Origin of the sequence: Pseudomonas sp. NY15364 (assembly GCF_048068235.1) — a bacterium.
GTDB classification, from domain to species: Bacteria; Pseudomonadota; Gammaproteobacteria; order Pseudomonadales; family Pseudomonadaceae; genus Aquipseudomonas; species Aquipseudomonas mendocina_D.
Window position 1 is genome coordinate 1 of sequence record NZ_JBLUPX010000010.1, and the last position, 111912, is coordinate 111912.

112 protein-coding genes, 4 tRNA genes and 1 pseudogene (1 of these 117 only partly in view) are annotated in these 111912 nt (G+C 62.7%); 45 read left to right on the forward strand and 72 right to left on the reverse strand.

The window, feature by feature from the left end:
* Positions 1-135: 135 nt before the first annotated feature.
* The 6 genes from queF to ACNFCJ_RS10665 all read right to left on the reverse strand — a co-directional run bounded on the left by queF (position 136) and on the right by ACNFCJ_RS10665 (position 7909).
* Entirely contained in the window at positions 136-966 is an 831-nt protein-coding gene (queF, locus tag ACNFCJ_RS10640) for an NADPH-dependent 7-cyano-7-deazaguanine reductase QueF (RefSeq protein WP_416771251.1), read from the reverse strand.
* Between the two features lie 158 nt (positions 967-1124).
* Complete coding sequence (locus ACNFCJ_RS10645) at positions 1125-4193, reverse strand: efflux RND transporter permease subunit (RefSeq protein WP_416771253.1); 3069 nt, start codon at positions 4191-4193, stop codon at positions 1125-1127.
* Positions 4190-5212 carry an efflux RND transporter periplasmic adaptor subunit gene (locus ACNFCJ_RS10650; RefSeq protein ID WP_416771255.1) on the reverse strand — a complete coding sequence of 341 codons (1023 nt, stop codon included), beginning with the start codon at positions 5210-5212 and terminating at the stop codon, positions 4190-4192. The genes ACNFCJ_RS10645 and ACNFCJ_RS10650 overlap by 4 nt, the downstream gene beginning before the upstream one ends.
* Before the next feature lie 156 nt (positions 5213-5368).
* Positions 5369-6163, reverse strand: coding sequence for an ABC transporter permease (locus tag ACNFCJ_RS10655; RefSeq protein WP_416771256.1), 795 nt, complete (start codon positions 6161-6163; stop codon positions 5369-5371).
* Positions 6160-7092: an ABC transporter ATP-binding protein gene (locus ACNFCJ_RS10660; protein ID WP_099523047.1), complete on the reverse strand. Its 933-nt coding sequence runs from the start codon at positions 7090-7092 to the stop codon at positions 6160-6162. Before ACNFCJ_RS10660 ends, ACNFCJ_RS10655 begins: the two co-directional genes overlap by 4 nt.
* A gap of 154 nt (positions 7093-7246) precedes the next feature.
* Positions 7247-7909 carry a transglutaminase-like domain-containing protein gene (locus ACNFCJ_RS10665; protein WP_416771258.1) on the reverse strand — a complete coding sequence of 221 codons (663 nt, stop codon included), beginning with the start codon at positions 7907-7909 and terminating at the stop codon, positions 7247-7249.
* 140 nt (positions 7910-8049) lie between these two features.
* Between ACNFCJ_RS10665 and ACNFCJ_RS10670 the strand changes: the two genes are divergently transcribed.
* The 12 genes from ACNFCJ_RS10670 to ACNFCJ_RS10725 all read left to right on the forward strand — a co-directional run bounded on the left by ACNFCJ_RS10670 (position 8050) and on the right by ACNFCJ_RS10725 (position 18741).
* Positions 8050-10497 carry an acyl-CoA dehydrogenase gene (locus tag ACNFCJ_RS10670; protein ID WP_416771260.1) on the forward strand — a complete coding sequence of 816 codons (2448 nt, stop codon included), beginning with the start codon at positions 8050-8052 and terminating at the stop codon, positions 10495-10497.
* 192 nt (positions 10498-10689) lie between these two features.
* Positions 10690-11097 carry a PA2817 family protein gene (locus ACNFCJ_RS10675; protein ID WP_003460917.1) on the forward strand — a complete coding sequence of 136 codons (408 nt, stop codon included), beginning with the start codon at positions 10690-10692 and terminating at the stop codon, positions 11095-11097.
* A gap of 102 nt (positions 11098-11199) precedes the next feature.
* A complete protein-coding gene (locus ACNFCJ_RS10680; RefSeq protein ID WP_416771262.1) occupies positions 11200-11748 on the forward strand; it encodes a Tll0287-like domain-containing protein in 549 nt (182 codons plus the stop codon).
* A complete protein-coding gene (locus ACNFCJ_RS10685) occupies positions 11745-12029 on the forward strand; it encodes a metal-sensing transcriptional repressor (RefSeq protein ID WP_003460913.1) in 285 nt (94 codons plus the stop codon). The genes ACNFCJ_RS10680 and ACNFCJ_RS10685 overlap by 4 nt, the downstream gene beginning before the upstream one ends.
* Before the next feature lie 200 nt (positions 12030-12229).
* On the forward strand, positions 12230-13093 hold the full coding sequence (locus ACNFCJ_RS10690) for an MBL fold metallo-hydrolase (protein WP_074860871.1): 864 nt from the start codon (positions 12230-12232) through the stop codon (positions 13091-13093).
* Between the two features lie 16 nt (positions 13094-13109).
* A complete protein-coding gene (locus ACNFCJ_RS10695) occupies positions 13110-14879 on the forward strand; it encodes a SulP family inorganic anion transporter (RefSeq protein WP_416771264.1) in 1770 nt (589 codons plus the stop codon).
* On the forward strand, positions 14863-15243 hold the full coding sequence (locus ACNFCJ_RS10700) for a rhodanese-like domain-containing protein (RefSeq protein ID WP_003460910.1): 381 nt from the start codon (positions 14863-14865) through the stop codon (positions 15241-15243). Before ACNFCJ_RS10695 ends, ACNFCJ_RS10700 begins: the two co-directional genes overlap by 17 nt.
* Positions 15244-15408: 165 nt before the next feature.
* Positions 15409-15621, forward strand: a complete 213-nt coding sequence (gene cydP, locus ACNFCJ_RS10705) for a cytochrome oxidase putative small subunit CydP (RefSeq protein WP_143504148.1) — start codon at positions 15409-15411, stop codon at positions 15619-15621.
* Positions 15618-17183 carry a cytochrome ubiquinol oxidase subunit I gene (locus tag ACNFCJ_RS10710; RefSeq protein WP_416771266.1) on the forward strand — a complete coding sequence of 522 codons (1566 nt, stop codon included), beginning with the start codon at positions 15618-15620 and terminating at the stop codon, positions 17181-17183. The genes cydP and ACNFCJ_RS10710 overlap by 4 nt, the downstream gene beginning before the upstream one ends.
* Positions 17184-17193: 10 nt before the next feature.
* Positions 17194-18333: a cytochrome d ubiquinol oxidase subunit II gene (gene cydB / locus ACNFCJ_RS10715; RefSeq protein ID WP_416771267.1), complete on the forward strand. Its 1140-nt coding sequence runs from the start codon at positions 17194-17196 to the stop codon at positions 18331-18333.
* Between the two features lie 11 nt (positions 18334-18344).
* Positions 18345-18458 (forward strand): cytochrome bd-I oxidase subunit CydX, encoded by a 114-nt coding sequence (gene cydX / locus ACNFCJ_RS10720; protein WP_037051820.1) that lies wholly within the window; start codon positions 18345-18347, stop codon positions 18456-18458.
* The gene (locus tag ACNFCJ_RS10725; protein ID WP_343350348.1) at positions 18451-18741 is read left to right on the forward strand and encodes a cyd operon YbgE family protein; all 291 of its coding nucleotides are present in this window, start codon (positions 18451-18453) and stop codon (positions 18739-18741) included. The genes cydX and ACNFCJ_RS10725 overlap by 8 nt, the downstream gene beginning before the upstream one ends.
* A 54-nt stretch (positions 18742-18795) precedes the next feature.
* Here ACNFCJ_RS10725 and ACNFCJ_RS10730 read toward each other — a convergent pair.
* From ACNFCJ_RS10730 to ACNFCJ_RS10745, 4 genes are all read right to left on the reverse strand, one after another.
* Positions 18796-18871 (reverse strand) — tRNA-Gly (locus ACNFCJ_RS10730).
* Positions 18872-18885: 14 nt separating this feature from the next.
* Positions 18886-18961 (reverse strand) — tRNA-Glu (locus ACNFCJ_RS10735).
* Positions 18962-19007: 46 nt separating this feature from the next.
* Positions 19008-19083 (reverse strand) — tRNA-Gly (locus ACNFCJ_RS10740).
* 15 nt (positions 19084-19098) lie between these two features.
* A tRNA-Glu gene (locus ACNFCJ_RS10745) sits at positions 19099-19174 on the reverse strand.
* A gap of 222 nt (positions 19175-19396) precedes the next feature.
* On the opposite strand from ACNFCJ_RS10745, the gene ACNFCJ_RS10750 reads away from it, so the two are divergent.
* Both ACNFCJ_RS10750 and ACNFCJ_RS10755 read left to right on the forward strand, forming a co-directional pair.
* Complete coding sequence (locus ACNFCJ_RS10750; RefSeq protein WP_416771268.1) at positions 19397-20161, forward strand: hypothetical protein; 765 nt, start codon at positions 19397-19399, stop codon at positions 20159-20161.
* A gap of 58 nt (positions 20162-20219) precedes the next feature.
* The gene (locus ACNFCJ_RS10755; protein ID WP_416771270.1) at positions 20220-20882 is read left to right on the forward strand and encodes a glutathione S-transferase family protein; all 663 of its coding nucleotides are present in this window, start codon (positions 20220-20222) and stop codon (positions 20880-20882) included.
* Positions 20883-21008: 126 nt separating this feature from the next.
* Here the strand turns inward: ACNFCJ_RS10755 and ACNFCJ_RS10760 are convergent, their stop codons facing one another.
* Both ACNFCJ_RS10760 and ACNFCJ_RS10765 read right to left on the reverse strand, forming a co-directional pair.
* Complete coding sequence (locus ACNFCJ_RS10760; protein WP_143504156.1) at positions 21009-21491, reverse strand: GAF domain-containing protein; 483 nt, start codon at positions 21489-21491, stop codon at positions 21009-21011.
* Positions 21488-22378, reverse strand: a complete 891-nt coding sequence (locus ACNFCJ_RS10765; RefSeq protein WP_125880132.1) for an ATP-binding protein — start codon at positions 22376-22378, stop codon at positions 21488-21490. The genes ACNFCJ_RS10760 and ACNFCJ_RS10765 overlap by 4 nt, the downstream gene beginning before the upstream one ends.
* A gap of 110 nt (positions 22379-22488) precedes the next feature.
* Between ACNFCJ_RS10765 and ACNFCJ_RS10770 the strand changes: the two genes are divergently transcribed.
* Entirely contained in the window at positions 22489-24810 is a 2322-nt protein-coding gene (locus ACNFCJ_RS10770; RefSeq protein WP_416771273.1) for a response regulator, read from the forward strand.
* Here ACNFCJ_RS10770 and ACNFCJ_RS10775 read toward each other — a convergent pair.
* The 3 genes from ACNFCJ_RS10775 to pdxB form a co-directional block, all read right to left on the reverse strand.
* Positions 24800-25258: a MarR family winged helix-turn-helix transcriptional regulator gene (locus ACNFCJ_RS10775; protein WP_416771274.1), complete on the reverse strand. Its 459-nt coding sequence runs from the start codon at positions 25256-25258 to the stop codon at positions 24800-24802. The genes ACNFCJ_RS10770 and ACNFCJ_RS10775 overlap by 11 nt on opposite strands.
* The gene (locus ACNFCJ_RS10780) at positions 25255-25740 is read right to left on the reverse strand and encodes a glutathione peroxidase (protein WP_037002727.1); all 486 of its coding nucleotides are present in this window, start codon (positions 25738-25740) and stop codon (positions 25255-25257) included. Before ACNFCJ_RS10780 ends, ACNFCJ_RS10775 begins: the two co-directional genes overlap by 4 nt.
* A 180-nt stretch (positions 25741-25920) precedes the next feature.
* Positions 25921-27051: a 4-phosphoerythronate dehydrogenase PdxB gene (pdxB, locus tag ACNFCJ_RS10785; RefSeq protein WP_416771277.1), complete on the reverse strand. Its 1131-nt coding sequence runs from the start codon at positions 27049-27051 to the stop codon at positions 25921-25923.
* Between the two features lie 289 nt (positions 27052-27340).
* Here pdxB and ACNFCJ_RS10790 point away from each other — a divergent pair, with 289 nt between their 5' ends.
* Together ACNFCJ_RS10790 and ACNFCJ_RS10795 are read left to right on the forward strand one after the other, a co-directional pair.
* Positions 27341-28714: an MATE family efflux transporter gene (locus ACNFCJ_RS10790; RefSeq protein ID WP_416771279.1), complete on the forward strand. Its 1374-nt coding sequence runs from the start codon at positions 27341-27343 to the stop codon at positions 28712-28714.
* A 39-nt stretch (positions 28715-28753) separates the two neighbouring features.
* Positions 28754-29812 (forward strand): DUF3080 domain-containing protein, encoded by a 1059-nt coding sequence (locus tag ACNFCJ_RS10795; protein WP_416771281.1) that lies wholly within the window; start codon positions 28754-28756, stop codon positions 29810-29812.
* 229 nt (positions 29813-30041) lie between these two features.
* On the opposite strand, the gene tusA is transcribed toward ACNFCJ_RS10795, so the two are convergent.
* Together tusA and rlmM are read right to left on the reverse strand one after the other, a co-directional pair.
* A complete protein-coding gene (gene tusA / locus ACNFCJ_RS10800; RefSeq protein WP_003460892.1) occupies positions 30042-30293 on the reverse strand; it encodes a sulfurtransferase TusA in 252 nt (83 codons plus the stop codon).
* A gap of 68 nt (positions 30294-30361) precedes the next feature.
* Positions 30362-31417, reverse strand: a complete 1056-nt coding sequence (gene rlmM / locus ACNFCJ_RS10805) for a 23S rRNA (cytidine(2498)-2'-O)-methyltransferase RlmM (protein ID WP_416771282.1) — start codon at positions 31415-31417, stop codon at positions 30362-30364.
* Between the two features lie 235 nt (positions 31418-31652).
* Between rlmM and acnA the strand changes: the two genes are divergently transcribed.
* The 4 genes and pseudogenes from acnA to ACNFCJ_RS10825 all read left to right on the forward strand — a co-directional run bounded on the left by acnA (position 31653) and on the right by ACNFCJ_RS10825 (position 37087).
* Positions 31653-34394 (forward strand): aconitate hydratase AcnA, encoded by a 2742-nt coding sequence (acnA, locus tag ACNFCJ_RS10810; protein ID WP_416771284.1) that lies wholly within the window; start codon positions 31653-31655, stop codon positions 34392-34394.
* A gap of 182 nt (positions 34395-34576) precedes the next feature.
* On the forward strand, positions 34577-36142 hold the full coding sequence (locus ACNFCJ_RS10815; protein ID WP_416771285.1) for a PAS domain-containing methyl-accepting chemotaxis protein: 1566 nt from the start codon (positions 34577-34579) through the stop codon (positions 36140-36142).
* A gap of 247 nt (positions 36143-36389) precedes the next feature.
* Positions 36390-36527, forward strand: a pseudogene (locus tag ACNFCJ_RS10820) (SDR family NAD(P)-dependent oxidoreductase); the annotation flags it as partial.
* A 23-nt stretch (positions 36528-36550) separates the two neighbouring features.
* A complete protein-coding gene (locus ACNFCJ_RS10825) occupies positions 36551-37087 on the forward strand; it encodes a DinB family protein (RefSeq protein WP_416771286.1) in 537 nt (178 codons plus the stop codon).
* A 40-nt stretch (positions 37088-37127) separates the two neighbouring features.
* Here the strand turns inward: ACNFCJ_RS10825 and ACNFCJ_RS10830 are convergent, their stop codons facing one another.
* The 5 genes from ACNFCJ_RS10830 to ACNFCJ_RS10850 form a co-directional block, all read right to left on the reverse strand.
* Entirely contained in the window at positions 37128-37835 is a 708-nt protein-coding gene (locus ACNFCJ_RS10830) for a type 1 glutamine amidotransferase (protein ID WP_416771288.1), read from the reverse strand.
* A gap of 237 nt (positions 37836-38072) precedes the next feature.
* Positions 38073-38417 (reverse strand): ribonuclease E inhibitor RraB, encoded by a 345-nt coding sequence (locus ACNFCJ_RS10835; RefSeq protein ID WP_017679242.1) that lies wholly within the window; start codon positions 38415-38417, stop codon positions 38073-38075.
* 319 nt (positions 38418-38736) lie between these two features.
* On the reverse strand, positions 38737-39498 hold the full coding sequence (locus ACNFCJ_RS10840; RefSeq protein WP_416771289.1) for an SDR family oxidoreductase: 762 nt from the start codon (positions 39496-39498) through the stop codon (positions 38737-38739).
* A complete protein-coding gene (locus ACNFCJ_RS10845) occupies positions 39498-40427 on the reverse strand; it encodes an alpha/beta hydrolase (protein ID WP_416771291.1) in 930 nt (309 codons plus the stop codon). The genes ACNFCJ_RS10840 and ACNFCJ_RS10845 overlap by 1 nt, the downstream gene beginning before the upstream one ends.
* Positions 40411-41886, reverse strand: coding sequence for a flavin-containing monooxygenase (locus ACNFCJ_RS10850; RefSeq protein WP_416771293.1), 1476 nt, complete (start codon positions 41884-41886; stop codon positions 40411-40413). The genes ACNFCJ_RS10845 and ACNFCJ_RS10850 overlap by 17 nt, the downstream gene beginning before the upstream one ends.
* Before the next feature lie 98 nt (positions 41887-41984).
* Between ACNFCJ_RS10850 and ACNFCJ_RS10855 the strand changes: the two genes are divergently transcribed.
* The 3 genes from ACNFCJ_RS10855 (at position 41985) to ACNFCJ_RS10865 (ending at position 44554) form a co-directional block, all read left to right on the forward strand.
* Positions 41985-42998 carry an AraC family transcriptional regulator gene (locus ACNFCJ_RS10855; RefSeq protein ID WP_416771295.1) on the forward strand — a complete coding sequence of 338 codons (1014 nt, stop codon included), beginning with the start codon at positions 41985-41987 and terminating at the stop codon, positions 42996-42998.
* A 176-nt stretch (positions 42999-43174) separates the two neighbouring features.
* Positions 43175-44053 (forward strand): DNA-3-methyladenine glycosylase family protein, encoded by an 879-nt coding sequence (locus ACNFCJ_RS10860; RefSeq protein WP_416771296.1) that lies wholly within the window; start codon positions 43175-43177, stop codon positions 44051-44053.
* 3 nt (positions 44054-44056) lie between these two features.
* Positions 44057-44554, forward strand: coding sequence for a methylated-DNA--[protein]-cysteine S-methyltransferase (locus ACNFCJ_RS10865; protein WP_416771297.1), 498 nt, complete (start codon positions 44057-44059; stop codon positions 44552-44554).
* A gap of 11 nt (positions 44555-44565) precedes the next feature.
* Here the strand turns inward: ACNFCJ_RS10865 and ACNFCJ_RS10870 are convergent, their stop codons facing one another.
* The 4 genes from ACNFCJ_RS10870 to aroC form a co-directional block, all read right to left on the reverse strand.
* On the reverse strand, positions 44566-44757 hold the full coding sequence (locus tag ACNFCJ_RS10870) for a PLDc N-terminal domain-containing protein (RefSeq protein ID WP_416771298.1): 192 nt from the start codon (positions 44755-44757) through the stop codon (positions 44566-44568).
* 61 nt (positions 44758-44818) lie between these two features.
* Complete coding sequence (locus ACNFCJ_RS10875) at positions 44819-45358, reverse strand: acireductone dioxygenase (protein WP_416771299.1); 540 nt, start codon at positions 45356-45358, stop codon at positions 44819-44821.
* A 16-nt stretch (positions 45359-45374) separates the two neighbouring features.
* Positions 45375-46526, reverse strand: a complete 1152-nt coding sequence (locus tag ACNFCJ_RS10880; protein WP_416771301.1) for an MFS transporter — start codon at positions 46524-46526, stop codon at positions 45375-45377.
* 13 nt (positions 46527-46539) lie between these two features.
* The gene (aroC, locus tag ACNFCJ_RS10885; protein ID WP_416771302.1) at positions 46540-47631 is read right to left on the reverse strand and encodes a chorismate synthase; all 1092 of its coding nucleotides are present in this window, start codon (positions 47629-47631) and stop codon (positions 46540-46542) included.
* A 154-nt stretch (positions 47632-47785) separates the two neighbouring features.
* Between aroC and ACNFCJ_RS10890 the strand changes: the two genes are divergently transcribed.
* Complete coding sequence (locus ACNFCJ_RS10890) at positions 47786-48748, forward strand: alpha/beta hydrolase (RefSeq protein WP_416771304.1); 963 nt, start codon at positions 47786-47788, stop codon at positions 48746-48748.
* Between the two features lie 36 nt (positions 48749-48784).
* Complete coding sequence (locus ACNFCJ_RS10895; protein WP_416771306.1) at positions 48785-49579, forward strand: hypothetical protein; 795 nt, start codon at positions 48785-48787, stop codon at positions 49577-49579.
* Between the two features lie 197 nt (positions 49580-49776).
* On the opposite strand, the gene uraH is transcribed toward ACNFCJ_RS10895, so the two are convergent.
* Positions 49777-50130 carry a hydroxyisourate hydrolase gene (uraH, locus tag ACNFCJ_RS10900; RefSeq protein ID WP_416771307.1) on the reverse strand — a complete coding sequence of 118 codons (354 nt, stop codon included), beginning with the start codon at positions 50128-50130 and terminating at the stop codon, positions 49777-49779.
* A 402-nt stretch (positions 50131-50532) separates the two neighbouring features.
* Between uraH and puuE the strand changes: the two genes are divergently transcribed.
* The 7 genes from puuE to ACNFCJ_RS10935 all read left to right on the forward strand — a co-directional run bounded on the left by puuE (position 50533) and on the right by ACNFCJ_RS10935 (position 58597).
* Complete coding sequence (puuE, locus tag ACNFCJ_RS10905; protein WP_416771309.1) at positions 50533-51474, forward strand: allantoinase PuuE; 942 nt, start codon at positions 50533-50535, stop codon at positions 51472-51474.
* A complete protein-coding gene (gene uraD / locus ACNFCJ_RS10910; RefSeq protein WP_416771311.1) occupies positions 51471-51986 on the forward strand; it encodes a 2-oxo-4-hydroxy-4-carboxy-5-ureidoimidazoline decarboxylase in 516 nt (171 codons plus the stop codon). Before puuE ends, uraD begins: the two co-directional genes overlap by 4 nt.
* A gap of 42 nt (positions 51987-52028) precedes the next feature.
* Entirely contained in the window at positions 52029-52532 is a 504-nt protein-coding gene (locus ACNFCJ_RS10915) for an ureidoglycolate lyase (protein WP_013715046.1), read from the forward strand.
* A 46-nt stretch (positions 52533-52578) separates the two neighbouring features.
* Complete coding sequence (locus tag ACNFCJ_RS10920; protein ID WP_416771312.1) at positions 52579-53916, forward strand: urate hydroxylase PuuD; 1338 nt, start codon at positions 52579-52581, stop codon at positions 53914-53916.
* Between the two features lie 249 nt (positions 53917-54165).
* On the forward strand, positions 54166-55668 hold the full coding sequence (locus tag ACNFCJ_RS10925; protein ID WP_416771314.1) for a nucleobase:cation symporter-2 family protein: 1503 nt from the start codon (positions 54166-54168) through the stop codon (positions 55666-55668).
* Between the two features lie 76 nt (positions 55669-55744).
* Positions 55745-56605 carry an outer membrane protein OmpK gene (locus ACNFCJ_RS10930; protein WP_416771315.1) on the forward strand — a complete coding sequence of 287 codons (861 nt, stop codon included), beginning with the start codon at positions 55745-55747 and terminating at the stop codon, positions 56603-56605.
* 525 nt (positions 56606-57130) lie between these two features.
* Positions 57131-58597: an NCS1 family nucleobase:cation symporter-1 gene (locus tag ACNFCJ_RS10935; protein WP_416771317.1), complete on the forward strand. Its 1467-nt coding sequence runs from the start codon at positions 57131-57133 to the stop codon at positions 58595-58597.
* Between the two features lie 4 nt (positions 58598-58601).
* On the opposite strand, the gene ACNFCJ_RS10940 is transcribed toward ACNFCJ_RS10935, so the two are convergent.
* The gene (locus ACNFCJ_RS10940; protein ID WP_416771318.1) at positions 58602-59441 is read right to left on the reverse strand and encodes a substrate-binding periplasmic protein; all 840 of its coding nucleotides are present in this window, start codon (positions 59439-59441) and stop codon (positions 58602-58604) included.
* Between the two features lie 43 nt (positions 59442-59484).
* Positions 59485-60480 (reverse strand): GTP 3',8-cyclase MoaA, encoded by a 996-nt coding sequence (gene moaA, locus ACNFCJ_RS10945; RefSeq protein ID WP_416771319.1) that lies wholly within the window; start codon positions 60478-60480, stop codon positions 59485-59487.
* 213 nt (positions 60481-60693) lie between these two features.
* Between moaA and ACNFCJ_RS10950 the strand changes: the two genes are divergently transcribed.
* Entirely contained in the window at positions 60694-61338 is a 645-nt protein-coding gene (locus ACNFCJ_RS10950; RefSeq protein ID WP_416771320.1) for a TetR/AcrR family transcriptional regulator, read from the forward strand.
* A 276-nt stretch (positions 61339-61614) separates the two neighbouring features.
* On the opposite strand, the gene ACNFCJ_RS10955 is transcribed toward ACNFCJ_RS10950, so the two are convergent.
* A complete protein-coding gene (locus ACNFCJ_RS10955) occupies positions 61615-62049 on the reverse strand; it encodes a GlcG/HbpS family heme-binding protein (protein ID WP_099523090.1) in 435 nt (144 codons plus the stop codon).
* A 176-nt stretch (positions 62050-62225) separates the two neighbouring features.
* Positions 62226-63140 (reverse strand): LysR family transcriptional regulator, encoded by a 915-nt coding sequence (locus tag ACNFCJ_RS10960; RefSeq protein WP_416771321.1) that lies wholly within the window; start codon positions 63138-63140, stop codon positions 62226-62228.
* A gap of 109 nt (positions 63141-63249) precedes the next feature.
* Here ACNFCJ_RS10960 and gcl point away from each other — a divergent pair, with 109 nt between their 5' ends.
* The 9 genes from gcl to ACNFCJ_RS11005 all read left to right on the forward strand — a co-directional run bounded on the left by gcl (position 63250) and on the right by ACNFCJ_RS11005 (position 74015).
* Positions 63250-65025 (forward strand): glyoxylate carboligase, encoded by a 1776-nt coding sequence (gene gcl, locus ACNFCJ_RS10965; RefSeq protein ID WP_416771322.1) that lies wholly within the window; start codon positions 63250-63252, stop codon positions 65023-65025.
* A 95-nt stretch (positions 65026-65120) separates the two neighbouring features.
* On the forward strand, positions 65121-65903 hold the full coding sequence (gene hyi / locus ACNFCJ_RS10970; RefSeq protein ID WP_416771323.1) for a hydroxypyruvate isomerase: 783 nt from the start codon (positions 65121-65123) through the stop codon (positions 65901-65903).
* A gap of 26 nt (positions 65904-65929) precedes the next feature.
* Positions 65930-66820 (forward strand): 2-hydroxy-3-oxopropionate reductase, encoded by an 891-nt coding sequence (locus tag ACNFCJ_RS10975; protein WP_416771325.1) that lies wholly within the window; start codon positions 65930-65932, stop codon positions 66818-66820.
* A gap of 410 nt (positions 66821-67230) precedes the next feature.
* Positions 67231-68535 carry a glycerate kinase type-2 family protein gene (locus ACNFCJ_RS10980; protein WP_416771327.1) on the forward strand — a complete coding sequence of 435 codons (1305 nt, stop codon included), beginning with the start codon at positions 67231-67233 and terminating at the stop codon, positions 68533-68535.
* Positions 68536-68624: 89 nt separating this feature from the next.
* Positions 68625-70040, forward strand: coding sequence for a pyruvate kinase (pyk, locus tag ACNFCJ_RS10985; protein ID WP_416771329.1), 1416 nt, complete (start codon positions 68625-68627; stop codon positions 70038-70040).
* Positions 70041-70185: 145 nt separating this feature from the next.
* Positions 70186-71100 carry an urea transporter gene (locus ACNFCJ_RS10990; RefSeq protein WP_416771331.1) on the forward strand — a complete coding sequence of 305 codons (915 nt, stop codon included), beginning with the start codon at positions 70186-70188 and terminating at the stop codon, positions 71098-71100.
* Between the two features lie 36 nt (positions 71101-71136).
* Positions 71137-71520 (forward strand): hypothetical protein, encoded by a 384-nt coding sequence (locus ACNFCJ_RS10995; protein WP_416771332.1) that lies wholly within the window; start codon positions 71137-71139, stop codon positions 71518-71520.
* An 87-nt stretch (positions 71521-71607) separates the two neighbouring features.
* On the forward strand, positions 71608-72474 hold the full coding sequence (locus tag ACNFCJ_RS11000) for an ion transporter (protein WP_416771334.1): 867 nt from the start codon (positions 71608-71610) through the stop codon (positions 72472-72474).
* Positions 72475-72557: 83 nt separating this feature from the next.
* Positions 72558-74015: an SLC13 family permease gene (locus ACNFCJ_RS11005; RefSeq protein ID WP_416771335.1), complete on the forward strand. Its 1458-nt coding sequence runs from the start codon at positions 72558-72560 to the stop codon at positions 74013-74015.
* 84 nt (positions 74016-74099) lie between these two features.
* Here the strand turns inward: ACNFCJ_RS11005 and ACNFCJ_RS11010 are convergent, their stop codons facing one another.
* The 10 genes from ACNFCJ_RS11010 to ccmA are packed head-to-tail and all read right to left on the reverse strand — an operon-like array spanning position 74100 to position 81407.
* The gene (locus ACNFCJ_RS11010; RefSeq protein WP_416771337.1) at positions 74100-74426 is read right to left on the reverse strand and encodes a hypothetical protein; all 327 of its coding nucleotides are present in this window, start codon (positions 74424-74426) and stop codon (positions 74100-74102) included.
* Complete coding sequence (gene ccmI, locus ACNFCJ_RS11015) at positions 74423-75634, reverse strand: c-type cytochrome biogenesis protein CcmI (RefSeq protein ID WP_416771338.1); 1212 nt, start codon at positions 75632-75634, stop codon at positions 74423-74425. Before ccmI ends, ACNFCJ_RS11010 begins: the two co-directional genes overlap by 4 nt.
* The gene (locus tag ACNFCJ_RS11020) at positions 75631-76119 is read right to left on the reverse strand and encodes a cytochrome c-type biogenesis protein (RefSeq protein ID WP_013715017.1); all 489 of its coding nucleotides are present in this window, start codon (positions 76117-76119) and stop codon (positions 75631-75633) included. Before ACNFCJ_RS11020 ends, ccmI begins: the two co-directional genes overlap by 4 nt.
* Positions 76116-76655: a DsbE family thiol:disulfide interchange protein gene (locus ACNFCJ_RS11025; protein WP_013715016.1), complete on the reverse strand. Its 540-nt coding sequence runs from the start codon at positions 76653-76655 to the stop codon at positions 76116-76118. Before ACNFCJ_RS11025 ends, ACNFCJ_RS11020 begins: the two co-directional genes overlap by 4 nt.
* Complete coding sequence (locus tag ACNFCJ_RS11030) at positions 76652-78625, reverse strand: heme lyase CcmF/NrfE family subunit (RefSeq protein WP_416771341.1); 1974 nt, start codon at positions 78623-78625, stop codon at positions 76652-76654. Before ACNFCJ_RS11030 ends, ACNFCJ_RS11025 begins: the two co-directional genes overlap by 4 nt.
* Positions 78622-79110: a cytochrome c maturation protein CcmE gene (gene ccmE / locus ACNFCJ_RS11035; RefSeq protein WP_013715014.1), complete on the reverse strand. Its 489-nt coding sequence runs from the start codon at positions 79108-79110 to the stop codon at positions 78622-78624. The genes ACNFCJ_RS11030 and ccmE overlap by 4 nt, the downstream gene beginning before the upstream one ends.
* A complete protein-coding gene (gene ccmD, locus ACNFCJ_RS11040; RefSeq protein WP_013715013.1) occupies positions 79107-79283 on the reverse strand; it encodes a heme exporter protein CcmD in 177 nt (58 codons plus the stop codon). The genes ccmE and ccmD overlap by 4 nt, the downstream gene beginning before the upstream one ends.
* On the reverse strand, positions 79280-80035 hold the full coding sequence (locus tag ACNFCJ_RS11045; protein WP_041978373.1) for a heme ABC transporter permease: 756 nt from the start codon (positions 80033-80035) through the stop codon (positions 79280-79282). The genes ccmD and ACNFCJ_RS11045 overlap by 4 nt, the downstream gene beginning before the upstream one ends.
* Before the next feature lie 59 nt (positions 80036-80094).
* On the reverse strand, positions 80095-80766 hold the full coding sequence (ccmB, locus tag ACNFCJ_RS11050; protein WP_037002833.1) for a heme exporter protein CcmB: 672 nt from the start codon (positions 80764-80766) through the stop codon (positions 80095-80097).
* Complete coding sequence (ccmA, locus tag ACNFCJ_RS11055; protein WP_416771344.1) at positions 80763-81407, reverse strand: cytochrome c biogenesis heme-transporting ATPase CcmA; 645 nt, start codon at positions 81405-81407, stop codon at positions 80763-80765. Before ccmA ends, ccmB begins: the two co-directional genes overlap by 4 nt.
* 204 nt (positions 81408-81611) lie before the next feature.
* Between ccmA and ACNFCJ_RS11060 the strand changes: the two genes are divergently transcribed.
* Positions 81612-83141, forward strand: a complete 1530-nt coding sequence (locus ACNFCJ_RS11060; protein ID WP_416771346.1) for a flagellar hook-length control protein FliK — start codon at positions 81612-81614, stop codon at positions 83139-83141.
* Positions 83138-83488 carry an EscU/YscU/HrcU family type III secretion system export apparatus switch protein gene (locus ACNFCJ_RS11065; protein WP_416771347.1) on the forward strand — a complete coding sequence of 117 codons (351 nt, stop codon included), beginning with the start codon at positions 83138-83140 and terminating at the stop codon, positions 83486-83488. The genes ACNFCJ_RS11060 and ACNFCJ_RS11065 overlap by 4 nt, the downstream gene beginning before the upstream one ends.
* A 63-nt stretch (positions 83489-83551) precedes the next feature.
* On the opposite strand, the gene ACNFCJ_RS11070 is transcribed toward ACNFCJ_RS11065, so the two are convergent.
* The 31 genes from ACNFCJ_RS11070 to fliF form a co-directional block, all read right to left on the reverse strand.
* Positions 83552-83965, reverse strand: coding sequence for a DUF2802 domain-containing protein (locus ACNFCJ_RS11070; protein ID WP_416771349.1), 414 nt, complete (start codon positions 83963-83965; stop codon positions 83552-83554).
* Positions 83966-83968: 3 nt separating this feature from the next.
* Complete coding sequence (locus ACNFCJ_RS11075; RefSeq protein ID WP_003243242.1) at positions 83969-84448, reverse strand: chemotaxis protein CheW; 480 nt, start codon at positions 84446-84448, stop codon at positions 83969-83971.
* Positions 84449-84543: 95 nt separating this feature from the next.
* On the reverse strand, positions 84544-85368 hold the full coding sequence (locus tag ACNFCJ_RS11080; protein ID WP_416771350.1) for a chemotaxis protein CheW: 825 nt from the start codon (positions 85366-85368) through the stop codon (positions 84544-84546).
* Between the two features lie 86 nt (positions 85369-85454).
* Positions 85455-86243, reverse strand: coding sequence for a ParA family protein (locus tag ACNFCJ_RS11085; protein WP_343349802.1), 789 nt, complete (start codon positions 86241-86243; stop codon positions 85455-85457).
* A gap of 82 nt (positions 86244-86325) precedes the next feature.
* Entirely contained in the window at positions 86326-87135 is an 810-nt protein-coding gene (gene motD / locus ACNFCJ_RS11090) for a flagellar motor protein MotD (RefSeq protein ID WP_416771352.1), read from the reverse strand.
* 12 nt (positions 87136-87147) lie between these two features.
* Complete coding sequence (locus tag ACNFCJ_RS11095; RefSeq protein WP_143506654.1) at positions 87148-87888, reverse strand: flagellar motor protein; 741 nt, start codon at positions 87886-87888, stop codon at positions 87148-87150.
* Positions 87889-87913: 25 nt separating this feature from the next.
* Positions 87914-89050 carry a protein-glutamate methylesterase/protein-glutamine glutaminase gene (locus ACNFCJ_RS11100; RefSeq protein ID WP_179576864.1) on the reverse strand — a complete coding sequence of 379 codons (1137 nt, stop codon included), beginning with the start codon at positions 89048-89050 and terminating at the stop codon, positions 87914-87916.
* Between the two features lie 45 nt (positions 89051-89095).
* Entirely contained in the window at positions 89096-91324 is a 2229-nt protein-coding gene (locus tag ACNFCJ_RS11105) for a chemotaxis protein CheA (protein WP_416771355.1), read from the reverse strand.
* 12 nt (positions 91325-91336) lie between these two features.
* On the reverse strand, positions 91337-92125 hold the full coding sequence (locus ACNFCJ_RS11110; RefSeq protein WP_416771356.1) for a protein phosphatase CheZ: 789 nt from the start codon (positions 92123-92125) through the stop codon (positions 91337-91339).
* 19 nt (positions 92126-92144) lie between these two features.
* Positions 92145-92519 (reverse strand): chemotaxis response regulator CheY, encoded by a 375-nt coding sequence (locus ACNFCJ_RS11115; RefSeq protein WP_169968482.1) that lies wholly within the window; start codon positions 92517-92519, stop codon positions 92145-92147.
* 99 nt (positions 92520-92618) lie between these two features.
* Complete coding sequence (gene fliA, locus ACNFCJ_RS11120; protein ID WP_416771358.1) at positions 92619-93365, reverse strand: RNA polymerase sigma factor FliA; 747 nt, start codon at positions 93363-93365, stop codon at positions 92619-92621.
* Entirely contained in the window at positions 93362-94192 is an 831-nt protein-coding gene (gene fleN, locus ACNFCJ_RS11125; protein WP_162843938.1) for a flagellar synthesis regulator FleN, read from the reverse strand. The genes fliA and fleN overlap by 4 nt, the downstream gene beginning before the upstream one ends.
* A 91-nt stretch (positions 94193-94283) precedes the next feature.
* Positions 94284-95594, reverse strand: coding sequence for a flagellar biosynthesis protein FlhF (gene flhF / locus ACNFCJ_RS11130; protein WP_416771360.1), 1311 nt, complete (start codon positions 95592-95594; stop codon positions 94284-94286).
* An 11-nt stretch (positions 95595-95605) separates the two neighbouring features.
* Positions 95606-97753 (reverse strand): flagellar biosynthesis protein FlhA, encoded by a 2148-nt coding sequence (flhA, locus tag ACNFCJ_RS11135; RefSeq protein WP_416771362.1) that lies wholly within the window; start codon positions 97751-97753, stop codon positions 95606-95608.
* 83 nt (positions 97754-97836) lie between these two features.
* A complete protein-coding gene (flhB, locus tag ACNFCJ_RS11140; protein WP_416771363.1) occupies positions 97837-98973 on the reverse strand; it encodes a flagellar biosynthesis protein FlhB in 1137 nt (378 codons plus the stop codon).
* 2 nt (positions 98974-98975) lie between these two features.
* Positions 98976-99752, reverse strand: a complete 777-nt coding sequence (gene fliR, locus ACNFCJ_RS11145) for a flagellar biosynthetic protein FliR (RefSeq protein WP_416771365.1) — start codon at positions 99750-99752, stop codon at positions 98976-98978.
* 153 nt (positions 99753-99905) lie between these two features.
* Positions 99906-100175 (reverse strand): flagellar biosynthesis protein FliQ, encoded by a 270-nt coding sequence (gene fliQ, locus ACNFCJ_RS11150; protein ID WP_416771367.1) that lies wholly within the window; start codon positions 100173-100175, stop codon positions 99906-99908.
* A gap of 11 nt (positions 100176-100186) precedes the next feature.
* Positions 100187-100972 carry a flagellar type III secretion system pore protein FliP gene (fliP, locus tag ACNFCJ_RS11155; protein ID WP_416771369.1) on the reverse strand — a complete coding sequence of 262 codons (786 nt, stop codon included), beginning with the start codon at positions 100970-100972 and terminating at the stop codon, positions 100187-100189.
* A complete protein-coding gene (gene fliO / locus ACNFCJ_RS11160; RefSeq protein ID WP_416771371.1) occupies positions 100972-101403 on the reverse strand; it encodes a flagellar biosynthetic protein FliO in 432 nt (143 codons plus the stop codon). Before fliO ends, fliP begins: the two co-directional genes overlap by 1 nt.
* Before the next feature lie 2 nt (positions 101404-101405).
* Positions 101406-101873 carry a flagellar motor switch protein FliN gene (gene fliN, locus ACNFCJ_RS11165; RefSeq protein WP_416771373.1) on the reverse strand — a complete coding sequence of 156 codons (468 nt, stop codon included), beginning with the start codon at positions 101871-101873 and terminating at the stop codon, positions 101406-101408.
* Between the two features lie 71 nt (positions 101874-101944).
* The gene (gene fliM, locus ACNFCJ_RS11170) at positions 101945-102916 is read right to left on the reverse strand and encodes a flagellar motor switch protein FliM (RefSeq protein ID WP_416771375.1); all 972 of its coding nucleotides are present in this window, start codon (positions 102914-102916) and stop codon (positions 101945-101947) included.
* A gap of 12 nt (positions 102917-102928) precedes the next feature.
* On the reverse strand, positions 102929-103447 hold the full coding sequence (fliL, locus tag ACNFCJ_RS11175) for a flagellar basal body-associated protein FliL (protein ID WP_416771377.1): 519 nt from the start codon (positions 103445-103447) through the stop codon (positions 102929-102931).
* A 229-nt stretch (positions 103448-103676) separates the two neighbouring features.
* The gene (locus ACNFCJ_RS11180; RefSeq protein WP_416771378.1) at positions 103677-104903 is read right to left on the reverse strand and encodes a flagellar hook-length control protein FliK; all 1227 of its coding nucleotides are present in this window, start codon (positions 104901-104903) and stop codon (positions 103677-103679) included.
* Positions 104904-104970: 67 nt separating this feature from the next.
* Complete coding sequence (locus ACNFCJ_RS11185; RefSeq protein WP_099523130.1) at positions 104971-105324, reverse strand: Hpt domain-containing protein; 354 nt, start codon at positions 105322-105324, stop codon at positions 104971-104973.
* Positions 105325-105354: 30 nt separating this feature from the next.
* On the reverse strand, positions 105355-107043 hold the full coding sequence (locus ACNFCJ_RS11190) for an ATP-binding SpoIIE family protein phosphatase (protein ID WP_416771379.1): 1689 nt from the start codon (positions 107041-107043) through the stop codon (positions 105355-105357).
* A gap of 2 nt (positions 107044-107045) precedes the next feature.
* On the reverse strand, positions 107046-107351 hold the full coding sequence (locus ACNFCJ_RS11195; RefSeq protein ID WP_416771381.1) for an STAS domain-containing protein: 306 nt from the start codon (positions 107349-107351) through the stop codon (positions 107046-107048).
* Positions 107352-107436: 85 nt separating this feature from the next.
* The gene (fliJ, locus tag ACNFCJ_RS11200) at positions 107437-107886 is read right to left on the reverse strand and encodes a flagellar export protein FliJ (RefSeq protein ID WP_021489636.1); all 450 of its coding nucleotides are present in this window, start codon (positions 107884-107886) and stop codon (positions 107437-107439) included.
* Between the two features lie 70 nt (positions 107887-107956).
* Positions 107957-109303, reverse strand: a complete 1347-nt coding sequence (fliI, locus tag ACNFCJ_RS11205; RefSeq protein WP_416771383.1) for a flagellar protein export ATPase FliI — start codon at positions 109301-109303, stop codon at positions 107957-107959.
* Entirely contained in the window at positions 109293-110081 is a 789-nt protein-coding gene (fliH, locus tag ACNFCJ_RS11210; RefSeq protein WP_416771385.1) for a flagellar assembly protein FliH, read from the reverse strand. The genes fliI and fliH overlap by 11 nt, the downstream gene beginning before the upstream one ends.
* Before the next feature lie 3 nt (positions 110082-110084).
* Positions 110085-111101, reverse strand: coding sequence for a flagellar motor switch protein FliG (fliG, locus tag ACNFCJ_RS11215; protein WP_143506669.1), 1017 nt, complete (start codon positions 111099-111101; stop codon positions 110085-110087).
* Positions 111094-111912: the 3' end of a flagellar basal-body MS-ring/collar protein FliF gene (gene fliF / locus ACNFCJ_RS11220; RefSeq protein WP_416771386.1), read on the reverse strand. The gene runs 966 nt beyond the window's last position; only the last 819 of its 1785 coding nucleotides appear in the window; its start codon lies off the right edge, out of view; the stop codon is at positions 111094-111096. The genes fliG and fliF overlap by 8 nt, the downstream gene beginning before the upstream one ends.

Sequence of the window (111912 nt, forward strand, 5' to 3'; positions counted from 1 at the left end):
TTGTTGCCGATCTTCACCTTGGATATAGCCCATAAACGACAATGCCCCTATCGACCGATAGAGGCATTGTCTTCACCTTGCACTCAGACTGCTAGGTTTTCACACAGTCTGTGGTTTGGCGGCATTTTTCATGGATTACTGCCGCGCCAGGCGACCATTTTCCGGCTTGATCGCCTCGGTGCTGCGGTAGGGGTTGATGTCCAGCCCGCCACGGCGCACGTAGCGTGCATAGACAGTCAGCGACTGCGGCTGCAGCAGGCGCTGCAGATCTAGGAAGATGCGTTCGACGCACTGCTCGTGAAAATCCGCGTGCTGACGGAAGCTCACCAGATAGGCCAGCAGGCTGGCATGATCCAGCGCGGCACCGCGATACTCGACGACCAGGCTGCCCCAATCCGGCTGACCGGTAACCGGGCAGTTGGATTTGAGCAGATGACTGTGCAGGCTCTCCTCCACCACGTGACCGGCGTCGCAGCGCAGCAGCTCGGGTTGCGGGTGATCGTACTGGCTGACGCTGATATCCAGCTCATCGATGCACTGACCGGGCAGCGTCGCCACGCCTTCTTCAGCAACCTCAGTCAGCGAGCGCAAACGCACCGCCACTGGCTTGCCAGCCACCGCCGACAGATCGCGCACCAGCGTCGCTTGCAGCTCATCCCAACTGGCGAAAGCAGACTGGTTCAGGGAATTGAGGTACAGCTTGAAGGATTTCGACTCGATGATGTTCGGCGAGTCTGCAGGGATGGCGAACTCACCGATGGCCACCACCGGCTTGCCGGAGGGCAGCAGCCAGGACAGCTCGTAGCAGTTCCAGTAGTCCACGCCCTGATACGGCAGGCTGGCGCCATCCAGACCCAGCTCCGCCCATTTGGTGGTACGCGAGATGGGAAACAGCAGCTCGGGGCTGTACTCGGCGATGTACTGGCTGGACTTGCCCAGCGGGGAATGTTCGGCGGGGTGCTGCATGGCAGGCAATCCAGGGTGGCGAAAACCGCGCGAGTTTAGCGGGTTGAGCGCCAAGTCGCACCCGCGAAGCACCACGCAAACCACGACAATCAGTCGCTCAATGCAGTCGTCGCTGCGACAGTTTCAAAAGCTCGCCGCTAAAGCGCCTCCTACAGAACTCAGACCGCCACTGGCTCCTCCTCGATCCTGCGCAATGGTGCCCAACGGCGCAGCAGCAGGTACAGCGTCGGAATCACGTAGAGGGTGAAGAAGGTCCCCACCAGCAATCCGCCAACAATCACCAGGCCTATCTGCTGACGGCTTTCGGCACCCGCACCCGTGGCGATGGCCAACGGCAGCGAACCCAGCACCATGGCGCCGGTGGTCATCAGGATCGGCCGCAGGCGCTGCACCGACGCCTCGATCACCGCCTCACGTAGCGCCTTGCCCTCGCGCAGCAGGTGGTTGGCGAACTCGACGATAAGGATGCCGTGCTTGGTGATCAGGCCGATGAGAGTCACCAGGCCGATCTGCGAATAAATGTTCCAGGTCCCTCCGAACAGCTTCAGTGCCAGCAAGGCACCGGCCATCGACAAGGGCACGCTGAACAGAATGATCAGCGGGTCGCTGAAGCTCTCGAACTGCGCCGCCAGCACCAGGAAGATGAACGCCAGGGCCAGGGCGAAGATCAGCAGAATGCCCGAGCTGGATTCCTTGAAATCACGCGAAGTGCCGGTGTAGTCGTACTGCGTCTCGGGCGGGAACACCTCACGCGCAGCGGTCTCCAGGTTGTTGAGCGCCTCGCCCAGGGTGTATCCGGTGCCGACGTTGGCACTGATGGTCACCGCACGCAGCTGGTTGAAGTGATTGAGCTCACGCGGCGCGACCGTCTCGCGCACCTCGATCAGGTTGGACAACTGCACCATGCCGCCATCGCGATCACGCACGTACACCCGATCCAGGTCCTGCGGGTTGCTGCGGTCGATATCCTGCAGCTGCACCATGACGTCGTACTGCTCGCCGTTCTGCTTGAAGCGGGTCACCTGGCGGCTGCCAAACAGGCTTTCCAGGCTGCGGCCGATCACCGATACATCGGTGCCAACCGCCGTTGCCTGCTCACGATTGACGGTGATCTTGAGCTGCGGCGAATTGAGCTTGAGGTCGCTATCCAGCCCCTCCAGGCCCGGATAATCACGCATGCGCTCCATCAGTTGATCGACATAAACCTGCAGCTCGGCGTATTCCATGGACGAGCGCACGACGAAGTTGATCGGCTGGTTGCGCGCGCTCTGCCCCAGCGGCGGGCGGTTGACCGGGGTCACGCGCATACCGGCGATGTCCTGCAACTGCGGTAGCAGTTCATTGCGAATCTCGAACTGGGTACGCGAGCGGTCGCCCCAGTCCTCCAGTTTCATGAAGGAGATGCCCTGCGCCACCGTGGGGAAACCAGCGATCATCAGATAGCGATTGGTCTCCGGAATGCTCGCGTAAGCAGCTTCGACCTCACGGCCGTAGCGCGCCGTGTAATCGATGGTGGCGCCGTCCGGGCCATTGAACACGCCGACGATGGTGCCGGTGTCCTCGGTAGGCGCCAGCTCCGAACGCAAGCCGCCGAACAACCAGGCGCACATCACAAAGGCACCGAGCAGCACGCCAAGCACCAGCGGCCAGGCACGCAGCGCACGGTCCAGGCTGTGTTTGTAGCTATAGGTCAGGCCGTTGAGGAAGCCTTCGATCAGGTTGTACACGCGGCCATGGCGCTGCTCGTGCTGATGCGGTTTGAGCATCACCGCGCACATCATCGGCGTCAGCGTCAGCGCCACGAAACCGGAAACCAGCACGGCGCCGGCCAGGGTCCAGGCGAACTCGGTAAACAGCTTGCCGGTGGTGCCCTGCATAAAGCCGATGGGGGCGAACACCGCAGCCAGGGTCAAGGTCATGGCGATCACCGCGAAGGCAATCTCGCGACTGCCCTTGAAGGCCGCCTGCATCGGCTTCATCCCGGCCTCGATGTGGCGATGGATGTTCTCCAGCATGACGATGGCGTCGTCCACCACCAGGCCGATGGCCAGAACCATCGCCAGCAATGTCAGGGTGTTGATGGTGAAGCCCATCAGCGACATCAGAGCGAAGGCGCCGATCAACGAGACCGGGATGGTCACCAGCGGAATCAGCGTCGCACGCAGCGAGCGCAGGAAAATGAAGATGATCAGGATGACCAGCGCCACGGCTTCCCAGATGGTGGTAAAGACGTTATCGATGGACTCGCGGATGAACTGCGAGTTGTCGTTGGCCACAGTCATGTTCATGCCGTCGGGCAGCAATGCCTGAACGTCATCCCAGGCCGCTTCGAGGCCATCGGAGATATCCAGCGGGTTGGCCGTGGCTTGCTTGACCAGGCCCAGGGTCACCGCTGGCAAACCGTTGAAACGCACGACGGTGCGCTCGTCGCGAGGCCCCACCTCGGCGCGGCCAACATCGGACAGACGCAGCAGGTAGCCTTGCGAATCGTCGAGAATCAGCTCGCTGAACTGCTCCGGGGTACGCAGATCGGTTTCCGACAGCACGCTGAACTCACGCTCGCGCGACTCGATGCGTCCGGCCGGAATCTCCACGTTCTGCCGACGCAGGGCGTCTTCCACGTCCTGCACGGTCAGGTTGTGCGCAGCGAGCTTTTCCGGGTCGAGCCAGATGCGCATGGAGAAGGTACGCGCCCCACGCACCTGCACTTCGGACACACCGGGAATAGTCTGCAGGCGATCCTTGACTACCCGCTCCAGCAGATCGGTGATCTCCATGGCACTGTGCTGCTGGCTGTGAAAGGCGATCCACACCACCGGCTGAGCATCGGCCTCGACCTTCTGCACGATGGGCTCGTCCACTTCGTCCGGCAGCAGGTTGCGCACCCGCCCGAGACGGTCACGTACGTCGTTGGCCGCCTCATCTGCGCTGCGCCCGAGGCGAAACTGTGCGGTGATCTGGGTGTTTTCCGCGCGACTGATGGAGGTGACAAAGTCCAGGCCCTCGATACCGGAGAGCACGTCCTCCACCGGCTGCGCCACCTGCGACTCCATGATTTCCGGACTGGCGCCGGGATAGGTGACCTGCACGGTGACGATGGGCACGTCGATATTGGGGTATTCGCGCACGTTGAGGCGGTCGTAGGCCATCAGCCCCAGCAGCACCACGATCAGCGACAAAACAGTGGCGAATACCGGCCGGCGAATGCAGACGTCGGAAAGCGTCACGGCTGACGCTCCCCGCTCTTGGTACGCACGACCAGCCCTTCACGCACACGCTGCCAACCGGCGCTGATGATAGTTTCGTCACCCTGCAGGCCTTCACGCACCTCGACCAGGCCGTCGAAACGCTTGCCCAGGGTCACCTCACGGCGCTCGACCTTGCCATCGACCACCAGGTTGACCAGCAACTTGTCGCCCTGCGGCATCACCGCCTCTTCAGGGATCACCAGCGCCTGCGGCCGCTCTTCGAGAATCACCGAAACACGGACGAACTGACCTGGACGCAGGCGCCGATCATCGTTGCCGATATGCGCGCGGATAGCCTGGCTGCGCCCCGCTTCATCCAGGCGCGGGTTGATGGCGTAGATCTCCCCTCGAAAACGTTCGCCCGGGTAGGTATCGAGGGTAATTTCCACGGTCTGACCGAGGCGCACCTGGGCCACGGCCTTCTGTGGAATACGGAAGTCGACCTTGAGCGGGTCGAGCACCTCCAGATTGACGATGTTTTGCCCGGAACTGAGGTAGTCACCGGCGCTGGCCTGACGCAGGCCCAGCGTGCCGTCGTGAGGGGCCTTGATCTGAGTCTTGTCGAGCCGTGCCTGGGCCAGGGCCTGGCTGGCGCGCGCAGCCTGCAGCTGGCTCTGCGCCTCATCCAGTGCCTGGGCGTTGCTGGCACCGCGCTGGAACAGCATCTGCGCCCGCTGATGGTTCTTCTCGGCGAGATCGAGATTGGCCCGGGCCTGGGCGAATTCGGCGCGCGCAATGGCGTCGTCAAGGCTGATCAGTAGATCGCCGGCGGTTACCGCCTGGCCCTCGCGAAAATGCAGGGTGGCCAGGCGCCCTTCCACTTCCGGACGGATCATCACCGATTCGTCGGAGCGCAGCGAACCGAAGGTGATCAGCTCGTCACGCACCTCCATCTGCCGCACCGGCACGGTCTCGACCATTGGCCCTTCTGCAGCAACCGCAGGCAGCGCAAATACACCCAGCCACAGCAATGGAAGAGCACGCAACAGCACGGTCATGATCAGCCCCTTCTTCTTGGTAGAGGCGGAGTCTAACCGGCTGCTGCGTTACTGACAGGTGCGCAAGTTATTTCGCTATGTTTTTTCTCTCGCCACCACGCCTGTAGGAGCGACTTTAGCCGCGAGATCGCGGATGAATCCGCTCCCACAAAAGCGTCACTGACGCATGCCGCGACCGCTGATCAGCAGGCGGATGCACAGGGTGTAGAGCGCAGCTGTGGCCAGCAGCATGAAGCCGATGGCTACGCCAATACGGATGTCGGATACCCCGAGAATGCCGTAACGGAAGGCGTTGACCATGTGCAGGATGGGGTTGCCCAGCGACACCGTCTGCCAGAACGGCGGCAACAGCGTGATGGAATAGAACACGCCACCCAGGTAGGTCAGCGGCGTCAGCACGAAGGTCGGGATGATCGAAATGTCGTCGAAGTTGCGCGCATACACCGCGTTGACGAAGCCGCCCAGGGAGAAGATGGTCGCTGTCAGCAGCACCACCAGCACGGTCACGCCCAGGTGATGTACCTGCAGGTGGGTGAAGAACAACGACAGTAGCGTGACGATGAAGCCCACCGCCAACCCACGCAGCACGCCACCGACGACGAAACCGATGAGGATGGTGTGCGGCGAGACCGGCGAGACCAGCAGTTCCTCGACGTTGCGCTGGAACTTGCTACCGAAGAAGCTCGACACCACGTTGCCGTAGCTGTTGGTGATCACCGACATCATGATCAGCCCCGGCACGATGTATTCCATGTAGCTGAAGCCGCCCATGTCGCCGATCTGCCGGCCGATCAGGTTACCGAAGATAACGAAGTACAGGACCATGGTGATCGCTGGCGGTAGCAGGGTTTGCGGCCAGATACGCACGAAGCGACGGACCTCACGGTGAACGATGGTACGCAGGGCCACCAGGTTGGCGGCGAATTCGCTGCTGAGGTACTGAGAGGTCATTGCGCCACCTTGGCCAGGTTCTTTTCCACCAGGGAGACGAACAGCTCCTCCAGGCGATTGCTCTTGTTACGCAGGCTGAGCACCTCGACCTGCTGCTGGGCCAGTTGCTGGAACAGCGCGTTGAGGCCCTGACTCTTCTCCACCTGCACTTCCAGGGTGTGATGATCGACCAGGCGCGCCGGATAGCCCTGCAGCAGCGGCACTGAGCTGTAGGAGTCCTTGAGGTCGAAGAGAAAGGTCTCCACATGCAGCTTCTTCAGCAGATCCTTCATGCTGCTCAGCTCCACGATACGGCCGTGGTCGATGATGCCGATGTTGCGGCAGAGCTGCTCGGCCTCTTCCAGGTAGTGGGTCGTCAGGATGATGGTGGTGCCCTGCTTGTTCAGCTCGGTGAGGAAGCTCCACATCGAACGGCGCAGCTCGATATCCACCCCGGCAGTCGGTTCATCGAGGATCAGCAGGCGCGGCTGGTGCACCAGAGCGCGGGCGATCATCAGGCGGCGCTTCATGCCGCCGGACAGTTCGCGGGAGGCGACGTCGCGCTTGTCCCAAAGGCCGAGCTGGGTCAGGTACTGCTCGGCGCGCTCCTTGGCGACGGAACGCGGAATACCGTAGTAGCCGGCCTGGGTGACGACGATGTCGAACACCTTCTCGAATTGGTTGAAGTTGAATTCCTGCGGCACAACACCGAGGCAGCGCTTGAGCGCGTAGGGTTCGCGGTCAAGGTCATGGCCGAACACGCTGACCGTGCCGCTGCTCTTGTTCACCAGCGTGGAAAGCACGCCGATGGTGGTGGATTTGCCGGCGCCATTGGGGCCAAGCAAGGCGAAGAAGTCACCTTCGGCAACGTCCAGATCGATGCCGTGCAGGGCCTGGAAGCCGTTTCCGTAGGTCTTGGTCAACTGGCGAATGGTCAGGGCGGAGCTCATGAAGATGGGGTTTCCCGCGCGAGAGTGAGGTCGTTATAGATGGGTACGAAGGGCCCCGATTGCAACCGGGTGTTTCGCCCATTTCTTTCTGGCATGCACCCTACCGACCCCGGCGCGCAGATAAAAGACCGTCATGCCAATCTTGATTATCGACTCAGTCGATAACACTGGCCTCACGTTGCATATCGCCGCTCAATTCCAGCGCACCGGCCTCGAACAGATGCGGATAACACCCGCGCAGATGGTCGAAGAACAGTTGCTCGGGCAGATCCTCGAACTGACCGTGATCGTGCAGGTATTCCATGTAGCGCTCCCCCTGGTCGTTGTAAGGGTGGAAGACGCTGTCATGCACGCCGTCGAATTCCAGCGGCGCCACCTTGAATACCCGGCACAGCGCCTCGTTGAACGCCGGCGTGGCCTTGACCCAGCGCCCATCCAGATACAGTTCGGTATAGCCGTGCATGGCGAACACCTCGCTACGCAGCAGCTCCAGCAGACGCGGCGTCGACAGGTGATTGCGCACGTCGGCCAGGCCGATACGCGCGGGAATCCCGCAATGCCGGGCACAGGCAGCGAGCAGATTGGCCTTGGGCACACAGTAGGACTCACCTGCCGCCAGCGCGTGACTGGCCTTCAATGTCTGCGCGTCGAGGCTGAAGGCATAGGGGTTGTAGCGAACCTCGTCACGTACCGCCAGATACAAGGCCACGGCCTGACTGGTCGGTTCTCGTGACGCACCACGCCAACGTTCAGCGAACTCGACTACCGCGCAATGGTCACTGTCAATGAAGCGGCCGGGACGTAGATAGGTCTGCATGGCGAGGGCTCCTGAAGTTTGCTTCAGTCTAATCCCGTCAATTGCGCCACGTTCACGACGATCCGGCCAAGCTCACCGCCCCTGCCGCCATTTATGGCTATGCTCGGGGCGTCGCCCGCTCGAATCATGGAGGAATGCACATGCACGTCATCTGGTTGCTGGTTCTGCTGCTCGGGGTCGCCTACCTGGCCCATAGCCGTACCGCCGCCCTACCCGCCCTCGGCATCACCGCAGCCTATCTGGTGGCCATGGCATTGTTCAGCCCGGTACCGGGGTGGTTGCAACTGCTGCTGTGGATCGTCACCGGCGCCGTCGCCGCGTTCATCCTGCTCGGTGATCTGCGCCGGCAATTGTTCACCAGCCCGCTGTTCGCCTGGTTCCAGCGCGTACTGCCGCCAATGTCGGCCACCGAGCGCGACGCTATCGAAGCCGGCACGGTGTGGTGGGATGGCGAGCTGTTCAGCGGCAAGCCTGACTGGGACAAGCTGCTGGCCTACCCCAAGGCCAAGCTGACCGACGAAGAACAAGCGTTCATCGACGGCCCTACCGAAGAACTCTGCGCCATGATCAGCGACTGGCAGGTTGGCCAGCAGATGGATCTGCCAGAGAAAGCCTGGGAGCACATCAAGCAGCATGGTTTCTTCGCCCTGATCATTCCCAAGGAGTACGGCGGCAAGGGCTTCTCGGCCTACGCCCACTCGCAGGTGGCGATGAAGCTGGCGACCCGCAGCGGCGACCTGGCCTCCACCGTGATGGTGCCCAACTCCCTCGGCCCGGCCGAGCTGCTGCTGCACTACGGCACCGATGAGCAGCGCCAGCACTACCTGCCGCGCCTGGCGCGCGGTGATGACATTCCCTGCTTCGCCCTCACCGGCCCGCTGGCCGGCTCCGACGCCGGCGCCATGCCGGACACCGGGATCATCTGCAAGGGCCAGTACAACGGCGAAGAAGTGATCGGCCTGCGCCTGAATTGGGAGAAGCGTTACATCACCCTCGGCCCGGTGGCGACCCTGCTCGGCCTGGCCTTCAAGGCCTACGACCCGGATCACCTGCTGGGCGACAAGGAAGACCTCGGCATCAGCCTGGCGCTGATTCCCACCGATACCCCCGGCGTGGAAATCGGCCGTCGTCACCTGCCTCTCGGCGCTGCTTTCATGAATGGTCCGAACTCCGGCAAGGACGTGTTCATTCCGCTGGAGTACCTGATCGGCGGTCAGGAGTACCTCGGCAAGGGCTGGATGATGTTGATGAACTGCCTGTCGGTCGGCCGCTCCATCTCCCTGCCGGCAGTCGGCACCGGCGCGGCCAAGTTCACCAGCCTCGCCACCGGCCAGTACGCCCAGCTGCGTGAGCAGTTCAACGTGCCGCTGGCGGCCTTCGAGGGCATTCAGGAGGCCTTGGCGCGCATCGGCGGCAATGCCTGGCTGATGGACAGCGCGCGCATCCTCACTGCCAACGCCGTCGATCTGGGCGAGAAGCCCTCGGTACTGTCGGCGATTCTCAAGTACCACCTGACCGAGCGCGGCCGCGAGTGCATCGGCCACGCCATGGACGTGCACGGCGGCAAGGGCATCATCATGGGCCCGAACAACTACCTGGCCCGCTCCTGGCAGGGCGCGCCGATCTTCATAACCGTCGAGGGTGCCAACATCCTCTCGCGCAACCTGATGATCTTCGGTCAGGGTGCCATCCGCTGCCATCCGTACGTGCTCAAGGAAATGTCCCTGGCCGACCGCGAGGACAAGGACCAGGCACTGATCGAGTTCGACTCGCTGCTGATGAGCCATATCGGCTTCGCCGTCGGCAACGCTGCCAGCAGCTTCCTTCTCGGCCTGACACTGAACCGCCTGGGCACTGTGCCGGGTGACGAACTCAGCCAGCCCTACTACCGCGCCCTCAATCGCCTGGCAGCAGCCTTCGCCCTATGCGCCGACAGCAGCATGATGCTGCTCGGCGGTGACCTGAAACGCCGCGAGCGTCTGTCCGCGCGCCTCGGCGACGTGCTCAGCCACCTCTACCTGGGTTCGGCCGCGCTCAAGCGCTACCACGACCTGGACTACCCGGAAGCGATTCGTCCGCTGCTGCGCTGGGCCATGGAGGAAAACCTCTACCACGCCGAACAAGCGCTGGATGACCTGCTGAGCAACTTCCCCAACCGCCTGTTCGGCTGCCTGCTCAAAGCGCTGGTGTTCCCGCTGGGCCGCCGCCACCAGGGTCCGAGCGACGCCCTGGACGCCGAAGTGGCGGCGATCATCGGCCGCCAAGCCGGCGATCCTGCTCTGGAGTCGGTGCTGGAAGGTTGCTACCGCCCACAGGCCGATCAGGATTCGGTTGGCGCCCTGCAGCATGCGCTGAACCTGGTGCAGGCCAGCCAGGACGCGCGCAAGCGCCTGCATCAGGCACTCAAGGACGGCAGTCTGCAACCAGCGCCGGGCCAGGACGCCATCGAAGCGGCGATCGCTGCCGGCATCCTCGACGGCGAACAGGGCCAGCGCCTGCAAGCGGCCGAAGCGGCTCGGCGTCGAGTGATCGACGTCGACGACTTCGCCAAGGAAGAGCTCATGTTGGAGAGCGGCAAGGTGCGTTGACTCGAGCCACCTGTGGGAGGGGCTTTAGCTGCGAGCTTCATGCGTCGCGACTACGACTGCAGGGATGCAGGAGGTAGAGCGAAGCAGGATGCCCGAGCCGAAAGCTCCTCTCACGAAAGCCAGCCATGCAGGACAGCGGGCGTCAGGAACTCTATACTCCTGCGCCCGTTTTACCCTTCAGGAACCTGCACCATGGCCAGCCATATCGAACACCACCTCGCCCTGCTCAATCACCTGCGCGGCATCCTCGTCGCCCTGGGCGAAGCCGAACAGGTGCTCGACGACAGCCACGCCCTGTTCCTCGAGCGCTACGACGAACTGCTCGCCGAATTGCCGCGCGACCCGGTTTCCAGCCAATACCTGGGCCAGGATCTGATCAGCCAGGTGTTCCACCGCTACCCACAGATCGCCCACCTGGTACCCCGTGATCTGCTGTGGTTCTTCGGTGGCGACTGCCTGCACTTCATGCCCGACGAAGAAATCACCCTGTACCAGGCTCTCGACGAGCGCCGTTTCGAAGCCGAAGAGAACGACGAGCCCTTCGACTGGAACCTGGAAAAACAGCTGCTGGCCCTGCCCACTGACGGCGCCAAGCACTGATCCACCGCTAACCCCTATTGGTCAGAATGTCGCAGATGACGGCGGTGACAGCCGTCATCTTTCATGCATAAATACCCCCACCAGTATTTATGAGGTTCGACCATGCGCCCATTTCTGCTCGCTACCCTGCTCGTTAGCACCGCCGCACAAGCAACCGCCCCCTGGCAAGACGAGGCGGCGGCGCAGATCCCACCATTCGCCGAGCACTTGCTGGGTACGGTACGCCAGGCCGTCACCGATGGCGGGCCAATTGCAGCAGTACAGGCCTGCCAGGCATTGGCGCCACAGATCGCCAGCGAGCATAGCCAGCAAGCGTGGCAACTGGGCCGCACATCGCTCAAGGTACGCAACCCGGGCAACACCCCCGATGCCTGGGAGCGCAGCGTACTGGAACGTTTTGCGGAAGCCGCGATAGCCGGAACGCCGGTCAAGGAATTACGCTACGGCGAAGAGGTCGACGGCGAATATCGCTACATGCAGGCCATTGCCGTAGGCGAGCCTTGCATGGCCTGTCACGGCACCGCGATCAAAGCAGAGGTACAAGAGGCCATTGATCAGTACTATCCGCATGATCAGGCCCGCGGCTATCAGATCGGCGAACTGCGCGGCGCCTTTACCCTGACTCGCCCCCTCGCACAGGAAACGCCATGACCGAGACTACCGACCTGCATTTACGCATGCTCGAACAGCAGCAAGCGATGCTCAAGCGCCTGGCCCGTGTCGAAGGCCAGATCCGTGGCATCCAGGCGATGATCAAGCGTGGCGAGGATTGCGCCGCCATCGCCCAGCAGTTCTCGGCAGCCCGTAGCGCCCTGGACAAATCCTACCGCCTGATGCTCACCTGCCTGATCGAAGAAGCCATGCTCGACCCCGAGCAGGATACCGAGGCCTCACTGCAGCGAGTGCGCGAGATTTTCACCAAGTACACCTGACACACGCCCCCTCTGGCGCGCCGCTCGCGCGCGCCTGCCTCTGCCAGTGCCCGGCACCTCAAAAAACGCACAAACCGGTTATGGCCGACCTGAACAAGGTTGCGACATCTTATTACTTAACAATCTATGCATAGAACCAAAACACAGTTAAGCTAAATCTTAATTAAATACTCCCATGGGTATATGAGAGGAGCCTGACCATGCGCCCTGATGTCGTCGAATTCTTTGATCCTGTCACCTATACCTACAGCTACGTGATCATCGATCCTGCCACGCAACACTGCGCCATCGTCGACTCGGTGCTGGACTACGACCCGGCCTCCGGGCGCACCTCACACGCCAGCGCAGACCGCATCATCGCCTTCGTCAAGGAGCGCGATCTGCACGTTGAGTGGTTGCTGGAAACCCATGTGCACGCCGACCACCTGTCCGCCGCGCCTTACCTCAAGCGCGAACTGGGCGGCAAGCTGGCCATCGGTGAGCACATCACCGTAGTGCAGAACACTTTCGGCAAGCTGTTCAACGCCGGCACCGAGTTCGCCACCGATGGCAGCCAGTTCGACCGGCTGCTCCACGATGGCGATACCTTCCATATTGGCGAGCTGCACGGTAGAGCCATCCACACTCCTGGCCATACCCCGGCCTGTATGACCTACCTGATCGGTGACGCTGGTTTCGTTGGCGACACTCTGTTCATGCCCGACTACGGCACTGCGCGCTGCGACTTCCCCGGCGGCGACGCGCACATCCTCTACCAGTCGATCCAGCGACTCTTCACCCTGCCCGACGAAACCCGCCTGTTCATGTGCCATGACTACAAAGCGCCGGGGCGCGAGGATTTTCGCTTCCAGACCACCATCGCCGAAGAACGTGCGCACAACGTCCACGTTCATCAGGGCATCGCCGAAGCCGACTTCGTCGCCATGCGCCGCCAGCGCGACGCCACCCTGGACATGCCCACCCTGATTCTGCCGTCGGTGCAGGTCAACATGCGTGCAGGGCAACTGCCACCGGCCGAAGCCAATGGCACCCGCTATCTGAAAATCCCTTTGGATGTGCTGTAGAGCGGCAGGAAAAGAAATGAAACTGAGCCACTGGCTGCCCTGCCTGGACTGGGGCAGACGCTACGACCGAGGCAGCGCAACGCAGGATGGACTCGCCGCACTGATCGTCACCCTGATGCTGATTCCGCAGAGCCTGGCCTATGCCATGCTCGCGGGTCTGCCACCGGTGACCGGCCTCTACGCCAGCATCCTGCCGCTGCTGGCCTACGCCCTGTTCGGCTCCAGCCGCACTCTGGCGGTTGGTCCGGTGGCCGTGGTTTCATTGATGACCGCCGCCACCCTGGCGCCACTGTTTCCGGCCGGTAGCGCCGAATACGTCGGCGCCGCCATGCTCCTGGCCCTGCTCTCGGGACTGCTGCTGGCAGCCATGGCCATGCTGCGCCTGGGCTTTATCGCCAACTTTCTCAGCCATCCGGTGGTGTCCGGCTTTATCAGCGCCTCGGGCATTCTCATCGCTCTCGGCCAGCTCAAGCACCTGCTCGGCGTCTCGGCGTCCGGCGAAAATCTGCCGCAGTTGCTGCCACAACTGATCCAGGCGCTACCTGGCACACACGGACCGACGCTGCTGATCGGCGTGCTCAGCCTGGCATGGCTGTGGTGGGCCAGAAGCCGACTGAAGCAACTACTGCAAGGCCTTGGCCTGTCGCCGCAACTGGCCAGTAACCTGGCCAAGGCCGGGCCGGTACTGGCGATCATCGTCGCCATTGCCGCTGTCGCACTGCTGCAACTGGAGCAAGCCGGGGTCAAGGTGGTTGGCCTGGTGCCGCAAGGGCTGCCAGGGCTGACGCTGCCGACAATGGATCTCGACCTGGCCATACAACTGCTGCCAGCGGCGCTGCTGATCAGCCTGGTGGGCTTCGTCGAATCGGTCTCGGTCGGCCAGACCCTGGCGGCCAAACGCCGCCAGCGCATCCAGCCGGACAACGAGCTGCTCGGCCTTGGCGCGGCGAACATCGCCGCATCCTTCAGTGGCGGCTTCCCCGTCACCGGCGGTTTCGCCCGCTCGGTGGTCAATTACGATGCCGGCGCCCGCACGCCCATGGCCGGCGTATTCACCGCCCTCGGTATCGGCCTCAGCGTGATGCTGCTGACGCCTCTGCTGCACGACCTGCCACAAGCCGTGCTGGCGGCGACCATCATCGTCGCAGTGCTCAGCCTGGTCGACCTCAAGTCGCTGCAGCACACCTGGCGTTATTCGCGCCAGGACGGCGCCGCGCAGATTGCCACCCTCCTCGGTGTGCTGCTGATCGGCGTCGAGGCCGGTATCCTGCTTGGCGTCGGCCTGTCGCTGCTGCTGTTTCTCTGGCGCACCAGCCAGCCACATATCGCCGTGGTCGGCCAGGTACCGGGTAGCGAGCATTTTCGCAACGTCGAACGCTTCGCCGTGATCGAGAGACCCAGCGTGTTGTCGCTGCGTGTCGACGAGAGCCTGTATTTCCCCAATGCCCGCTATCTGGAAGACCGCATCGGCGAGCTGATCGCCAGTCGGCCGCAGGTACGTCACCTGGTGCTGATGTGCTCGGGAGTCAACCTGATAGACGCCAGCGCCCTGGATTCGCTGCACGCCATCGTCGAGCGCCTGCATACCGCCGGTGTGCAACTGCACCTGTCCGAGGTCAAGGGGCCAGTAATGGATCAGCTACGCCGCTCCGACTTCCTGGAGCGCTTCGGCGGCCAGGTATTCATCAGTCAGTTCGAGGCGCTCAAGCAGCTCGCCCCCGCGCCTCCATCGCCAACTTCTCAGCCACTTTCCATGCAAGGAAATACTCATGAAAAGCGCTCATGATCTGGTCCTCGCCGCCAAGACTCGCATCACTGAAGTCGATCTGTCGCAGGCCGAAGCAGCCATCCGCGATGCCGACCTGCTGATCGACGTGCGCGAGGCGGATGAATACAGCGCCGCACACATTCCCGGCGCCATCAACATTCCACGCGGTCTGCTGGAGTTCAAGCTGAGCAACGATGCGCAACTGGCCGAGCGCACGCTCAAGCTGGTTCTCTATTGCAAGAACAGCGGTCGCTCGGCGCTGGCTGCCGACGCGCTGCGGGAGATGGGCTATCGCAATGTGCTGTCTCTGGCCGGCGGTATCGAGGCCTGGCAAGCGGCCGGTCGAGAACTGCTGACGCCCACCCTGCCGGCGTTCGACTGAGTTATTGGCGGCTGCCACTGCAGGCATTGGTCCGCTAATCGACATTCCCCTGACCTGCATCAATCTCCATCGCTACACACCCCCACGAGTACTCTGTAACATTAGGACACATCCACTCTGCCGGTGCGGCCTCACCGCCCGCACCGGCACACGCGGAGCATCGAGATGCCCGAACGCGAACCTTCCTCCCCCTGGCGCATTCCGCTAGTACGCGAAATCGCCGTGATCTTGCTGATCAAGCTGACCCTGCTGCTGAGTATCAAGGCCATCTGGTTCAACGAACCGACAGTCCCCGAGGACGGCCAGCAGCGCGTCGAGCATCACCTGTTTGGTCAGCCTGCCCCACTTTCTATAAACACCGAGGAGACACCGAGATGATCTCGGAATCAGTCGTCGACCTTTCACGCCTGCAGTTCGCCATGACAGCGATGTATCACTTCATCTTCGTCCCCCTGACCCTGGGCCTGGCCTTCCTGCTGGCGATCATGGAGTCGGTCTACGTGATGACCGGCAAACAGGTCTACAAGGACATGGTCAAGTTCTGGGGCAAGCTGTTCGGCATCAACTTCGCCCTGGGCGTCACCACCGGGCTGACCATGGAGTTCCAGTTCGGCACCAACTGGGCCTACTACAGCCACTATGTCGGTGACATCTTCGGTGCGCCGCTGGCCATCGAAGGACTGATGGCCTTCTTCCTCGAATCCACCTTCATCGGCCTGTTCTTCTTCGGCTGGGACCGCCTAAGCAAGCTGCAGCACCTGACCGTGACCTGGCTGGTGGCAATTGGCTCGAACCTTTCGGCGCTGTGGATCCTCATCGCCAACGGCTGGATGCAGAACCCGGTGGGTGCCGAGTTCAACTTCGAGACCATGCGCATGGAACTGACCGATTTCGGTGCCCTGCTGTTCAACCCGGTGGCGCAGGTCAAGTTCGTGCATACCGTGGCGGCGGGCTATGTCACCGGTTCGATCTTCGTCCTGGCCATCTCCAGCTATTACCTGCTGAAGAAACGCGATCAGGGTTTCGCCCGTCGCTCCTTCGCCATCGCCTCGGCCTTCGGTCTGGCCTCGATTCTCTCGGTGATCGTCCTCGGTGACGAGTCTGGCTACGAGATCGGCGATGTGCAGAAGACCAAGCTGGCGGCCATCGAGGCCGAGTGGGAAACCCACCCAGCACCGGCGGGCTTCACCCTGTTCGGCCTGCCCAACCAGGACGAGCAGCGCACCGACTACGCGGTGAAGATCCCCTACGCCCTGGGGCTGATAGCCACCCGCTCGCTGGATAAGGAGGTAAAGGGCATCAAGGACCTGCTCATCGAGCACGAGGCGCGCATCCGCACCGGCATGACCGCCTACGGGCTGCTGGAGCGCCTGCGTAACGGCGACAAGTCGGCCGAAACCGTCGCTGCCTTCAACGAAGTGAAGAATGACCTGGGCTATGGCCTGCTGCTGAAGAAATACACCACCAATGTGGTCGATGCCAGCGAGGCACAGATCAAGCAGGCCGCGCTGGACACCATTCCCAACGTGTTCAGCCTGTTCTGGAGCTTCCGCATCATGGTCGCCAGCGGCTTCCTCATGCTGGCGCTGTTCGCCTGCGCCTTCTGGGCCTCGGCGAAGAAGAACGAAGAAAGCAAACCCTGGCTGCTCAAGTGGGCGCTGTGGAGTCTGCCACTGCCCTGGATCGCCGCACAGACCGGCTGGTACGTCGCTGAACACGGACGCCAGCCCTGGTCCATCGGTGAAGTGCTGCCGACCCATCTTTCCGCCTCCAGCCTGTCGGCCGGTGACGTCTGGGGCTCATTGATTGCGTTGATCGCCTTCTACAGCCTGCTGCTGGTGGTGGAGATGTACCTGATGATCAAGTTCGCCCGCCTCGGCCCGTCGAGCCTGCACAGCGGACGCTACCACTTCGAGCAACAGCAGCCTGCCCACGCCTGAGGACTTCACCATGTTCGACTACGAAACCCTGAAACTCGTCTGGTGGGTGCTGATCGGCGTGCTGCTGATTGGCTTCGCCCTCACCGATGGCTTCGACATGGGCGCCATGGCGCTGATGCCCTTCGTCGGCAGGACCGACAACGAGCGCCGCGTCGCCATCAACACCATCGCCCCGCACTGGGACGGCAACCAGGTGTGGTTCATCACTGCCGGCGGCGCGCTGTTCGCCGCCTGGCCGATGGTCTACGCGGTGGCCTTCTCCGGGCTGTACTGGGCCATGTTACTGGTGCTGTTCGCCCTGTTCTGCCGCCCGGTGGGTTTCGACTACCGCAGCAAACTGGAAAACACCCGCTGGCGCAACGCCTGGGACTGGGCCCTGTTCGTTGGCGGCGCGGTACCGGCGCTGGTTTTCGGCGTGGCCTTCGGCAACCTGTTCCTCGGCCTGCCGTTCCAGCTCGATGACATGATGCGCTCGAGCTACCACGGCTCCTTCTTCGCCCTGCTCAACCCCTTCGCCCTGCTCTGCGGCGTGGTCAGCCTGAGCATGCTCTGCGCCCACGGCGGCGCCTGGCTGATGATGCGCACCGAAGGTGACCTGGCCGCACGCTCGCGCACGGCCACTTACCTCAGTGCGCTGGTATTCCTGATCGGTTTCCTGCTGGCCGGCAGTTGGCTGGCACTGGGTATCAAGGGCATGAGTCTGGCGGGTGCGTTCGATGCTGGCGCGGCACTGAACCCGCTGCACAAGCAGGTGCTCGCCGACAATGCCGGCTGGCTCGGCAATTACAGTCGCTACCCACTGACAATGGGCGCCCCCGTGCTGGGTGTGGTCGGAGCACTGCTGGCCATCCTCGCCAGCACCTGGCGTCGCGCCGGCCTGACCTTCATCGGCAGTAGCCTGATGATCGTCGGCACCATCTGCACCGCCGGCTTCGCCCTATTCCCCTTCGTCTTCCCGTCGAGCCTTGATGCGGCCTCCAGCCTGACGGTGTGGGACGCGGTATCGAGCCAAAAGACCCTCGGGATCATGTTCGTCGTCGCCTGCATCTTCGTACCGATCATCCTCATCTACACCCTTTGGGGCTACGTGAAGATGTGGGGCAAGCTCAACGACCGCAGCATCGAAGCCAACCCCCACGGCCTGTATTGAGGAGAAACGCGATGTGGTACTTCACCTGGATTCTTGGCGTGCTGCTGGCCTGCAGCTTCGGCATCATCAACGCACTATGGCTGGAAACCACGCAGGATCTCGACACCGAGAGCGAGCATGAGTGACACCACCCTGAGCGAGCGCGCGCCGTTGCGCGTGCTCTCCTGGCTGCTGGCCACGCCCCTGGCGCTGCTGCTGCTGATCCACCCCGGCGCCATGCTCGACAGCCAGGGCCGCTACAGCCATTCGCTGCTGATGCTGGTGATGTGGGGCGTATCCAACGCCTTCATCCACGGCGTCGGCTTCGCCCCGCGCCACTGGCTGTGGCGCGCCATATTCTCACCCTGGTTGGGCTGGGGATTGTGCGGGCTGGGCTATACCCTGCTGTATCTGGCACGAACGGCCTGAACGCAAACGACAGAAACGAAAACGCCGCTCGATTGAGCGGCGTTTTCGTTTATTTGGAGCGGGAAACGAGACTCGAACTCGCGACCCCGACCTTGGCAAGGTCGTGCTCTACCAACTGAGCTATTCCCGCAGTACAACTTGAAATGGCGTCCCCTAGGGGACTCGAACCCCTGTTACCGCCGTGAAAGGGCGGTGTCCTAGGCCACTAGACGAAGGGGACCTTGGAACTTCGTTTGAAACCCTGCCGAAGCAGCATTTCCAAAATTTGGAGCGGGAAACGAGACTCGAACTCGCGACCCCGACCTTGGCAAGGTCGTGCTCTACCAACTGAGCTATTCCCGCATTACAGCTTGAAAGTGGCGTCCCCTAGGGGACTCGAACCCCTGTTACCGCCGTGAAAGGGCGGTGTCCTAGGCCACTAGACGAAGGGGACACACCCCGGAACATCAAGCAACTTTCCGGCTTCCTTCGCTTCGCTTTGGGCTTTGCGCTGGAAGTGGCGCGCATTCTATGGAGGCTTTTAAAGGTCGTCAACCACTCTCTAAAAAATTTTTAAAATCAAAGACTTCAGCCCAGAAATCGATATGCCACTAGGAGCCATGCGAGCAAGCCACTACACTCGGTCGAAAAGTCGATTCTCGAGAGGTCCCAAGCAGTGTCCGCACTCGTGATAACCATGCTGATCGTCGGCGGCATCGCCCTGTTGATGGTGATTGCTTACATCAACCACGCCGTCGAGAACAGCAAGCTGGAGAAAGCGCGCCAGCGCGCCGACCTGCTCGACCGAATTCGTCGCTGTCAGGACATCTCCGAGCGTATACCTGGCCAATTGATGACGCCGCAGCTGAAGCTACTGCTGAGCCAGTTACAGTTGCAGGCCAGCGAACGTTTACTGCCACTGGAGAAACAGAACGCCAGCCTTCGGGCCGATATCGACACGCTAAAAGCGCAGGTCGCTCAGGGCGAATCCATTGCCGTGAAGAATCCGCCTCAACCCATCGCCAACGAAGCCAAAGCCAAGGACGTGCGTTTCCTGCTGGAAAATCTGCATGCCCTGATCACCGGTTCGGTTCAGGCCGGCCTGCTACCCGCGGGCGACGGCAAGCATTGGCTCAAGCAGATTCGGCAGATGCTGGTGCTGGTGCATATCGAGTTCTTCAGCACCCTGGGCCAGGCGGCCATGCAGCAGAAACAACCCGGCCAGGCCCGCCTGGCCTTCGAGCGCGGTGTTCAGTACCTGCGCAAGCAGCCAGATCCCGCGCCCTACCAGGCGCAGCTCAAACGATTCGAGGAGCAGTTGGCACGTGCCAATGCCATGGTGCTCAACAACAATGCTCCAAGGGCGGAAGAACCGAGTCAGTTGACCGAAGGTCTGAAGGACCTGGAAGACGACTGGAAGAAGAAGAACATCTACGACTGAGCAACCCGTTCGCGCGCCCTCGCTCAGTCGAGCACGCGGACCGCCGCTAGGAGTTGCAATGAGCCTGACCGTTTACGGGGCACCGCTATCTCCCTTCGTCCGCAAACTCTGCCTGTGCCTGATCGAAAAGGGCCTGGATTACGAGCTCGAGGTGGTCATGCCCTTCGGCCAGCCCGATTGGTTTCGCGAACTCGACCCGCTAGGCCGAATTCCCGCCTTTCGCGACGGCGACCTCAAGCTGGCTGACTCCAGCGTCATCTGCCAGTACCTGGAAGAACGCTACCCCGAGCACACACCGCTGTATGGCGCCGATGCAGAGCAACGCGCCAAGGTGCGCTGGCTGGAAAAATACGCCGACTACGAGCTGGCGCCACTGTGCACCTTCACCGTGTTCCGCAACCGCGTGCTGAAAGCCACCATGGGTCAGCCCTGCGACGAGGAAAAGGTGCAGCAGACGCTCAGGGACAAACTGCCCAAGCACCTCGACTACTTCGAGACCACGCTGGGTGATGCGCCCTATTTCCTCGGTGAGCAGCTTTCCATGGCCGACCTGGCGCTGGCCAGCCAGCTGATCAACATGGAGCATGGCGGGGAAACCCTGGATGCCAGTCGCTGGCCGAACCTGATGGCGCACTACGAGCGCATCAAGAACCGTGCATCCACACAGCAACTGCTACCGCGTGAACTGCGTACGCTGGAGAAGATCGGCGCTAAGCGCTGAGCCCGCCTCGTAGGGTGCGCAGTGCGCACCAATTCCGACATAAGCTTGCGTGACACCTCAACCGGCGGTGCGCGTGGCACACCCTACCGGATCGAGCTCAAACCGCCGTAGGCACCATGGGCGTATTCAGCAGTCGCTGGCAGCCAGAAATACCGCTGCCAGCGCTTCGATGCCAGCCTGATCCACCTCGGTGAAACGCCCTACCGACGGGCTGTCCAGATCCAGCACGCCGATCAGGCGCCCTTCCTTGACCAGAGGCACCACCAGTTCACTGTTCGATGCACTGTCGCAGGCAATGTGCCCTGGGAAGGCATGCACATCCTCGACTCGTTGCGTCTGCAGGCTGGCCGCCGCCGCGCCACAGACGCCACGACCGAAGGCAATACGCACACAGGCCACCTTGCCCTGAAACGGGCCAAGCACCAGCTCGCCATCCTTGACCAGATAGAAGCCAGCCCAGTTCAGGTCGGCCAGCTCGTGAAACAGGAAGGCGGAAAACTGCGCGGCATTGGCAATGAAATCACGTTCGCCGCTAAGCAATGCCTGCAATTGTGCACTCAGCAGCGGGTAACCGTTGAGATCGCCACCAGTCTGAGAAAGATCGATCATGCCTGTTGCTCCAGCAGTTGCAGCCCGACCCAGTGGCGGGCGAATTGATAGGCGCAGCGGCCATTGCGGTTACCGCGACCCAGCGCCCAGCGGATGGCAGCCTTTTCCAGCGCCTCGTCCCAGCTCCAGTTCAGCCCAACCTGACGCGCCTGCACGTCCACCCAGTGGCGCACGACGATCAGGAAGTGATCCTGAGTGAAGGGATAGAACGACAGCCACAGGCCAAAACGGTCGGACAGCGCGATCTTGTCCTCTACTGCCTCGTTGGGGTGCAGCTCGCCGTCGACCCTCTTCCAGTTCTCGTTGTCGCTCTGATGCTCGGGCACCAGATGGCGGCGGTTGGACGTGGCGTACAGCAGCACGTTGTCCGGCGCCTGTTCCAGCGAGCCATCGAGCACGCTCTTGAGCACACGGTAGTCGCCCTCACCCGCCTCGAACGACAGGTCATCACAGAACAACACGAAACGTTGCGGCAAGCCGGCCAGCAACTCGACCACGCGCGGCAGATCGGCCAGGTGATCGCGTTCGATCTCGATCAGGCGCAGGCCGGCCTTGGCGTGCTCGGCGAGCAAGGCACGCACCAGGGAAGATTTGCCTGTACCGCGCGCGCCCCAGAGCAGCGCATGGTTGGCCGGCATGCCGCTGACGAACTGGCGGGTATTGCGTGCCAGTTGCTCGCGCTGGACGTCCACGCCCAGCAGGTCGCTCAACGACAGGTCGAGGCTGACCTCCAGCGGCATCAGGTAGCCACTGCGGCCATCACGCACCCAGCGCGCGGCCACGCATTTATTCCAGTCCACCTGCGGGCGCAGCGCAGGCAGCAAGGGCTCGAGACGCTCCAGCACCTGCTCGGCGCGGGCGAGAAAATCCAGCAATCGGGAATCCACGGTCTAGTACTCCTTTTGCGCAGAGCAGCACGTTGCAGGCTCTGCCGGTACAAGGTCGCTATCAGCTATGCTTGGCAAGGCGCCAAGGATCAGAGACGACGCACGCATTTATGGATATTTCGCTCACCAATCGTCTGTCGTTCAAACAGGCCGGTCTAACTGTGCTGGTGGCGTTTATCCTTGGCACGCTGCTCAGCGTCACCCAGGTGGCGATCGATTATGCCAGCGAAGAGGCCTCCATCAACCGCGAGATTCGTGCTCTGCTGGAAATCAGCCACAATCCCGCCGCCCGTATCGCCTACAACATCGACGCCGAACTAGCGCAGGAACTGGTACTCGGCCTGCTGCGCTCCCCTGCGGTGACCCGCGCTGAACTGATCGACAACAGCGGCCTGGTGCTTGCCAGCGTCAGCCGTCCACGCAGCGAGAGTCGCTACCGTTTCCTGAGTGACAGCCTGTTTGGTGCCGAACGTGCATTTCAGGACCCGCTGTTCGTATCCCATGCACCCCACGAGCCCCTGGGCTTCCTGCGTCTGGAGATCGATACCTACGCGTTCGGCAGTCACTTCCTGCGGCGCTCGCTACTGACCTTGCTCACCGGGTTCGCGCGCAGCCTGCTGCTATCGCTGATCCTGCTGGTGCTGTTCTACTTCATGCTGACCAAACCCCTGACCGGCGTGATTCGCGCACTCAGCCAACGTAATCCGCAAGCGCCGCAGCACCGACCGGTGCCCTGCCCCAAGGGCCATGAGCGCGATGAAATCGGCATCCTGGTCGAGGTCACCAACCGCCAGCTGTCGAGCATCGCCCAGGAGATCGAGCAAAGACGCAACGCCGAAGACCGGCTGACCCAGTACCTGAGTGAACTGGAAAACATCGTCTCGGCCCGTACCGCCGAACTCAAGGCGACCAACGTGCGCCTCAGCCAGTCCAACGCCGAGCTGGAAACGGCGCGCACCACCGCCCTGAACATGGCGCAGGCGCGCTCGGCCTTCCTGGCCAACATGAGCCATGAGATCCGCACCCCGCTCAACGGCCTGCTGGGCATGCTCGCCCTGGCCCTGGACGGCCCGCTCAGCGCCGAACAGCGTCAGCAGCTGGGTATCGCACACGACTCCGGCAAGGTGTTGGTGGAGCTGCTCAACGACATTCTCGACCTGTCCAAATTCGAAGCTGGTCAGCTCGAACTGGAGGAAATCCCCTTCGACCTCGGCGCCCTGGCCGAAGAAACCGCCAGCTTGCTGTCGCAGAACGCCGCCAACGCCGTGGAGCTGACCTGCCTGATCGATCCGGCACTGCCGGCGCAGGTGCTGGGCGACCCAACGCGGGTTCGCCAGATCGTCAGCAACCTGCTGTCCAATGCGCTCAAATTCACCCGCTTCGGTCGCGTCGACCTGATCGTCGCCTGCGCTGTGGACGGCATCAGCATTCGCGTGCGCGATACCGGCATCGGCATCGCCGAAGACGCCCAGGCGCGTATCTTCCAGCCCTTCGCCCAGGCAGAAGTGGGCATCACCCGTGAGTACGGCGGCACCGGGCTCGGCCTGGCACTGACGCGGCGCCTGTGCGAGGCAATGCACGGCAAGCTGAGCCTGAAATCGAAAGAAGGCTTCGGCAGTGAGTTCTGCGCCGAGCTACCGCTGCCTGCCCATGTATACGCCAGCTCACAACCGGCGCTTGAGGGCCGCATCGTCGCGCTGACCCCGGCCAGCAGCGGCCTGCAACAGATGCTCAGCCAGTGGCTGCCCGCCTGGGGCCTGAGTTATCAGCGCCTGGATACCGATGCCAACCTACACGGCGTGGAGGCCGACCTGCTGATCAGCGATTGCCCGGAATGTCTGTTCGGCATTCGTCCGGCGATGAGCACACCGGTGTTGCTGGTCACCGCCTACGGCAACTTCCTGCCGCATGAGCAGGCACAACGCCTTATGCCGCTGCTGCAGATCGCCCGCCCACTCTCGCGCAATGGCCTGCTACAGGTGCTGCGGCACGTCCTGCACAGCCACGACGGCGACGTTCACAGCAGCGCCCAGGCTCAGCCTGTGCGGGAAAGCAGTGCACGCGTACTGCTGGTCGAGGACAACCCGGTCAACCAGATGGTCGCCAAGGGCATGCTGGCCAAGCTCGGCTATCAGGTGCTGGTAGCCGGCCATGGTGGTGAAGCGCTGGAGGTTCTGGAGCAGGAACCTGTCGACCTGATCCTGATGGACTGCAATATGCCGGTGATGGATGGCTACGAGGCCAGCCGGCGCATTCGCAGCAACGGGCGCTGGCCGGAGTTGCCCATTGTCGCCCTGACCGCCAATGCGCTGTCCGACGAACGCGAACGCTGCCGCGCCGCCGGCATGAACGACTACCTGGCCAAACCCTTCCGCCGCGAGGAACTGGCAGCCATTCTGGATACTTGGCTGCCCGCCGACCTCACTCGCTGAGCCTGGCCAACAGGCGATCCAGGCTGCGTCGCAGCCCCTCCATATCCAACAGGTCCTGATCGTCGAACTGGCAAAGCAACTGCGCCTTCAGCGGCAAGACCTGCGCCTGAAGCGCCCTGCCAGCATCGCTCAGCGCCAGATGCACCTCGCGTTCGTCCACCTGCGCGCGACGGCGCTGCACCAGCCCCATCTGCTCCAAACGCTTGAGCAGCGGCGTCAGGGTCCCGGAGTCCAGTTGCAGGCGTCGCCCGAGCGCCTTGAGCGTCGGCTGCTCGGGCGCCCGCTCCTGCCACTCCCACAGCACCAGCATCACCAGATATTGCGGGTAGGTCAGGCCGAGGCCGTCGAGCATCGGTTTGTAGGCGCGGATCACCGCGCGTGAAGCGGCGTAGAGCTTGAAGCACAGCTGGTTGTCCAACTGCAGCCCAGCGGTATCGAAAGCACTCATTTCAGCAGAGCTTCGATCTCGCTGCTCAGCTCTTCGGGCTTGGTGGTCGGGGCGAAACGCTTGACCACCTGGCCATCCTCGCCAATCAGGAACTTGGTGAAATTCCACTTGATGCCCTGGCTGCCCAGCAGGCCCGGTGCGCGCTTCTTCAACTGCACGAACAACGGATGAGCATCGCTGCCATTGACGTCGACTTTCTTGAACAGCGGGAAGCTGACGCCGAAGTTCAGCTCACAGAACTCGGAAATCGCGCCCTCGTCACCCGGCTCCTGCTTGCCGAACTGGTTGCAGGGAAAGCCCAGCACCACCAGGCCCTTGTCCTTGTATTGCTGCCAGACGTTTTCCAGGCCCTTGTACTGCGGGGTGAAGCCGCACTTGCTGGCGGTGTTGACCACCAGCACGGCTTTGCCGCCGAAGTCAGCCAGGGTCTTCTGCTCGCCCTTGATGGTGGTGACCGGGATATCGAAAAGCGCGTTGCTCATGGGGAATCGTCCTGAATGGGCTGAAAGTGACGAACAAGTTAGCGAGCAATTAAATTGCATACAATTCAATTAATGCAAAATAAGGCGCATGGATAGCGCCTTATCGTAGGGTGTCGCGGGACCACCTAGGCTTTGCGCACCTCGGGGCTCTGCGATATCAGCCGGTGCGCACAGCGCACCCTACACAAGGGTCGCGCCCAGGGCTCGCACCAGCGCGGCCAGTGGTAATGAGTCACCCTGGATGCGCACATGCAGACCATCGATTTCGCGGCGCATGGGGTAATGCTTGCGCAGGCGGTCGAAGCCGGCGCGACGGGCATCGGCACCGCCGACCAGACTACGGCGAAAATCCGCATCGTCGCGGCGTGGGTCGTACACCGAGCGGCAAATACTGGCCAGCGCCCAGGCAGGATCGGCGCTGCCGTCGATGCTCAGCTCACTCAACCAGGGCGCCGGCAGCAGATCGGCCAGACTCACCTGCTCAGCCACGCCCAACGCCCGACAGCAGGCCTGGTAGATCTGCGCTGTACCGCGCAACTTGCCGTCCAGGCTGTAGCCGGCAATATGCGGCGTCGCCAATTGGCACAGGGCGGCCAGCTCGATATCGGCCTGCGGCTCGCCTTCCCAGACGTCCAGTACCGCCTTCAGATCAGGCCGCTGTGGCAGCAAGCTGCGTAGCGCGGCGTTATCGACCACGGCGCCACGACTGGCGTTGATCAACCAGGTGCCGGGTTTGAGTGCGGCCAGCCGCGTCGTATCGAACAGATGGCGCGTCGAAGCGTCCAGCGGCGTGTGCAGGCTGATCACATCGCATTCGTCGATGATCTGCTCCAGGCTGACGAAGTCGCCTCCCTCTGCGGCCTGGCGCGGCGGGTCGCATACCCGTACCTGCCAACCGAGACCATGCAGCAAATTGACCAGACGCCCGCCAACCTGCCCCGCCCCGACCACGCCATAAATCCGCGCCGCCGGATCGACGCCCTCACGCTCGGCAAGAGTCAGCACGCTGCCCAGCACGTAATCCACCACGCCACGGGCATTGCAACCAGGCGCACTGCTCCAGGCGATGCCAGCCTCGGCGAAGTAATCGAGATCCAGATGGTCGGTGCCGATGGTGCAGGTGCCGACGAAGCGCACCCGGCTGCCTTCGAGCAAGGCGCGATTCACCTGCGTCACCGAACGCACCAGCAACAAATCGGCATCACGCACATCGGTCGCTGTGATGCCGCGCCCCGACAGGCGACGGATGCTGCCGAACGCGGCGAAGAACTCATCGAGCAGGGGAATGTTTTCGTCGGCGACTATGTGCATGTTGGGCTCCATCAGGTAGGTCGCCATTCTAACAGTCCGTTGAAAAACTACCTGCGTTGCCATTGCTACGTTAAAAACAGCCTCAAAATGCTCATTTACAGCACGTAAACTGCGCTTTTTCGACTGTTTTTGCCTTGCACTGGCTGCCTCGCCTACGCTTTTCAACAGCCTGCTAAATCAGCCGGCACTTTAGGCCCACAGGCCGCCAGACAGAAGGGCAAATCGAACTTTCCTGACCGCTACGTCAAGGCGTAGACTACGCGGTTTCCTGTTATCCCGAAGAGTCGAAATGTCCACCGACAGCCGTCTTGGCCGCGTGCGCACGGAGCTGCGCAGCCTCTTGCTCCTGGCCACCCCCATCATCATCGCTCAGTTAGCGCACACCGCCATGGGCTTCGTCGACACGCTGATGGCCGGGCGCGTCAGCCCGCAGGATCTGGCAGCCGTGGCACTGGGCAACTCGATCTGGGTGCCGGTGTTCCTGCTGATGACCGGCATCCTGCTGGCCACCACCCCCAAGGTGGCGCAGCGCTTCGGCGCCGGCGAGGAAGCCGCCATCGGCCCACTGGTGCGTCAGGCGCTGTGGCTGGCGCTGGCAGTCGGTGGCGGTGCCGCCGCCCTGCTGTGGAACGCCGAATTCATCCTGCGCATCATGAATGTCGACCCGGCGCTGATCACTCCGGCGATGGGCTATTTGCGCGCTGTGGCCCTGGGTTTCCCGGCGGTGGCGCTGTATCACGTGCTGCGCTGTTTCAGCGACGGCCTTGGTCACACCCGCCCGGCCATGGTTCTGGGCATTATCGGCCTGCTGCTGAACATTCCTGCCAACTACATCTTCATCTACGGCAAGTTCGGCCTGCCGGCCATGGGTGGCGTTGGCTGCGGCTGGGCAACCGCGCTGGTGATGGGCTTCATGCTGATCGGCATGCTGGTCTGGGTGAAGTGGGCGCCCTACTACCGCAGCAGCGCGCTGTTCACCTACTTCGAATGGCCGCAGTGGACGGTGATCAAACGCCTGCTGAGCATTGGCGTCCCGATCGGCATCGCGGTGTTCGCCGAGTCGAGCATCTTCGCGGTGATCGCTCTGCTGATCGGCGGCCTTGGCGCTACCGTGGTGGCCGGGCACCAGATCGCGCTCAACTTCAGCTCCATGGTGTTCATGATCCCCTACTCGCTGGCCATGGCCGCCACCGTGCGCGTCGGCCAGGCGCTGGGCCGTGGTCAGCCGCGCGAGGCGCGCTTCGCCGCCGGGGTGAGCATGGCGGCAGCGCTGGGCTATGCCTGCGTATCGGCCAGCCTGATGTTCCTGCTGCGCGAACAGATCGCGCAGATCTACACGCCGGACCAAACGGTGATCGCCGTGGCGGCAACACTGATCGTCTATGCGGCGCTGTTCCAGTTCTCCGATGCCATTCAGGTGACCGCGGCCGGCGCGCTGCGCGGCTACCAGGACACGCGCATCACCATGCTGCTGACCCTGTTCGCCTACTGGGGCATAGGCCTGCCGGTGGGGTATGCGCTGGGGCTGTCCGACCTGTTCGGCGAACCCAGCGGCCCCAGTGGCCTGTGGCAGGGGCTGGTGGTCGGGCTGACCTGCGCTGCCGCGATGCTCACCGTGCGCCTGGCGCGCAGCGCACGCAAGCGCATTCGCCGGGCCGCCTGAGGCATTGGATAGGCAGGAGATCAGCTCTAGACTGAGCGCATGATTCGACCAGCCCTGCTCCTCTGCCTGCTTCTGCTCGCTGCATGCAGCCCGGCCAACGACGGCCTGGCCCTGCAGAGCGATTACCTGCAACGCCTGCAACGCTCACTCGATACTGCTGACGTCAACGCCTTCGACAATCGCAGTGTCAGCCAGTACCGCCTGCCGGCGCGGCGTGAGCGGCTTAGCGAGATTCCCGAGCTGCGTATCGGCCTGCTCGATCTGGTGATCGATGCGCGGCGCTGTCCTCATTTGCAGCAGTTGATCAGCCAACGCAACAGCAGCCTGGGCAAACAGTTGATGCCCAGCCAGCGCCTGGGCTACGAAGGCGATCTGCTGCGAGCCATCGATGCCTGCCTGCCCCATCTGCAGGAAGATTCCAGACTGAAGGCCACGCTGCAACGCCTGGCCAGCGACAAGCGCCAGCAACTGCAAGCGGTGTTTTGGAATGCCCTGAACGGCAGCCCGGAGTTCGAGAACTATCTGCGTTTTGCCGATCAGGCCTTGCCGGTGGATACGCTGGAAGACAGCGCCGCACTGGACGCATTGCAGCGACTGGCCAGCATCGGCGCCGGTTTGCCTGCACAGCTGCCGCCGAGTACTGACGAGCTGGAGCCGCTGTTCTTCGCCCTCTATGCCAGCGAACAGGGCAGCCAGTTGATCACCAGCCTGGCCAGCCTGCGCCACAACCTCGACGCTGGCAGCGAGATGCTGGAGCAACGCCAGCAGGACCGCCCCCTTTGCCCACTGGGCCAGGCGACGCCGCGCGGGCGCATCCTGCAGAACATCTTCGTCAAGTTCTACGCCGGCGGCCTGCAGCCTTATCTGGCACAGGTCGACCAGCGCGGCCAGCAGTGGCAGGCGGCGCTGCTGCAATTGCAGCGCATCGACGGCATTCCCTCCGCCACCCGCGAGCACCTGCAGCGGCTGGCCGGCGAGCAGGATTCGTTATGGCAGGATTTCCGCGCCGCCACGGCGCGTCACGTCAAGGCTTGGCAAACACTACTGAACAGCTGCGACCTGGCGCCAGGGCAGGCGGGATGGAGCAGCGAAAGCTAGCAAACCGCAGGGCGGGTGTAACCCGCCATCGCGACCAACAGCATCCGCTATTTGGCGGGTTGCACCCGCCCTACGAGATAACTGTCTAGCAGGCCGTTGAAAAACGTAGGCGAGGCAGCCAGTGCAAGGCAAAAACAGGCGAAAAAGCGCAGTTTACGAGTTGTAAATGAGCATTTTGAGCCTGTTTTTAACGCAGCAATGGCAACGCAGGTAGTTTTTCAACAGCCTGCTAGTCGGCCTTCTTGCGAATCCAGTACAGGTAGGTGCCGTCTTCTTCGGCCTGACCGAGCAGCTCGTGACCGAGAAACACGCAAAACTTGGGAATATCACGGCGGGTGGAGGGATCGGTGGCGATCACCTTGAGCAGGCCGCCCGGCGAAAGATCGCGCACCTTGTTGTGCAGCATCATCACCGGCTCAGGGCAATTCAGGCCGCTGGCGTCGAGCAGGTCATCGTGATTGAGGGTCAGGGCTTCGGACATAAGGGGCTCCACAGACAGGCACACATTGTCGCGCAAAGCTGACCTTCAGGTCACCTACGCGCAGACCATCACTTGCCGTGCCGACGCAGATGGCAGGTCACTTCTTCACGGTCGTGATACAGCTGCTTGCAGCCAATGCTGACCTTCAGACCGCGCTCGGCCAACCCGGATTCGATGCGATCGAGCAGGCGCCGCACTTCGGCATAGCGCTGCTTCATCGGCAGCTTAAGATTGACCACCGCCTCGCGGCACAGCCCTTCGCCCAGCCAGGTCTCGATCATCGCCGCCGTGCGCGCCGGCTTCTCGACGATATCGCAAACCATCCAGTGCACCGGATGGCGCGGGCGGAAGGTGAAGCCATCGGCGCGCTGGTGCACGACGAAACCGGAATACATCAGGCTTTCGGCCATCGGCCCGTTGTCCACGGCGGTGACGCGAATTTCCCGATTGACCAGCTGCCAGGTCCAGCCACCGGGGGCCGCGCCCAGGTCGACGGCGGTCATGCCCGGCGCCAGGCGCTGATCCCACTGCTCGCGCGGGATGAAATGGTGCCAAGCCTCTTCCAGCTTGAGCGTGGAGCGGCTCGGCGCCTCGCGCGGGAACTTCAGACGCGGAATGCCCATGGGCCACATCGCCTGGTTGTCCGCCTCGGCGACGCCGGCGAACACCTCGCGGCCGCTCTTGAAGGTCAGCAGCAGGCGCGGCTTTTTCGCGTCGTCCACCAGCTTGCCGGCCTTGAGCAGCGCCTTGCGCAGCGGCGCTTCGAACTTCTTGCAGAAGGTCGAGACTTCCTTGCCCCCGTTGGTATCCACCACTTCCAACCACAGGCTGCCGCATACTGGGTAATCGGCCAGCGCCTCCAGCAACACGCTGATACGGTCGCTTTCCGGAAGGCTGACGAAAGCACCACGCGCCCACTGCCGCGGGAAGATCAGCTGATTGAAACGCACGCTGCGCATCAGCCGCTCGCAGTCCGCCGCCTCGCCGCAGACGAACTCGGCGCAGGCGCTGCCGGGCTTGGCCCTGGAGTAGCCCGGCACATCCAGGCGCGCCGCAAGGTCGGTGATCTCGGCGCAAACCTCCCCCTCGAAACCGGGGCGGCAATGCAGAAACAGGGTATTCATCAAAGGGTCTCCTCGAGGCGCGCATGATACCCGAGACCGGAACCCCGAGCCGCTAAACCTGTCCAGCTACATATGCGCTGTCTATAGCTACGGACCGCCCCGCGTCGTCGCAACAGACAGGCAGCGCATAACAACCGAAAGGATATGCGCTAGCCAGACTGCCCAAGCCGAACTAGCTTGAAGGTCTGCCGCCATCAGACACAGCCCGAACCGTGCGGGCCCAAGGAGATGTGCAATGCCCTCCCTCGATAGCCTGAACTGCCGCCGCGAACTGCACGTCGGCGACACCACCTACCACTATTTCAGCCTGCCAGAAGCCGCCCAACGCCTCGGCAACAACGACCGCTTGCCCAAGTCGCTCAAGGTGCTGCTGGAAAACCTGCTGCGCAACGAAGACGGCAAGACCGTACAGCCGCAGGACCTGCAAGCCATGGTCGACTGGCTGGACAAGCGCGCCTCCGACCGCGAGATTCAGTACCGCCCGGCGCGCGTGCTGATGCAGGACTTCACTGGCGTGCCGGCGGTGGTGGACCTGGCCGCCATGCGCGACGCCATGGCCAAGACCGGTGGCGATCCGCAGCGGATCAACCCGCTGTCACCGGTGGACCTGGTCATCGACCACTCGGTGATGGTCGATCGCTACGCCTCCTCCAGCGCCTTCCACGACAACGTCGAGCTGGAAATGCAGCGCAACGGCGAGCGCTACGCCTTCCTCCGCTGGGGCCAGCACGCCTTCGACAATTTCAGCGTGGTACCGCCGGGCACCGGCATCTGCCACCAGGTCAACCTCGAGTACCTGGCGCGCACCGTGTGGACCAAGGAGGAAGACGGCGTCACCCTCGCCTACCCCGACACCCTGGTCGGCACCGACTCGCACACCACCATGATCAACGGCCTCGGCGTGCTCGGCTGGGGCGTCGGCGGCATCGAGGCGGAGGCGGCAATGCTCGGCCAGCCGGTGTCGATGCTGATTCCCGAGGTCATCGGCTTCAAGCTCACCGGCAAGCTGAAAGAAGGCATCACCGCCACCGACCTGGTACTAACCGTCACCCAGATGCTGCGCAAGAAAGGCGTGGTGGGCAAATTCGTCGAGTTCTACGGCGACGGCCTGGCCGACCTGCCCCTGGCCGACCGCGCCACCATCGCCAACATGGCGCCGGAATACGGCGCCACCTGCGGTTTCTTCCCGGTGGACGAGATCACCCTTGGCTACCTGCGCCTGTCCGGCCGCCCGGATGCCACCGTGCAACTGGTCGAGGCCTACAGCAAGGCCCAGAGCCTGTGGCGCGAACCAGGCGACGAGCCGCTGTTCACCGACAGCCTGAGCCTGGACATGGGCAGTGTAGAAGCCAGCCTGGCCGGACCCAAGCGCCCGCAGGACCGCGTCTCGCTGGGCCAGGTCAGCCAGGCCTTCGACGACTTCATCGGCCTGCAGCTCAAGCCCACCGCCAAGGAAGAGGGTCGCCTGCTCAGCGAAGGCGGCGGCGGAACCGCCGTCGGTGGCGACAAGCAGAGCGGCGAAATCGACTATGAGGACGACGGCCATACCCATCGCCTGAAAGACGGCGCCGTGGTGATCGCCGCCATCACCTCCTGCACTAACACCTCCAACCCCAGCGTGATGATGGCCGCCGGCCTGCTGGCCAAGAAGGCCGTGGAGAAAGGCCTGCAGCGCCAGCCCTGGGTGAAGAGCTCGCTGGCCCCCGGCTCCAAGGTGGTCACCGAGTACTTCAATGCCGCAGGCCTGACGCCCTACCTGGAGAAACTCGGCTTCGACCTGGTGGGCTACGGCTGCACCACCTGCATCGGCAACTCCGGGCCGCTGCGCGAGCCGATCGAGAAAGCCATCACCCAGGCCGACCTGACCGTCGCCTCGGTGCTCTCCGGCAACCGCAACTTCGAAGGCCGCGTGCATCCGCTGGTGAAAACCAACTGGCTGGCCTCGCCGCCCCTGGTGGTGGCCTACGCGCTGGCCGGCAGCGTGCGCATCGACCTGACCCGCGACGCTCTCGGCACCGGCAAGGACGGCCAACCGGTCTACCTCAAGGACATCTGGCCGACCCAAAGCGAGATCGCCCAGGCCATCGCTCAGGTCGACACCGCCATGTTCCGCAAGGAATACGCCGAGGTTTTCGCCGGCGACGAGAAATGGCAGGCGATAGACGTGCCCAAGGCCGACACCTATGCCTGGCAGGGCGACTCCACCTATATCCAGCATCCGCCGTTCTTCGAGGACATCGCCGGCGACCCGCCACGTATCACCGATATCCGCAAGGCACGCATCCTCGCCCTGCTCGGCGACTCGGTGACCACCGACCACATCTCGCCGGCCGGCAACATCAAGGCCGACAGCCCGGCCGGACGCTACCTGCGCGAGCATGGCGTGGACAAGGCCGACTTCAACTCCTACGGTTCACGCCGCGGCAACCACGAAGTGATGATGCGCGGCACCTTCGCCAATATCCGCATCCGCAACGAAATGCTCGGCGGCGAAGAAGGCGGCAACACCCTGCACATTCCCAGCGGCGAGAAGCTGGCGATCTATGACGCCGCCATGCGCTACCAGGCCGAAGGCACGCCGCTGGTGATCATCGCCGGCAAGGAATACGGCACCGGTTCCAGCCGCGACTGGGCGGCCAAGGGCACCAACCTGCTGGGGGTCAAGGCGGTGATCGCCGAGAGCTTCGAGCGCATCCACCGCTCCAACCTGGTGGGCATGGGCGTGCTGCCGCTGCAGTTCAATCCCGGTACCGACCGCAACAGCCTTAAACTCACCGGCAAGGAAGTGCTGGCCATCGAAGGGCTGGAAGGCGTGGAGCTACGCCCGCAGATGCCACTGACGCTGATCATCACCCGCGAAGACGGCCAGCACGAGGAAGTCGAAGTGCTCTGCCGCATCGACACCCTCAACGAAGTCGAGTACTTCAAGGCCGGTGGCATCCTGCATTACGTGCTCCGGCAGATGATCGCCAGCTGACACACCCGCCCGGCTACCGCGGTAGCCGGGCATGCCAACTTCCGTCTGGCCAGGGATGGCCGACGTCGCGACAAAAATGTGACGTCATTCAAAAAGTGATTACACTCGCGAAAACGGATTCAGCCCTCAACTTTGCCGCTCGGCGGCCGATGACAGGGGCATTACAACGACGGATACCTGCCATGCGTAACAACCAGCCGGTCACTCAGCGTGAGCGCACCTTTCCTGCACAACAACGCCTGATATCCACCACCGACCTCAAAGGACAAATCAGCTACTGCAACGACGCCTTCGTCGAAGTCAGCGGCTTCACGCGCGAAGAACTGCTGCGCGCGCCACACAACATCGTGCGTCACCCTGACGTGCCGTCCGCCGTGTTCGAGCACATGTGGACGACCCTGAAGAAGGGCCGCCCGTGGATGGGCATCGTCAAGAACCGCTGCAAGAACGGCGACCACTACTGGGTCAACGCCTACGTCACGCCCGTGACCGAAAACAACCAGGTTGTCGGCTACGAATCCGTCCGTATCAAACCGACAGCCGAGCAGGTGCGCCGCGCCGAAACGCTGTACGCCCGCCTCAACGCCGGCAAATCGGCCGTACCGGCCAGCAATCACTGGCTGCCCATCGTGCAGGCGTGGATGCCCTTCATCCTGGTCAGCCAGATCGGCTTCATGATCGGCCACTGGATGGGCAGCAACTGGGGTTTCATCCTCGCTGCCGTGCTCTCCGTGCCGCTGGGTCTGGCTGGCATCGCCTGGCAGACGCGCGGTGTCAAACGTCTGCTGCGCCTCGCCGAGCAAACCACCTCCGACCCGCTGATCGCGCAGATGTACACCGACAGCCGCGGCGCCGAAGCACGCCTGGAAATGGCCATGCTCAGCCAGGAAGCGCGCCTGAAAACCTGCCTCACCCGCCTGCAGGACACCGCCGAACAACTAACCCAGCAGGCGCGTGAAGCCGACAAGCTGGCGCACAACAGCTCGGCCGGTCTCGAGCGCCAGCGCCAGGAGACCGAACAGGTCGCCACGGCAGTCAACGAAATGGCTGCCACCACCCTGGAAGTGGCCAGCAACGTAGCCCGTACCGCCATCGCCACCCAGGAGGCCAACCGCCTGACTGGCGAAGGCCGCACCATCGCCGCAGAAACCCGCGAAGCCATCCAGCGCCTGTCGCAATCGGTGGGTGATACCGGCGAAACCGTGACCCGCCTGGCCCAGGACAGCAACGAAATCGGCGGTGTGGTCGACGTGATCAAGGGCATTGCCGATCAGACCAACCTGCTCGCCCTCAACGCCGCCATCGAAGCCGCACGCGCCGGTGAAATGGGCCGCGGCTTCGCCGTGGTGGCCGACGAGGTTCGTTCCCTCGCCCAGCGCACCGCCGAATCCACAGAACAGATTCACGGCCTGATCGCCAAACTGCAACGTACTGCCGAAGAGGCCGTACTGACCATGGAAATCGGCCGCAAACAGGCCGACGAAGGCGTCGAACGCGTTCTCAAAGCCGATCAGGCGCTGTCCGGTATCAGTGACTCGGTCGCCAACATCGCCGACATGGCCAACCAGATCGCCGCGGCAGCCGAAGAACAAAGCGCCGTGGCCGACGAGATCAACCAGAACATCACCACCATCGCCCAACTGGCCGACCAGACCGCAGGCGAAGCGCAAAGCACCGCCAAACTCAGCGAAGCCCTGACCAAAACCGCACAGGGTCAATACGCACTGGTCGAACGCTTCAACCGTTGAAACAAAAGGCGCAGCGGCTCACCGCTGCGCCTCCTCTCCTCCCCGCCCCGTTTTTTGTAGGAGCGAGCTTGCTCGCGATCTCCCTACGCCCTTCCCAAGAGTCCCCCGCTTTCGCGTAACTGCCACTTGCCGAGACGCTTTCACTTCGTCGAACCGGGCGGCAACCAGTTTGCCGTATGGTCGGAGCCGGACGGCCAGTAGTCGGCCCTCGAATCCGTAGCCCCCTGCTGCAACCGTCATTCCCGTACAGGCGGCACAAAATGGCGAAGGTCAGCTGATTCCACTGCACGATGTCGTCGCTCTGGTTCGAACGCTAGTGAGTCTGTCCGATGCCAGTTACGTGCGTGAGCTGGTGCTACCGGCTATTGCCGATGAGCATTTCTGAAAGAACAAGAACAGGTACTGGCCATGCAGAGAATCGACCATATCCGCCTGATGGCACGCTACAACAGCTGGATGAACGAACGGCTCTACGCTGCTGCTTCCACTCTGCCCGACGAAGCGCTGAGTGCCGAGCGTGGTGCGTTCTTCGGCTCGATCCTCGGCACGCTCAATCATCTGTTGGTAGCCGACCGGATCTGGCTGGGGCGCTACACCGCGCATCCGGCGAACTTCCGAGCATTGCAGGCGCTCGCAAAGCTGGAAATGCCGACGCGCCTGGATCAGCTGATAGCGGCAAACATCCGCGAACTGACTGCGCTACGCAAGCAGCTGGACAGTTACATCGAAGCCCTGGCCGCCGAGAGGGGCGAAGAGCAGCTGGATCAGCCGCTGAGCTACCGCAACATGAAGGGTGTGGCCGCGCAAAAGCACTTCTTCGCCCTGCTGATACACCTGTTCAACCACCAGACGCATCACCGCGGTCAGGCTACGACGCTGTTGACCCAGGCGGGCGTGGATGTGGGTGTGACCGATCTGCTGGCGTTGATCCCTGACGAGCTTTGAGCTGCGGCCAAGTGCCGATGGCACCTCGCCCTCTCCTGGCTCAAAGGCCAGCCAGTTTCAGCCAGTATGCGTAGAAACCTTCGGCAACCCGGTTCAATGCCCTGACCTTCCCACTCAGGTCGTCACGCATCTCGGCGATGCTCTGCTGGCTGGGCTGGCCGGCATCGAGCAGATGCGCCCAGTCGTCTAGCCAGAGTGCGATCAGATCTTCGGTCATCTCCGGGTGGCCCTGCAGCGCCAGCACCTTGTCACCCCAGGCAAAGGCCTGATTGTCGCACCAGCGGCTGCTCAGCAGAGGCTGGGCGCCGTCAGGCAGAGAGAAGGTGTCGCCGTGCCACTGGAAGATGCTGAACGCTGCAGGCAAATGCGCCAGCCAGGGGCTATCGACAGCTTCTGCACGACGTTGCATGTGCTGCCAGCCCGCTTCGGTGTAGGGCATGCGACGGATGTTGGCACCCAGTGCCTTGGCCAGCAGCTGGCCGCCCAGGCAGTGACCAATGATGGGAATGTCGCGCTCGATAAAGCGCTGCAACGCAGCCACTTCGTCGGCGATCCAGGGCAGCGGGTCATTGACGCTCATCGGCCCGCCCATCACGGCGACCGCCTTGGGCCGCTCTAGGTCGTAACCGTGCAGTTCACCCAGATCGACGCGCAGCACGTCGAAACTGCAGCCACGCGCCTGCAGCACCTGCGCCAGATGGGCTGGCGGGCAATAATCGATATGAGTCAGGATCAGAACATCGGCCATAGCTACCTCCGCCGCGCAGTCTGCGCGAGAAGGATTGGCAAGTCGAGGTGGGCTGGGAGTTGAAGCCATCGGCCGGACAGCCGGCCGATAGTCTGAGCTGATGGACGCCGCTGCATCCACATTTGAGGATGTCCTGAAAAAGCCAGCTATCGTCACTCCCGCGAAGGCGGGAGCCCAGATAATTCGCTGGTTCTGGATGCCCGCCCGCGCGGGCATGACAACTTTTTCAGTGTTTCCCTAACGCATGGCTGACGCTTTCACCTCCTGGGTAACGCCCCAACCATCCATCTTGCCGCCCAGCGGGACGACGATGGACTCCAGGTCATGTTCGAACTCGCCGATACCGGCATGGGTGGCATACATCACTTTGCTGATTTGCAGGTGCCAGATGCCGTCCTCACGGGCGGATATCTGAGCGTTGAGCGACTCGCCGCGAAAGTTTCTGGCCGCCGTTCTGGCCCGTTCTTCGTCGGGAAAGATGGCGTAGAACTCGATCGGGTGAAACTGGGCGAAGTCGAATCCCCCTTCTTTCATCCGACGCAGCACCGATGTGCTGGAGTCTTCGTGGAAGGCTGTGCTCATAAACGACCCCCTCTCAGGCTATGGATGGATTAACCGCTTTCCCAATGCGACCGTCCTACAGACGGTGTCGCGGCCTCTACCGGAAACCTCTGAAAACGCCCTGCGTTTACAGAAGCACCCAAGTGGTGCCGCCCCGAGAATCGAGCTGGTGCTCGATGTGTCTACTGCAAGCGTATCGACGACTGCCCGACAGAACGCCGGGCTGAAAACCGTCACCTCAAGAGTAGCCGCTAAACGCAAGATTGGCGTCGCCCAGAAAGCCTTTGTGACAAAGCCGACGACCGACGGCAATTGGCCAGCCTGAACGCCTTGCCGGAACTCATGAACGACTGAGCCAGGCCATCAATAGCCTGTTGATCCAGCCGGGCGTGATCTGCCCAAGATTGAACAACACACCGAACTGCAACCCCACCGGGCGATGCACGGCGCTGGCGTGAGCCTGCTTCCAAGCCGCTGCGGCGATCTGCTCGGCCTCCAGGCGTACGCCCAGACGCTGCATCACCGCTGGACGCTGCGCCTGGCTGCGCACCATCGGCGTGTCGACGAACGGCGGCATGAGGTCACCGACGCGAATGCCGTGCTCGCGCCACTCCAGCTCCAGCGCCTCGGTCAGTCCGCGTACAGCGAACTTGCTGGCCGAGTAGCTGGCCAGCTGCGGTACGCCGTAGAGTGCCGAGGCCGACCCCATGTTGATCACCTGCGCCCCTGGCGTAGCCTTGAGGTAGGCAAAGGCCGCATGGCAGAGGTTGAGCACGCCGAGCACATTGATCTGAACCAGGCGCGTGTGCTGCTCCAGTTCGATGTCGACAAAGGCGCCGGTACGCAAGACGCCGGCACCATTGAACAGCAGGCGCAACTGGCCGCCACCTTGCGTGCAGAATTCGGCCACAGCTGCCTGTACTGCCGCGGCATCGACCACATCCAGCGGGGCGTGCCATGCACCACCCAGCTCAGCGGCCAATGCGGCCAGCGCCCCTTCATCGACATCGAGCAAACCGACGCGCCAGCCCCGTGCGTGAAACAGCCGCGCTGTGGCGGCGCCAATCCCGGATGCAGCGCCGCTGATGAGCATGTTGTTCATCACACACCCCGCTCACGAAGAAAGGCCACCACACGGTCGATGGCGTAATCCGCAGCGCGCAACATGCCGACATGCGCCTGAAAGACGTGCCACAGCCCCGGATAACGCTCCAGACGCACATCCACTCCGGCCGCCTCGGCGCGCTTGGCCAGGCGCAGACTGTCGTTCAGCAGCAACTCGTCTTCGCCCACCTGGATCAGCGTCGGCGGCAGTTGACTGAGGTCAGCGAACAGCGTCGACAGGCGCGGATCATTGCGCGGCAGGTCGGCCGGGCAATACAGCTGCGCAGCCTGTTCGATCCAGCTGGGGTGGAGCAGCGGATCTCCGGCCGGCGGTTCGTGCATCTGCTCACCGGTGAAGTCGGTGACCGGCGAGAAACACACCAGGGCGGCAGGCGCCGGCAGACCGAGTTCGATGATGCGCAGGCAGCCGACCAGACTCAGGTTGCCGCCGGCCGAGTCGCCGCCAATGGCGATCTGTTCGGGTCTATAACCGGCGTCCAGCAGCGCCTGGTAAGCCGCCACCACGTCTTCGCGCGCTGCGGGATAGGGCTGCTCCGGTGCCAGGCGATAATCCAGCGCACAGACCTCCAGAGCAGCGCGTTTGGCCAGGCTGGCGCAGATGCCCCGGTGCGTGTCCGGCCCACCGATCATGAAGGCGCCACCGTGCAGATAGAGCAGCACGCTGCCACTGCTGGCTGGCGGTCGATGCCATTCACAGCGGCGTCCGGCCAGGGTCGCGACGCTGCGGCTGACTCCACGCGGCGTCAGGGTGATGGCGGTGAGTGCGCGCAATATGCGGCGCTGCGCCGGCACGGGCATCGGTGGCCGCACCAGACCGCGAAAGAACAGACGCAGAAAACCGCGCAACAGGCCGCGCAGCAACATCTGCTCGGCGGCTGGGGCTTTGAAATCAGCGGACGCAGTCATAGTCGGCAAGCTCCGGAGTACGGGTCATGAGGCGATAGGTGAAGGTGAAACCCGGCCAGTTGTTGGTGTTCTTGCCGGTAGCGGTCTTGTACCAGCTGTCACAGCCCTGTTCCCATATCGTTCGATGGGTCGCCTGTTGCAACTCCGCGTTGTAGTGCCGTTGCACCGTCGGGCGCAGATCGAGATAACGCAGCTGCTGCTCGCGCAGCACCTGCAGGCAGCCCAGCACGTAGGCGTACTGGCTTTCGAGCATATACAGAATGGAGTTGTGGCCGAGGTTGGTGTTCGGCCCGTAGAGCAGGAACAGGTTGGGGAAACCGCTGACGCTGATGCCCTTGTAGGCCTCGGCGCCCTCCTTCCAGGCCTGATTGAGCTCCAGCCCGTCGAGGCCGCGAATGCGCATCGGCGCGAGGAAGTCGGTGGCGGTGAAACCGGTGCCGTAGATCAGCACATCGCAGGGATGCTCACGACCATCGGCCGTCACCAGGGAATGCTCGCGCACCTCCCGAATCGCCGCGTCGACGATCTCGACATTGGCCTGCGCCAGCGCCGGGAAGTAGTCGTTGCTGATCAGGATACGTTTACAACCCATGGGGTAGTTCGGCTGCAACCGCTCACGCTTGCCAGCATCGGGCATCTGCCGCTGCATATGACGGGTGAAGCTGTGGCGAAACAGGCGCATCAGCCAGGGAAAACGGATGAAGGCCAGCGCCCGGCCCTCGTGATGCAGGTATTGCAGGAGGCGGTCGGCGCGCTGCCACAACGGCAAACGGCGCTTCAGGGTCATCTCCCAAGTGCGGTAGGGACGATCCGGCTTGGCCAGCACATAGGCAGCCGAGCGTTGGAACAGGCTCAGGCTGGCCACCTTGGGCTGGATCTGTGGCACGAACTGGATCGCCGAAGCGCCGGTGCCGATCACCGCCACGCGCTTGCCGGTCAGATCGACGTCGTGCCGCCAGCGCGCCGAGTGAAAGGCCTCGCCGCGGAAATGTTCCAGCCCGGGCAGTTTCGGGTAAGCCGGCCGATTGAGCTGGCCGCAGGCACTGATCAGCGCCTGCGCCTCGATCACTTCGCCCCCTGCCAGCTCGACACGCCAGATACCGCGCGCGGCATCGAACTCGGCGCCGAGCACTTCGCTGTTCAGGCGGATGTGCGGACGCAGCCGGTATTTCTCCACGCATTGCAGGATGTAGGCGTGGATTTCCGCCTGCGGCGCGAACTTGCGCGACCAGTTGTACTTGGGCTCGAAGGAAAAGGAATACAGGTGCGAAGGCACATCGCAGGCGGCGCCCGGGTAGCTATTGTCGCGCCAGGTACCGCCGACCTCACCAGCCTTCTCGAGCAACAGGAAATCGTCCTCGCCGGCCTTGCGCAACTGCATGACCAAACCCAGACCGGCAAAGCCGCTGCCGATGATCAACACGCGCCAAGGTGCGTTCGTACGGGGATTGTTATTCATTGTGATGACCCGTGTATGACGATGAGCTGATGCTACTTGCCTCGCCCTGCCCGGGTTATGGCATAGTCGGCCAGGATATTGTGATTTTCGGACAATCTATGTCATCTCCCTGGCCTGCACGCCGCAGTATCACCAGCATTCAGCTGCTTACCCAGCTGGGGCTCGATCTGGGTCTGAGCCTGGACAGGTGCCTGCATCAAACAGGGCTCAGCCCGGTGCAGTTGGCCAGCCTGAACGGGGAGATCGAGGCGCAGCGTGAGCTGCAGTTGATTGCCAACCTGATCGAGGCACTACCCGCAGTCGAAGATCTCGGCCTGCAGGCCGGTAGGCGCTACCACCTGACCACCTACGGGGCCTGGGGTTACGCCATTCTCAGCAGCGCCACGGTGCGCCAGGCGGCCGAGCTGGGCCTGCGCTATCACGGCCTGACGTACGCCTTCACCCGCATCAGCCTGATCGTGGAGGATGCCGTCGCCAGCCTGAGTTTCGACGACAGCGCCCTGCCCCCGGCGCTGCATGATTTCATCGTGCAGCGCGACATGGTCGGCGCCCTGGTGGTCGTGCGTGAATTGCTCGGCAGCACGCTGCGGCTGCTGGACGTGGAACTGCGCCAAGCCGCACCGGCCGATACAGCGCCGTTCATCACAGCCTTCGGCCAGGTGCCACGCTTTGGCGCGGCGTACAATCGCATGGGCTTCGCCGCCGAGTTGCTGGACAACCCACTGCCACGGGCCAACCCGCAACTGGTCAGCGCCTGCGAGCAGCAATGCCAGGCATTGCTGGCGCGCCATCAATGGCATCAGGGTGTGGCCGGACGCGTGCGCCAGTTGCTGTTGCAGTCGCCGGGGCAGATCGCCGATATGGAACAGGTCGCAGAGCGCCTGCACCTGAGCAGCCGCACCCTGCGCCGGCGCCTGATCGAAGAAGGAACCAGCTTCCGCGCCCTGCAGGACGAGGTGCGCCAGGCGCTGGCCGAAGAGCTGCTGGCCGCCGGCGGTCTGAGTCTGGAAGAGATTGCCGAACGACTTGGGTATGGCGAGCTGTCGAACTTCATCCACGCCTTCAAGCGCTGGAAAGGCATTACACCGGGGCGTTATCAACGTGGCACCTAAGGGTTTGCGGTGTCCCTGGTGCGCGCGGCGCACCCTACCAAAAGCTCATCCGTCCGAACCTTGGCCCTCCGATACGCGCTTCATGTAGGGTGCGCCATACGCACCGGCCAGGCCTTCAGAGTTTGAAAGTCATCTTCGCGCTGACAAGCCGCAAACGCCGCGCTAGGGTGCCAGCCATGAACATCATCACGCTGCTTCTGCCCTACCAACCGCCCTGGGACTGGCAACAGTTCCATAGCCACTTTGCCTTGCGTGCGATTCCTGGGCTGGAGTCACTGAGCGCGGACAGCTACAGCCGCGGCTTTAGCATGGACGGAACCCCCGGCTGGTTTCGAGTTGCCCCGTTGCCAGGGCAGAACGCGCTGGAACTGCGCTGTCGCCTGGCCTCGCCCGCGCATCTGGATCAACTCGAACAGCGCGTGCGGCGCATGTTCGATCTCGATAGCGAGCCCGAGGCGATTGCCCTGCATCTGAGCGCTGACGAACTGCTCGCGCCGCTGTTACTGCGCAATCCCGGCCTGCGTCTTCCGGTGGCGTTCGATCCGTTCGAACAGGCGGTGCGCGCCATCGTCGGCCAGCAGGTCACGGTCAAGGCGGCGGTCACCATCGTCGGGCGTCTGGTACAGCGTGTCGGCACGTCGATCGAGACGCCGGAAACGCTGGGCATCAGCCATCTGTTCCCGTCGCCGCAGGCGCTTGCCGAGGCCGATCTGACCGGCATCGGCATGCCCGGCAAGCGTGTGCAATGCCTGCAGCACTTCGCCGCGCGCATCGCCGATGGCAGCCTGAAGCTTGATCTGGAAGAAGGCAGCCTGGCACTGATCGAGCGATTGTGCGCCCTGCCTGGCATTGGCCCGTGGACAGCGGAGTACATCGCCCTGCGCGCGTTCGGTGAGGCCGACGCTTTTCCCGCGAGTGACCTGGGGTTGCTCAAGGCGCCAGTGTGGGGAGCGGAAGGTATCGACGCACGGCGCCTCAAGGCTCACGCCGAGGCCTGGCGTCCGTGGCGCGCTTATGCGGCGGCGCATCTTTGGCACAACTATTCGGGAGGCTGAACCATGCATTACCGCCATCACGACAGCCCTGTTGGCCCACTGCTTCTCGCGGCCGATGAAAACGGCCTGCAACTACTCCTGATGGAACTGGACAGCCGCCCCTGGCGTATCGAGGAAGACTGGCAGCCCGCCGGTCGCGAACTGGATGCCGTATGCAGCCAGCTCGATGAGTACTTTACCGGTAAGCGCCGTCAGTTCGAACTGCGTCTTACGCCGAAGGGCACGGCATTCCAGCAATCGGTCTGGCAGGCGCTGCAAGCCATTCCCTATGGCCGCACCTGCAGCTACTCGGAGCTGGCCAATGTCATCGGCAAACCACAGGCAGTACGCGCGGTGGGAACCGCCAATGGCGCCAACCCGATCTCCATCATCGTGCCCTGCCACCGGGTGATCGGCCGTGACGGCAGCCTCACCGGTTACGCCGGCGGGCTGCCGCGCAAGCAGCAATTGCTGGAGTTGGAAGGCGTATTGCAGCCAGCGCAGGCGCAGTTGGCGCTATAAGCCAGCGCCGCTCAGAGCCTGACGTTGCCGCGCGGCCCCATCAGCGCCCAGATGATCAGGCCGATTACCGGCAACAGCACGATCAGCAGAATCCACAGGATCTTGATCCCGGTCTCGGCGCTGCTCTTGATCACGTTGATGATGGCCCAGATATCCAGGGCGAGGATGACCAGGCCAATCAGGCCATTGAAGGTAGAACCCATGACGACACTCCTGTCTGAAAGGTTACCTTCATAGGATAGCTGGCCACCGGCGCGGGTTCCCTTAGTCACCGAGCCTGGCAAATCGGCTGGCGATATCGTCGTCGGTGCGCACAGGTGCGTCCTCGCTGGCGCTCAGGCGTACCACCAGCGCATGCGGTTCCTCCCCTAGGTCGAACCAGTAGCGGGTACCCGCTGGCAGCGACAGCAGGTCGCCCTTCTCGCCCTGCAGCATGTAGACGTGATCGTCGAGGTGCAGGCTAAGCTGGGCGAAGCCACCGAGGAACAACCAGGCACTGGCCGTCGATTGCGACTGCTCATCCAGATGACGCGCACGCAACTCCAGTTTCTGCGGATGGTTGCGCTGCAGGTTGAACAGCTCCTGCTGCACATAGCCTTCCTTGCCCATGAACGCCTGCAGCCACAGACCATAGGCCGCGTCGAACTCGGCCTGCTCACAGCCGGGGCGCAACGCAGCCGGCAGCTCCACCTGGCAATAATCGATGCCTACCGCCGCCAGGGTGCTGGCAATGTCGTCGGCGTGGTTCAGTATCTTGTTCGGCAGTTCCGGGGAGGTGTGCTGGTAGACGGCGAGGCTGCTCATGAAGGGTTCACTCGATTCAGGGCCGCTCGGGCGGCAGACGGGTGGCAATGATGAAGGCGGCTAGCAAGGCTACCAGACTGGCGATGGCGAAGGTCCAGGCCGGGCCCAGGCTCTTCCAGCTGTAACCGGCATACAGCGCGCCCAATGCACCGCCGATGCCGGCCAGGCTGACATACAGCGCCTGGGCCTGGCCCTGCTGGCGATCGGCGAAACTACGCTGTACGAAGTGAATGCAGGCGGCATGGAAAGCACCAAAAGTGGCGGCGTGCATGCACTGCGCCAGCAACAGCACCGGCAGGTACTGGGCCAGGTTGCCCAGCAGCAGCCAGCGCACGGCGGTGATCAGGAAGCTCGCCAGCAACACGGTGCGCAGCGAGTAACGCTGCAGCAGCCGCGCCATGACCAGGAACAGCAGAATCTCCGCCACCACGCCCAACGCCCAGAACAGGCCGATGGCGCCGCGGCTGTAGCCGACGCCCTCCAGGTGCAGGGTGAGGAAGGTATAGTACGGGCCATTGCTCAACTGCATCAACCCAACACTGACGTAGAACGCGAGGATGCCGGGGCGGCGCAACTGGCGCAGAAAACCATCCGACTCCAGCGTGCTCGGACGCAGCACAGGCTGTGCATTGGGCACCCACAAACTGCTGGCGACGATGCCGGCCATGATCACCAGCAGCGCTGCCGGGTAAGCGTCCAGGCTCAGCCATTCGAACAGCAGGCCGAGGCCGACCACGGCGACGATGAAACCGATGCTGCCCCACAGGCGAATCTGGCTGTAACGCGCCGCCTGCTCGCGCAGATGAGCCAGGGTGATGACCTCGAACTGCGGCAGCACCGCGTGCCAGAAAAAGGCGTGAGTGGCCATGATCAACGCCAGCCAGGCGTAGCTTTGACTGAAGAAGATGCCGGCGAAGCAGACCAGAGTGCACAGCGCGCCGAAACGCACGATCAACAGGCGCTGACCGGTGTGGTCACCCAGCCAGCCCCACAGGTTCGGTGCCAGGCAGCGCATCAGCATGGGAATGGCGATCAGCTCGCCGATCCGCGCCGGGGAAAAGCCCAGATGGTCGAAGTACAGCGCCAGGAACGGTGCCGTACCCCCAAGCAGAGCGAAGTAGAAGAAGTAAAAGCCGGACAGCCGCCAGTACGGCAGTGCCCCGCTCATGCCGCCGCCCGGATCACAGCTGCGGCAGCACCGGCGTGGTGACGCGCACGTCGGCATTCTGCCCACGATGGCGCAGCAGATGATCCATCAGCACGATGGCCATCATGGCCTCGGCAATCGGTGTGGCACGAATGCCCACGCAGGGGTCGTGACGGCCCTTGGTGATCACGTCCACCGGGTTGCCATCGACATCAATGGAGCGCCCCGGCGTGGTGATGCTGGAGGTAGGTTTAAGCGCCAGGTGAGCGACGATCGGCTGGCCGCTGGAGATGCCGCCGAGGATGCCGCCAGCGTTGTTGGAGAGGAAACCCTCCGGGGTCAGCTCGTCGCGGTGCTCAGTGCCGCGTTGGGCGACGCAGGCGAAGCCGGCGCCGATCTCCACGCCCTTGACCGCGTTGATGCTCATCAGCGCATGGGCCAGTTCGGCATCGAGGCGGTCGAAGATTGGCTCGCCCAGACCCGGCATCACACCTTCGGCGACCACGGTGATCTTCGCGCCGACCGAATCCTGGTCACGGCGCAGTTGATCCATGTAGGCCTCCAGCTCCGGCACCTTGTCCGGGTCGGGGCTGAAGAAGGCGTTCTCTTCCACCGAATCCCAGGTCTTGAACGGAATTTCGATGGGGCCGAGCTGGCTCATGTAGCCACGGATGACGATGCCCTGGCTGACCAGGAACTTCTTGGCGATGGCACCGGCTGCCACACGCATGGCGGTTTCGCGCGCCGAGCTGCGGCCACCGCCACGGTAATCGCGCAGGCCGTATTTGTGGTAGTAGGTGTAGTCGGCATGGGCTGGGCGGAACAGGTCCTTGATCGCCGAGTAGTCCTTGGACTTCTGGTCAGTGTTGCGGATCAGCAGGCCGATGGAGCAGCCGGTGGTCTTGCCCTCGAACACGCCGGAGAGAATCTCCACCTCGTCGGCTTCCTGACGCTGCGTGGTGTGGCGGCTGGTGCCCGGCTTGCGGCGATCGAGGTCACGCTGCAGGTCTTCCAGAGAAATCTCGACACCCGGCGGGCAACCGTCGACGATGGCGACCAGCGCCGGGCCATGGCTTTCGCCAGCGGTGGTGACGGTGAACAGCTTGCCGTAGGTATTGCCGGACATGGGAAGACACTCCGCGAGATTCAGCATCGGCCTGCCACTGCGCAGGCCCGATTCACAAGGTGGGCGAGTATACCTGCCACCTACTTGCAGTTCACCCCGAACCTTGTCCAACCGAACGCGTCCAATACCAGTCTGCCACTACCCTACCCTCATCATGCTACGAGCCCTGCTCTTGTCCCTCACCCTGATCACCGGCCTGGCCCAGGCCAACACCACCCGACAACTGCCCATCAGCTTCGACACCGACCAGGGCACCCTGTACGGCAGCCTGCTGGTGCCGCAAAGCGACAAACCGGTGCCGGTGGCGCTGCTGATCGCCGGCTCCGGCCCCACCGACCGCGACGGCAACAACCCAGAGGGTGGCCATAACGATGCATTGAAAAAGCTGGCCCAGGTCCTGGCGCGCAATGGCATCGCCAGCCTGCGCTATGACAAACGCGGCGTGGCCGCCAGCCGCGCCGCCACACCGGATGAGAAAGACCTCAGCGTCGAGCGCTACGTCGCCGATGTCGAAGGCTGGGCCAGTCTGCTAAGGGACGATCCGCGTTTTGATCGACTGATTCTTATCGGTCACAGCGAGGGCGCGCTGATCGCCAGCCTGGCCGCACCTGGCAGCCAGGCCAGTGCTCTGGTATCCATCGCCGGCCCCGCCTACCCGATCGGCCAGGTGCTGGACATGCAACTGGCCATGCGCCTGCCACCGCCGTTGCTGGACGAGAGCCGGCACATCCTCGCCAACCTGATCCGCGGCAAGCTGCAGCCCAAGGTGCCCAAGGAACTACAAGCGATCTATCGCCCCAGCGTGCAGCCCTACCTGATCAGCCTGCTGCGCCAGGACCCGGCGGAAAACTTCGCCGCGCTGCAGATACCCGCCTTGATCGTGCAGGGCACCCACGACGCCCAGGTCAGCCCGGACAACGCCGAGGTACTCAAGCAGGCCAAGCCCGATGCCAAGCTGGCGTTGATTCCCAGCATGAACCACGTGATGCGCATCACCCCGGCGCCCTGGAACGAACAGCTAGCGTCCTACGACGATCCGCAGCTACCCTTGGCCCGTGCGCTGGGCGAACGGATCGTGTCCTTTATTCGCTCCAGTGCTGAGGAAAATGGCCGATAACGCATCGAAGGCCACCAAACAGTACACAGGACGCCCATGAGCGAAAACCCAGCCCCGGAGGCGCAAGCCGCCGACGCAGTCGCAGGCGAGACGCCCGCCGCGCCGCATCCCTGGACTGACCTGCCAGCCGAGCAGTTCAGCCTGCTGCGCCTGGCGCCACTGCCGGTCGACCGGGAGACCGGGCCGCGACCGCTACGCTTCGTTCAGCTCGGCCGCGTGGAGCGCCACGCCAAGGACACCAGCCTGCTGCGCCTAACCATCCAGGTGCCAGGCCAACGCCTGCATCGGCAGACCAACCTGCTGGAAGTCTGGGCCGACCATCAGCGCAAGGAGGTTCGCTTCGGCCCGGACAAGGGCCTCAGCGTGGAGCCCGCCAACCGCGGCCTGGGGCGTTTTCTCATGGCCCAAGGCATCGCCTGGGCGCGCAAGCAATACGCGCACTACCAGGTCGAGGGCGGCGCCCTGCCGACCAAGGACAACTTCAACGAAGCGGCCCGCGCCCGGCGTGACCACGCGCTGAAAGCGCAGGGTTTCACCATCGAGTACAGCGACCCGTTGCAGCTCAAGCCGTTCTACAGCGCGCCACGGGTCAGCTCTCTGCACGGCGACTGGCATGCCGAGAAGGTGCAGATCATCGAGTTACTGGATGCTGCCGCGATGCTGCAGCAGGCCGACCAGACGCTGCAGGAGCAGGACGTCAAACTGCGCAAACTGGAAGATCGGCTCGAACGCCTAAAGCGCGAGGACAGCGGCCTGCGCTTCACCATCACCTGCCTGGTGGCGTTCAGCCTGTTTCAGGCCGGCCTGCTGATCTGGATCGCCACACGCTAGTGGCCCTTGGCGCACCCTACGCCGCCCATCACGCCGTTCTTAATAGGCGCCCCATCGATGGGCCGTGTGATGGCTAACCCAGCAACAGCCCCCCGAAATACAGGCGAAAAAAGCCCGCAGTGTGAGCGGGCGTAAGGACTCAAACGAGTCTGAGGGTGACAAGCATTCGTCTGGCAGGCAGCAGGCCTGCCAGTCACTCAGCTACCGCGGTAGGTGGAGTAGCTGTAAGGGGAAATCAGCAGCGGCACGTGGTAATGCTCCTGGCCGGCATCGATGCCGAAACGCAGGACGACCACGTCGAGGAAGGCCGTATCAGGCAGTTTCACGCCACGGGCGCGGTAGTAGTCGCCGGCGTGGAAGTGCAGCTGGTAGACGCCCGTGCGGTAGTCATCACCCTGCAAAACCGGCACATCGCAACGGCCGTCGTGGTTGGTGGTAACGCTGTTGATCAGCTCCAGCTGCGCGCCTTCGACGCGATACAGCTCGACCTTGATGTCACTCCCCGGGCAGCCGTGTGCGGCATCCAGTACATGTGTAGTCAAACGTCCCATGGGTCTCGGATGCCCGCGGCGCCTGGCGCCCTACGAACACCACACCTCCTCTACTCTGTTGAAATCGGCTCGTCGCAATGCTCCGACGCAATCGCAGGATAGCATGCAGGTCGAATATAAAACACTTTACGCATAAATTGTACACAATAGTTCCAATGCAGGCGCTGTCGGCGCACCAAACAGGCTCATCGCCCACATCGACGCACACCAGCAACTACGCCATCGGCCGCATGAATTACTGACCAGTGCGGCAATTTTCCAGGCGAGACGCACACTGAATAAAATGATGAAAAGTCGATTTACAAATGGCAACTAACTTTGTATACAATTAGTCATCCCGGTCGCGTAGCCGTCGATTTCCCGGCACGCAGTGACCGCAACGCTCCAGATAGGAAGACTGCAGTGAACGCTGATTACCCACGCGATTTGATCGGCTACGGCGCCAACCCGCCTCACCCGCACTGGCCAGGTGAGGCCCGTATTGCCCTGTCCTTCGTGCTCAATTACGAAGAGGGCGGCGAGCGCAACATTCTTCACGGGGACAAGGAATCCGAGGCCTTCCTCTCCGAGATGGTCGCCGCTCAGCCGCTGCAGGGCCAGCGCAACCTGTGCATGGAGTCGCTCTACGAGTACGGCAGCCGCACCGGTGTCTGGCGCCTGCTCAACCTGTTCAAGCAACACGACATTCCACTGACCATCTTCGCCGTGGCCATGGCCGCCCAGCGTCACCCGGACGTGATTCGCGAAATGGTCGCTGCCGGGCATGAGATCTGCAGCCACGGCTATCGCTGGATCGACTACCAGAACATGGACGAAGCCACCGAGCGCGAGCACATGCTCGAGGCCATTCGCATCCTCACCGAGCTGAGCGGCGAACGTCCGCTGGGCTGGTACACCGGTCGCCTGGGGCCGAATACCCGACGCCTCGTGCGCGAGGAAGGTGGTTTCCTCTATGACTCCGACACCTACGACGACGACCTGCCCTACTGGGACCCGGCCAGCACCGCAGAGAGGCCGCACCTGGTAATCCCTTACACCCTCGACACCAACGACATGCGCTTCACCCAGGTGCAAGGCTTCAACAAGGGCGACGACTTCTTCGAATACCTCAAGGATGCCTTCGACGTGCTCTACGCCGAAGGCGAAGCCGGTGCGCCGAAGATGCTGTCGATCGGCATGCATTGCCGCCTGCTCGGTCGCCCGGCCCGCTTGGCCTCGCTGGCACGCTTCATCGAGTACGTGAAGCGCCACGACAAGGTCTGGTGCGCCCGCCGCGTCGACATCGCCAAGCACTGGCATGCCACTCACCCCTTCCGCGCGACCGAACAAGAGAGCCGCCCATGAGCCGTTTCCAGACCCTGACCCCTTCCAAGCTGAGCCGCGACGAGTTCATCAAAGCCTTCGCCGACATCTACGAGCACTCGCCCTGGGTCGCCGAGAAAGCCTACGACCTCGGTCTGGACCAAAGCGTGGACGATATCGACGGGCTGCAGCAACGCATGGCCGACATCTTGCTATCGGCCAGTCATGAAGCGCAGCTGGCCCTGATCAACGCCCACCCGGACCTGGCCGGAAAGGCTGCCGTGCGCGGCGAGCTGACTGCCTCCAGCACAGCCGAACAATCCGGCGCCGGTATTCATAAATGCACCGCCGAGGAATTCGCACGTTTCACCGAGCTCAACGACACCTACAAGGCGAAGTTCGGCTTCCCGTTCATCAAGGCCGTCAAAGGCAGCAACCGCCACCAGATCCTGGCGGCCTTCGAGGAGCGCATTCACAACACGCCAGAGCAGGAATTCGCCACCGCCCTGGCCGAGATCAACAAGATCGCCCTCTTCCGCCTGCAGCAGCTGTAAGCGCTGCAGACTCCCCACCCGAACAGAACAAGTAGAACAGCCATGCGTAGCCTGACCATCGAGCCCCTGAGCAAAGAAGCCTTCGCCCCTTTCGGTGACGTGATCGAAACCGACGGCAGCGACTTCTTCATGATCAACAACGGTTCCACCCGCCGCTATCACAAGCTGGCCACCGTGGAGACCGCACAGCCGGAGGACAAGGCCATCATCAGCATCTTCAGTGCCGAGGCGCTGGAAATGCCGTTGACCATCCGCATGCTGGAACGCCATCCGTTGGGCAGCCAGGCTTTCATCCCGCTGCTCGGCAACCCCTTTCTGATCGTGGTCGCGCCACTTGGCGATGTACCTGTATCAGGGTCCGTCCGTGCCTTCCTCAGCAATGGCAGGCAGGGCGTCAATTACCATCGCGGCGTCTGGCACCACCCGGTGCTGACGATCGAAAAGCGGGATGACTTCCTGGTGGTTGATCGCAGTGGTTCCGGTAACAACTGCGATGAGCATTTCTTCAATGAGGACGAGCTCCTTCTCCTCGAACCCCACCAATAAGAGAAGCCCGGGGCTGGCGTGCCTCCCCCGGGAAGAGGTACGAATCGTGGAAGCACATTTCACCGAATGGCTAAACCTGGGCATCCGCTGGATCCATATGATCACCGGTATCGCCTGGATTGGCGCATCCTTCTATTTCGTCTGGCTGGAGAACAACCTCAACCGTAGCAACCCACGCGAGGGCCTGTCGGGCGACCTCTGGGCCATTCACGGCGGCGGTATCTATCACCTGGAAAAGTACAAGTTGGCTCCGCCGAAAATGCCGGAGAACCTGCACTGGTTCAAATGGGAGGCCTACTTCACCTGGCTCTCGGGCGTCGCCCTGCTGCTGGTGGTGTACTACCTCAATCCGACCCTATATCTGGTCAAGCCAGGTGTCGACCTGGCGCCAGCCGCGGCCATCGCCATCGGCCTCGGCTCCATGGCACTGAGCTATGTGATCTACCACTTCCTGTGCGATTCGCCGCTGGGCAAACGTCCGGCCCTGCTCGGCGCCGTACTGTTCGTTCTGATCATCGCAGCCGCCTACGGCTTCAGCCAGATTTTCAGCGGCCGCGCCGCGTACATCCATGTCGGCGCCATCATCGGCACCATCATGGTCGGCAACGTGTTCTTCACCATCATGCCGGCCCAGCGTGCACTGGTTAAGGCCATCGAAACCAACACCACGCCCGATCCGCTGCTGCCGGCCAAAGGTCTGCTGCGCTCGCGCCACAACAACTACTTCACCCTGCCGGTGCTGTTCATCATGATCAGCAACCACTTCCCGAGCACTTACGGCAGCCAGTACAACTGGGCGATCCTGGCCGGGATTGCGATCCTGGCGGTGCTGGTGCGTCACTACTTCAACACCCGCCACGACAGCAGCAAGTACGTCTGGACCCTGCCGGCCGCAGCGCTGGGCATGATCTGCCTGGCTTACGTCACCGGCCCGCAAACGAAGGCGGTCAGCGCACCGGCAACGGCCCAAGCGCCGGCAATCAAGTACGCTCCCGTTCCGGCTACCGGTCGCCCTGGCAACCCCGTCACCACCAACGAGCCTGCTGTCGAGGAAACCCAAGCCAAAGCCGATGCAAGCGAGGAGCCGTCCACTGCCGCTGACAGTACGACACCTGCCGCCAGCACCGATTTCGCCCAAGTCGAAAGCGTGATCCATGAGCGTTGTACCGTGTGCCATTCATCCAGCCCCACCAGCCCGATGTTCAGCACCGCACCGGCTGGCTTCATGCTCGATACCCCCGAGCAGATGAAGACGCAGGCAGCGAAGATCCACGCGCAGACCGTGGCCACGCAGATCATGCCCCTGGGCAATATCACCCAGATGACGCAGGACGAACGCGACCTGATCGGTAGCTGGATCGCCGAAGGCGCGCAGATCAACTGATTGCCACACATGCCACGCCCGTGACTCGGCGCGGCATCTTTTTACATCCATGAACCGCCGGCAGCGCGAGCTGACCGGCGGTTCATTTTTGTGCACAATCTAAAAATAAATTGTTTTTAACAGTGTCCACAAGTTGCTATAGTCGACGACATCCTGACCAGTCGGACAATTTTCGACTGATCGGAACAGAGGTGCCGTGAAGCCTCGTGTAAGCCCATGACCATATAAGAACAACTGGCAGGCTATGACATGACCACAGACAGCAACGCCCAAGCCCAAGCTACGCCCGTCGGCAACAGCGACCTGATCTATCAGCTGGACGACACGCCAGCTTTCGCACCGGCCATCTTCGCGGCGCTACAGCACGTACTGGCCAGTTTCGTTGGCATCATCACCCCCACCCTGATCGTCGGCAGTGCTCTGGGCCTGGGTGCCCACGTGCCCTACCTGGTCAGCATGGCGCTGTTCGTCTCCGGCCTCGGTACCTTCGTCCAGGCCAAACGCATCGGCCCGATCGGCTCTGGCCTGCTGTGTTTGCAGGGCACCAGCTTCGGCTTCCTCAGCGTGATTCTCAGCGCCGGCTTCATCGTCAAGGGGCGTGGCGCCAGTGAGGAGGAAATACTCGCTACGCTGTTCGGCATCTGCTTCTGCGCCGCCTTCGTCGAGATTGCCTTCAGCCAATTCATCAACAAACTGCGCAAAGTCATCACCCCGGTGGTCACCGGCACCATCATCTGCCTGATGGGCTTGTCACTGATCAAGGTGGGCATGACCGATCTGGCCGGCGGCTATGGCGCGCCAGACCTCGGCGCCCTGCACCATCTAGCCCTCGGTGGCCTGGTGCTGGGCACCATCGTCCTGCTCAACCGCGCCTCGTCACAGCTGCTGCGCCTTTCTGCAGTGATCATCGGCCTGACCCTGGGCTTCGCCGTTGCCTGGTTCACCGGCCGAGTGGACTTCGCCAACATGGCCGAGGTACCGCTGATCAGCGTGCCGCAGCCATACAAGTACGGCTTCGGCTTCGACTGGATCGCCTTTGTGCCCATCGCCGTGATCTTCCTGATCACTCCACTGGAGACAGCAGGCGACCTGACCGCCAACTCGATCATCTCCAAGCAGCCGGTCAAAGGGCCGGTGTACATGCGCCGGATCAAATCCGGGGTGCTGGCCGACGGCTGCAACTCGGCAGTCGCCGCTATGTTCAACAGCTTGCCGATGACCACCTTCAGCCAGAACAACGGGGTGATTCAGCTCACGGGCGTAGCCAGCCGCCATGTGGGCTTCTACATCGCCGGCATCCTGGTGCTGCTGGGCCTGTTCCCGGTGGTCGGCGCGGTGTTGCAGATGATGCCCAAGCCCGTGCTCGGTGGCGCCACTCTGATCATGTTCGGCACCGTTGCGGTGGCCGGCATCAAGATTCTCAGCGAAGCCGGTCTGCACCGTCGCAATGTGCTGATCGTAGCCATTTCCCTGGGCCTCGGCCTGGGCGTGGCCGGCGTACCGGATGTGCTCTCGCACATGCCCGACGTGCTGAAGAACATCTTCGGCTCACCGATCACCATCGGGGCCTTCAGTGCCATCGTGCTGAACATTTTCCTGCCAGACGAACAGCAGGAAGTGGAAGAGGACGACTACGACCCAGAGGCGCACCTGCACACCGTGCTGCAGAACCGCCCGGACGATGTAGCCAGCGACGACGACAGCTTCAAGACGCTCAGCCGCGACCTCGACCCGGCCGCCCGACCTAGCTGATCCCTGACTTAGAACCAACTCCCGGCGGCACGCTGCCGGGAGACGCACGCTTGCACGCCAACAATAAGGAAAACCGATGAAACTCAAGCATCTGCCCCACTGCCTCGCCCTGTCAGCCGGACTGTTCTCCGGCCAGCAAGCACTCGCTGGCGACCTGCTCTACTGGCAGGACAACAGCCTGTCCTACCTGTACGGCGAGAACTTCCAGCGCATGAACTTCAACGGCGAAGAACAGCGCACCCAGACCACCTTCACCTTCGAGCACGCCAGTGGCTGGGCCTGGGGCGACATCTTCTACTTTCTCGACTACATCCGCGCTGACAACGTGCAGACGCGCGGCAGCTTCGACAACGGCAGCTTCCGTCAGCACGACAAGGATTCCTTCTACTACATGGAGTTCTCCCCGCGCGTCAGCCTGAGCTGGCTGACCGGACAGAAGCTGGCCGCCGGCCCGGTCAAGGATGTCTTCGCTGCCTTCACCTACGAGAAAGGCAACGGCGGCCCTGGCCCGGAGAACTACCTCTACGGCATTGGCCTGGACTGGGAAGTGCCCGGCTTCACCTACTTCAAGACCAACCTGTATCAGGTGAAGATCAACAACCACACCTTCTTCGCCGACAGTAATAGCAACGGCTACGCCACCCAGCTGACCGTCAGCGCGGCATACCCGTTCAGCCTGGGTGATCAGGATTTCGTCGTCGACGGCTTCCTCGACTGGCGTTCGCCGTCGCGTGATGCCGGCACCCAGACCTCGGTAGGCTCTTCGATCCAGGTCAAGTGGGATGCAGGCAAGGCACTGTTCGGCAAGGAGCGTCAGCTTTACGTGGGCACCGAAATCAACATGTGGCGCGCCAAGTACGGCGTGAAGCCGGTGGACGGGTCGGATGATCGCTTCGACCAGACCGCCGTGCAGGCATTGGTCAAGTATCACTTCTGATCACGGCCGCAACGAACTTGGCTGACGTCGGGTAGGGACGGCGGCCGGGTAAAAGGGGGATGGCGTTCGCGCCCTCCCCCTTTTTCTTTGACCGATCAATGGCAGGTGCGTACGACACACACTACGCAGCAGGACACCATCCGCAGGATGCGCCGTACGCACCGCCTTTGACAAAGCGGTCTGTATCACCGCACCAACCCAGCGCCAACCAATACACCTCAGCACCACGCCGGTGCACAACCTGGCACTCCCAGGCGCTTTTCAATCAATAGCTTGCAGCCATACAACTGACCGTAAAGTCAAGTTTTTGATCACAATATATCTGCTTTTTGTGTGCAATTTATCCGAAAGCCATATTCAGCAACGTATTTTCTGTGTACAAGACATTCAGGTTACGACCGAAACACTGTCGAAATGGCTGTATACATCGATTCAGTCATGACGCGAATACAAAATCGGAACGAAACCTGCAGACAAATCTCCTCATAGATCGCCGCGGCGCAAGAACAAAACTGGGAGCTGTCCATGTCCACCACCGAAGACTTTCGCATCAAGCACATCGATCCCTCGCTACACAACGAGGACCTCGCCCCACTGGCCCCCGAAAAACGTACCTGGGGCTGGTTCGAGATTTTCAACGTCTGGTCGAACGACATTCAAAGCCTGTTCGGCTACACCCTGGCGGCGACGCTGTTCATCTCCTACGGGCTCAATGGCTGGGCGGTGCTGGCCGGTATCGTCCTCGCCGGCTGCATCGTCATGGGCCTGGTGCAACTGACCGGCAAACCCAGCGTCAAATACGGCATTCCCTTCCCTGTATTCGCCCGCGCCAGCATGGGCGTGCGTGGCGCCAACTTCCCTGCCCTGGTGCGCGGTATCGTCGCCATCTTCTGGTATGGCGTGCAGACCTACTTCGCCTCCACCGCCGTAGCGCTGCTGCTGAACTCGCTGCTTGAGCCACAGGCTCCGGCCGTGTACATGGGCCTGACTGCCATCGGCTGGCTGTCCTACGTGATCGTCTGCCTGTTCCAGGTGGGGCTGTTCGTCTGCGGCATGAGCTGGATCACCCGCTTCCTCAATTGGGCCGGGCCGCTGGTCTACGTGGTGATGATCGCGCTGATGGGCCTGATCTGGTACAAGGCCGGCCCGAGCCTGCTCAGCGAGCTGGGCAACATCTTCAGTGGCTCGGGCGAATACAAGGCCGGCCCGGTGGCCGCCTTCTTCGCCGTGGTCGGTACCATGGTCGCCTACTTCGCCGCGGTGGTGATCAACTACGGCGACTTCGCCCGCTTCGTCAAAAGCGAAAAACAGATGACCATCGGCAACTTCCTCGGTTTGCCGGTGAGCCTGGCGTTCTTCTCGCTGATCGCCCTGGTGATCACCGCCGGCACCGTGGTGGTGTTCGGCGAGACGCTGACCAACCCCACCGACATCGTCGCGCGCGTCGACAACCTGACCCTGACCATCATCGCCGCACTGACCTTCTTCGCCGCGACCGTGGGCATCAACCTGGTGGCCAACTTCATCCCGCCAGCCTATGACCTGGCCAACCTGGCACCGGCACATATCAGTGCCCGCACCGGGGGCTTCATCACCGCCGGCATCGCCTTCTTCATCGGCGCGCTGTGGGTGGCCTTCATCAGCAGCGTCGGAATCGCCGCTTTCGTCGACACCCTGGGCGCCGTGCTCGCGCCGCTGTACGGCATCATCGTCGCCGACTATTACCTGGTGCGCCGGCGCAAGCTCGACCTGCAGCAGCTGTTCAGTGCCGAAGTCGGTTCGACGTACTACTTCGATGGCGGCTGGAACCGCAAGGCGATGCTGGCCTTCGCCATCGGCTCGATGTTCTCCGTCGCTTCGGTATGGGCGCCGGCCCTGAGCCAACTGTCGGGCTATGCCTGGCTACTCGGCGCTCTGCTTGGTGCAGTGCTGCACTATGGCCTGATGCACGGCCAGGCGCAGGCACTGAAGCGTGCCGACGCCACCGTCTAACCCCTCAGCGAGTGGACGAAGCCGGCGCCTGTGCGCCGGCTTTGGCTTTCTGACGCTCGAGAAAATCCACTTTCCACTGTTCGACACCCATGTATTCGCTGTTCAGGTTGGCCTCGACGCGATGGTCCGCCTTGAGTGCCGCCACCTGGGCAGAGCGCTCGGCAAGAAATTGATCGAAGCGGGCGATCAGTTGCGGATGACGCTGGCTCGACAGGTGAAAACTGCCACGGGTGTGCGGCAACCGGGGGTCGAACACCAGTGCACCGGGCCGCGCGCGGATGTTGTCCAGATAATGCGTCGCCACCACCACATTGAAGTAGGCACCATCGGTGTCCTGCTTCAAGGCCTGACGAATCATCTGGCGCAGGTCGTCGCTGTAATTCAGCTGGATCTGCCCGCTGTCGATGGAGCTCTCGTAGCCCCGCGGCGTCCAGCCCTGCACCATCGCCAGGCGGTGAATGCTCTCCAGCGCCATGCCCTGACGTTGCGGCGCTACCAGTACACCATCGACGTAATCGACCACGGCCCGGCTGTAATGCAACGCCATGCCCGCCTTTTGCGCGCCGGCCCAGTGTGGGCTGTCGGGATACTTGAAGTCGATCTCGCCGCGCTGCAGGGCCGGCAGCAGCTGATCCACCGGCAACGCTTTGTAGCTCAGGCTGACGCCGCTGTCTGCGGCGAAGGCGTCCAGGACCTCACGTGCGAAGCCGCGGTATTGCCCATCGGCATCAAGGCTGTAATGCGGCGCGAACGGCAGGTCCTCGACACCGACCACATAAGTCTGGGCCAGGCCATTCGGGCTCAGTAAAACGGTAGATAGCAGACACAGTCGTACGGGCTTCATGCAGAGCCTCCTTATTGTTCTTTGTGGAAATGCGAAAGCGGGTCTATCCGCCGGTCATGCTCATGAAGCGCACTACCTGGACCTGCTCGTCGGTGGCGAAGTGATGTCGTTCGGGCTTCAGGCGCAACGCCTCGACCAGCGCCTGACGCAAGCGCTCGCCGTCACCCGGATAGGCGCGTAGCAGACGCTTGAGATCCAGCGCATTGTCATGGCCAAGGCAGAGCACCAGCTTGCCCTCGGCAGTAACCCGCACACGGTTGCAGTCACCGCAGAAGTTGTGACTGTGCGGCGAGATAAAGCCGACTCGCGTATCGCTACCGACCACCTGCCAGTAGCGCGAGGGACCGCCGGTTACCGTGCTGCTGCGCACCAGCGAGTGCCGCTGTTCGATGCGCTGACGCACCTCGTCACTGGAGCAGAACGTCTGCTCGCGACTGTGGCTGACCACACTGCCCAGCGGCATTTCCTCGATGAAGCTGATATCCAGGCCACGGTCGATGGCGAACTCGACCAGATCGAGCACCTCGTCGTCGTTACGCCCGCTTTGCACCACGCTGTTGAGCTTGATCCTGTCGAAGCCGGCAGCACGTGCCGCCTCGATGCCTGCCAACACCTGGTCGAGCTTGTCGCGCCGGGTGAATGCGGCGAAACGCTCGCGCTGCAGAGAGTCCAGGCTGATGTTCAGACGGCGTACACCGGCCGCACGCAATTGCGGCGCTAGCTCGCCGAGTTGCGAACCATTGGTGGTGATTGCCAGGTCATCCAGCTCGTCACGTGCGCCCAGGCGCTGCAGCAGGCTGAGCAGGTTCTTGCGCACCAGCGGCTCGCCACCGGTGATGCGAATACGTCGCACGCCCAGCCCGATGAAGGCATCGGCCACGGCGTAGAGTTCCTCCAGACTGAGAATCTGAGCGCGCGGCGCGAACTGCATATCTTCGCTCATGCAGTAGGTGCAGCGAAAATCGCAGCGATCGGTCACCGACAAACGCAGGTAGGTGATGCGCCGACCGAAGGGATCGACGAGCTGATGGGTGTTCACGGTAGGTCTCCTGCAGCGTCACGAGCCGAGACTTTTATGTCATGGATAACGCTGTGCGCGATAGAAACAGAAAAGCGATTTCTTGTATACAGAAATTTGACCACAGAGTCAGTTAAGCGCTGAGCAGCCCGTGGCCGCTGCCTTGAGCCTCGCGCAAAGCCGGTGCTACCATGCCCGACCGCCGCCCGGCGGCAGAGCAAATCACAGGGCCTTATGACCAGCATCCGCGAGCGTAACAAAGAGCTCATCCTGCGCGCAGCCAGCGAGGAGTTCGCCGACAAGGGCTTCGCCGCCACCAAGACCAGTGACATTGCGGCCAAGGCAGGCCTGCCCAAACCCAACGTCTACTACTACTTCAAGTCCAAGGAAAACCTCTACCGCGAGGTCCTGGAAAGCATCATCGAGCCACTGCTGGCCGCCTCTGCCCCCTTCAACCAGCCGGGCCATCCGAGCGAAGTGCTGACCGCCTACATCCGCTCGAAGATCCGCATCTCCCGCGAACTGCCCCACGCCTCCAAGGTATTCGCCAGCGAGATCATGCACGGTGCGCCGCACCTGTCACCGGAACAGACCGAACAGCTCAACGCCCAGGCCAAGCACAATATTGCCTGCATCCAGCACTGGATCGATCAACGACAGATGGCGCAGGTCGACCCGCACCACCTGCTGTTCAGCATCTGGGCGGCGACCCAGACCTACGCCGATTTCGACTGGCAGATATCCACCGTCACCGGCAAGGCCAGCCTGGACGATGCCGACTACGAAGCCGCCGCGCAGACCATCATTCGCCTGGTGCTCAAAGGCTGCGACGTCAGCCCGATGCCATCGAAGGCATCCGAACTGGTGACCAGCGCCTAAGTGGCTGTCCATTGTAGGGTTTCCCGACATCCGTCACCGTAGGGCGTTATACGCCGAGCGCTCGAGCGCAGTCCGCCATTCCGGGTAATGGCGGACTGCTCGCTGGCGCTCGCTGAGTCCGCCCTACGCCTGCACTGAGATATCACGCCCAGCTTCGGCCTTCAGACCACATCCCGTAGGGCGTACTCGCACAGCAGTACGCCGTTGCAATGGATGACTGTTCGCGTCGCTACCAGCGGCCGGCGATCCGGTCAGCCCTACGGCTGCTCTTGAACCCTATACCCCAGCATCCGCCTGCAGACCCAGCGACTCCAGCGCACTCACCGCACACTGCTCATCGATATCCGAGGTGTCGCCGGTGATACCGACGGCACCAATCACCTCGCCGCGCTCGTCCCGAATCAGAACCCCACCCGGGGCCGGGATCAGGCTGCCCTGCGCCAGATTGTTGACCGCACCGATGAACGCCGGACGCTGCTGCGCGTCGGCAGCGATCAGCCGCGAGCCCTTGCCCAGGGCCAATGCACCCCAGGCCTTGCCAATGGCGATCTGCGGGCGCAGCAAGCTGGCGCCGTCCTCGCGCTGCAGGCTGATCAGGTGTCCACCCGCATCCAACACTGCCACTGTCAGCGGCGCCGCCTTTATCTCCCGCCCCACGGCGAGGGCATTGAGGGTGATGTTCAAAGCGACATTCAGGTTAAGGCTACTCATAGAGGCAATCTCCAAAACTGCAGATACGGGCATCCACACACGCAAGTGCGCCGCATCAGAGAACGCCCTATGAAATAGCCGAAGGAGAAACCGATTACAATCACTGAGCACAATTAAAATATTTTTTGTGCACAAAAATTAAAATCAAATAACTCAATCAAAGTATCGAATAACCCTTACCCATTACGGGCTTCCCAGTAGCCCGGCGTGTTGTAGATGCCTTTCAGATAATCGATGAAGAAACGCACCTTGGCCGGCAGATAACGCTGCTGCGGGAACACCGCCTGGATGTCGTAGGCTGGCAGAGCGTACTCGTCGAGCACCGTCACCAACTCGCCCGCTTTCAGCTCGGCCTGGATCTCCCAGGTGGAGCGCCAGCCGATCCCCAGCCCCTGCTTGACCCAGCTATAGAGCAGCTCGCCATCGTTGCAGTCGAGGTTGCCAGCCACCTTCACCGCCACCTGTCGGCCGTCACGCAGGAATGTCCAACCGCGCTGCTGACCGCCCTGCAGGTTGAACGCCAGGCAGTTGTGCAGCGCCAAGTCTTCGAGGGTGCGCGGCACGCCATGCAGCTCGAAGTAACTGGGCGCGCCACAGACCACTCGACGATTGGGAAACAGCTTGAGCGCCACGTAGTTGGGGTCGGTGACCTCACCGATACGAATGCCCATGTCGTAGCCCTGACGCACCAGATCCACCACGCTGTCGGTGAAGTTGAACGACAACTTGAGATCTGGGTATTGCGCCAGGAACGCCGGTGCATGGGGCGCGATATGGCGTCGACCGAACGCCGCCGGCGCGGACACCACCAGATGCCCGCGCACCGACTTGCCACCACGTGCAACGCTGGCGTCGGCCTCGTCGAAGTCCTTGAGCAGGTTGCGGGCACGCTCCAGGTACTGCTCGCCCAGGTCGGTCAATTGCAGCCCCCGCGTGGAGCGGTGCATCAGCTTGACGCCCAGGTGTTGCTCCAGCGCATCCAGCCGCCGCCCCATCACCACGGGCGTCACGCCCTCACTGAGGGCGGCCGAAGCGAAGCTGCCGTTGTCGGCAACCAGAACGAAACTACGGATAAGGGTATGACGGTCCATTCGATACTCCAGATATCGACAGAACTGAAGTATCCATCAATTCCCCCTCTTTCGCCCAGCGATCATCCTATCCCTCAACAGAAAAACAACCGATTCGAGAGGAATGGTCATGGCCAGAATGAGAGCAATCGAGGCAGCCGTACTGGTGATGCGTCGCGAAGGCGTTGATATCGCGTTCGGCGTACCCGGCGCTGCCATCAACCCCCTGTATGCCGCACTGAAGAAACTCGGTGGCATCGATCACGTCCTGGCCCGTCACGTCGAAGGCGCTTCACACATGGCCGAGGGTTACACCCGCACCAATGCCGGCAACATCGGCGTGTGCATCGGCACCTCCGGCCCCGCCGGCACCGACATGGTCACCGGCCTGTACTCGGCGTCCGCCGACTCCATTCCAATTTTGTGCATCACCGGCCAGGCGCCGCGTGCCCGTATGCACAAGGAAGATTTCCAGGCAGTCGACATCACCAGCATCGTCGGTCCGGTGACCAAGTGGGCCACCACCGTGATGGAGCCCGGCCAAGTGCCGCGCGCCTTCCAGCGTGCCTTCCATGAAATGCGCAGTGGCCGTCCTGGCCCGGTGCTGATCGACCTGCCGTTCGACGTGCAGATGGCCGAGATCGAATTCGACATCGACGCCTACGAGCCGCTGCCGGTTGCCAAACCGAGCACCAGCCGCGTCCAGGCTGAGAAAGCCATCGCCATGCTCAACGAGGCCGAGCGCCCGCTGCTGGTCGCTGGTGGCGGTATCTTCAATGCCGATGCAGCGGACAAACTGGTCGAATTCGCCGAATTGACCGGCGTGCCGGTAGTGCCGACGCTGATGGGCTGGGGCGCAATCCCTGACGATCACAAGCTGATGGTCGGCATGGTCGGCCTGCAGACCTCGCATCGTTACGGTAACGCCACCCTGCTCGCCTCCGACCTGGTGTTCGGCATCGGCAACCGCTGGGCCAACCGCCATACCGGCTCGATCGACGTCTACACCGAAGGCCGCAAATTCATCCACGTCGACATCGAACCGACCCAGATTGGCCGCGTGTTCAACCCGGATCTGGGCATCGCCTCCGACGCCGGCAAAGCACTGGACGCCTTCCTCGAAGTGGCCCGCGAGTGGAAAGCCGCCGGCAAGCTGAAGGACCGCAGTGCCTGGGTCGAAGCCTGCCGCGAGCGCAAGCGCACCCTGCAGCGCAAGACCCACTTCGACAACGTGCCGGCCAAACCGCAGCGCGTGTACGAAGAGATGAACGAAGCCTTCGGCAAGGACACCTGCTACGTCAGCACCATCGGTCTGTCGCAGATCGCCGGCGCTCAGTTCCTGCACGTGTACAAGCCGCGTCACTGGATCAACTGCGGCCAGGCCGGCCCACTGGGCTGGACCATTCCGGCGGCCCTGGGTGTGGTCAAGGCCGACCCGCAGCGTCAGGTCGTGGCGCTGTCTGGCGACTATGACTTCCAGTTCATGATCGAGGAGCTGGCCGTCGGTGCGCAGTTCAACCTGCCCTACATCCACGTGCTGGTGAACAACTCGTACCTGGGTCTGATCCGTCAGGCGCAGCGCGGCTTCGACATCGATTACTGCGTGCAACTGGCGTTCGAGAACATCAACGCGCCAGAGCTCAACGGTTACGGCGTCGACCACGTCGCGGTAGTCGAGGGTCTGGGCTGCAAGGCGATCCGCGTGTTCGACCCGAACGAGCTGCAGAACGCCTTCGCCGAAGCCAAGCGCCTGATGGCCGAGCACCGCGTACCGGTGGTGGTGGAGATCATCCTGGAGCGTGTCACCAACATCTCCATGGGCACCGAGATCAACGCCATCAACGAGTTCGAGGAACTGGCCGAGCGGGGCGTCGACGCCCCGACCGCCATCTCGCCGCTCGACTGATCCGCAGGGTGCGCCACGCGCACCACCATATGAGTGCGTACCACCAGGTGCGCACGGCGCACCCTACGAAATTGCACCACGACAAGGAGCCAACCATGCCCCGTTTTGCTGCCAACCTGTCCATGCTGTTCACCGAAGTGGACTTTCTGGACCGTTTCGCCGCTGCCGCCGAAGCCGGTTTCAGCGGCGTGGAATACCTCTTCCCCTATGATTTCGCGGTAGAAGAGATCAAGGCCCGCCTGGACGCCAACAAGCTCGAGCAGGTGCTGTTCAACCTGCCGGCCGGCGACTGGGCCAAGGGTGAGCGCGGCATCGCCTGCCACCCGGACCGCATCGAGGAATTCCGCGTCGGCGTCGACAAGGCCATCGCCTACGCCAAGGTGCTGGGCAACAAGCAGATCAACTGCCTGGCCGGCATCCGCCCGCAGGGCGTGGACTGCACCACCGTCGAGAAGACCTTCGTCGACAACCTGCGCTACGCCGCTGACAAGCTGGCTGGAGCCGGTATTCGTCTGGTCATGGAAGCCATCAACACTCGCGACATCCCTGGCTTCTACCTGAACAACACCAAGCAGGCGCTGGACATTCGCGACAAGGTCGGCAGCACCAACCTGTACCTGCAGTACGACATCTACCACATGCAGATCATGGAAGGTGACCTGGCCCGTACGGTTGAAAGCAACCTGGCCGTCATCAACCACGTGCAGCTGGCCGATAACCCGGGCCGCAACGAGCCGGGCACTGGTGAGATCAACTATCGCTTCCTCTTCGAGCACCTGGATCGCATCGGCTACCAGGGCTGGATCGGCTGTGAATACAAGCCGGCAACCACCACCGCTGCCGGCCTCGGCTGGATGAAAGCGCACAACGCAATCTGAGCCCCACTCTTCAGGAGCAATCTCTCATGGCTAAAATCGGATTCATCGGCACCGGCATCATGGGCAAACCCATGGCGCAGAACCTGCAGAAAGCCGGCCACACCCTGTTCTTCTCCGAGCACTTCGACAAGGCCCCGGCCGACCTGGTTGGCGACAACGGCATCGCCCTGGCCAACCCGAAGGAAGTCGCTCAGGAAGCCGAATTCATCATCGTCATGGTCCCGGACACCCCGCAGGTCGAAGACGTGCTGTTCCGCGCCGATGGCGTTGCGGCGGGCGTTGGCGCTGGCAAGGTAGTGATCGACATGAGCTCGATCTCCCCCACCGCGACCAAGACCTTCGCCGAGAAGATCAAGGCCACCGGCGCTGCCTACCTGGACGCCCCGGTGTCCGGCGGCGAAGTCGGCGCCAAGGCCGCGACCCTGTCAATCATGGTCGGCGGCTGCCCGAACGCCTTCGAACGTGCCCTGCCGCTGTTCCAGGCCATGGGCAAGAACATCACCCGCGTCGGCGGCAATGGTGACGGCCAGACCGCCAAGGTGGCCAACCAGATCATCGTCGCACTGAACATCCAGGCAGTGGCCGAAGCGCTGTTGTTTGCTGCCAGGAACGGTGCCGACCCGGCCAAGGTGCGCGAGGCGCTGTCCGGTGGTTTCGCCGGCTCGAAAATCCTCGAAGTGCACGGCGAGCGCATGATCAAGGGCACATTCGATCCGGGCTTCCGCATCAGCCTGCACCAGAAGGACCTCAACCTGGCGCTGTCCGGTGCTCGCGAGCTGGGCCTGAACCTGCCCAACACCGCCAACGCCCAGCAAGTGTTCAGCACCTGCGCGGCCCTCGGCGGCAGCGGTTGGGACCATTCCGGCCTGATCAAGGGTCTGGAGCATATGGCCAACTTCAATATCCGCGGCGAGTAAAAGAGCGCCCTCTCCCCTGCCCCTCTCCCGCATGCGGGAGAGGGGAGACGAGCCGCTCGGCGTTGCACGGACTTCCGGCGTACGCCAAGCCAGTCCCCTCTCCCATTTATGGGAGAGGGTTAGGGAGAGGGACTTTGCTTCTGGCCCACCCTTTCGACCTTCCTGGCAGGAGGTGTCACGGCCCGATTGCCAGGTCGGTCGATTCCACTCCCCAGGCGCTGCCACGCGGCGCCTGCGGACTGGAATCGATCCAGCGAAAGAACATCGATCGTTCCCACGCTCTGCGTGGGCATGCATCTCGTGACGCTTCGCGTCATACAACAGCAGGCGCCTTAGCGTCTCGCCAAGCGTTACCACGCGGACGCGGGAACGATCATCCAGCGTCCCCCCCAGAACAAGAGAACATCGCCATGACCTTCGACCCGCAACGCCTGCTGCGCGACCTGTTCGCCACCGCCATCGCTGCCGCGCATCCGCGCCAGGTGCTGGCCGATCATCTGCCCGCCGACCGCAGTGGCCGCGTCATTGTTATCGGCGCCGGCAAGGCCGCAGCGGCGATGGCCGAGGTGATCGAGCAGGAATGGCAAGGCGAGGTCAGTGGCCTGGTGGTGACCCGCTACGAGCACGGCGCCGACTGCAAGAAGATCGAAGTGGTGGAAGCCGCACACCCGGTGCCGGACGATGCCGGCGAGCGTGTCGCGCGCCGCGTCCTGGAGCTGGTGTCGAACCTCAGCGAAGACGACCGCGTGATCTTCCTGCTCTCCGGTGGCGGCTCCTCGCTGCTGGCGCTACCGGCCGAGGGCATCAGCCTCAAGGACAAGCAGGCGATCAACAAAGCCCTGCTCAAATCCGGCGCCACCATCGGCGAGATGAACTGCGTGCGCAAGCACCTCTCGGCCATCAAGGGCGGCCGCCTGGCCAAGGCCTGCTGGCCAGCGACCGTTTACACCTATGCCATCTCCGACGTGCCCGGTGACGAAGCCACGGTAATCGCCTCCGGCCCCACCGTGGGCGACCCGACCACCTCGGCCGACGCCCTGGCGATTCTTGCCCGCTACGCCATCGACGTCCCGGCCAATGTGCGTAGTTGGCTGCAGGATCCACGCTCGGAAACGGTCAAGCCCGGCGACCCGGTACTCGCTCGTAGCCACTTCCAGCTGATCGCCACGCCGAAGCAGTCGCTCGACGCCGCCGCGGCCAAGGCCGAAGCCGCGGGCTTCCCGGTACTGATTCTCGGCGACCTGGAAGGCGAGTCGCGCGACGTGGCCAAGGTGCATGCTGGCATCGCGCGCCAGGTGCAGCTGCACGGCCAGCCGATCAAGCCGCCGTGCGTGATCCTCTCTGGCGGCGAAACCACCGTCACCGTACGCGGCAAGGGGCGTGGCGGGCGTAATGCCGAGTTCCTCCTGAGCCTCACCGACAGCCTCAAGGGCCTGCCCGGTGTCTACGCGCTGGCCGGTGATACCGATGGCATCGACGGCTCCGAAGACAACGCCGGCGCCATCATGACGCCCTACAGCTACGCCCGTGCTGGCATCAAGAGCCTGAGCGCCCGCGACGAACTGGACGACAACAACGGCTATAGCTACTTCGCCGCCCTCGACGAGCTGATCGTCACCGGCCCGACCCGTACCAACGTCAACGATTTCCGCGCAATCCTGATCCTTGGAGCAGCGGAGACTGCAGGTGAAGAACCGCTGGGCGCCTCCCTGTAGGGCGGGTGCAACCCGCCAGAGCGCCGGTGGCGGGTTACACCCGTCCTACGCCGCAACGCCATCGAAAAACTCATGACCAAGGCTGCCCAATGAACGCCGACAAGAAAGTAAAGATCCTCGCCACCCTCGGCCCGGCCATCCGCGACGCCGCGCATATCCGCCAGCTGGTGGAGGCCGGGGTCAACCTGTTTCGCCTCAACTTCAGCCACGGCGAACACGCCGACCACGCCCAGCGCTACCAGTGGGTGCGCGAGGTCGAGCGCGAGCTGAACCAGCCCATCGGCATCCTTATGGACCTGCAGGGGCCCAAGCTGCGCGTCGGCCGTTTCGCCAAAGGCAAGGTGCAGCTGGTCAACGGCCAGAGCCTGCGCTTGGACCTAGACGCCACGCCCGGCGACGCCAGCCGGGTCAACCTGCCCCACCCGGAAATCATCGAAGCCCTGCAGCCGGGCATGAGCCTGCTGCTGGACGACGGCCGCCTGCGCCTGAAAGTGACCGGCAAGCAGGCCGATGCCGTAGACACCTGCGTCATCGCCGGCGGCGAGCTGTCCGACCGCAAGGGCGTCAACGTGCCCGAGGCGGTGCTGCAGCTGTCGCCGCTGACCGAGAAGGATCGCCGCGACCTGGCCTTCGGCCTGGAGCTGGGCGTGGACTGGGTGGCGCTGTCGTTCGTGCAGCGCCCCGAGGACATCGTCGAAGCCCGCGAGCTTATCCAGGGCAAGGCCTTCCTTATGGCCAAGATCGAGAAGCCCTCGGCGGTGCAGCATCTCGAAGAAATCGCCAAGCTGTGCGACGCCATTATGGTGGCGCGCGGCGACCTGGGCGTGGAAGTGCCGGCCGAGAACGTGCCGCGCATTCAGAAGGACATCGTGCGCACCTGCCGCCAGCTCGGCCGCCCGGTAGTGGTCGCCACGCAGATGCTCGAATCCATGCGTTTCTCTCCGGCACCGACCCGCGCCGAAGTCACCGACGTGGCCAACGCCGTGGCCGAAGGCGCCGATGCGGTGATGCTGTCGGCCGAGACCGCCTCCGGTGATTACCCACTGGAAACGGTGCAGATGATGAGCAAGATCATCCGCCAGGTGGAAAACGGCCCGGACTACCAGAGCCAGCTCGACGTCGGCCGCCCGCAGGCCGAAGCCACCGCCAGAGACGCCATCAGCTGCGCCATCCGCCGTATCAGCTCGATCCTGCCGGTGGCGGCATTGGTCAACTACACGGAATCCGGCAGTTCCAGCCTGCGTGCCTCGCGCGAGCGGCCCAAGGCGCCGATCCTGAGCCTGACGCCGAGCCTGACCACTGCCCGCCGCCTGACCGTGGCCTGGGGCATCTACTCGGTGGTCAACGAGCGCCTGCGCCGGGTCGAGGAAGTCACCAGCACCGCGCTGGAGATCGCCCAGGCCCAGGGCATGGCCAAGCGCGGCGAAACCGTGGTGATCACCGCCGGCGAACCCTTCGGCCAGCCCGGCAGCACCAACAGCCTGAGGATCGAAACGCTGCATTGAGCCGTAGGGTGTCGCGGGGCCGCCTGGGCCTTGCGCACCTTGCGACCAGTTAGCGGGGCGCACGGCGCACCCCACAGGACTCCTCCAAGCGACACGGACGGCGCCCCTCTCCCGCTTGGGGGAGAGGGCTCTTGGCACAGACTTCATGCCTCCACTACCAACCTCACACCCTGCCCTGCAAAGCCTGCGCGCCCTGCTCTGCGGCTTCGCCCAGATCTTTCTGCAGCAACACCCTGGCTGCGGCCTGCTGGTGGCGCTCGCCATCCTTATCGGCGCTCCCGAGCTGCTGCCCGGAGCGCTGCTCGGTGGCCTGACCTCGATGCTGGTCGCGCAACGCCGTAACTACCCGCAAGCGGACATCGCCATCGGCCTGTACGGCTACAACGGCATCCTGATCGGCCTGCTGCTCAGCCTGAAACTGCCATGGACACCGCTGTTGCCCGTGCTGATCAGCGCCAGCGCTGCCCTTTCCAGCCTGCTGCTCGCGCCCTGGATGCGGCGCATGCGCCAGCATGGCTGGCTGCCCGCCTTCACCTTTCCCTTCGTGCTGCTGGGTTGGCTGCTGCTGGCACTGCTCGCTCAGCTGGACCTGTCAGCTGCACCGCCAGCCAGCACGCCCGACGCGCCGGAGCTAAACATCCTGCAGCTGATACTCGCCGTGCTGCGTGGCCTCGGCCAGGTGATCTTCCTCGACTCGCCACTGGCCGGCCTGTGCCTACTGCTCGGCTTGCGCCTGGCCGATGGCCGCATGGCGCTGTGGGCGCTGTTGGGTTCCAGCGGCGGCTTCGCCCTGGCGCTCTTCTCCGGCTGGCCCGGCGAGGGCGCGCTGGCCGGTCTTTACGGCTACAACGCCACTCTGGCGGCCATTGCCCTGGCCCAGGTAAACCGCAGCCTCTGGGTGCCCGCCCTCGGCATCCTGCTCGCCCTGCTGCTGCAACCCGGTTTCAGCGCCCTCGGTCTGCCGGCCCTGACCATGCCCTTCATCCTCGCCTGCTGGCTGATCAGGGCCGGTGCACAAAGTTGGCAAAAGGCAGTCAAGGACAGCACCCCGACGTTCTAGAATCGCGCAACCGACCGCAAAGGGAGCGCGCGGAACATGGACAGACGAATTCTCGGCCTCAGCTTGCTACTGGCAACCGCTACGACCTGCGCAGAGTCAAACCCGAGCCTGATTGGCCCAGTCAGCGATATCGTGGTGATCGCAGATGAACTCGGCCCGGCGCAAGACAACTGCCATAGCTTCAAGGTCAGCGAAGCATTGGTCGCCGATTTCCTGCGTCACGCCCTCCTCATCACCCACAGCCAGGAGCACGCCTGGTACCTCCACGACCCCTGCCAGGCCCATGGAATCTTGTGCACCCGTTACGGTGAATGGCAGTGGCAGCTACTCAATCTAGGCACCGCTCGGATTACAGCGGCCATAGGTGAAACCTTCGTGCTGAGTAATCCGCGGGAGGAGTCTTCGCTGGAAGGGGATTGAGAACAGAGCCGCAAGCACAACCACGGCCTTGCCCTTACTCCGCCTTCCTGCCTAGGCTGTGCCCTTTCGCTTGATTTGGACCTTGCCATGGAAAACCGGCAGAGCTGGCGCCAACGCCTTTACGTCATCATTTTCGAAACCAGCACACCGGCGGCGCAGCGCTTCGACAACTGGCTGCTGGTGACCATCCTTGCCAGCCTGGTGGTGGTAATGCTCGACAGCATCGAGCACTTCCACAATCAGCACGCTGCTGTGTTCGGCGCGCTGGAGTGGTTTTTCACCGCGCTGTTCGCCATCGAGTACGGCTTGCGCCTGTACAGCTCGCCCAAGCCGATGCGCTATGCCTTCAGTTTTTTCGGCCTGGTGGATCTGCTCGCGGTGCTACCAGCGATCCTGGCGTTGGTGTTCGCTGATGCGCAGTATCTGATGATCGTCCGCGTCATCCGCATGATCCGTATCTTCCGTGTGCTCAAGCTGCGCCAGTACCTGACCCAAGCCAACTTCCTGCTGGTAGCGCTGCGCGGCAGCAAGCAGAAGATCGTGGTATTTCTGGTGTCCGTCTCGACCCTGGTCACCGTGTATGGCGCGCTGATGTACGTCATCGAAGGCCCTGCCAATGGCTTTACCAGCATTCCCACCGGTATCTACTGGGCAGTGGTGACGCTGACCACTGTGGGCTTCGGCGACATCACTCCGCAAACTCCCATAGGCCAGATGCTCGCTACGCTGGTGATGATCACCGGCTACTCGATCATCGCCGTGCCTACCGGTATTTTCACCGCCGAACTGGCCAATGCCATGCGCCAGGATGGGCTGATGGAGCATGACTGCCCGCATTGTCGCAAGAACCGTCACGAGTACAGTGCGGCGTTCTGTAGCCGCTGCGGTGGACCGCTGTTCAGCAGACAGGTCGAGCCGTCAGCGTCGACGCAAAACACACCTGAAACAGACTGAAGCAAAACCGATTGGCCAGCGCGTGGTCATAAAGTCGCCCTGTGGGCTATAAAGCCCGACTTTTTAGCTAAAGGAAGCGCGCCATGGCCGTTACCACCAATGAATCCACCGCACCTGCCAAGGCTGCCTGGATTGGTCTGATTCTGGGCCCCTTGCTACTGCTCGTCTGCCTGGTCACCGAGCCGCCAGCAGGCCTCTCCAGCACCGCCTGGGCCACCATCGGCCTGACCCTGCTGATGGCCACCTGGTGGTCGACCGAAGCCATTCCGATCCCGGCCACTTCGCTGCTGCCGATCCTGTTGATCCCGGCGCTGGGCATCGACAGTCTCAACGCCGCCACCGCGCCCTACGCCAACCCGACCATCTACCTGTTCCTCGGTGGTTTTGTTCTGGGCCTGGCCATGGAGCGCTGGAACCTGCACAAGCGCATCGCGCTGATGACGCTGCTGGCCATGGGCAGCAAGCCGAGCCGGCAGATCGCTGGTTTCATGATGGCCACGGCCTTTCTCAGCATGTGGGTGAGCAACACTGCCACCACCATCATGATGCTGCCTATCGGCCTTTCGGTAATCGGCATGCTCACCAGCGAGAAGAGCACCGGCGAAGCCGATCGTGAGCGTTTCGCCACTGCCTTGCTGCTGGCGATTGCTTACGCCGCCAGTGTCGGTGGCATCGCCACGCTGATCGGCACCCCACCGAATGCCTTGCTGGCCGCCTTCCTCGCCGACAACTACGACGTGCAGATCGGTTTCGGCCAGTGGATGCTGCTCGGCGTGCCAGTGGCCGTACTCATGCTGGCATTCATCTGGTGGTGGCTGACCCGCGGCGGCTTCAACCTGGCCGGACATGACAGCACGCAGCTGATCCGCAGCGAACTGGCCGAACTGGGCCCGCTGAGTCGCGGCGAGAAGCTGGTCGCCCTGGTATTCGTGGTTACCGCACTGGCCTGGGTGTTCCAGCCGCTGATCGGCGAATGGGTATCGGGCGTCAACGACACCAGCATCGCCATCGCCGCGGCGCTGGCACTGTTCATCATCCCGGTGGACACCAAGCAGCGCGTGTTCCTGATGGACTGGGAAAGCGCCAGCAAACTACCCTGGGGCGTTCTGCTGCTATTCGGCGGCGGCCTGTCGCTGGCGGGTGTAATTCGCAGCACCGGCCTGGCCGAGTGGATCGCCCAAAGCCTCGGCGCACTGAGCGCCCTGCCGGTGATCGCGATGATCGGCGTGGTGGTACTGGTGATCATCTTCCTGACCGAAGTCACCTCCAACACCGCCACCGCTGCCGCCTTCCTGCCACTGCTGGGGGCGCTGGCCGTAGCGCAGGGTATGCCAGCCGAGCTGCTGGCGATTCCTGCCGCCATCGCCGCCAGTTGCGCCTTCATGATGCCGGTGGCAACGCCGCCCAATGCCATCGTGTTCGGCACCGGGCACATGAAGATACAGTCGATGATCAAGGCGGGTTTCGTCCTCAACCTGTTCGGCGTGGTGCTGGTGACGCTGATCTGCTATCTGCTGGTGGGCATGATCTGGGCGCATTGAGCACGGATCACAACCAACGAAAACGGCACCTTCGGGTGCCGTTTTCGTCAGGAATGTAAAGCGGGTTAAACCCGCCCTACGCGATCAGCGGTTCTGATACTGACGAAACAACCCCGGCGGGATACCCGAGCTGTCGGTTTCCTTCCACGGCCCGCCTGCTTGCGACGACCAGCTCCAGCCGCCGTCCCAGCGGTAGAACACACGCTCGCGGTAGTAGAGATCCCGCGCGCCTTCGACCACGTAGACGCCCAAGCCCGGATTCCAGTGGCTTTTCACCCCAGGCGGCGGCGCGTAGCGCGGGTGCGACGGCTGCTGCACCGGCGGCAACTGGCCAACCGGTGTACTCGGTTGCTGCAGTACGCAGCCGCTCAGGCCAAGCCCGAGTGCGCAGGCCAGCACCAAACGCTTCACTGTGGCTGCCCGTCGCGGCTGTCGATCAATAGCGTCTGTACGCCACGGGCGGTATTGGCCACCGGGCCGGTCTGGCCCGTCCACTCACCCTGGGTAGCATTGCCAGCGCGGGAGACCCGCGCCACCAATTGCACCTGGTCGAATTGCGAAATTTTCAGTTCCGGCATCATCGCATCCACATCCGAGAGACTGATCTGCACCGGTAGGTCGGAGACCTTCAGGCGCTTGGCCGCCAGGGGCATCGGCGGGCCGCTGAGTGCGCGGGCGAAGACGAACACGGCATCGTCCGGCTGAACGTTCTGCTGCACCTCGGGCGACAACGACACGCTGACTTCGAGGGCATGCACCTTGGCGCTCGGCTCGGCGGCAGCACTGCTCTGCTCGCCCTCGCCCATCTGCTGCCGGGCGCGCTCGATGCCGCCGGCGATGGCCGCGCGGGACGGGTCCTGCTCCGGCAGCACGGCGACCAGACGCTCCCAGTAGCGCACTGCATCAGCATAGCGCTGACTTTCATAGGCGGCGATACCCAGCAGGCCCAAGCTGGTGACCTCTTCCGGATCGGCCTTCAACGCCTCGTCGGTGAGCCCCTGCAACTGCTCGTTCCACTGTTTGCCTTCGGCGAAATACAGCGCCTGCGCCCATTGACCGAGCAGTTCCGGGGCGCGCCCGGCGATCTCCACGGCGCGCTCGAAGGCCTTGGCGGCGTCGCCGGCACGCTCCTGCGCCATATAGGTACGGCCAAGGAAGTACCAGCCTTCGGCGGAGTCCGGCTGCTGCTTGACGGTCTGCTCCAGGCGCGCGGTCATTTCCTCGATGCTCTGCGGCTGCATGGCCGCCAGCTGACGTGTCTGCTCCACCTGATCGAGCGCGCCCCAGTGCAGGTACAGGGCCACGCCGAGCACCGGCACCAGCAACGCCGAGACCAGCGGGATCTTGCCGCCGAGCACACCGCTGCGGCGCTGCACGCCTTCGGTATCGTCGAGCAGCTCGCGCGCCGCTTCGGCACGACCGGCCTGCATCTGCGCATCATCGAGCACACCGGCCTGGCGCTGGGCTTCCAGCTCCTGCAGGCGTTCCTGATAGAGGGTGACGTTGAGTGCGGTACGGTCTTCTTCGGCCTGCAGCTTGCGAATGCGCAGTACCGGAATCAGCAGAAACGCCAGGGCAGTCAGCAAAAGCAGCCCGGCGGGCAACCAGAAATCGATCATTGGTCTTTCTTGTCCTGAGAGGCTTGGGCGAGCAGCGCGTCGAGGCGCGCCTGCTCATCAAGGGAGAGGCCAGCGGCGGAGCGATCCTTCTGCTGGCCACGGCGGCGCAAGACGATCACCCCAAGCACGCCGAAGCCAATCAGCAGCAGGCCGGCAGGGCCGTACCAGAGCAGCAGCGTGCGGCTGGTCAGCGGTGGCTTGTAGAGCACGAAGTCGCCATAACGGGAAACCAGGAAGTCGATGATCTCCTCGTTGCTCTTGCCCTCTTCGAGCATGCGATAGATTTCGCCACGCAGGTCCATGGCGATCGGCGCATCGGAGTCGGCGATGTTCTGGTTCTGGCATTTCGGGCAGCGCAGTTCTTCGATCAGGTTGCGATAGCGCTGACGCTCGGCCTCGTTGGCGAATTCGAAGGTATCGATGGCGGCATGCGCGCTGGCCAACAGGCCCAACGCCAGACCGGCGGACATCAGCAAACGCTTCATGGCTGGGCCTCGTCGACCAGTTCCTGATAGATCGGCGCCAGTTTTTCGCGCCAGATGCGCTCGTCGATGGCACCGACGTACTTGTGGCGAATGATGCCCTTGGCGTCGATGAAGAAGGTCTCCGGTGCACCATACACTCCCAGGTCCAGGCCCAGGCTGCCCTTGGCATCTTCGATATTGAGCTGATAGGGATTGTGCAGGTCACGCAGCCACTTCTGCGCCGGCTCGCGCTGATCCTTGTAGTTGATGCCGTGGATCACCACACCTGCCTCGGCCAGCTTGTTCAACACAGGGTGCTCGTGGCGGCAGGCCGGGCACCAGGTGGCCCAGACGTTGACCAGCGCGGGCTTGCCCTTGAGATCGTCAACGCCCAGGGTGCGCTCGGGGTTGTCCAGCGCCGGCAGGCTGAAAGCCGGGAACGGCTTGCCAATCAGCGCCGAGGGCAGCTCGGAGGGGTCGAGGAACAAGCCACGGTAGAGAAATACGGCAATCGCCAGGAATGCCAGCAGCGGCAACAGCAGGAGAAGACGTCTCATGCGCTGGCCTCCTGCAAGCCCAGGGCGTCGCGCACGCGGGTGCGGACCTTGATCCGGTAGCGCTTGTCGGCCGCGGCGAGGAAGCCACCGAAGGCCATCAGCAGACCGCCGAGCCAGATCCAGCGCACGAAGGGCTTGATGTGAATACGCACGGCCCAGGCGCCCTGCTCCAGCGGCTCGCCCAGGGCAACGAACAGATCGCGAGTGAAACCGGCGTCGATGCCCGCCTCGGTCATGGTCGACTGTTGCACGGTATACAGGCGCTTCTCCGGATGCAGCACCTTGATCTGCCGCTCACCATCGAAGACACGCACCGTGCCCTTGTCGGAGATGAAGTTGGGGCCTTCGTGATGCACGGCGCCGTCGAACTGGAAGCGATAGCCTGCCAGCTCCACCGACTCGCCCGGTGCCATGCGCAGATCACGCTCATAGCTGCCCAAGCTGGTCAGGACCACGCCCAGGGCGCATACGGCGAACCCCAGGTGCGCCATCTGCATGCCCCAGTAGCTGCGAGTCAGGCTCGGCAGGCCCTTGATCAACCCCTTGTGTCGGGTCTTGTCGAGAATGTCGCGCACACCGCCAAGCACCACCCAGAAGGCCAGCAGGCAAACGGCCAATACAGCCCAATGGAAATCACCATGCAGGAAGGTCGCGGCTACCGCCAGCACCACGCTGGCGACCAGCACCGGCGTCAGCATGCTGCCCAGCCACTTCAGCGGCGTATCCTTCCAGCGCACCAGCACGCCGACGCTGATCACCGCCATCAGCAGCGCCATCAGCGGCAGGAACATCGCATTGAAGTATGGCGGGCCAACCGACAGCTTGGCGCCGGTCAGGGCATCGAGCACCAGCGGGTAGAGGGTGCCGAGCAGGATCATCGCAGCCGACACCACCAGTACGATGTTATTGACCAGCAGCAGGGTTTCACGCGACCACAGGCCAAAGCCGACCTGGCTCCTGACCACCGGTGCGCGCACGGCGAACAGCGTCAGCGAACCGCCGACCACCACCAGCAGGAAGGCGAGGATGAACACGCCGCGCTCCGGATCGGTGGCAAAGGCATGCACCGAGGTCAGCACGCCGGAACGCACCAGGAAGGTCCCCAAGAGGCTGAGGGAGAACGCGGCGATGGCCAGCAGCACCGTCCAGCTCTTGAACACACCGCGCTTTTCCGTCACGGCCAATGAGTGGATCAGCGCCGTGCCCACCAGCCAGGGCATGAACGAGGCATTTTCCACCGGGTCCCAGAACCACCAGCCGCCCCAGCCCAGTTCGTAGTAGGCCCACCAGGAACCGAGGGCGATACCGATGCCGAGGAAGGCCCAGGCGACGATGGTCCATGGACGCGACCAGCGCGCCCAGGCGGCGTCCAGCTTGCCGCCGAGCAGCGCGGCAATGGCAAAGGCGAAGGCCACCGAGAAACCGACATAGCCCATGTACAGCATCGGCGGATGCACGATCAGGCCGAAGTCCTGCAGCAGCGGGTTGAGGTCGCGGCCGTCGACGGGCGAGTTCGGCAGCAGACGCTCGAAGGGGTTGGAAGTGACGATCAAAAACAGCAGGAAGCCAACGCTGATCATGCCCATCACCGCCAGCACGCGGGCGAGCATCTCTTCCGGGAGGTGGCGCGAGAAGATCGCCACGGCGAAAGTCCAGCCGGCCAGGATCAAAGCCCACAGCAGCAACGAACCTTCGTGTGCGCCCCATACCGCGCTGAACTTGTAGTACCAGGGCAGCGCGCTGTTGGAGTTGTTGGCCACGTAGGCGACGGAGAAGTCGTCGACCATGAAGGCATAGGTCAGGCACAGGAAGGAGAACAACAGGAAGGCGAACTGACCCCAGGCGGCCGGCTGCGCCAGGCTCATCCACTGGTGGTCACCGCGCCAGGCACCGATCAGCGGCAATGTCGCCTGTACCAGGCACAGGCACAGCGCCAGAATCATCGCCAGATGGCCGAGCTCGGGAATCATTGCGCGCTCTCCTGCTGGTAGCCTTGCTTGGCGGCTTTGGCCTCATCGTGCTTTTGCATCATCCCGCTCTTTTCCAGCGCCTGCATGACTTCAGGCGGCATGTAGTTCTCGTCGTGCTTGGCCAGCACCTCGTCGGCCACCAGCACGCCCTCTTCATTGACGCGGCCCAGGGCAACGATGCCCTGCCCTTCACGGAACAGGTCCGGGAGGATGCCGCTGTAGCGGATGGTCACGCCGTGGGCGCCGTCGGTGACGACGAAGTCCACCTCCAGCGAATCGGCCGAGCGCTTCACAGAACCCTCTTCTACCAGGCCGCCAGCACGAATGCGGGTATCGACCGGCGCCTCGCCATTGGCGATCTGGCTCGGGGTGTAGAACAGGTTGATGTTCTCCTGCAACGCGGTCAGCGCCAGCGCAACAGCGATGCTGACACCACAGAGGATGGCCAGAACGATATACAGGCGTTTCTTGCGAACCGGATTCACTTCGACTTCTCCCGGCGCAAACGACGCGCCTCGTCTTGCAGGTAACGGCGGCGAGCCAGAATCGGCAGCACCACATTCAACGCCAGGATCGCCAGGCTGATACCGTAAGCGCTCCAGACATAGGCGCCATGGGTGCCCATGGCGAGGAATTCGGAAAAGGACGAGAAGCTCATGCCTTGCCCTCCACCAGGTTCTGCACCTCGGTCTTCACCCAGCTGCTGCGCGCTTCGCGCTTGAGTACTTCCAGGCGCATGCGATAGAGCAGCACGGCGCCGAAGAAGCAGTAGAAACCCAGCACCGCCAGCAGCAGCGGCAGCCACATCTCCACCGGCATCGCGGGTTTTTCGGTGACCTTGAAGGTGGCAGTCTGGTGCAGCGAGTTCCACCACTCCACCGAGTACTTGATGATCGGGATGTTGATCACACCGACGATGGCCAACACGGCGCAGGCCTTTGCGGCGCTGTCGCGGTTGCTGATGGCATTGCCCAGGGCGATGACGCCGAAGTAGAGAAACAGCAGGATCAGCATCGAAGTCAGGCGTGCGTCCCAGACCCAGTAGGTGCCCCAGGTCGGCTTGCCCCAGATGGCTCCGGTAAGCAGCGCGATGGCCGTCATCCAGGCACCGATGGGCGCTGCCTGCTGCAAGGCGACGTCGGCCAGCTTCATTTTCCACACCAGGCCGACCAGGCCGGCGACGGCCAGCGTCACGTAGATGGATTGAGCCAGGAAAGCGGCAGGAACATGAATGTAGATGATGCGAAAGCTGTTGCCCTGCTGGTAGTCCGGCGGCGCGAAGGCCAGGCCCCAGACCAGGCCAGCGACGGTCAGCAACACGGCAGCGATGCTGAGCCAGGGCAGCCAGCGGCCACTCATCTCATAGAACCACTTGGGCGAACCCCATTTGTGAAACCACGTCCAGTTCATGCTCGACTCATCATTCAGGCCTGGCTCGACTGCTGCCGGTCAGGTATCACGGTTCGTTCTTATTCGCCGACACTGATGGTCAGGCCAGCGGCAATCGCAAAAGGTGTCAGGGTCACCGCCAGGGCGGTGAGGCTCGCCAGCCACAACAGGTGACCAGTAGCCGGCAATCCTTGCAGGGCCGCCTGCAACGCCCCGCTGCCGAGAATCAGCACCGGGATGTACAGCGGCAGGATCAGCAGCGCGAGCAGCAAGCCGCCACGCTTGAGACCGACGGTGAGCGCCGCGCCCACCGCACCGAGCAGGCTCAGCACCGGGGTGCCGAGTAGCAGGGAAATCAGCAACACCGGCAGGCAACGCCCGGGCAAGCCGAGCATCAGCGCCAGCAAGGGCGCCAGCAGCACCAGCGCCAACCCACTGAATAGCCAGTGTGCCAGCACCTTGGCCAACACCAGAAGAGGCAGGGGGTGCGACGAAAGGACCCACTGTTCGAGCGAGCCGTCCTCGAAATCACTGCGGAAAAGCCCGTCCAGCGAGAGCAGCACGGCCAAAAGCGCCGCGACCCAGACCAGGCCAGGGGAAAGGGTTTGCAACAATTGCGTCTCTGGTCCCACCGCCAGCGGGAACAGCGCGATGACGATGGCGAAGAACACCAGCGGGTTGGCCAGATCGGATGGGCGGCGAGCGAGCAGACGCATTTCGCGCGACAGCAGCTGTGTGAAAACGTTGCTCATACGGCGTACTGCCCCAGATCCAGATCGCGATAGGTCGCCGGTGTGCGTTGCAGACTGTGGTGAGTGGTCAGCACCACGACACCCCCACGCTCGCAATGGCCGGTCAGGTGCGCTTCGAGTTGCACCACGCCACTCTTGTCCAGTGCGGTGAACGGCTCATCGAGCACCCACAGCGGGGGTGTATCGGCCAGATAAAGACGGGCCAGCGCGACACGGCGCTGTTGGCCGGCCGACAGGGTATGACAGGGAACGTCCTCGAAACCGCGCAGGCCGACCGCTTCCAGCGCCTGCCAGATCGCCTCGCGACTGGCCGGGCGATGCAGCGCGCAGAGCCAGGCCAGATTCTCTTCGGCGCTCAGCAGGCCCTTGATGCCGGCGGCATGGCCAATCCACAACAGGTTGCGCGCCAACTCGCTGCGCTGCTCGGCCAGGGTCTGGCCCTGCAGGAGGATGTCACCGGAGGTCGGCTGACGCAGGCCGGCAATCAGCCGTAGCAAGCTGGTCTTGCCGCTGCCGTTGGGGCCGCTGATCTGCAACATGTCGCCCGGCTGCAGGGCGAAGTGCAACTGCTCGAAGAGCATGCGCCAGTCCCGCTCACAGCTGAGCGCCACGGCTTCGAGAAGGGGAACGGGACGGGTCATCGATACCTGGCAGGGTTAAAGTCGACGGTGCTCCGGCCGCTATACTGACGCGTGCCGGAACTACTATGCGCAGCGGGGCGGCATTATACATGGCGCGCCACTGTCCCCGCAGTCAGCATTTTCGACAGGGTGTTAATCTGTGGCAGGCAAATCAGCCGTAGGCTGTACTCGTGAAGCAGTACGCCATCAGATACGTGAGAGCCCATGAGCGAAATCAGCAGCCCACGCCCACTTCCCCCTTCCGTGCCAGTGATTCGCAACACTGCGACGGCGGCAGACATGGCCGTGCGCCTGTTGCAGCCACTGGAAGGCATGCTGGCGGCCGGCGAAAGCGCCAAGGCCGAAGTCGTGGCGATTCGCGAACAAGCGCAAAGCTTCCAGCTGCTACTCAAACTGACCCTCGCGGGTGGCAAGCAGGCGACTCTGCAAGCCGAGAGCCCCAGGCCGCTGGCTCAGGGCAGCGCGCTGGTGGTCACCGCACTGTCCGAGACTCGCCTGGCGCTAGCCTTGCAGGCTGGCGGCGACAAGCCGCTGACCAGCCTCGACCTGCAGCAACTGCCACCCGGTACGCTGGTGCAGGGCAAGGTCGTCAGCAACGCCCCACTGCCGACACAGAATGCGCAGACGATCTATCGCCTGGTGGTCAACCTGCTCAACACTCCGCTGGCGGGCAACAAGCTGGCCATCGACAGCCCCTTGAATCTGCCGCTCGGCAGCCTGCTCAGCGCGCAGGTACAAGGCAGCCAGAGCCTCGCCTTTCTGCCGCTCAGCGGCCGCCTGGATCAGTTGGTGCTGGGCCAGCAACTGGCCGCCCAGCAGAATCGCCAGGCGTCGCTGGAGGGCTTGTTCAAGGGTCTGCAGAACCTGAGCGGTGGCGATGAGGCGCTGCGCGGCAGTATCGACAAGCTGCTTGCCGGCCTCCCCGACAGCACTCAGCTGAGTACCGCCAAAGGCCTGGCGCAGGCACTCGAAGGCAGTGGTGTGCTGCTCGAAGCCAAACTGCTGCAGGGCCAGACCGGCTCATTGCCGCAGGACCTGAAGGCCAACCTGCTGCGCCTGATCGCCCAGCTGATGCCGCAACTTCCAGGTGTCTCCGGGCCTCTTGCCGGCCTGCAGAACGCCCTTAACCAGAACTTGCCCAACCTGGCTCGGCAACTGCTCGGCGCAGGCGCTGCCGGCTCAGCACGCCAACAGGCGCTGACCTTCCCATTACCTTCTCGCCTGTTGCAGAACATGGATGGCGAAGCCGACCTGGAAACCCTGCTGAAGCTCGCCGCTGCAGCCGTCTCACGGCTGCAGACCCATCAGCTATCGAGCCTGGCGCAAACCCAGGTGGATGCCAACGGCAACCTGCTGACCACCTGGCAGCTGGAGCTGCCCATGCGCCACCAGCAGGAAGTGATTCCACTGCAGATCAAACTGCAGCGCGAAGACAGTGGCAAGGCGGAGAAAGCGGAGCAGAAGGAAACGCTCTGGCGCGTGGAACTGGCCTTCGACCTCGATCATCTTGGCCCGCTGCAGGTTCGCGCCCAACTACTGCGCGGCAGCCTCTCCAGCCAACTGTGGGCCGAACGCGCCGATACCGCATCGCTGATCACCGCCGAGCTGGGCAACCTGCGTGAGCGCCTGCTAGCCGCAGGACTGGAGGTTGGCGAACTGGCCTGCAGCCAGGGCATGCCACCGCAAGGACCGAAAACCTCGCTGGAACAACGCTGGGTGGACGAAACCGCATGAGCCGCAAGCCGCAGTCCGAAGCGCGTCAGGCCATCGCCCTCAACTATGACGGGCAAAACGCACCGATACTCAGCGCCAAGGGTGATGACGAACTGGCCGAAGCCATCCTCGCCATCGCTCGCGAATGCGAAGTACCGATCTATGAAAATGCCGAGTTGGTGCGTCTGCTGGCGCGCCTCGAACTGGGCGATGCCATTCCTGACGTGCTGTATCGCTGCATTGCCGAGATCATCGCTTTTGCCTGGCACCTGCAGGGCAAGACACCGGAGGGTTTCACTCCAGCACAGGAAAGCGAGCGCGACGTCACCCCGCCACTGCCCCGCCTGAGTGGGCCGACTGCCGATTAACGGGAAACTGCAAAAACGCAGTGAGTGACTGACCGGCAGAAAAGAACTTCGCGACAGCAGCGCTTAGCCTTTCTTGGGACGATGCAGCCGGCTGATCAGCTCGGCCTCGGCCGTGCTGAGACCACATGACTGCGTGAGATCGTCGACGCTGGCGCCCATGCCAACCAGGCGAGCGGCCTGGGTGAAGGACAGACTGTTAGGATCGCGCTGCTCGATCTGGCTGACCTTGTCCGGCAGCGGCGCCACCACACGGCGCAGCTCATGCAGCTCTTCGCCCATGCGAATGCTGCCGGTCAGGTAGGCGTCGAGACGTTTACTCAGTTCCCTGATCCGCGCATCGCGCACGGCGTCTCGTTTGGCCTGTTCGTCCAGCAGGCGTTGCTGGTTGCGGTACAGGCCTTTGCAGACGATGCCCAGGGCCACGCATAGCAGCGCCACGAAGGCTAGAGCCGCGGCAAGCATGGCGAATTCGGACATGGCTCAGATGCTCTCCAGCTCCGACCACTCTTCCTCGGACATCATCTTGTCCAGCTCGACCAGAATCAGCAGCTCGCCGTTCTTGTTGCACACGCCCTGGATGAACTTGGCCGACTCGTCGTTACCGACGTTCGGTGCCGTCTCGATCTCGGACTGACGCAGGTAGACCACTTCGGCCACACTGTCGACCAGGATGCCGACCACTTGTTTGTCCGCCTCGATGATGACGATACGGGTGTTGTCGGTCACCGGCGCCGAACCCAGGCCGAAGCGCTGGCGGGTATCGATCACGGTCACCACGTTGCCGCGCAGGTTGATGATGCCCAGCACGTAGCTCGGCGCACCCGGCACCGGAGCGATCTCGGTGTAACGCAGGACTTCCTGCACCTGCATCACGTTGATGCCGTAGGTCTCGTTGTCCAGGCGAAAGGTCACCCACTGCAGAATCGGATCTTCGGCACCTTGTGCAGAACTTTTCTTCATGTCCCTAGCCTCGTCAAAAACCGCTCAGTGCGGCATGCGCGGGTCGACCCGCTTGTCATCAACTATAGAGCCCGTTGGTACAGGCCCACCAATTCTCAATGCAGTTTTCCGCCATTCAGGCGCTTCGCCCCACCGCTGGCGATCAGTTCAGCCAATGCCGCCACATCGAGCAGCGCGCACATGTGCTCGATCACCGTGCCAGCCAACCAGGGACGCTGGGTACGCTGGCTGCGCCACTTGACTTCGCTGGGATCCAGGCGAATCGAGCGGCTGACCTGGTGCACCGCCAACCCCCACTCGTAGCCCTGCACCGAAATCACGTATTGAAGGCCTTCGCGGAAGTCCTCGCGATAACGGTCTGGCATCACCCAACGGGCTGTATCCAGTACTTTCAGGTTACCGGCCTGGCTCGGCAGGATGCCAAGAAACCAATCCGGCTGACCAAACAGCGGCGTCAGTTCCTGACCTTCGAGCGGATAGATCGAGCCCAGGCAAATCAGCGGCACGACCAAGGTCAACCCGGCAACGTCGAACAACAGGCATTCGAACGGCTCCTCGGCCCAGGTCGGACGACCATCGGCCAGCAAGGCAGCCGGTTGCGGCGCCAGCTCGGCAAGGATGGCAACTTCCGGCGGAGCCTCTTCGATCACCGGCGCCTGCACCGGCGCAAGCAACTCCACCGGCGCAACGGCAACCTGCACCTGCGGTTCGACCACCACAGCGAGAGCAACAGGCGCAACGGCCGGTGCGACCGGCTCGCCCAGGCGTGCATCGCGCACCTGCTCCTCGAGCACCGCGGCCTCGAACTCGTCGAGACTGACGGACATCTCCAGTTCGGCGGCAGCTTCCTGCAGCAGTCCATCGAGGTAGGACTGCAGAGCCAGCTGGGAACGCGTAGCGGTGGCGAGGTTACGACTCATGGCTGGAACCCGGAATAAGATCTTGACAGCCTATCGGCCGCGGCATGCTCCGACTTGAGTGTCGCAGTTCAACACAGACGCTCATTTCAAGCCACCTGCGCCGCCGGCTGATGACTCAACAGATGCTTGAGCAGCGCTCGGTAGGCGATGACGCCACGGCTGTTCGCATCGAACTGCGAAGGCGTGCGCCCAGCCCGGCTGGCATCACGCAAGCGCGTATCGACCGGAATGTAAGCCGGCCACAGGTGCTCAGGGTAAGTGTTGCGCAGTAGCCGCAGCGTACTCATGGACGCCTGGGTGCGGCGGTCGAACAGCGTCGGCACGATGGTGTAAGGCAAAGCCTGCTTACGCGAGCGATTGATCATCGCCAGCGTGGTGATCATGCGCTCCAGGCCTTTAACTGCGAGGAATTCGGTCTGCACCGGTATCGCCAGTTGCTGGCTCGCCGCCAGGGCGTTGACCATCAGTACGCCGAGCAAGGGCGGGCTGTCAATGATGGCGTGATCGAAATCCTCCCACAGCTGCGCCAGGCTCTTGGCGATCACCAGCCCCAAGCCATTCTGCCCTGGCGACTGGCGCTCGAGCGTGGCCAGCGCGGTGCTCGACGGCAACAGGGAGATATTCTCGTGACTGGTGCTGTGCAGCAGTTGCTTGGGCAGGCCCTGCGGCACATTGCCCTGATGCAGGAACAGATCGAAGCAACTGTGCTCCAGCGTATCGGGATCATGACCGAAATAGCTGGTCATCGACCCATGCGGGTCGAGATCGACGACGATCACGCGCTTGCCGGCATCGGCCAACAGGCCTGCCAGCGCGATGGAGGTGGTGGTCTTGCCGACCCCGCCCTTCTGATTGGCTACTGCCCAGACTTTCATCTTCTCTCATCCTCCCGGCAAGAGGCGCTCAGGCCGAGAATGGCTGTCGCACGCACGCAGCAGGCGACTGGGATTTGACGGCTCACGACTGTGGAACCCCCGACGTAGGCGCTGGTGCAGGTTGCGTGCCAGCCTCTGACTGCTGGGTCGCGGCACTGCCAGCGCCACGTCGCGTGTCGAGATTGCGGGAAATCACCAGCACGACCCGACGGTTTCGCCCCCTGCCCTCTGCGGTAGCATTGTCGGCCACCGGCTGGAATTCGCCATACCCCACTGCGGCCAGGCGCGAAGGGTCGACGCCATCCATGGCCAGCATACGCACGATGCTCGAGGCGCGCGCCGAAGACAGCTCCCAGTTGGTCGGATACTGGGCAGTCTGGATCGGCAGGTTATCGGTGAACCCCTCGACCTTGACCGGATTCTGGTAAGGCGCCAGGATTTTGGCCACCTTCTCGATAATATCGAAAGCCTGATTGTTCGGAATCGCATCGCCGCTAGGAAAGAGCAGACTGGAGCTGAGCTCGATCTCGATCCACATCTCGTTGCCGCGCACGGTCAGCTGATCGCTCTGGATCAGGTCGCCAAAGGCCTCACGCACGCTGGAGGCGATGCTTTGCAGGGTCGAATCCGAACTGGGGTCGTCCTTCGAGGTGTTATCAGGCTCACTGGTGCGCGGCCGCTCCTCACCGACCGGGATCGGCTTGATCGAGCGATCAGGCTGATTGAACACGCCTGTCAGTGACTCCGAGAGGATCTTGTACTTGCCTTCGTTGATCGAGGAAATCGAGTACATCACCACGAAAAAGGCGAACAACAGGGTGATGAAGTCAGCGTAGGACACCAGCCAACGCTCGTGATTCTCGTGCTCTTCATGATGCCGCCTGCGCGCCATGCCATACCTCCATCAGTCCATGAAGCCTTGCAGCTTCAGTTCGATGGAGCGCGGATTCTCACCCTCGGCGATGGACAGGATGCCTTCGAGGAGCATCTCGCGGTAACGCGACTGGCGCAGCGCGATGGACTTGAGCTTGTTGCCTATCGGTAGCAGCAGCAGGTTGGCAAAACCGACACCGTAGATGGTGGCAACGAACGCCACGGCAATGCCACTGCCGAGCATACTGGGATCAGCCAGGTTGCCCATCACGTGGATCAGGCCCATCACTGCACCGATAATACCGATGGTTGGTGCATAACCACCCATGCTCTCGAACACCTTGGCGGCCTGGATATCGCGCGCCTCCTGGGTATAGAGATCGACCTCGAGAATGCTGCGAATGGATTCCGGCTCGGCGCCATCGACCAGCAACTGCAGGCCTTTGCGCGCATAAGGGTCAGGCTCGGCATCGGCCACCGCCTCGAGGCCAAGCAGGCCTTCCTTGCGCGCCACCATGCTCCAGCCGGTCACACGATTGATGCCACCGACCAGATCGATACGAGGCGGGAAAAATATCCAGCGCATGATGCTCATCGCGCGCTTGAACACCTGCACCGGCGCCTGCAGAAAAGCCGCGCCCAATGTGCCACCGATGACGATCAGCGCCGCCGGACCGTTGAGCAACGCTCCGGCGCTGCCCCCTTCCAGGTAATTGCCACCCAGAATGGCGACGAACGCCAGGATGACGCCGATGAGGCTCAGTACATCCATGCGCGGGTTCCACACTTAACCTGGGTCACTGGCAAGCCTCGGTCAGGTGCCGGCCGATGTCATCCAGGCCATAGACGGCATCCGCCAGATTGGCCTTGACCACGGCCATGGGCATGCCATAGATCACGCAACTGGCCTCGTCCTGCGCCCACACCTGACTGCCGCCCTGCTTGAGCAGGCGTGCGCCCTCACGGCCGTCGGCGCCCATGCCGGTCAGCACCACGGCAAGCACCTTGTCGCCATAGGACTTGGCGGCCGAGCCGAAGGTGATATCGACGCAGGGTTTGTAGTTGAGGCGCTCGTCACCCGGCAGGATTTTTATCGCACCGCGCGCATCGACCATCATCTGCTTGCCACCAGGCGCCAGCAACGCCAGGCCAGGGCGCAGAATATCGCCGTCCTCAGCCTCCTTGACCTGAATGCGACACAGTTTGTCCAGACGTTCAGCGAAGGCCTTGGTGAAGGCCGCTGGCATGTGCTGGATCAGCACCAGCGGTGCCGGGAAGTTGGCTGGCAGCTGTGTCAATACACGCTGCAACGCCACCGGGCCACCTGTGGACGTGCCGATGGCCACCAGTTTGTAAGCCTTGCGCTTGGGCACTGATGAGGAAGGCGCTGCGCCAGCAGACGATGCCGCGGGACGCGCAGGAGCAGCGGGAGCCGGCACAGCAGGCCGCGTCGAAACGGCCGGGCGACTAATCGGCGCCGCACTCGGACTCGCCGCAGTCGGCGCCGGAGCCACCGCAGCCGAGCTGAAACGACGGTTGCTGCGCGCGATGCTATGTACCTTCTCACAGAGCATCTGCTTAACCTTTTCAGGGTTGCGCGAGATGTCTTCGAAGTTCTTCGGCAGGAAATCCACCGCACCGGCGTCCAACGCATCGAGCGTCACGCGGGCGCCTTCGTGGGTCAGCGAAGAGAACATCAAAACTGGCGTCGGGCAGCGCTGCATGATGTTTCGAACCGCAGTGATGCCGTCCATCATCGGCATCTCGTAATCCATGGTGATCACGTCGGGCTTGAGCGCCAACGCCTGATCGATGGCTTCCCGCCCATTGGTGGCCGTGCCCACAACCTGAATACTGGGGTCAGCAGACAGAATTTCTGAAACGCGCCGGCGGAAGAAACCGGAGTCGTCCACCACCAGAACCTTAACAGACATACACACTCCTAGACGGCGCGAAGCCATGACCCGCGCCGCGAAACATCAGAAACGTCGAGCGTAGCGCTTGAGCATGCTCGGTACGTCGAGAATCAACGCGATGCGTCCATCGCCAGTGATCGTGGCGCCGGACATCCCGGGCGTGCCTTGCAGCATCTTGCCCAGCGGTTTGATTACCACTTCTTCCTGCCCGACCAATTGATCGACGACAAAGCCGATGCGCTGGCTACCGACGGTGAGGATCACCACATGGCCCTCGCGCTGACCTTCGTGGAAGGCCTGCGGTACCAGCCAACGCTTGAGATAGAACAGCGGCAGCGCCTTGTCGCGCACGATCACCACTTCCTGACCGTCAACCACATTGGTGCGCGACAGGTCGAGGTGGAAGATCTCGTTGACGTTGACCAGCGGGAAGGCGAAGGCCTGGTTCTCCAGCATCACCATCAGGGTAGGCATGATCGCCAGGGTCAGCGGCACCTTGATGATGATCTTCGAGCCCTGCCCCTTCTGCGAGAACACGTTGACCGTGCCATTGAGCTGGGAAATCTTGGTCTTCACCACGTCCATGCCGACACCGCGGCCGGACACGTCGGAGATCTCGGTCTTGGTCGAGAAGCCCGGGGCGAAGATCAGGTTGTAGCATTCGAACTCGTTGAGGCGATCAGCTGCGTCCTTGTCCAGCAGGCCCTTCTCCACAGCCTTGGCGCGCAGCACATCGGCGTCCATACCCTTGCCGTCATCGGTGATCGACAACAGGATGTGGTCACCTTCCTGCTCGGCGGACAGCACCACGCGGCCAGCGCGTGCCTTGCCGGCTTTCTCGCGCTCTTCCGGGGTTTCCACGCCGTGGTCGACGGCGTTGCGCACCAAGTGCACCAGCGGGTCGGCCAGCGCCTCGACCAGGTTCTTGTCGAGGTCGGTTTCCTCGCCCACCAGTTCGAGGTTGATCTCTTTCTTCAGGTTGCGCGCAAGGTCGCGAACCAGGCGCGGGAAGCGGCCGAAGACCTTCTTGATCGGCTGCATGCGGGTCTTCATCACCGAGGTCTGCAGATCCGCGGTGACCACGTCGAGGTTCGACACCGCCTTGGACATGGCCTCGTCGCCGCTGTTGAGCCCAAGGCGAACCAGGCGGTTACGCACCAGAACCAGCTCACCGACCATGTTCATGATCTCGTCGAGCCGTGCGGTGTCGACCCGCACGGTGGTTTCCGCTTCGCTGGCTGGGGCCTTCTCAGCCGCAGCAGGAGCTGGCGCCGGCGCCGCGGCACGCGGTGCGGCAGGCTCAGCCTTGGCCGCAGCTGGCTTGGCTGCTGGTGCAGCGGCCTTGGGCGCGGCGGTCGGTTTCTCAGCAACTACAGGGGCCGGCTCGCTTGGCGGCACGAACTTGCCCTTGCCGTGCAACTGATCGAGCAAGGACGCGAACTCGTCGTCGGTAATCTCGTCACTTGCCGGTGCAGGCGCTGCAGCAACAGCGGCTACAGGCGGCGCAGCTTCGGCTGCGCCGGAGAACTGGCCCTTGCCATGCAGTTGATCGAGCAGCGCTTCGAATTCATCGTCGGTTATGTCGTCACCTGCCGCTGCGGCAACCGGCGCAGAGACCACGGCACTGGCAACAGCAGGCGTTTCGACCGTGCCGGAGAACTGCCCTTTGCCGTGCAACTGGTCGAGCAACGACTCGAATTCGTCATCGGTGATTTCGTCACTGGCAGCGCTCTCTGCACTCGGAGCGCACGCTGGCGCATCACCCAGCGCATCGAGCAGCTGCTCGAATTCGCTGTCGGTGATGTCTCCGGAAGCAACGGACGGAGCGACCGCCTGGGGTTCTGGCTCCGGCTCGGGTTCGGGCTCCGGCTGCTGCATTGCCGCAGGGGCCGCCTCGCCACCGCCCGGCGCGGCCAGACGCGACAGGGCTGCCAGAAGCTCAGGCGATGCGGGCGTCGGCTCACGCCGCTCACGCACTTCGCCGAACATACCATTGACTGCATCAAGAGCCTCGAGCACCACATCCATCAGCTCCGAATCGACGCGACGCTCACCCTTGCGCAGGATGTCGAAGACGTTTTCGGCGATATGGCAGCACTCCACCAACTCATTGAGCTGGAGGAAGCCCGCTCCGCCCTTGACGGTATGGAAACCGCGAAAGATGGCATTGAGCAGGTTCATGTCGTCCGGTCGGCTTTCCAGCTCGACTAACTGTTCGGACAACTGTTCGAGAATCTCGCCGGCCTCTACCAGGAAATCCTGGAGGATCTCTTCATCGGCGCCGAAGCTCATATTGTGTGCTCCTTAGAACCCTAGACTGGACAGCAGGTCGTCGACATCGTCCTGGCTGGAGGCAACGTCATCACGCTTATCGGCATAAATCTGCGGACCTTCACCCCGCGATGGTTCTTTTAATTTTTCCTGTTCGGCGCGCAGCACGTCGTGGTTGTGCTGAATGCCGGCAAAACGGTCGACCTGGCTGGCCATGAGCATCAGCTTGAGCAGGTTGCTTTCCACTTCGGTCACCAGTTGGGTGACACGTTTGATCACCTGGCCGGTGAGGTCCTGGTAGTCCTGCGCCAGCAGAATGTCATTGAGGTGACCGGACAGTTTGGCGCCATCTCGCTCGCTACGGGCGAGGAACAGCTCGACCCGCTTGGCCAGTTCACGGAAGCCATCGGCACCGATCTCGCGGCGCATGAAGCGGCCCCATTCGACGTTCAGGCTCTGCGCTTCATCGCTCAGATCATTGACCAGCGGCGCACTCTGCTCGACCAGATCCATGGTCCGGTTGGCGGCCTTCTCGGTCATGGTCACGACGTAGTTCAGACGCTCGGTAGCGTCGGCGATCTGCGACAGCTCTTGGGCATGCGGCATACGCGGATCGAGTTGAAAATTGACAATGGCGTTGTGCAGTTCACGGGTCAGTTTGCCGACCTCGTGATACAGCCCGCGATCACGGACCTTGTTCAGCTCGTTGATCAGCTGCACCGCGGCGCCGAAATTACCCTGTTCAAGGCTATCGACCAGATCGCGGGCGTTGTTTTTCAGGGTCGACTCGAGGTCACCCAGCGTGGAGTCATCGTGTCCCATAGCACCCTCGCGGCTGGCATCAGCCGTTGACCCGCTCGAAGATCTTCTCGATCTTTTCCTTCAGCACCTGAGCGGTGAAGGGTTTGACCACGTAACCATTCACACCGGCCTGAGCCGCCTCGATGATCTGATCGCGCTTGGCTTCGGCGGTCACCATCAGCACGGGCAGGTGCTTGAGGCGCTCATCGGCGCGCACGGCACGCAGCAGGTCGATGCCGGTCATGCCGGGCATGTTCCAGTCGGTCACCAGAAAGTCGAAGCTGCCGCTTTGCAGCATCGGCAGAGCCGAGGTGCCATCGTCGGCTTCTGCGGTGTTGGTGAAACCCAAGTCCCGCAAGAGGTTCTTGATGATCCGTCGCATCGTCGAGAAATCGTCAACGATGAGGATTTTCATGTTCTTGTCCAAGTCGACCTCCGTACAGTCCCAAACGTATTGCGCTTGCAACTACGTCCTTTAATCGTGAAACCGTTTGCGCCCGCAAGTACGCCGTCTTCAGCCAGCGCGCCATTCACTCAGCCGCGAGCGCAAACGCGCCGCGCACTGGCTGTGCAACTGGCTCACGCGCGACTCGCTAACCCCCAGCACTTCACCGATTTCCTTCAAGTTCAGTTCTTCATCGTAATACAGCGCCAGCACTAGACGTTCACGCTCCGGCAAGCCGGCGATGGCATCGGCCAAAGCCGCCTGGAAGCGTTCGTCTTCGAGGTCCCGCGAAGGTTCGAGGTGGGTGTGCCCGGCGTCTTCGTGCAGCCCGCCATGCTCGCCGTCCTGCAAGAGGTCGTCGAAACTGAACAGCCGGCTACCCAAAGTGTCGCCAAGAATGCCGTAGTAATCTTCCAGACTCAATTGGAGTTCGGCCGCAACCTCGTGATCTTTAGCGTCGCGCCCGGTTCTCGCTTCAACGGTGCGGATCGCATCGCTCACCATGCGGCTGTTGCGATGCACCGAACGCGGCGCCCAATCGCCCTTGCGCACCTCATCGAGCATGGAGCCGCGAATGCGGATACCGGCGAATGTTTCGAAACTCGCACCTTTGCCGGAGTCGTATTTGCGTGAGGCTTCGAGCAGGCCGATCATCCCGGCCTGGATGAGATCATCGACCTGCACACTGGCCGGTAGACGGGCCAGCAGGTGGTAGGCGATACGCTTGACCAGCGGTGCATAACGCTCGATCAGCTGGTGCTGGGAGTCCTGCACCTGAGCCTTGTTGTACATACGAAGTCCAGAGGCTGCTGTCATACGGCCGAGTCTGCAGTCGGTTGCTGCACCAGACGCTCGACAAAAAACTCCAGATGGCCACGGGGATTGGCCGGCAGCGGCCAGGTGTCAACCTTCTGAGCTATCGCCTTGAACGCCAGAGCGCACTTGGAGCGAGGGAAGGCTTCATAGACTGCGCGCTGTTTCTGCACGGCCTTACGCACACACTCATCGTAAGGCACGGCACCGACGTACTGCAGGGCGACATCGAGGAAGCGATCCGTCACCTTGGTCAGCTTAGCAAAGAGATTGCGCCCTTCCTGCGGGCTGTGCGCCATGTTGGCCAGAACGCGGAAGCGGCTGATACCGTGATCACGATTGAGCAGCTTGATCAGCGCGTAGGCGTCGGTGATCGACGTGGGCTCGTCGCAGACTACCACGAGGATCTCCTGCGCCGCGCGCACGAAGCTGACCACTGCATCACCGATCCCCGCGGCCGTATCGATCACCAGCACATCGAGGTTCTCACTGATATCGCTGAACGCCTGGATCAGGCCTGCATGCTGCATCGGCGTAAGGCTGACCATGCTCTGCGTACCGGACGCTGCTGGCACGATACGAACGCCACCTGGCCCTTGCAGCAGGACATCGCGCAGGTCGCATTCGCCCGCAATGACATCGGCCAGCGTGCGCTTGGGCGTCAAACCCAGCAGCACGTCGACATTGGCCAGGCCCAGGTCGGCATCCATCAGCATTACCCGACGACCGAGATCGGCCAGGGCCATGGACAGATTCACCGACACATTGGTCTTGCCGACGCCACCTTTGCCGCCGGTCACCGCGATCACCTGTACGGGATGCATACCCATGTTCTCTTTACACCTTGTCTAACTTCGACTTGGCCCTCAGGCCGTTCACTCTCGCGCCACCTGCGCGAGAGGGTGCAACATTCTCGCCGTTTCAGCTGGCTCGCTGCGCCGGCTTGTGGTAAAGGCCGGCGAACATCTGCGCCATGGCATCTTCACTCGGTTCCTCGGTGGCCTGCAGCCCTACTGCACGACTGACCAGTTGATGGCTGCGCGGCACTTGCAGATCATCAGGGATCCGCGGCCCGTCTGTGACATAGGCTACCGGCAGTTGCTGGCCTATAGCCAGACCTAAAACCTCGCCCAGGCTCGCCGCCTCATCCAGTTTCGTCAGTATGCAGCCTGCGAGGCCACAACGCTTATAACTATGGTAGGCCGCCTTGAGCACTTGGCTCTGACTTGTTGCCGCCAGTACCAGATAATTCTTCGCCTTGATGCGTGCCGAGGCCAGGCTTTCCAGCTGCAGGCGCAGCGCCGGATCGTTACCCGGCAGGCCAGCGGTATCGACCAGCACCACGCGCTTCTTGGCCAGCGGGGCCAAAGCCTGCAGCAGAGACTGACCGGGGTCGATCTGGGTCACCGAAACGCCCAGGATACGCCCGAGCGTCTTGAGCTGCTCCTGCGCACCGATACGAAAACTGTCCATGCTCACCAGAGCGACCTGTTGCGCGCCGTACTTAAGCACGTAGCGGGCGGCCAGCTTGGCCAGCGTAGTGGTCTTGCCCATGCCGGCGGGACCGACCAGCGCGATCACTCCGCCCTCTTCCAGCGGCTCGACCTTGGGCGTTTTGATCGCATGAGCCAGGTGCGCCAGCAGCATGCGCCAGGCCTGACGAGGCTCGGCCACGCCGGCCACTTTGCCCAGCAGCGCTTGGGTCAATTCGGCGGACAGCCCCATGCGCTGTAGGCGACGCCACAGATTGGCTTGTTGCGGGCGGCGGTTCTGCAGTTGTCCCCAGGCGATAGAGCCCAGTTGCACTTCGATCAGCTCACGCAGGCCGTTGAGCTCGAAGCGCATGGCATCCAGCGCACGTGGATCGACCGCCGGCGCAGCAGGCGCTACGGCCTCGACCGGGCGCTGCGGCTTGACCGGAGTCGCTGGCAGCTCGGGCGCCAGCAAGGATTCATTGGCGAATAATTGACGGTCCTTGCCGGCATCCTGCTCGGCACGGGTGGTCAGCTCGGCCTGGGCACTGGCGATGCGCGCCTGGGTCTTGCGCAGCTCGGCTTCCAGCGCCGGGTTCGGACGTACCGGCGTCGGCGCCTGATAATCCAGCGCAGCAGTCAGCTCGACACCACCAGCAACGCGGCGATTGCCGATGATCGAGGCGTCGGCGCCCAATTCATCACGCACCAGTTTCATGGCGGTCCGCATATCGGCGGCGAAGAAGCGTTTGACCTGCATGACCCTTTACCTCAGTTCTGGCCAACCGTAGCGACTATGGTGACCTGCTTGTTGTCCGGAATTTCCTGGTACGCCAGCACGTGCATGCTGGGTACTGCCAGCCGCGCGAAGCGCGACAACATCGCCCGGACCGGTCCGGCCACCAGCAGAATCACCGGTTTGCCGAGCATCTCCTGGCGCTGCGCCGCTTCCACCAGGGAACGCTGCAGCTTCTCGGCCATGCCCGGTTCGAGGAGGATGCCATCCTCACCGCCTTGACCGGCCTTCTGCAGACTGTTCAGCAATATCTGTTCCAACCTTGGCTCGAGGGTTATCACAGGCAGCTCCGGCTCTAGTCCCACGATGCCTTGCACGATGGCGCGGGCCAACGAGACACGTACCGCAGCGACCATCGCGGCGGGATCTTGACTCTTCGGCGCGACGTTGGCGATGGCCTCGGCGATGGTGCGGATGTCCCGCACCGGCACCTGCTCCTGCAACAGCGCCTGCAGCACCTTGAGCAGGGTCGACAGCGATACCAGCCCCGGCACCAACTCTTCGGCCAGCTTCGGCGAGCTTTTGGCCAGCAACTGCATCAGTTGCTGCACTTCCTCGTGGCCCAACAGCTCATGAGCATGCTTGTGCAGGACCTGGTTGAGGTGAGTGGCCACCACGGTACTGGCGTCGACCACGGTGTAGCCCAGCGACTGCGCCTGATCGCGCTGAGTGGGGTCGATCCACACGGCCTCCAGACCGAATGCCGGATCCTTGGCGGCGATGCCATTCAGCGGACCGAACACCTGACCGGGGTTGATCGCCAACTCGCGATCCGGATACACCTCGGCCTCGGCCACGCTGACACCCATCAGCGTCAGGCGATAAGCGTTGGGCGCCAAGTCGAGGTTGTCGCGGATATGCACCGAGGGCATGAGAAAACCCATTTCCTGCGACAGCTTCTTGCGCACCCCCTTGATCCGCGCAAGCAGCTGCCCCCCCTGGTTGCGGTCTACCAGAGGAATCAGGCGATAGCCTACCTCCAGGCCGACCATGTCCACCGGAGTGACATCGTCCCAGCCCAGTTCCTTGACCTCCTGAGCCTTCTGCGCCGGCAGCAGCTCCTGCTGGCGCTGCACCTCCTTGACCTCTTCTTCCTTGACCTTGCGGTTCTTGTGAGCGATCCAGTAGGCGCCACCGGCCGCCACCAGACCAAGGCTGATGAAGGAAAAGTGCGGCATACCCGGCACCAGCCCCATGGCGATGAGGATCGCGGCCGCCACCGCCAGCGCACGCGGTGACGCGAACATCTGCCGATTGACCTGCGCGCCCATGTCTTCGGAGCTGGAAACACGGGTCACCATCACCGCCGCGGCGGTGGACAGCAACAGCGAGGGAATCTGCGCGACCAGACCATCACCGATGGTTAGCAGGGTGTAGACCTTACCGGCGTCGGCGAAGGCCAGGCTGTGCTGCAGCACGCCGATGGCGATGCCACCGATGAGGTTGATGAACAGGATCAACAGGCCGGCGATGGCATCGCCACGGACGAACTTGCTGGCACCGTCCATCGAACCGTAGAAGTCTGCCTCTTGCGCCACCTCGCTGCGGCGCTTCTTGGCCTCGTTCTGATCGATCAGGCCAGCATTGAGGTCGGCGTCGATAGCCATCTGCTTGCCAGGCATGGCGTCGAGGGTGAAGCGCGCGCTCACCTCGGAGATACGCCCGGCGCCCTTGGTGACCACCACGAAGTTGATGATCATGAGGATGGCGAACACCACGATACCAACCACGTAGTTGCCGCCGATCACCACCTCCCCGAAGGCCTGGATCACCTGACCAGCCGCGCCATGCCCTTCGTGACCATTGAGCAGCACCACACGGGTCGAGGCCACGTTAAGCGCCAGACGCAGCAGCGTGGCGGCCAGCAGGATGGTGGGGAAAACAGCGAAGTCCAGCGGGCGCAGCGCGTAGATACTGACCAGCAACACGACGATGGACAGCGCGATACTGAAGGTGAACAGGGTATCGAGCAGAAACGCCGGCACCGGCAACATGACCATGCCGAGCATGACCAGCAGCAGCAGCGGAATGCCCAGGTTGCCATGGCGCAAACCTGCAAGGTTGCTGCGTACATCACCGATTAACTGTGCGCGATCTACTGCCACGTCCCTACCCCAAGCCATTCAATCTTTTGACGCGAAAGTGCGCCCTAGAGAGGTCATGGCAAGAAGCGTTCCAGAAGTGACACGACAGCGCGCTACACGCCCTAAGAGTCGCGGCGTAGATCCGCCGGGATCGGGAAGTCCGGCAGCGGGCCTGGGCGCTTGCCCTTGCCGGCCTGGTACTGGCGAAGCTGATAGACGTAGGCCAGCACCTGAGCCACGGCCAGATACAGGCCAGCAGGAATTTCCTGGTCCAGCTCGGTGGAGTAATACACCGCACGGGCCAATGCCGGGGACTCCAGCACCATCACCTTGTGCTCCTGGGCGATCTCGCGAATCTTCAGCGCCAGGAAGTCGCCGCCCTTTGCCAGCAACACCGGTGCGCTCCCCTTCTCCGGGTCGTACTTGAGCGCTACGGCGAAGTGCGTCGGGTTGGTGATGACCACGTCAGCCTGCGGCACGGCTTGCATCATGCGGCGTTCGGCCATCTCACGCTGCAGTTGACGAATACGTCCTTTGACTTCGGGCTTGCCCTCGGTGTCCTTGTATTCGTCGCGCACCTCCTGCTTGGTCATCATCAGCTTCTGCTTGTGACTCCACAGCTGGAACGGCACATCCACGGCAGCAATCAGGATAAGCCCGCAGGACAGCCAGAACGCACTCCAGCCGACAACCTTCAGGCTGTGTAGGATGGCGGGCTCGACGGGCTCGTTGGCAATGGCCAGCAGATCGTCCTGGTCCACCGAGAGCACTACCAGCGCTACCGCAAGGATTACCAGAAACTTGGCCAGCGCCTTGAGCAACTCGACCAACGCCTGAACCGAGAACATGCGCTTGAGGCCCGCCAATGGGTTCATGCGGCTGGCTTTGGGTTGCAGCGCCTCGGCAGAAAACAACCACCCCCCGAGCGCGATGGGGCCAGCGATGGAGGCGATCAACAACGCAATGAAAAAGGGTTGCACCCCCAGCAATGCCTGCTTGCCCGAAGCCAGCAGATAAAGCGCCATGCTGCGTTCGCTCATCAGCACATCGCGCGGCAAGCTGAAATTGCCGCGCATGACATCCATCAACACATTGCCCATGTAGGCGCCGAAAATGATCAGGGCGACAGTGCCGGTGAGCGTCACCGCCACCGTGTTGAGTTCCTTGGACCGAGCGATCTGGCCTTTCTTGCGCGAGTCTTCAAGTCGCTTGCCTGTGGGTTCCTCGCTCTTGTCAGCGCCGCTCTCGCTTTCCGCCATCGCTACCTCACAAGAGCGAATTCGCTCAGCTGTTGCAGGGCTTCGCTGGCCAGCGCCTGGAACAGGTTGCCGAAATCGGAAAGCCCCACCCAGAAAATCACCAGGCCCATGGCCAGGGTCAGGGGGAAGCCGATGGAAAAGATGTTCAGTTGCGGCGCGGCGCGCGTCATCACGCCAAACGCCAGGTTGATCACCAGCAGCGCGGTTACCATGGGCAGCGTCAACAACAGGCCGGCGCCGATCACCCAGCCCAGTTTGCCAGCCAGCTCCCAGTAATGATTGACCATCAGCCCTTGCCCGGACGGCAGCGTGACGAAGCTTTCCGCCAGAATTTCCAGCACCACCAGATGGCCGTTGATGGCCAGAAACAGCAAGGTCACCAACATCAGCATGAACTGGCCAAGCACCGGCACCGACACACCATTGGTGGGGTCGACCATGGAGGCGAACCCCAGGCCCATCTGCATGGCGATGATCTGCCCAGCGACGGCGAACAGATGAAAGAACAACTGCAGAATAAAGCCGAACATGGCGCCAATCAGCACCTGCTCGAGGATCAGCAGCAGACTACGCAGGCTCAAGGCATCGACCTGCGGCATCGGTGGTAGCGTCGGTACCAGCACCACACTGATGGCCAGTGCCAGGTAGAGGCGCACGCGGGTTGGCACCAGCTGGGTGCCGATGATCGGCATCACCATCAGCATCGCGGCGATACGAAACAACGGCAGCAGGAACTGGCCGACCCAGCCGCTGATCTGCTCGTTGCTCAACTCCAACATCGCCGCGCCTCAGAGCTCATGAAGAAAACGTCGCGAGCGAAGGCAGGTCGCGTTTCGCCTGCGCGCAGCAAGCGGAGTGTATTGAAATACATGAGCATTGCGAGCACAGCCGAAGCGCGAGATGCCGAGCGCAGTAGATTTATTCATGAGCTCTCAGCCGATCAGGTAGGGAATGTTGTGTATCAGCGTCTGGGTGTACTCCATCAACTGACTCACCAGCCAGGGGCCGGCCCAGATCAGGGTGATCAACATCACCATCAGACGCGGCAGAAAGCTCAAGGTCTGTTCGTTGATCTGCGTAGCCGCCTGGAACATGGCCACGATCAGACCGACCACCAGGCTTGGCACGACTGCCAGACCGACGATCAGCACGATCAGCCAGAGCGCTTCGCGAAACAGGTCAACCGCCACCTCGGGAGTCATCAAAAGCCTCGCTATAACGTGCCGAAACTGGCGGCCAGGGTGCTCATGATCAGCGCCCAGCCATCAACCAGGACGAACAGCATGATCTTGAACGGCAGGGAGATGATCAGCGGCGACAGCATCATCATGCCCATCGCCATGAGGATACTGGCGACCACCATGTCGATGATCAGAAACGGAATGAAGATCATGAAACCGATCTGGAACGCGGTCTTCAGCTCGGAGGTGACGAACGCCGGTACCAGGATGGTCAGCGGCACGTCCTCGACGCCCGCCAGGTCGGTACGCTTGGACAGTCTTACGAACAGCGCCAGGTCGCTCTCGCGGGTCTGCGCCAGCATGAAATCGCGGATCGGCCCCTCTGCACGGGTCAGAGCCTCCTGAGCGACGATCTCCTCATTGAGATAGGGCTGCAGGGCATCGGTGTTAATCCGGTCGAAAATCGGCGCCATGATGAACATCGTCAGAAACAGCGCCAGACCGACCAGTATCTGGTTCGAGGGTGTCTGTTGCAGGCCAAGGGCCTGACGCAGGATGGAGAAGACGATGATGATCCGGGTGAAACTGGTCATCAACATGACGAACGCCGGGATGAAACTCAGCGCCGTCATGATCAGCAGAATCTGCAGGCTGACCGAGTATTCCTGCTGCCCCTGGGCGTCGGTGGACAGGGTGATGGCGGGGATCGACAACGGGCTGCTGCCCGTCTGGATCAGCGAATTGCCTGCAGGAGGGTCCTCGGCGAACGCCAGAGAAGCGGCGAGGCTCAGCACCAGCACCAGCAACAAACGCAGCATCAGGATTTGTCCTTCTGATCCTTGCCCATCAGCTCCATCAGGCGCTGGGCGAACTCTGGCGCGGCCTGCTCGGCATCGGCCAGATGCACTGGCTCCTTGAGCACGTGCAGCGGGGTAATGCGCCCAGCGGACAGCCCCAGCAAAATCTGCTCGTTGCCTACCTGCACCAGCACTAGGCGATCACGCGGGCCGAGCGCCTGGCTCGACAACAGCTTGATTACCTGCCCGCCCTTCGGGTTCAGTTGCTGTACTCGGCGCAACAGCCAAGCGAGCAGGAAGATCAAACCGATCACCAGCAACAAGCCAAGCAGCAACTGGCCGAGCTGACCGGCTATGTCGCTGCCAGCCATGGGAGTCGCTGCCTTGCCGGCAGGCTCGGCAGCCATGGCCGCCAGAGGCATGCTGAGAAACAGAGCGAGAAGACGAGCCATGGTCAGCGCAGCTTCTTGATACGTTCGCTGGGGCTGATCACGTCGGTCAGGCGAATGCCGAACTTCTCGTTGACCACCACCACTTCGCCATGAGCGATCAACGTGCCGTTGACCAGCACATCGAGCGGCTCACCGGCCAGGCGATCCAATTCGATCACCGACCCCTGATTGAGCTGCAGCAGGTTACGGATGGTGATGTCGGTATTACCCACCTCCATCGAGATGGACACCGGAATATCCAGGATCACATCCAGATTCGGCCCATCCAGGTTGGCCGGCAGGTTGATGGGTGGCGGCGCGCGACCGAACTCCTCCATCGGCGCACGCGGGGCTACCGGTTGTGCAGCGGCCTGCCCGGCCAGCATCGCATCGATATCGTCCTGCCCCGCATCACCGGCTTCTGCCAGCGCGGCAGCCCACTCATCGGCCAGCGCCTGTTCCTCTGGGGAGGTGTTTTCTTCGTCTGCCATCGTGATTCCTCGCCTGGCTTCTGCTATTCGTTCACGCCGGGCTTAGTCAGCCCTGGAGAGTTACCAACGCCTCAGCGTTGGCGTTCGATTGGTTCCAGCACCTGCAGGGCCAGATTGCCCTTGTGCGCTCCCAGCTTGACCTTGAAGGTCGGCACGCCATTGGCGCGCATGACCACGTTGTCCGGCAACTCCACGGGGATCACATCACCCGGCTGCATATGCAGGATGTCGCGCAGCTTCAACTGGCGGCGGGCGACGGTGGCGGCCAGCGGCACGCTGACATCGAGGATGTCCTCGCGCAGGGCCTTGATCCAGCGCTCGTCCTGATCGTCGACATCGGATTGGAAACCGGCATCGAGCATTTCGCGGATCGGCTCGATCATCGAGTACGGCATGGTGATGTGCAGATCACCACCACCACCGTCGAGCTCGATATGGAAGGTGGACACCACCACCACTTCGCTGGGGCTGACGATGTTGGCCAACGCCGGGTTGACCTCGGAGTTGACGTACTCGAAGTTGATATCCACCACCGCGTGCCAGGCCTCACGCAGGTCGACAAACGCCTGGTCGAGCACCATGCGCACCACGCGCAGCTCGGTGGGGGTGAACTCGCGCCCCTCGATCTTGGCGTGACGGCCATCACCGCCAAAGAAGTTGTCCACCAGCTTGAATACCAGCTTGGCATCGAGGATGAACAGGCCCGTGCCGCGCAACGGCTTCATCTTCACCAGGTTAAGACTGGTGGGCACATAGAGCGAGTGCACGTATTCGCCGAACTTCATCACCTGCACGCCACCGACGGCGACATCGGCCGAGCGGCGCAGCAGATTGAACATACTGATGCGCGTGTAACGGGCGAAACGCTCGTTGATCATCTCCAGAGTGGGCATGCGCCCTCGGACAATACGATCCTGACTGGTCAGATCATATTGTCTGACGCTACCCGGTTCCGCGGCGTCCTCGGTTTCCACCAGGCCGTCATCGACACCATGCAGCAGCGCATCGATCTCGTCCTGGGAAAGCAGGTCTTGCACGGCCATCTTCGGCTCCCGCTACTGCAACACGAAATTGGTGAACAGCACATGTTCGACGACAGTGCTGCCGGTTTCTTTCTGCGCCAGTTCCTGCACGCTGGCCAGTGCCTGCTGCAGGAGTATCTCCTTGCCCAGCGGCGTTTGCAGCGTAGTGAAATCCTGACCGGAGAGCAGCATCACCAGACGATTGCGCAACACCGGCATATGCACCTTGAGCTTCTCCATGCCGGCAGCATCGCGGCCCATCAGGGCCATGCTCACCTGCAGATAGCGGGTACGATTATCGTGATTGAAGTTGACCACAAAGGCTGGCATTAGGCTCTGATACACGGCCGGCTGACGAACAGGAGCGGCAGCAGCAGCCTCTTCTGGCTTGGCCTCCTCGTGCTTGTCGCCCTTGCTCAGAATGAACCAGGCAACGCCAATGGAAAGGCCGACGGCCAGGAGCAGACCCACCACGATCAGGATGATGAGTTTGAGTTTGCTCTTGCCGGCGGGTTGTCCATCGGCAGCCGGTGCCGCTTCTTTCTTAGCCATGCCAATAATCCGTCACTATCGGAGTTCTTTCCGCATTCAAAGGGTTAAGAGCAAGTGTTATGCCAGCATATGAGCAGGCTTGTCTAACTCTGGGCTGCGGATTTAACAGCGCCAGCTACTTGCTGTCACCCAAAATGCATTCGCCCGGGCACCTTTCGGCAACCCGGGCGAATACAAGTCTAGCGGAGGAACACCGATAATCGGGCATTGCTCAGCGTTTGAGCACTACTTATGCGTAGTAGTCGACCAGCCCGCGGCCAGAGGTCAAACGCTCACTGCGCACTTCCTGATGGACGCCCGGCTGCAGCTCGTCACTGGCTAGCAGATCATCACGCGAGCCAGAACCACCACGACCGCCCTCGCCCTGCCCCTGCCAGCCGCGGTTAAGCGACTGATCGGAAACGCTGGCATCGGCCAGATTCATGCCTTGCTGCGCGAACAGCTCACGCAAGCGATGCATCTGCCCTTCCAGCGCTTCGCGCACCCCGGCATTGGGGCTGGCAAACGTCACCTGGGCCTGATCCTGGGACAGGTTCACCCGCACCTCGAGACGCCCCAATTCCGCCGGGTCCAGTTGAATTTCAGCCGACTTGAGGTTCTGACTGGACAACCACATGACGCGATCGACAACCGCCTCGCTCCAGCCCCCCTGATGCATGGCCACCGGCTGGCCGGGCACCAGCGGCGCGCGCTGGGCGGCGCCGACCTGATGATTGAGCGCCTGCGTCAGCGCATTGAGCTTGCTGACGAACTGATCCGGGCGATTGGGCTGAACGCTGTCCTTGAGACTTTCCAAGGCATCCTTGGCCAGGCTTTCCAGCGGCAGGTCCAGCACCGACTCGTCAGAGCTCTCGGCCGCCTCCTCCCCCTTGCCCATAGCGGACATGGCCGCAGCGAAGTCCGTGCTGGTCGCCACCCGCGTGCTCTTGATCGCAGCGTCTTGCGACAACTGCGCCTTGCCCGCTTCTTCTGCCGGCTGCTTGAGCTGCGCCAGCGGATCGAGAACATCTTCCTCCAGCACTGGCTCAGCAGTATCGGCAGCACTGGCATTGGCACCGGTGATCACCAGCGCCGGCAACTCCGGCGAGTCCTGGGTGACCGCAGCATCCTCTACTTGCACCTGGATACCGCCCAGTGCCATCGCCAACAACGGGTCGAGCTCTTCTTCAACGCCCTCCTGGGTCGGCAAGGAATTGCCGGGGGCGGCAACCGAGGGCTGCTCGGCGACAGAAGAAGCAGTGTCAGCCGTTCCTGAAGAAGCAGCAGGCTTCTGCTCCTGGCTGGATTTATCGGTACTGCCAGTACGCTCACCAGGCTTGGCCTGGCGCTCCTTGGCATACATATCGGCAAAGCTGGAAGCACCGTTTTTTCTGGGCTCCGGCGCTATGGCCGGCTGCTTCGCTTTGCTCTTCACCTCAGGCGTAGCCTGCAAGCTTAGGTCGGGCAACGCGGACATGGACGCTCTCCGTCTGATGGGTCGTGACGGGATCAGAGCAAAGGACGGGCCAACTCGTGAAAAGGCATCAGAGGCGGTAACGCTGGCGCTCGGATTTGAACAGGATGCGCACGATGGCGAACTCACGCTCGACCTGCTCGATCAGCGCCGGGGCCAGGTCCAGTGCCTCGCGCCGACCGGCGTCCTCGAGTTCCTTGCACAGGCTGGCCAACAGTACCGCGCCCATGTTGCTGCAACTGCCCTTGAAGCTGTGCGCAGCCAGTCGCAGCCCCTGCGCATCATCCTCGGCCTGCGCCTGATGCAGCAGGCGCAAACGCTCTTCGGAATCGGCAACGAAGGTATCGAGCAAAATCGGGTACTCGTCTTCCATGACGTCCTGCAGTGCCGCCAGGACGGCATCGTCGAGATGGATATCGGACACCGGGTCACTCCCTGAACATCAAGGCCCGGATTATGCCTCAGCGGACCAACAAAACTCCACGCTGACGCCTCGTCCGTCGGGGCCGCAACCAAAACCGTCGCTCAGCTCACGGACCAGCGCCAGACCGCGCCCGCAAAGCGCGTCATCTCGCATTGTCACGACATTGTCTGGATCGAAACCTGGCCCGCTGTCCTCTATCCCGACGATAAGGCGGCCGCCATTTCCCTCAGGGAGCATCTGCAGGTGAAAGCGCACATAGCCATCGTGTAATGACGCCAGACGCAAACGCCGCTCTCGGTAGTACTCGGCAAAGCCGCTGGCATCCTGCTTGAGCGAGGAATCCAGCCCCATCACACCATGCTCCAACGCATTGGAATAGAGCTCGGCGAGCACGGTATACAGCTCGCCGCCACGCGGTCGCAACGCCCGTACGTCCAGCAGCAGTTGCAACAAGAATGGCAACGGATTGAAATGGCGCAGGCTCAGCGCACGAAACTCGAAACTGGCCGACCAGTCCATCACGCTGCCCTGGCCGCTATCGGCAAAAGCCAGCGGCCGGGGGCGCTCGTCGTCTTCGACAAGCCCGACCTGGACCATGCTGACGTCGTCCTGCTGTTCACCGCGGAACGCCACCAGCGCCTGCTGGATTTCCTCGAACAAGGCCTGCGGCTGCCGATTGGCCTGCAACAGCCGGAGCAGGCGTTCCTCGCCAAACAGCTGGCCGCACTGGTCACTGGCCTCGAGTACCCCGTCGCTAAGCAGAAAGATGCGATCCCCTGGCGCTAGCGGATAGACCTCGCAGCGGTCACTGAACGCCGCAGGCTCCAGAATCCCCAGCGGCAGATGGCGAGATACCAATGGCTGACGCGGACGGCCATCGGCATGCAGCAGATAACCATCCGGCAGCCCGCCGTTCCACACTTCGAGCAGCCCACGCTTGCTGCTGATATTGAGCAAGGTGGCGCAGCAGAACACCCCAACCGGCAGGATGCGCTTTAGCTTGGCGTTGATCTCGCGAAGGATCTCGGCGAGCGCATGGCCTTTGGCGGTCATGCCATAGAACACCTCGGCCAGCGGCATAGCGCCAATAGCCGCCGGCAAACCATGACCGGTGAAATCACCCAGCATCACGTGCATGCCGCCTGACGGCTTGTAGGCTGCCAGTAACAAATCACCGTTGAACAGCGCATAAGGCGACTGCATGTATCGGATGTTTGGCGCATCCAGGCAGCCGGAATGTGCCACCTTGTCGAATACCGCCTTGGCTACGCGTTGCTCATGCAGCAAATGCTCGTTGTGCAGGGCAATCAGGTCGCGCTGCTGCAATACCGTATCGTGCAGACGGCGCAGGCGGTCCATGGCCCTGATCTTGGCCTCGAGTATCACCCGGTTATAGGGCTTGGCGAGAAAATCGTCGCCACCGGCCTCCAGGCAACGCACCAGCGCCTCCCCCTCGGTCAGCGAGGTGAGAAAGATGATCGGCACCAGCGCCTCGCCGGCCTGATCCTTGATCCGCCGCGCCGCCTCGAAGCCATCCATCACCGGCATCAGCGCATCCATCAAGACCAGATGCGGACGCTCCTGCTCGAACAGGGCGACAGCCTCAAGACCATTGCTGGCGGTCAGTACGCGGTGCCCCTGACGACTGACGATGGTGGACAACAGCATGCGGTCGGCCGCGTTGTCCTCGGCAATCAGGATCGCAAGACGCTCATGCATGCTCAGCTGATCTTGAACAACTGCTCGAAGTTGGAGATGGCGAGGATCTTGCGCACGTCACTGCTGCAGTTGAGCAGGCTAATCTGCGCCGAATCGCCTCCTGCGTGATCGCGCAAGAGCAGCAGCATCCCCAGTGCCGAGCTATCCAGATAACTGGTGTCACGCAGGTCGACCCGGTAGCGCTTGGGCGTCACGCTGACGCGCTCATAGGCGTCACGAAATTCCTGGTGGGAGGCGAAGTCGAAGCGTCCTCGAATCACAATGGTCAGCTCTTGCCCATCTGCCGAGGGCTGCGAGGTAATGGCCATGTCTACTCCTTTGTCGAGACTCTGCCAGATAGGGCAATTTACGTCTGAAGGTGTAGCATTTGGCCGGCGACGAAACAACCTCTATTCAGGGCTCGCCACGGTCTATCAAGCGCTGCGCCAGCTCGTCGAGCAGTTTTTGTTCGCGCTTGTCCTCGGCCAATCGGGCTTCGTCAATGTAGCGCTGGACCAGTTTGCGCAGACCCTCGAGACGCGCATAGCGCTGCTGCCAAACAGCACGCACCTTTTCCAGATTGGCGCGGTGCCACTCCAGACTTTGCTGCTGCTGGCCGACCGCGGTTTCAAGCTGTGACAAAAAGCGCTGGTAGTTCATCAGCCACTGGCCGGAAACGCCCTTGCTGCCCTCACTGATCCACTGCTGCTGGTAGTCGCCACGAAAACGCTCCAGCTCGCCCAGCTTGGCCTCGGCCTGCCCCACCAGCCCTTGGCAATGCCCGAGCTGGCGCGCGGCCTCGCGCTCGGCCTTTTCTGCCATCTCGACGACCGGCTGCAGACGCTTTGCGCGGCTCAGGCTCATCCGCGCCCCGTAGGGCGGGTGCAACCCGCCAGATCGCCCTGGCGGGTTACACCCGCCCTACTGCAACAGGTCACTGTCCCAACACCCCGGCCAGCTGCTCGCGGCTCTGCGCCATTGACACGTTCTCGTCGAGGCCCTGACGCAGGTACTGAGCCATGACCGGCTGACGGGCGATGGCCTGATCGGTATCCGCGTCGCCGCCCGGAACATAGGCACCGACACTGATCAGATCGCGACTCTGTTGATAGCGCGACCACAACTGCTTGAAACGCTGCGCCTGCTTGAGCTGCTCGGGCGGAACCACCTGCGGCATGACCCGGCTGATCGAGGACTCGATATCGATAGCGGGATAGTGCCCTTCCTCGGCCAGGCGCCGGGACAGGACGAAGTGCCCGTCGAGCACACCACGTGCAGCATCGGCGATGGGGTCCTGCTGGTCATCCCCCTCACTCAATACGGTGTAGAACGCGGTGATCGAACCGCCGCCGGCTTCGGCGTTGCCGGCACGCTCGACCAGTTTGGGCAGCTTGGCGAATACCGACGGTGGGTAGCCCTTGGTCGCTGGCGGCTCACCAATGGCCAGGGCGATTTCGCGTTGGGCCTGGGCATAGCGGGTCAGCGAATCCATCAGCAGCAGAACGTTCTTGCCCTTGTCGCGAAAGTACTCGGCGATGCGCGTGCAGTACTGCGCGGCGCGCAGACGCATCAACGGCGCCTCGTCGGCCGGCGAAGCGACCACCACGGAACGCTTGAGGCCTTCCTCGCCGAGGATCTCGTCGATGAACTCCTTGACCTCACGCCCGCGCTCACCGATCAGCCCGACCACGATAATTTCGGCCTCGGTAAAACGGGTCATCATGCCCAGCAACACGGACTTGCCCACGCCGGTACCGGCGAACAGGCCCAAGCGCTGGCCACGCCCGACGGTAAGCAAACCGTTGATCGAACGAATACCAACATCCAGCGACTGGCTGATGGGGTCGCGGTTGAGCGGGTTGATGGCAGGGCCATCCATCGGTACCCAGTCCTCGGCCTTCATCCCGCCCTTGCCATCCAGGGCGCGGCCGGTGCCGTCGAGCACTCGGCCGAGCATCGACATGCCCATAGGCAGGCGCCCGGTATCCGGCAACGGCACTACGCGCGCACCTGGCGCGATACCGGCCAGGCTGCCGACCGGCATCAGGTAGATCTTGCCGCCGGAGAAGCCCATGACCTCAGCCTCGACCTGCATCGGGTGATAGCTGTCGCTGTTGATCACCAGACAACGGCTGCCGATGGCGGCGCGCAAACCTTCGGCCTCCAGGGTCAGGCCGACCATGCGCAGCAGGCGCCCTTCCACCACAGGTTGGCTGGGCAGGTTGATCGCTTCGACATAGCCCGCCAGGCGTCTGGCGAAACTGATCCGCTCAAGGTGCATCGACGGCATCCAGATCCAGGTCGATGTCCGCTTCCGGCGGCTGAGAGACTTGCGCGCGCTGCTGCTCGAACAATTGCTTGAGCGCCTGCGCCATACGCGTCTCGACGCTGGCGTCGATCTGGCTATGCTCCGACTCGATGCGGCACCCACCTGGCAACAGGCTGTCGTCCTCGAGGATGCGCCAGTTTTCCTCATGACGCTCGCGCAGCGCCTTGATCGTTTCGAAGTCCTGGGGGTTGACCTGAATGCGCACGTTGCCCGCCCCCATCGGCAGCAGCTTGAGCGCTTCGCGCAACACCTGGCGAATCTGACTGGAGTCGGTGCTTAGTTCGCGCTGAATCACCTCGCGCACCATATGACTGACCAGACGCACCATGGCCACTTCCATCTGCTGGTCCTGCTCGGCAATCGGATCGAGCAACTGCGTCATGAGCCTTTCCAGGCTGCCGACCTTCAGCGCCAAGGCCGCGTCGGCCTCCTGCTTGGCCTTGATCTGGCCGGCATGAAAACCGTCCTTCTCGCCGGTGGCGAAGCCTTCGTTGTAGGCGTCCTGGCGGATGGCTTCGAGTTCATCGAGCGTCAGCGGCTTGACGTCCTCGACCGCTACCTCCTCGACCTGCGCGGCCGGCTCCTCGGCCACCGCTGCCGGCGCCGGCTCGGCCACCGCCTCCTCGGGCTCGGCGCCCGGCGCATCGAAGCTGGGCAACGCCCAGCGATCGAAGACACCGAGGTCCTTGGCGCGGATCAGCTCGCTTTCCGACTCCTTGTTGGCGGACATGACTTAGACCATCTCCTCGCCGCCCTTGCCGCCAAGCACGATCTCTCCGGCTTCGGCCATGCGCCGGGCGATGGTGAGAATTTCCTTCTGCGCCCCTTCGACATCGCTGACGCGCACCGGCCCTTTGGCCTCCAGGTCGTCACGCAGCAACTCGGCCGCACGTTTGGACATGTTCTTGAACACCTTGTCCTTGATCGCCTCGTCGGCCCCCTTGAGCGCCAGTACCAGCACCTCGGACGAGACCTCGCGCATCAGCGCCTGGATGCCACGGTCGTCGACATCGGCCAGGTTGTCGAAAACGAACATGAGGTCTTCGATCTGTGTCGACAGGTCTTCGTCCACTTCGCGGATGGAGTCCATCAGTTGACCTTCCACCGAGCTGTCGAGGAAGTTCATGATGTCCGCCGCACGCTTGACGCCGCCCATGGCGGCGCGCGTGGTGTTGGCGCTGCCGGAGAACTGCTTCTCCAGGATCTGGTTGAGTTCCCTGAGCGCGGACGGCTGCACGGTATTGAGCGAGGACACGCGCAGGATGATGTCTAGGCGCACCTTGTGGTCGAAATGGCTGAGCACTTCGCCGGCCTGGTCCGGATCGAGATAGGCGACGACGATGGCCTGGATCTGCGGGTGCTCGTAGCGAATCACGTCGGCAACAGCACGCGGCTCCATCCACTTGAGGCTGTCCAGGCCACTGGTGCTGCCGCCCAGCAGGATGCGGTCGATCAGATTACCAGCCTTATCCTCACCCAGCGCAGAGGTGAGCATCTTGCGAATGTAGGCATCGGAACCTACGCCGAGGCTGGTCTGGTCGCCGACGATATCGACGAACTCGGCCATTACCTGCTCGACCTGCTCGCGATGAATGTTACGCATGCCAGCCATGGCCACACCGACGCGCTGCACCTCTTTCGGCCCGAGGTGACGCAACACCTGCGCGGCATCGGTTTCGCCCAGCGAAAGCAGCAGAATCGCGGCCTTGTCGACCTTGTTCAGCTTGGTAGCAGTGCGATTGTCACTCATCGGCGTTGATCCACTCTTTCACGACCTGGGCGACGCGGCCAGGGTCTTCCGCCACTAGGCTCTTGATAGCGTTCAGTTGCGCATCATACCCCTCACTAGGGCTAGGCAACATGATGCTCTGCGGGCCGCCAAGGCTGACACGGTCATCGGACAGCTCGCCATCCAGACCTGCCATCGAGCCAAGCTCCACATCACCGGAGCCTGCCAGCTCCTTGCCCCTGCCACCGCCGGTGATGTTGTTGAGCACAGGACGCAACACGCCGAACACCAGCACCAGGATGAACAGGACGCCAAGCACCTGCTTGACGATGTCCCAGAACCAGGGCTGGGTGTAAAACGGAATATCCGGAATTTCCTCGCCCATCGACGCGGTGAACGCCGTGTTGATCACGCTGACGCTATCGCCGCGACTGGCATCGAAGCCCACCGAATCCTGAACCAGACGAGTGAAGCGCGCCAGGTCATCGGCGGTCCAAGGCACCCGGCTGCTTTCGCCGGTGGCCGGGTCGACACGTACCTGGTCGTCCACCACCACCGCCACCGACAGACGACGCAGGCGCCCCTGCTGCTGACGGGTGTAGCTGATGGAACGGTCCAGCTCGAAATTACGAGTGGACTGCTCACGCTTGTCGGCCGGATACGGGGCGAGCATCGGCTGGCCGGTTGCCGGATCCATGATCTGCTGACCGTTGGCATCGACCAGCGGCTGACCAGCCGCTATCGGACCGGCCGGAGCGGCAGCGCCTGCAGCCTGCTGCGGAGCGGCAGCCGGGCCCGGTGGTTGATTGGACAGCGCGCCCGGCACGCCTTG

Excerpts from the sequence above, each read along its gene's own strand:
- queF (WP_416771251.1), bottom strand. The coding sequence starts at position 966 with ATGCAGCACCCCGCCGAACATTCCCCGCTGGGCAAGTCCAGCCAGTAC.
- ACNFCJ_RS10650 (WP_416771255.1), bottom strand. The coding sequence starts at position 5,212 with ATGACCGTGCTGTTGCGTGCTCTTCCATTGCTGTGGCTGGGTGTATTT.
- ACNFCJ_RS10655 (WP_416771256.1), bottom strand. The coding sequence starts at position 6,163 with ATGACCTCTCAGTACCTCAGCAGCGAATTCGCCGCCAACCTGGTGGCC.
- ACNFCJ_RS10660 (WP_099523047.1), bottom strand. The coding sequence starts at position 7,092 with ATGAGCTCCGCCCTGACCATTCGCCAGTTGACCAAGACCTACGGAAAC.
- ACNFCJ_RS10665 (WP_416771258.1), bottom strand. The coding sequence starts at position 7,909 with ATGCAGACCTATCTACGTCCCGGCCGCTTCATTGACAGTGACCATTGC.
- ACNFCJ_RS10670 (WP_416771260.1), top strand. The coding sequence starts at position 8,050 with ATGCACGTCATCTGGTTGCTGGTTCTGCTGCTCGGGGTCGCCTACCTG.
- ACNFCJ_RS10675 (WP_003460917.1), top strand. The coding sequence starts at position 10,690 with ATGGCCAGCCATATCGAACACCACCTCGCCCTGCTCAATCACCTGCGC.
- ACNFCJ_RS10680 (WP_416771262.1), top strand. The coding sequence starts at position 11,200 with ATGCGCCCATTTCTGCTCGCTACCCTGCTCGTTAGCACCGCCGCACAA.
- ACNFCJ_RS10685 (WP_003460913.1), top strand. The coding sequence starts at position 11,745 with ATGACCGAGACTACCGACCTGCATTTACGCATGCTCGAACAGCAGCAA.
- ACNFCJ_RS10690 (WP_074860871.1), top strand. The coding sequence starts at position 12,230 with ATGCGCCCTGATGTCGTCGAATTCTTTGATCCTGTCACCTATACCTAC.
- ACNFCJ_RS10695 (WP_416771264.1), top strand. The coding sequence starts at position 13,110 with ATGAAACTGAGCCACTGGCTGCCCTGCCTGGACTGGGGCAGACGCTAC.
- ACNFCJ_RS10700 (WP_003460910.1), top strand. The coding sequence starts at position 14,863 with ATGAAAAGCGCTCATGATCTGGTCCTCGCCGCCAAGACTCGCATCACT.
- cydP (WP_143504148.1), top strand. The coding sequence starts at position 15,409 with ATGCCCGAACGCGAACCTTCCTCCCCCTGGCGCATTCCGCTAGTACGC.
- ACNFCJ_RS10710 (WP_416771266.1), top strand. The coding sequence starts at position 15,618 with ATGATCTCGGAATCAGTCGTCGACCTTTCACGCCTGCAGTTCGCCATG.
- cydB (WP_416771267.1), top strand. The coding sequence starts at position 17,194 with ATGTTCGACTACGAAACCCTGAAACTCGTCTGGTGGGTGCTGATCGGC.
- cydX (WP_037051820.1), top strand. The coding sequence starts at position 18,345 with ATGTGGTACTTCACCTGGATTCTTGGCGTGCTGCTGGCCTGCAGCTTC.
- ACNFCJ_RS10725 (WP_343350348.1), top strand. The coding sequence starts at position 18,451 with ATGAGTGACACCACCCTGAGCGAGCGCGCGCCGTTGCGCGTGCTCTCC.
- ACNFCJ_RS10755 (WP_416771270.1), top strand. The coding sequence starts at position 20,220 with ATGAGCCTGACCGTTTACGGGGCACCGCTATCTCCCTTCGTCCGCAAA.
- ACNFCJ_RS10760 (WP_143504156.1), bottom strand. The coding sequence starts at position 21,491 with ATGATCGATCTTTCTCAGACTGGTGGCGATCTCAACGGTTACCCGCTG.
- ACNFCJ_RS10770 (WP_416771273.1), top strand. The coding sequence starts at position 22,489 with ATGGATATTTCGCTCACCAATCGTCTGTCGTTCAAACAGGCCGGTCTA.
- ACNFCJ_RS10775 (WP_416771274.1), bottom strand. The coding sequence starts at position 25,258 with ATGAGTGCTTTCGATACCGCTGGGCTGCAGTTGGACAACCAGCTGTGC.
- ACNFCJ_RS10780 (WP_037002727.1), bottom strand. The coding sequence starts at position 25,740 with ATGAGCAACGCGCTTTTCGATATCCCGGTCACCACCATCAAGGGCGAG.
- pdxB (WP_416771277.1), bottom strand. The coding sequence starts at position 27,051 with ATGCACATAGTCGCCGACGAAAACATTCCCCTGCTCGATGAGTTCTTC.
- ACNFCJ_RS10790 (WP_416771279.1), top strand. The coding sequence starts at position 27,341 with ATGTCCACCGACAGCCGTCTTGGCCGCGTGCGCACGGAGCTGCGCAGC.
- ACNFCJ_RS10795 (WP_416771281.1), top strand. The coding sequence starts at position 28,754 with ATGATTCGACCAGCCCTGCTCCTCTGCCTGCTTCTGCTCGCTGCATGC.
- tusA (WP_003460892.1), bottom strand. The coding sequence starts at position 30,293 with ATGTCCGAAGCCCTGACCCTCAATCACGATGACCTGCTCGACGCCAGC.
- rlmM (WP_416771282.1), bottom strand. The coding sequence starts at position 31,417 with ATGAATACCCTGTTTCTGCATTGCCGCCCCGGTTTCGAGGGGGAGGTT.
- acnA (WP_416771284.1), top strand. The coding sequence starts at position 31,653 with ATGCCCTCCCTCGATAGCCTGAACTGCCGCCGCGAACTGCACGTCGGC.
- ACNFCJ_RS10815 (WP_416771285.1), top strand. The coding sequence starts at position 34,577 with ATGCGTAACAACCAGCCGGTCACTCAGCGTGAGCGCACCTTTCCTGCA.
- ACNFCJ_RS10825 (WP_416771286.1), top strand. The coding sequence starts at position 36,551 with ATGCAGAGAATCGACCATATCCGCCTGATGGCACGCTACAACAGCTGG.
- ACNFCJ_RS10830 (WP_416771288.1), bottom strand. The coding sequence starts at position 37,835 with ATGGCCGATGTTCTGATCCTGACTCATATCGATTATTGCCCGCCAGCC.
- ACNFCJ_RS10835 (WP_017679242.1), bottom strand. The coding sequence starts at position 38,417 with ATGAGCACAGCCTTCCACGAAGACTCCAGCACATCGGTGCTGCGTCGG.
- ACNFCJ_RS10840 (WP_416771289.1), bottom strand. The coding sequence starts at position 39,498 with ATGAACAACATGCTCATCAGCGGCGCTGCATCCGGGATTGGCGCCGCC.
- ACNFCJ_RS10845 (WP_416771291.1), bottom strand. The coding sequence starts at position 40,427 with ATGACTGCGTCCGCTGATTTCAAAGCCCCAGCCGCCGAGCAGATGTTG.
- ACNFCJ_RS10850 (WP_416771293.1), bottom strand. The coding sequence starts at position 41,886 with ATGAATAACAATCCCCGTACGAACGCACCTTGGCGCGTGTTGATCATC.
- ACNFCJ_RS10855 (WP_416771295.1), top strand. The coding sequence starts at position 41,985 with ATGTCATCTCCCTGGCCTGCACGCCGCAGTATCACCAGCATTCAGCTG.
- ACNFCJ_RS10860 (WP_416771296.1), top strand. The coding sequence starts at position 43,175 with ATGAACATCATCACGCTGCTTCTGCCCTACCAACCGCCCTGGGACTGG.
- ACNFCJ_RS10865 (WP_416771297.1), top strand. The coding sequence starts at position 44,057 with ATGCATTACCGCCATCACGACAGCCCTGTTGGCCCACTGCTTCTCGCG.
- ACNFCJ_RS10870 (WP_416771298.1), bottom strand. The coding sequence starts at position 44,757 with ATGGGTTCTACCTTCAATGGCCTGATTGGCCTGGTCATCCTCGCCCTG.
- ACNFCJ_RS10875 (WP_416771299.1), bottom strand. The coding sequence starts at position 45,358 with ATGAGCAGCCTCGCCGTCTACCAGCACACCTCCCCGGAACTGCCGAAC.
- ACNFCJ_RS10880 (WP_416771301.1), bottom strand. The coding sequence starts at position 46,526 with ATGAGCGGGGCACTGCCGTACTGGCGGCTGTCCGGCTTTTACTTCTTC.
- aroC (WP_416771302.1), bottom strand. The coding sequence starts at position 47,631 with ATGTCCGGCAATACCTACGGCAAGCTGTTCACCGTCACCACCGCTGGC.
- ACNFCJ_RS10890 (WP_416771304.1), top strand. The coding sequence starts at position 47,786 with ATGCTACGAGCCCTGCTCTTGTCCCTCACCCTGATCACCGGCCTGGCC.
- ACNFCJ_RS10895 (WP_416771306.1), top strand. The coding sequence starts at position 48,785 with ATGAGCGAAAACCCAGCCCCGGAGGCGCAAGCCGCCGACGCAGTCGCA.
- uraH (WP_416771307.1), bottom strand. The coding sequence starts at position 50,130 with ATGGGACGTTTGACTACACATGTACTGGATGCCGCACACGGCTGCCCG.
- uraD (WP_416771311.1), top strand. The coding sequence starts at position 51,471 with ATGAGCCGTTTCCAGACCCTGACCCCTTCCAAGCTGAGCCGCGACGAG.
- ACNFCJ_RS10915 (WP_013715046.1), top strand. The coding sequence starts at position 52,029 with ATGCGTAGCCTGACCATCGAGCCCCTGAGCAAAGAAGCCTTCGCCCCT.
- ACNFCJ_RS10925 (WP_416771314.1), top strand. The coding sequence starts at position 54,166 with ATGACCACAGACAGCAACGCCCAAGCCCAAGCTACGCCCGTCGGCAAC.
- ACNFCJ_RS10930 (WP_416771315.1), top strand. The coding sequence starts at position 55,745 with ATGAAACTCAAGCATCTGCCCCACTGCCTCGCCCTGTCAGCCGGACTG.
- ACNFCJ_RS10935 (WP_416771317.1), top strand. The coding sequence starts at position 57,131 with ATGTCCACCACCGAAGACTTTCGCATCAAGCACATCGATCCCTCGCTA.
- ACNFCJ_RS10940 (WP_416771318.1), bottom strand. The coding sequence starts at position 59,441 with ATGAAGCCCGTACGACTGTGTCTGCTATCTACCGTTTTACTGAGCCCG.
- ACNFCJ_RS10950 (WP_416771320.1), top strand. The coding sequence starts at position 60,694 with ATGACCAGCATCCGCGAGCGTAACAAAGAGCTCATCCTGCGCGCAGCC.
- ACNFCJ_RS10955 (WP_099523090.1), bottom strand. The coding sequence starts at position 62,049 with ATGAGTAGCCTTAACCTGAATGTCGCTTTGAACATCACCCTCAATGCC.
- ACNFCJ_RS10960 (WP_416771321.1), bottom strand. The coding sequence starts at position 63,140 with ATGGACCGTCATACCCTTATCCGTAGTTTCGTTCTGGTTGCCGACAAC.
- gcl (WP_416771322.1), top strand. The coding sequence starts at position 63,250 with ATGGCCAGAATGAGAGCAATCGAGGCAGCCGTACTGGTGATGCGTCGC.
- hyi (WP_416771323.1), top strand. The coding sequence starts at position 65,121 with ATGCCCCGTTTTGCTGCCAACCTGTCCATGCTGTTCACCGAAGTGGAC.
- ACNFCJ_RS10975 (WP_416771325.1), top strand. The coding sequence starts at position 65,930 with ATGGCTAAAATCGGATTCATCGGCACCGGCATCATGGGCAAACCCATG.
- ACNFCJ_RS10980 (WP_416771327.1), top strand. The coding sequence starts at position 67,231 with ATGACCTTCGACCCGCAACGCCTGCTGCGCGACCTGTTCGCCACCGCC.
- pyk (WP_416771329.1), top strand. The coding sequence starts at position 68,625 with ATGAACGCCGACAAGAAAGTAAAGATCCTCGCCACCCTCGGCCCGGCC.
- ACNFCJ_RS10990 (WP_416771331.1), top strand. The coding sequence starts at position 70,186 with ATGCCTCCACTACCAACCTCACACCCTGCCCTGCAAAGCCTGCGCGCC.
- ACNFCJ_RS10995 (WP_416771332.1), top strand. The coding sequence starts at position 71,137 with ATGGACAGACGAATTCTCGGCCTCAGCTTGCTACTGGCAACCGCTACG.
- ACNFCJ_RS11000 (WP_416771334.1), top strand. The coding sequence starts at position 71,608 with ATGGAAAACCGGCAGAGCTGGCGCCAACGCCTTTACGTCATCATTTTC.
- ACNFCJ_RS11005 (WP_416771335.1), top strand. The coding sequence starts at position 72,558 with ATGGCCGTTACCACCAATGAATCCACCGCACCTGCCAAGGCTGCCTGG.
- ccmI (WP_416771338.1), bottom strand. The coding sequence starts at position 75,634 with ATGATCGATTTCTGGTTGCCCGCCGGGCTGCTTTTGCTGACTGCCCTG.
- ACNFCJ_RS11020 (WP_013715017.1), bottom strand. The coding sequence starts at position 76,119 with ATGAAGCGTTTGCTGATGTCCGCCGGTCTGGCGTTGGGCCTGTTGGCC.
- ACNFCJ_RS11025 (WP_013715016.1), bottom strand. The coding sequence starts at position 76,655 with ATGAGACGTCTTCTCCTGCTGTTGCCGCTGCTGGCATTCCTGGCGATT.
- ACNFCJ_RS11030 (WP_416771341.1), bottom strand. The coding sequence starts at position 78,625 with ATGATTCCCGAGCTCGGCCATCTGGCGATGATTCTGGCGCTGTGCCTG.
- ccmD (WP_013715013.1), bottom strand. The coding sequence starts at position 79,283 with ATGAGCTTCTCGTCCTTTTCCGAATTCCTCGCCATGGGCACCCATGGC.
- ACNFCJ_RS11045 (WP_041978373.1), bottom strand. The coding sequence starts at position 80,035 with ATGAACTGGACGTGGTTTCACAAATGGGGTTCGCCCAAGTGGTTCTAT.
- ccmB (WP_037002833.1), bottom strand. The coding sequence starts at position 80,766 with ATGAGCAACGTTTTCACACAGCTGCTGTCGCGCGAAATGCGTCTGCTC.
- ccmA (WP_416771344.1), bottom strand. The coding sequence starts at position 81,407 with ATGACCCGTCCCGTTCCCCTTCTCGAAGCCGTGGCGCTCAGCTGTGAG.
- ACNFCJ_RS11060 (WP_416771346.1), top strand. The coding sequence starts at position 81,612 with ATGAGCGAAATCAGCAGCCCACGCCCACTTCCCCCTTCCGTGCCAGTG.
- ACNFCJ_RS11065 (WP_416771347.1), top strand. The coding sequence starts at position 83,138 with ATGAGCCGCAAGCCGCAGTCCGAAGCGCGTCAGGCCATCGCCCTCAAC.
- ACNFCJ_RS11070 (WP_416771349.1), bottom strand. The coding sequence starts at position 83,965 with ATGTCCGAATTCGCCATGCTTGCCGCGGCTCTAGCCTTCGTGGCGCTG.
- ACNFCJ_RS11075 (WP_003243242.1), bottom strand. The coding sequence starts at position 84,448 with ATGAAGAAAAGTTCTGCACAAGGTGCCGAAGATCCGATTCTGCAGTGG.
- ACNFCJ_RS11080 (WP_416771350.1), bottom strand. The coding sequence starts at position 85,368 with ATGAGTCGTAACCTCGCCACCGCTACGCGTTCCCAGCTGGCTCTGCAG.
- ACNFCJ_RS11085 (WP_343349802.1), bottom strand. The coding sequence starts at position 86,243 with ATGAAAGTCTGGGCAGTAGCCAATCAGAAGGGCGGGGTCGGCAAGACC.
- motD (WP_416771352.1), bottom strand. The coding sequence starts at position 87,135 with ATGGCGCGCAGGCGGCATCATGAAGAGCACGAGAATCACGAGCGTTGG.
- ACNFCJ_RS11095 (WP_143506654.1), bottom strand. The coding sequence starts at position 87,888 with ATGGATGTACTGAGCCTCATCGGCGTCATCCTGGCGTTCGTCGCCATT.
- ACNFCJ_RS11100 (WP_179576864.1), bottom strand. The coding sequence starts at position 89,050 with ATGTCTGTTAAGGTTCTGGTGGTGGACGACTCCGGTTTCTTCCGCCGG.
- ACNFCJ_RS11105 (WP_416771355.1), bottom strand. The coding sequence starts at position 91,324 with ATGAGCTTCGGCGCCGATGAAGAGATCCTCCAGGATTTCCTGGTAGAG.
- ACNFCJ_RS11110 (WP_416771356.1), bottom strand. The coding sequence starts at position 92,125 with ATGGGACACGATGACTCCACGCTGGGTGACCTCGAGTCGACCCTGAAA.
- ACNFCJ_RS11115 (WP_169968482.1), bottom strand. The coding sequence starts at position 92,519 with ATGAAAATCCTCATCGTTGACGATTTCTCGACGATGCGACGGATCATC.
- fliA (WP_416771358.1), bottom strand. The coding sequence starts at position 93,365 with ATGACAGCAGCCTCTGGACTTCGTATGTACAACAAGGCTCAGGTGCAG.
- fleN (WP_162843938.1), bottom strand. The coding sequence starts at position 94,192 with ATGGGTATGCATCCCGTACAGGTGATCGCGGTGACCGGCGGCAAAGGT.
- flhF (WP_416771360.1), bottom strand. The coding sequence starts at position 95,594 with ATGCAGGTCAAACGCTTCTTCGCCGCCGATATGCGGACCGCCATGAAA.
- flhA (WP_416771362.1), bottom strand. The coding sequence starts at position 97,753 with ATGGCTTGGGGTAGGGACGTGGCAGTAGATCGCGCACAGTTAATCGGT.
- flhB (WP_416771363.1), bottom strand. The coding sequence starts at position 98,973 with ATGGCGGAAAGCGAGAGCGGCGCTGACAAGAGCGAGGAACCCACAGGC.
- fliR (WP_416771365.1), bottom strand. The coding sequence starts at position 99,752 with ATGTTGGAGTTGAGCAACGAGCAGATCAGCGGCTGGGTCGGCCAGTTC.
- fliQ (WP_416771367.1), bottom strand. The coding sequence starts at position 100,175 with ATGACTCCCGAGGTGGCGGTTGACCTGTTTCGCGAAGCGCTCTGGCTG.
- fliP (WP_416771369.1), bottom strand. The coding sequence starts at position 100,972 with ATGCTGCGTTTGTTGCTGGTGCTGGTGCTGAGCCTCGCCGCTTCTCTG.
- fliO (WP_416771371.1), bottom strand. The coding sequence starts at position 101,403 with ATGGCTCGTCTTCTCGCTCTGTTTCTCAGCATGCCTCTGGCGGCCATG.
- fliN (WP_416771373.1), bottom strand. The coding sequence starts at position 101,873 with ATGGCAGACGAAGAAAACACCTCCCCAGAGGAACAGGCGCTGGCCGAT.
- fliM (WP_416771375.1), bottom strand. The coding sequence starts at position 102,916 with ATGGCCGTGCAAGACCTGCTTTCCCAGGACGAGATCGATGCGCTGCTG.
- fliL (WP_416771377.1), bottom strand. The coding sequence starts at position 103,447 with ATGGCTAAGAAAGAAGCGGCACCGGCTGCCGATGGACAACCCGCCGGC.
- ACNFCJ_RS11180 (WP_416771378.1), bottom strand. The coding sequence starts at position 104,903 with ATGTCCGCGTTGCCCGACCTAAGCTTGCAGGCTACGCCTGAGGTGAAG.
- ACNFCJ_RS11190 (WP_416771379.1), bottom strand. The coding sequence starts at position 107,043 with ATGCATGAGCGTCTTGCGATCCTGATTGCCGAGGACAACGCGGCCGAC.
- ACNFCJ_RS11195 (WP_416771381.1), bottom strand. The coding sequence starts at position 107,351 with ATGGCCATTACCTCGCAGCCCTCGGCAGATGGGCAAGAGCTGACCATT.
- fliJ (WP_021489636.1), bottom strand. The coding sequence starts at position 107,886 with ATGAGCCTGAGCCGCGCAAAGCGTCTGCAGCCGGTCGTCGAGATGGCA.
- fliI (WP_416771383.1), bottom strand. The coding sequence starts at position 109,303 with ATGCACCTTGAGCGGATCAGTTTCGCCAGACGCCTGGCGGGCTATGTC.
- fliH (WP_416771385.1), bottom strand. The coding sequence starts at position 110,081 with ATGTCCGCCAACAAGGAGTCGGAAAGCGAGCTGATCCGCGCCAAGGAC.
- fliG (WP_143506669.1), bottom strand. The coding sequence starts at position 111,101 with ATGAGTGACAATCGCACTGCTACCAAGCTGAACAAGGTCGACAAGGCC.